General features: G+C 63.2%; 111 protein-coding genes (2 of these 111 cut by a window edge). 57 read left to right on the top strand and 54 right to left on the bottom strand.

From position 1 onward, the window contains the following. A protein-coding gene (locus tag NCS02_RS21690; RefSeq protein ID WP_250457322.1) for a putative bifunctional diguanylate cyclase/phosphodiesterase crosses the window boundary here: on the top strand, positions 1-441 show its final stretch. 1659 nt of this gene lie to the left of the window's left edge; only the last 441 of its 2100 coding nucleotides appear in the window; its start codon lies beyond the left edge, outside the window; the stop codon is at positions 439-441. Here NCS02_RS21690 and NCS02_RS21685 read toward each other — a convergent pair. The 7 genes from NCS02_RS21685 to NCS02_RS21655 form a co-directional block, all read right to left on the bottom strand. Beyond that, entirely contained in the window at positions 431-1153 is a 723-nt protein-coding gene (locus NCS02_RS21685) for a PP2C family protein-serine/threonine phosphatase (protein ID WP_008348376.1), read from the bottom strand. The genes NCS02_RS21690 and NCS02_RS21685 overlap by 11 nt on opposite strands. 108 nt (positions 1154-1261) lie before the next feature. Beyond that, positions 1262-1864, bottom strand: a complete 603-nt coding sequence (locus tag NCS02_RS21680; protein ID WP_175981113.1) for a phosphatase PAP2 family protein — start codon at positions 1862-1864, stop codon at positions 1262-1264. An 81-nt stretch (positions 1865-1945) separates the two neighbouring features. Further along, complete coding sequence (locus NCS02_RS21675) at positions 1946-3391, bottom strand: efflux transporter outer membrane subunit (protein WP_502800894.1); 1446 nt, start codon at positions 3389-3391, stop codon at positions 1946-1948. Between the two features lie 14 nt (positions 3392-3405). Further along, positions 3406-4359: an efflux RND transporter periplasmic adaptor subunit gene (locus tag NCS02_RS21670; RefSeq protein WP_008348371.1), complete on the bottom strand. Its 954-nt coding sequence runs from the start codon at positions 4357-4359 to the stop codon at positions 3406-3408. Next, positions 4356-4565, bottom strand: coding sequence for a DUF1656 domain-containing protein (locus tag NCS02_RS21665; protein WP_008348368.1), 210 nt, complete (start codon positions 4563-4565; stop codon positions 4356-4358). Before NCS02_RS21665 ends, NCS02_RS21670 begins: the two co-directional genes overlap by 4 nt. Positions 4566-4599: 34 nt before the next feature. Next, entirely contained in the window at positions 4600-6666 is a 2067-nt protein-coding gene (locus NCS02_RS21660) for an FUSC family protein (protein WP_250503307.1), read from the bottom strand. Between the two features lie 4 nt (positions 6667-6670). After that, entirely contained in the window at positions 6671-7180 is a 510-nt protein-coding gene (locus tag NCS02_RS21655; RefSeq protein ID WP_008348365.1) for a MarR family winged helix-turn-helix transcriptional regulator, read from the bottom strand. Positions 7181-7321: 141 nt separating this feature from the next. Between NCS02_RS21655 and NCS02_RS21650 the strand changes: the two genes are divergently transcribed. Next, positions 7322-8083, top strand: coding sequence for a YoaK family protein (locus NCS02_RS21650; protein WP_008348363.1), 762 nt, complete (start codon positions 7322-7324; stop codon positions 8081-8083). Here NCS02_RS21650 and NCS02_RS21645 read toward each other — a convergent pair. Next, positions 8080-8961, bottom strand: a complete 882-nt coding sequence (locus tag NCS02_RS21645; RefSeq protein WP_008348361.1) for a LysR family transcriptional regulator — start codon at positions 8959-8961, stop codon at positions 8080-8082. The genes NCS02_RS21650 and NCS02_RS21645 overlap by 4 nt on opposite strands. A gap of 108 nt (positions 8962-9069) precedes the next feature. On the opposite strand from NCS02_RS21645, the gene ampC reads away from it, so the two are divergent. The 4 genes from ampC (at position 9070) to NCS02_RS21625 (ending at position 14692) form a co-directional block, all read left to right on the top strand. Then, a complete protein-coding gene (gene ampC / locus NCS02_RS21640) occupies positions 9070-10233 on the top strand; it encodes a class C beta-lactamase (RefSeq protein WP_250523287.1) in 1164 nt (387 codons plus the stop codon). An 11-nt stretch (positions 10234-10244) separates the two neighbouring features. Beyond that, positions 10245-11135: a LysR family transcriptional regulator gene (locus tag NCS02_RS21635; RefSeq protein ID WP_250523286.1), complete on the top strand. Its 891-nt coding sequence runs from the start codon at positions 10245-10247 to the stop codon at positions 11133-11135. 92 nt (positions 11136-11227) lie between these two features. Further along, positions 11228-13189, top strand: a complete 1962-nt coding sequence (locus tag NCS02_RS21630; RefSeq protein WP_250503305.1) for an aconitase family protein — start codon at positions 11228-11230, stop codon at positions 13187-13189. 60 nt (positions 13190-13249) lie between these two features. Further along, entirely contained in the window at positions 13250-14692 is a 1443-nt protein-coding gene (locus NCS02_RS21625; protein WP_250519976.1) for an MFS transporter, read from the top strand. Positions 14693-14699: 7 nt separating this feature from the next. Here NCS02_RS21625 and NCS02_RS21620 read toward each other — a convergent pair whose 3' ends face one another. Further along, positions 14700-15605, bottom strand: coding sequence for a LysR family transcriptional regulator (locus NCS02_RS21620; protein WP_008348350.1), 906 nt, complete (start codon positions 15603-15605; stop codon positions 14700-14702). A 106-nt stretch (positions 15606-15711) separates the two neighbouring features. Between NCS02_RS21620 and NCS02_RS21615 the strand changes: the two genes are divergently transcribed. From NCS02_RS21615 to NCS02_RS21600, 4 genes are all read left to right on the top strand, one after another. After that, positions 15712-19248, top strand: a complete 3537-nt coding sequence (locus tag NCS02_RS21615; protein WP_250523285.1) for an indolepyruvate ferredoxin oxidoreductase family protein — start codon at positions 15712-15714, stop codon at positions 19246-19248. Positions 19249-19377: 129 nt separating this feature from the next. Then, positions 19378-19680, top strand: a complete 303-nt coding sequence (locus tag NCS02_RS21610; RefSeq protein ID WP_250503303.1) for a hypothetical protein — start codon at positions 19378-19380, stop codon at positions 19678-19680. Between the two features lie 52 nt (positions 19681-19732). Continuing rightward, positions 19733-20152 (top strand): hypothetical protein, encoded by a 420-nt coding sequence (locus NCS02_RS21605; protein ID WP_250503302.1) that lies wholly within the window; start codon positions 19733-19735, stop codon positions 20150-20152. A 31-nt stretch (positions 20153-20183) separates the two neighbouring features. Next, on the top strand, positions 20184-21122 hold the full coding sequence (locus tag NCS02_RS21600; protein WP_250519974.1) for a Gfo/Idh/MocA family protein: 939 nt from the start codon (positions 20184-20186) through the stop codon (positions 21120-21122). A 10-nt stretch (positions 21123-21132) separates the two neighbouring features. Here the strand turns inward: NCS02_RS21600 and NCS02_RS21595 are convergent, their stop codons facing one another. The 5 genes from NCS02_RS21595 to NCS02_RS21575 all read right to left on the bottom strand — a co-directional run bounded on the left by NCS02_RS21595 (position 21133) and on the right by NCS02_RS21575 (position 27240). Continuing rightward, positions 21133-23598: a glycosyl hydrolase 2 galactose-binding domain-containing protein gene (locus tag NCS02_RS21595; RefSeq protein WP_250503301.1), complete on the bottom strand. Its 2466-nt coding sequence runs from the start codon at positions 23596-23598 to the stop codon at positions 21133-21135. Positions 23599-23667: 69 nt separating this feature from the next. Further along, positions 23668-24672 carry a DUF1839 family protein gene (locus NCS02_RS21590; RefSeq protein WP_008348339.1) on the bottom strand — a complete coding sequence of 335 codons (1005 nt, stop codon included), beginning with the start codon at positions 24670-24672 and terminating at the stop codon, positions 23668-23670. Beyond that, entirely contained in the window at positions 24669-25736 is a 1068-nt protein-coding gene (locus NCS02_RS21585) for an amino acid--[acyl-carrier-protein] ligase (RefSeq protein ID WP_033536223.1), read from the bottom strand. Before NCS02_RS21585 ends, NCS02_RS21590 begins: the two co-directional genes overlap by 4 nt. Before the next feature lie 2 nt (positions 25737-25738). Further along, positions 25739-26992, bottom strand: a complete 1254-nt coding sequence (locus tag NCS02_RS21580) for an acyl-CoA dehydrogenase family protein (protein WP_175981087.1) — start codon at positions 26990-26992, stop codon at positions 25739-25741. Continuing rightward, positions 26989-27240, bottom strand: a complete 252-nt coding sequence (locus NCS02_RS21575; protein WP_008348335.1) for an acyl carrier protein — start codon at positions 27238-27240, stop codon at positions 26989-26991. The genes NCS02_RS21580 and NCS02_RS21575 overlap by 4 nt, the downstream gene beginning before the upstream one ends. A gap of 415 nt (positions 27241-27655) precedes the next feature. On the opposite strand from NCS02_RS21575, the gene NCS02_RS21570 reads away from it, so the two are divergent. Together NCS02_RS21570 and NCS02_RS21565 are read left to right on the top strand one after the other, a co-directional pair. Beyond that, positions 27656-28372 (top strand): YdcF family protein, encoded by a 717-nt coding sequence (locus NCS02_RS21570; protein WP_175981084.1) that lies wholly within the window; start codon positions 27656-27658, stop codon positions 28370-28372. Between the two features lie 59 nt (positions 28373-28431). Beyond that, positions 28432-28971 (top strand): HD domain-containing protein, encoded by a 540-nt coding sequence (locus NCS02_RS21565; RefSeq protein ID WP_008348331.1) that lies wholly within the window; start codon positions 28432-28434, stop codon positions 28969-28971. Here NCS02_RS21565 and NCS02_RS21560 read toward each other — a convergent pair. Continuing rightward, positions 28951-31635, bottom strand: a complete 2685-nt coding sequence (locus tag NCS02_RS21560; RefSeq protein WP_250503300.1) for an excinuclease ABC subunit UvrA — start codon at positions 31633-31635, stop codon at positions 28951-28953. The two genes, NCS02_RS21565 and NCS02_RS21560, sit on opposite strands and share 21 nt — an antisense overlap. 146 nt (positions 31636-31781) lie before the next feature. On the opposite strand from NCS02_RS21560, the gene NCS02_RS21555 reads away from it, so the two are divergent. Continuing rightward, the gene (locus tag NCS02_RS21555) at positions 31782-32030 is read left to right on the top strand and encodes a hypothetical protein (protein ID WP_502800893.1); all 249 of its coding nucleotides are present in this window, start codon (positions 31782-31784) and stop codon (positions 32028-32030) included. A 30-nt stretch (positions 32031-32060) separates the two neighbouring features. Here NCS02_RS21555 and NCS02_RS21550 read toward each other — a convergent pair whose 3' ends face one another. After that, positions 32061-32483 carry a hypothetical protein gene (locus NCS02_RS21550; protein WP_008348325.1) on the bottom strand — a complete coding sequence of 141 codons (423 nt, stop codon included), beginning with the start codon at positions 32481-32483 and terminating at the stop codon, positions 32061-32063. Between the two features lie 579 nt (positions 32484-33062). On the opposite strand from NCS02_RS21550, the gene NCS02_RS21545 reads away from it, so the two are divergent. Next, positions 33063-33809 (top strand): FadR/GntR family transcriptional regulator, encoded by a 747-nt coding sequence (locus NCS02_RS21545; protein WP_008348324.1) that lies wholly within the window; start codon positions 33063-33065, stop codon positions 33807-33809. A gap of 15 nt (positions 33810-33824) precedes the next feature. On the opposite strand, the gene NCS02_RS21540 is transcribed toward NCS02_RS21545, so the two are convergent. Next, the gene (locus tag NCS02_RS21540) at positions 33825-34235 is read right to left on the bottom strand and encodes a hypothetical protein (RefSeq protein WP_250457341.1); all 411 of its coding nucleotides are present in this window, start codon (positions 34233-34235) and stop codon (positions 33825-33827) included. A 543-nt stretch (positions 34236-34778) separates the two neighbouring features. Between NCS02_RS21540 and NCS02_RS21535 the strand changes: the two genes are divergently transcribed. Then, entirely contained in the window at positions 34779-35864 is a 1086-nt protein-coding gene (locus NCS02_RS21535) for a glycosyltransferase (protein ID WP_175981077.1), read from the top strand. After that, positions 35861-36715: a polysaccharide deacetylase family protein gene (locus NCS02_RS21530; protein ID WP_250503299.1), complete on the top strand. Its 855-nt coding sequence runs from the start codon at positions 35861-35863 to the stop codon at positions 36713-36715. Before NCS02_RS21535 ends, NCS02_RS21530 begins: the two co-directional genes overlap by 4 nt. A 1-nt stretch (position 36716) precedes the next feature. Here the strand turns inward: NCS02_RS21530 and NCS02_RS21525 are convergent, their stop codons facing one another. Then, positions 36717-37544 carry an alpha/beta fold hydrolase gene (locus NCS02_RS21525; protein ID WP_250503298.1) on the bottom strand — a complete coding sequence of 276 codons (828 nt, stop codon included), beginning with the start codon at positions 37542-37544 and terminating at the stop codon, positions 36717-36719. A gap of 260 nt (positions 37545-37804) precedes the next feature. On the opposite strand from NCS02_RS21525, the gene NCS02_RS21520 reads away from it, so the two are divergent. Together NCS02_RS21520 and NCS02_RS21515 are read left to right on the top strand one after the other, a co-directional pair. Next, complete coding sequence (locus NCS02_RS21520; RefSeq protein WP_250519973.1) at positions 37805-38452, top strand: carbonic anhydrase; 648 nt, start codon at positions 37805-37807, stop codon at positions 38450-38452. Positions 38453-38534: 82 nt separating this feature from the next. Then, positions 38535-40112, top strand: coding sequence for a SulP family inorganic anion transporter (locus NCS02_RS21515; protein WP_250503297.1), 1578 nt, complete (start codon positions 38535-38537; stop codon positions 40110-40112). 49 nt (positions 40113-40161) lie between these two features. On the opposite strand, the gene NCS02_RS21510 is transcribed toward NCS02_RS21515, so the two are convergent. Beyond that, positions 40162-40827, bottom strand: a complete 666-nt coding sequence (locus tag NCS02_RS21510; protein ID WP_008348315.1) for an O-methyltransferase — start codon at positions 40825-40827, stop codon at positions 40162-40164. 118 nt (positions 40828-40945) lie between these two features. Further along, a complete protein-coding gene (locus NCS02_RS21505) occupies positions 40946-42229 on the bottom strand; it encodes a LysR family transcriptional regulator (RefSeq protein WP_175981069.1) in 1284 nt (427 codons plus the stop codon). A gap of 144 nt (positions 42230-42373) precedes the next feature. Here NCS02_RS21505 and NCS02_RS21500 point away from each other — a divergent pair, with 144 nt between their 5' ends. Together NCS02_RS21500 and NCS02_RS21495 are read left to right on the top strand one after the other, a co-directional pair. Further along, positions 42374-42874, top strand: coding sequence for a universal stress protein (locus NCS02_RS21500; protein ID WP_250503296.1), 501 nt, complete (start codon positions 42374-42376; stop codon positions 42872-42874). Between the two features lie 182 nt (positions 42875-43056). Continuing rightward, positions 43057-43830, top strand: coding sequence for a L,D-transpeptidase (locus tag NCS02_RS21495; protein WP_250523284.1), 774 nt, complete (start codon positions 43057-43059; stop codon positions 43828-43830). A 32-nt stretch (positions 43831-43862) separates the two neighbouring features. On the opposite strand, the gene NCS02_RS21490 is transcribed toward NCS02_RS21495, so the two are convergent. The 3 genes from NCS02_RS21490 to NCS02_RS21480 all read right to left on the bottom strand — a co-directional run bounded on the left by NCS02_RS21490 (position 43863) and on the right by NCS02_RS21480 (position 47297). Next, a complete protein-coding gene (locus tag NCS02_RS21490; RefSeq protein ID WP_250503294.1) occupies positions 43863-45620 on the bottom strand; it encodes an IlvD/Edd family dehydratase in 1758 nt (585 codons plus the stop codon). 77 nt (positions 45621-45697) lie between these two features. Continuing rightward, positions 45698-46528, bottom strand: a complete 831-nt coding sequence (locus NCS02_RS21485) for a siderophore-interacting protein (RefSeq protein WP_008348310.1) — start codon at positions 46526-46528, stop codon at positions 45698-45700. A gap of 13 nt (positions 46529-46541) precedes the next feature. After that, complete coding sequence (locus NCS02_RS21480) at positions 46542-47297, bottom strand: PadR family transcriptional regulator (RefSeq protein WP_502800892.1); 756 nt, start codon at positions 47295-47297, stop codon at positions 46542-46544. 121 nt (positions 47298-47418) lie between these two features. Between NCS02_RS21480 and NCS02_RS21475 the strand changes: the two genes are divergently transcribed. The 3 genes from NCS02_RS21475 (at position 47419) to NCS02_RS21465 (ending at position 49508) form a co-directional block, all read left to right on the top strand. After that, positions 47419-48000 (top strand): flavin reductase family protein, encoded by a 582-nt coding sequence (locus NCS02_RS21475; RefSeq protein WP_008348308.1) that lies wholly within the window; start codon positions 47419-47421, stop codon positions 47998-48000. 106 nt (positions 48001-48106) lie between these two features. After that, on the top strand, positions 48107-48706 hold the full coding sequence (locus NCS02_RS21470) for a LysE family translocator (protein ID WP_250503292.1): 600 nt from the start codon (positions 48107-48109) through the stop codon (positions 48704-48706). A gap of 34 nt (positions 48707-48740) precedes the next feature. Further along, entirely contained in the window at positions 48741-49508 is a 768-nt protein-coding gene (locus tag NCS02_RS21465) for a class I SAM-dependent methyltransferase (RefSeq protein WP_175981054.1), read from the top strand. Here NCS02_RS21465 and NCS02_RS21460 read toward each other — a convergent pair. The 5 genes from NCS02_RS21460 to NCS02_RS21440 all read right to left on the bottom strand — a co-directional run bounded on the left by NCS02_RS21460 (position 49481) and on the right by NCS02_RS21440 (position 53286). Then, on the bottom strand, positions 49481-49933 hold the full coding sequence (locus NCS02_RS21460) for an ApeP family dehydratase (protein ID WP_008348304.1): 453 nt from the start codon (positions 49931-49933) through the stop codon (positions 49481-49483). The genes NCS02_RS21465 and NCS02_RS21460 overlap by 28 nt on opposite strands. Beyond that, entirely contained in the window at positions 49933-50730 is a 798-nt protein-coding gene (locus tag NCS02_RS21455; protein ID WP_250503290.1) for a beta-ketoacyl synthase chain length factor, read from the bottom strand. The genes NCS02_RS21460 and NCS02_RS21455 overlap by 1 nt, the downstream gene beginning before the upstream one ends. Beyond that, the gene (locus NCS02_RS21450) at positions 50727-51932 is read right to left on the bottom strand and encodes a beta-ketoacyl-[acyl-carrier-protein] synthase family protein (RefSeq protein WP_033536216.1); all 1206 of its coding nucleotides are present in this window, start codon (positions 51930-51932) and stop codon (positions 50727-50729) included. The genes NCS02_RS21455 and NCS02_RS21450 overlap by 4 nt, the downstream gene beginning before the upstream one ends. Before the next feature lie 80 nt (positions 51933-52012). Continuing rightward, positions 52013-52735, bottom strand: a complete 723-nt coding sequence (locus tag NCS02_RS21445) for a class I SAM-dependent methyltransferase (protein ID WP_250519972.1) — start codon at positions 52733-52735, stop codon at positions 52013-52015. Between the two features lie 182 nt (positions 52736-52917). After that, positions 52918-53286, bottom strand: coding sequence for a hypothetical protein (locus NCS02_RS21440; RefSeq protein WP_175981049.1), 369 nt, complete (start codon positions 53284-53286; stop codon positions 52918-52920). A 353-nt stretch (positions 53287-53639) separates the two neighbouring features. On the opposite strand from NCS02_RS21440, the gene NCS02_RS21435 reads away from it, so the two are divergent. Next, the gene (locus NCS02_RS21435; protein ID WP_250523283.1) at positions 53640-54911 is read left to right on the top strand and encodes an MFS transporter; all 1272 of its coding nucleotides are present in this window, start codon (positions 53640-53642) and stop codon (positions 54909-54911) included. Between the two features lie 46 nt (positions 54912-54957). Further along, complete coding sequence (locus NCS02_RS21430; RefSeq protein ID WP_175981046.1) at positions 54958-56160, top strand: mandelate racemase/muconate lactonizing enzyme family protein; 1203 nt, start codon at positions 54958-54960, stop codon at positions 56158-56160. Positions 56161-56179: 19 nt separating this feature from the next. Here the strand turns inward: NCS02_RS21430 and NCS02_RS21425 are convergent, their stop codons facing one another. The 7 genes from NCS02_RS21425 to NCS02_RS21395 form a co-directional block, all read right to left on the bottom strand. Next, a complete protein-coding gene (locus tag NCS02_RS21425) occupies positions 56180-56866 on the bottom strand; it encodes a GntR family transcriptional regulator (protein ID WP_160172879.1) in 687 nt (228 codons plus the stop codon). A 183-nt stretch (positions 56867-57049) separates the two neighbouring features. Next, positions 57050-57862, bottom strand: a complete 813-nt coding sequence (locus NCS02_RS21420) for a polysaccharide deacetylase family protein (RefSeq protein WP_250503284.1) — start codon at positions 57860-57862, stop codon at positions 57050-57052. After that, positions 57859-60231, bottom strand: a complete 2373-nt coding sequence (locus NCS02_RS21415; protein WP_250519971.1) for an MMPL family transporter — start codon at positions 60229-60231, stop codon at positions 57859-57861. The genes NCS02_RS21420 and NCS02_RS21415 overlap by 4 nt, the downstream gene beginning before the upstream one ends. A gap of 7 nt (positions 60232-60238) precedes the next feature. After that, complete coding sequence (locus tag NCS02_RS21410) at positions 60239-60823, bottom strand: LolA family protein (RefSeq protein ID WP_250441020.1); 585 nt, start codon at positions 60821-60823, stop codon at positions 60239-60241. 4 nt (positions 60824-60827) lie between these two features. Further along, a complete protein-coding gene (locus NCS02_RS21405; RefSeq protein WP_051079015.1) occupies positions 60828-61730 on the bottom strand; it encodes a lysophospholipid acyltransferase family protein in 903 nt (300 codons plus the stop codon). A gap of 68 nt (positions 61731-61798) precedes the next feature. Next, positions 61799-63481: an ApeI family dehydratase gene (locus NCS02_RS21400; protein ID WP_250457429.1), complete on the bottom strand. Its 1683-nt coding sequence runs from the start codon at positions 63479-63481 to the stop codon at positions 61799-61801. Positions 63482-63501: 20 nt separating this feature from the next. Then, positions 63502-64155, bottom strand: coding sequence for a COG4648 family protein (locus NCS02_RS21395; RefSeq protein ID WP_008348278.1), 654 nt, complete (start codon positions 64153-64155; stop codon positions 63502-63504). Between the two features lie 454 nt (positions 64156-64609). Here NCS02_RS21395 and NCS02_RS21390 point away from each other — a divergent pair, with 454 nt between their 5' ends. The 5 genes from NCS02_RS21390 to NCS02_RS21370 are packed head-to-tail and all read left to right on the top strand — an operon-like array spanning position 64610 to position 68602. Continuing rightward, the gene (locus NCS02_RS21390; protein ID WP_008348277.1) at positions 64610-64870 is read left to right on the top strand and encodes a phosphopantetheine-binding protein; all 261 of its coding nucleotides are present in this window, start codon (positions 64610-64612) and stop codon (positions 64868-64870) included. A 4-nt stretch (positions 64871-64874) separates the two neighbouring features. Next, positions 64875-65591, top strand: a complete 717-nt coding sequence (gene fabG / locus NCS02_RS21385; protein WP_250519970.1) for a 3-oxoacyl-ACP reductase FabG — start codon at positions 64875-64877, stop codon at positions 65589-65591. A gap of 21 nt (positions 65592-65612) precedes the next feature. Further along, a complete protein-coding gene (locus NCS02_RS21380; protein WP_008348274.1) occupies positions 65613-66941 on the top strand; it encodes an NAD(P)/FAD-dependent oxidoreductase in 1329 nt (442 codons plus the stop codon). A gap of 22 nt (positions 66942-66963) precedes the next feature. Further along, complete coding sequence (locus tag NCS02_RS21375; protein WP_250503279.1) at positions 66964-67773, top strand: lysophospholipid acyltransferase family protein; 810 nt, start codon at positions 66964-66966, stop codon at positions 67771-67773. A gap of 58 nt (positions 67774-67831) precedes the next feature. Continuing rightward, a complete protein-coding gene (locus tag NCS02_RS21370) occupies positions 67832-68602 on the top strand; it encodes a glycosyltransferase family 2 protein (RefSeq protein ID WP_250457363.1) in 771 nt (256 codons plus the stop codon). Here the strand turns inward: NCS02_RS21370 and NCS02_RS21365 are convergent. The 4 genes from NCS02_RS21365 to NCS02_RS21350 all read right to left on the bottom strand — a co-directional run bounded on the left by NCS02_RS21365 (position 68586) and on the right by NCS02_RS21350 (position 72929). Continuing rightward, the gene (locus tag NCS02_RS21365; RefSeq protein ID WP_250503277.1) at positions 68586-70580 is read right to left on the bottom strand and encodes a glycoside hydrolase family 28 protein; all 1995 of its coding nucleotides are present in this window, start codon (positions 70578-70580) and stop codon (positions 68586-68588) included. The genes NCS02_RS21370 and NCS02_RS21365 overlap by 17 nt on opposite strands. A 147-nt stretch (positions 70581-70727) precedes the next feature. After that, positions 70728-72059: an ATP-binding protein gene (locus NCS02_RS21360; protein ID WP_175981026.1), complete on the bottom strand. Its 1332-nt coding sequence runs from the start codon at positions 72057-72059 to the stop codon at positions 70728-70730. Then, entirely contained in the window at positions 72056-72799 is a 744-nt protein-coding gene (locus tag NCS02_RS21355) for a response regulator (protein WP_008348266.1), read from the bottom strand. Before NCS02_RS21355 ends, NCS02_RS21360 begins: the two co-directional genes overlap by 4 nt. Then, complete coding sequence (locus NCS02_RS21350) at positions 72786-72929, bottom strand: hypothetical protein (protein ID WP_167561844.1); 144 nt, start codon at positions 72927-72929, stop codon at positions 72786-72788. Before NCS02_RS21350 ends, NCS02_RS21355 begins: the two co-directional genes overlap by 14 nt. A 250-nt stretch (positions 72930-73179) precedes the next feature. Here NCS02_RS21350 and NCS02_RS21345 point away from each other — a divergent pair, with 250 nt between their 5' ends. From NCS02_RS21345 to NCS02_RS21330, 4 genes are all read left to right on the top strand, one after another. Continuing rightward, positions 73180-73719, top strand: coding sequence for a thioredoxin family protein (locus tag NCS02_RS21345; RefSeq protein ID WP_008348264.1), 540 nt, complete (start codon positions 73180-73182; stop codon positions 73717-73719). Positions 73720-73926: 207 nt separating this feature from the next. Continuing rightward, positions 73927-74145 (top strand): DUF4148 domain-containing protein, encoded by a 219-nt coding sequence (locus NCS02_RS21340; RefSeq protein ID WP_008348262.1) that lies wholly within the window; start codon positions 73927-73929, stop codon positions 74143-74145. Between the two features lie 35 nt (positions 74146-74180). Then, on the top strand, positions 74181-74453 hold the full coding sequence (locus NCS02_RS21335; RefSeq protein ID WP_250503276.1) for a hypothetical protein: 273 nt from the start codon (positions 74181-74183) through the stop codon (positions 74451-74453). 36 nt (positions 74454-74489) lie between these two features. Then, positions 74490-74906, top strand: a complete 417-nt coding sequence (locus NCS02_RS21330; RefSeq protein ID WP_008348258.1) for an organic hydroperoxide resistance protein — start codon at positions 74490-74492, stop codon at positions 74904-74906. Between the two features lie 91 nt (positions 74907-74997). Here NCS02_RS21330 and NCS02_RS21325 read toward each other — a convergent pair whose 3' ends face one another. Both NCS02_RS21325 and NCS02_RS21320 read right to left on the bottom strand, forming a co-directional pair. Continuing rightward, positions 74998-75216: a hypothetical protein gene (locus NCS02_RS21325; RefSeq protein WP_008348256.1), complete on the bottom strand. Its 219-nt coding sequence runs from the start codon at positions 75214-75216 to the stop codon at positions 74998-75000. 194 nt (positions 75217-75410) lie between these two features. Beyond that, on the bottom strand, positions 75411-75614 hold the full coding sequence (locus NCS02_RS21320) for a cold-shock protein (protein ID WP_008348254.1): 204 nt from the start codon (positions 75612-75614) through the stop codon (positions 75411-75413). A gap of 233 nt (positions 75615-75847) precedes the next feature. Between NCS02_RS21320 and NCS02_RS21315 the strand changes: the two genes are divergently transcribed. The 11 genes from NCS02_RS21315 (at position 75848) to NCS02_RS21265 (ending at position 88573) form a co-directional block, all read left to right on the top strand. After that, on the top strand, positions 75848-77140 hold the full coding sequence (locus tag NCS02_RS21315; RefSeq protein ID WP_250503275.1) for an NRAMP family divalent metal transporter: 1293 nt from the start codon (positions 75848-75850) through the stop codon (positions 77138-77140). A 354-nt stretch (positions 77141-77494) separates the two neighbouring features. Beyond that, the gene (locus tag NCS02_RS21310) at positions 77495-78781 is read left to right on the top strand and encodes a quaternary amine ABC transporter ATP-binding protein (protein ID WP_250519966.1); all 1287 of its coding nucleotides are present in this window, start codon (positions 77495-77497) and stop codon (positions 78779-78781) included. Further along, positions 78778-79665 (top strand): ABC transporter permease, encoded by an 888-nt coding sequence (locus NCS02_RS21305; protein ID WP_250503273.1) that lies wholly within the window; start codon positions 78778-78780, stop codon positions 79663-79665. Before NCS02_RS21310 ends, NCS02_RS21305 begins: the two co-directional genes overlap by 4 nt. Before the next feature lie 55 nt (positions 79666-79720). Then, positions 79721-80602 carry a glycine betaine ABC transporter substrate-binding protein gene (locus NCS02_RS21300; protein ID WP_008348248.1) on the top strand — a complete coding sequence of 294 codons (882 nt, stop codon included), beginning with the start codon at positions 79721-79723 and terminating at the stop codon, positions 80600-80602. An 85-nt stretch (positions 80603-80687) separates the two neighbouring features. Further along, positions 80688-81575: a dihydrodipicolinate synthase family protein gene (locus tag NCS02_RS21295; RefSeq protein ID WP_008348245.1), complete on the top strand. Its 888-nt coding sequence runs from the start codon at positions 80688-80690 to the stop codon at positions 81573-81575. Between the two features lie 12 nt (positions 81576-81587). Further along, on the top strand, positions 81588-82919 hold the full coding sequence (locus NCS02_RS21290) for an NAD(P)/FAD-dependent oxidoreductase (protein ID WP_250503270.1): 1332 nt from the start codon (positions 81588-81590) through the stop codon (positions 82917-82919). Between the two features lie 17 nt (positions 82920-82936). Then, positions 82937-84430, top strand: a complete 1494-nt coding sequence (locus NCS02_RS21285) for an aldehyde dehydrogenase (protein WP_008348241.1) — start codon at positions 82937-82939, stop codon at positions 84428-84430. Between the two features lie 17 nt (positions 84431-84447). Then, entirely contained in the window at positions 84448-85218 is a 771-nt protein-coding gene (locus tag NCS02_RS21280) for a pyrroline-5-carboxylate reductase (RefSeq protein WP_250503269.1), read from the top strand. Between the two features lie 45 nt (positions 85219-85263). Beyond that, on the top strand, positions 85264-86265 hold the full coding sequence (locus NCS02_RS21275; protein WP_008348237.1) for a LysR family transcriptional regulator: 1002 nt from the start codon (positions 85264-85266) through the stop codon (positions 86263-86265). Between the two features lie 7 nt (positions 86266-86272). After that, positions 86273-87199, top strand: a complete 927-nt coding sequence (locus NCS02_RS21270; protein WP_250503267.1) for a LysR substrate-binding domain-containing protein — start codon at positions 86273-86275, stop codon at positions 87197-87199. A 117-nt stretch (positions 87200-87316) separates the two neighbouring features. Further along, a complete protein-coding gene (locus NCS02_RS21265) occupies positions 87317-88573 on the top strand; it encodes an aromatic ring-hydroxylating oxygenase subunit alpha (RefSeq protein WP_250523282.1) in 1257 nt (418 codons plus the stop codon). Between the two features lie 3 nt (positions 88574-88576). On the opposite strand, the gene NCS02_RS21260 is transcribed toward NCS02_RS21265, so the two are convergent. Continuing rightward, positions 88577-89272 carry a GntR family transcriptional regulator gene (locus NCS02_RS21260; RefSeq protein ID WP_033536277.1) on the bottom strand — a complete coding sequence of 232 codons (696 nt, stop codon included), beginning with the start codon at positions 89270-89272 and terminating at the stop codon, positions 88577-88579. 155 nt (positions 89273-89427) lie between these two features. Here NCS02_RS21260 and NCS02_RS21255 point away from each other — a divergent pair, with 155 nt between their 5' ends. The 4 genes from NCS02_RS21255 (at position 89428) to NCS02_RS21240 (ending at position 95774) form a co-directional block, all read left to right on the top strand. After that, positions 89428-90702 (top strand): glucarate dehydratase family protein, encoded by a 1275-nt coding sequence (locus NCS02_RS21255; RefSeq protein WP_008348230.1) that lies wholly within the window; start codon positions 89428-89430, stop codon positions 90700-90702. A 41-nt stretch (positions 90703-90743) separates the two neighbouring features. Continuing rightward, positions 90744-92060, top strand: a complete 1317-nt coding sequence (locus NCS02_RS21250) for an MFS transporter (RefSeq protein WP_250436614.1) — start codon at positions 90744-90746, stop codon at positions 92058-92060. A gap of 55 nt (positions 92061-92115) precedes the next feature. Then, positions 92116-93348: a phosphatidylserine decarboxylase family protein gene (locus NCS02_RS21245; protein WP_250519963.1), complete on the top strand. Its 1233-nt coding sequence runs from the start codon at positions 92116-92118 to the stop codon at positions 93346-93348. A 107-nt stretch (positions 93349-93455) separates the two neighbouring features. Next, complete coding sequence (locus NCS02_RS21240) at positions 93456-95774, top strand: FdhF/YdeP family oxidoreductase (RefSeq protein ID WP_250503263.1); 2319 nt, start codon at positions 93456-93458, stop codon at positions 95772-95774. Between the two features lies 1 nt (position 95775). Here the strand turns inward: NCS02_RS21240 and NCS02_RS21235 are convergent, their stop codons facing one another. Continuing rightward, on the bottom strand, positions 95776-96360 hold the full coding sequence (locus NCS02_RS21235; protein ID WP_033536212.1) for a hemerythrin domain-containing protein: 585 nt from the start codon (positions 96358-96360) through the stop codon (positions 95776-95778). Positions 96361-96534: 174 nt separating this feature from the next. Here NCS02_RS21235 and NCS02_RS21230 point away from each other — a divergent pair, with 174 nt between their 5' ends. The 4 genes from NCS02_RS21230 (at position 96535) to NCS02_RS21215 (ending at position 98460) form a co-directional block, all read left to right on the top strand. Continuing rightward, positions 96535-96975: a DUF3597 domain-containing protein gene (locus tag NCS02_RS21230; protein WP_034470889.1), complete on the top strand. Its 441-nt coding sequence runs from the start codon at positions 96535-96537 to the stop codon at positions 96973-96975. Positions 96976-97156: 181 nt separating this feature from the next. Then, positions 97157-97702 carry a low affinity iron permease family protein gene (locus NCS02_RS21225; protein WP_250523281.1) on the top strand — a complete coding sequence of 182 codons (546 nt, stop codon included), beginning with the start codon at positions 97157-97159 and terminating at the stop codon, positions 97700-97702. An 81-nt stretch (positions 97703-97783) separates the two neighbouring features. Further along, entirely contained in the window at positions 97784-98158 is a 375-nt protein-coding gene (locus NCS02_RS21220) for a phage holin family protein (RefSeq protein ID WP_008348214.1), read from the top strand. Further along, a complete protein-coding gene (locus tag NCS02_RS21215; RefSeq protein WP_175981002.1) occupies positions 98155-98460 on the top strand; it encodes a hypothetical protein in 306 nt (101 codons plus the stop codon). The genes NCS02_RS21220 and NCS02_RS21215 overlap by 4 nt, the downstream gene beginning before the upstream one ends. A 21-nt stretch (positions 98461-98481) precedes the next feature. On the opposite strand, the gene NCS02_RS21210 is transcribed toward NCS02_RS21215, so the two are convergent. The 11 genes from NCS02_RS21210 to NCS02_RS21160 form a co-directional block, all read right to left on the bottom strand. Further along, on the bottom strand, positions 98482-98661 hold the full coding sequence (locus tag NCS02_RS21210; protein ID WP_250436606.1) for a hypothetical protein: 180 nt from the start codon (positions 98659-98661) through the stop codon (positions 98482-98484). A gap of 29 nt (positions 98662-98690) precedes the next feature. Continuing rightward, positions 98691-99233 carry a hemerythrin domain-containing protein gene (locus tag NCS02_RS21205; RefSeq protein ID WP_250436603.1) on the bottom strand — a complete coding sequence of 181 codons (543 nt, stop codon included), beginning with the start codon at positions 99231-99233 and terminating at the stop codon, positions 98691-98693. A 99-nt stretch (positions 99234-99332) separates the two neighbouring features. Continuing rightward, complete coding sequence (locus NCS02_RS21200) at positions 99333-100349, bottom strand: LacI family DNA-binding transcriptional regulator (protein ID WP_250503262.1); 1017 nt, start codon at positions 100347-100349, stop codon at positions 99333-99335. Then, complete coding sequence (locus tag NCS02_RS21195) at positions 100346-101449, bottom strand: glycerol dehydrogenase (protein WP_008348204.1); 1104 nt, start codon at positions 101447-101449, stop codon at positions 100346-100348. The genes NCS02_RS21200 and NCS02_RS21195 overlap by 4 nt, the downstream gene beginning before the upstream one ends. After that, entirely contained in the window at positions 101446-102207 is a 762-nt protein-coding gene (locus NCS02_RS21190; RefSeq protein ID WP_239294834.1) for an SDR family oxidoreductase, read from the bottom strand. The genes NCS02_RS21195 and NCS02_RS21190 overlap by 4 nt, the downstream gene beginning before the upstream one ends. A 1-nt stretch (position 102208) precedes the next feature. Further along, positions 102209-103228, bottom strand: coding sequence for an NAD(P)H-quinone oxidoreductase (locus NCS02_RS21185; RefSeq protein ID WP_250503261.1), 1020 nt, complete (start codon positions 103226-103228; stop codon positions 102209-102211). Next, entirely contained in the window at positions 103225-103761 is a 537-nt protein-coding gene (locus tag NCS02_RS21180; RefSeq protein ID WP_250503260.1) for a 2,4'-dihydroxyacetophenone dioxygenase family protein, read from the bottom strand. Before NCS02_RS21180 ends, NCS02_RS21185 begins: the two co-directional genes overlap by 4 nt. Before the next feature lie 48 nt (positions 103762-103809). Then, entirely contained in the window at positions 103810-104514 is a 705-nt protein-coding gene (locus tag NCS02_RS21175) for an ABC transporter ATP-binding protein (protein ID WP_250503259.1), read from the bottom strand. After that, entirely contained in the window at positions 104498-106282 is a 1785-nt protein-coding gene (locus tag NCS02_RS21170) for a branched-chain amino acid ABC transporter ATP-binding protein/permease (protein ID WP_008348195.1), read from the bottom strand. The genes NCS02_RS21175 and NCS02_RS21170 overlap by 17 nt, the downstream gene beginning before the upstream one ends. A gap of 18 nt (positions 106283-106300) precedes the next feature. Next, positions 106301-107173 carry a branched-chain amino acid ABC transporter permease gene (locus tag NCS02_RS21165; protein ID WP_034470891.1) on the bottom strand — a complete coding sequence of 291 codons (873 nt, stop codon included), beginning with the start codon at positions 107171-107173 and terminating at the stop codon, positions 106301-106303. Positions 107174-107256: 83 nt separating this feature from the next. Then, positions 107257-108474: an ABC transporter substrate-binding protein gene (locus NCS02_RS21160; RefSeq protein WP_250503258.1), complete on the bottom strand. Its 1218-nt coding sequence runs from the start codon at positions 108472-108474 to the stop codon at positions 107257-107259. Positions 108475-108764: 290 nt separating this feature from the next. Here NCS02_RS21160 and deoC point away from each other — a divergent pair, with 290 nt between their 5' ends. The 4 genes in view from deoC to rbsK are tightly spaced (at most 60 nt apart) and all read left to right on the top strand, a layout consistent with a single transcriptional unit that may run on beyond the window. Continuing rightward, positions 108765-109772: a deoxyribose-phosphate aldolase gene (gene deoC / locus NCS02_RS21155; protein WP_250436587.1), complete on the top strand. Its 1008-nt coding sequence runs from the start codon at positions 108765-108767 to the stop codon at positions 109770-109772. A gap of 26 nt (positions 109773-109798) precedes the next feature. Then, entirely contained in the window at positions 109799-112189 is a 2391-nt protein-coding gene (locus NCS02_RS21150; protein WP_250523280.1) for an aldehyde dehydrogenase family protein, read from the top strand. 60 nt (positions 112190-112249) lie between these two features. After that, on the top strand, positions 112250-112732 hold the full coding sequence (locus NCS02_RS21145) for an RbsD/FucU family protein (RefSeq protein WP_008348185.1): 483 nt from the start codon (positions 112250-112252) through the stop codon (positions 112730-112732). Further along, positions 112729-113575, top strand: partial view of a ribokinase gene (gene rbsK / locus NCS02_RS21140; RefSeq protein ID WP_250503256.1) — the 5' portion only. It continues 86 nt past the right edge of the window; only the first 847 of its 933 coding nucleotides appear in the window; it begins with the start codon at positions 112729-112731; its stop codon lies beyond the right edge, outside the window. The genes NCS02_RS21145 and rbsK overlap by 4 nt, the downstream gene beginning before the upstream one ends.

Raw genomic sequence — 113575 nt, 5'->3', positions numbered from 1 at the left:
TTCGAGATCACCGAATCGACGGCGATGCAGAACATCGAACGGACGAGCCGCACGATCGAGGCGCTGCAAGCGCGCGGCTACGCCGTGGCCATCGACGATTTCGGCACCGGGTATTCAAGCCTCTGTTATCTGCAGCGCTTTCGTTTCGATCAGATCAAGATCGACGGCTCCTTCGTGCGCGATCTCGATTCGTCCGGGCAGCGCGGCAGCGCGTTGCTGTCGGCGGTCGTGACGCTCGCGCGCGCGTTGCAGATCGAGGTCGTCGCGGAAGGCGTCGAAACGCAGTCGCAATTCCGCACGCTCGGCGAACTCGAATGCGATCAGATGCAGGGTTTTCTGCTGAGCCGGCCGATGCCCGCGGCGGAACTTCCGGGCTTCTTGAGCAGCATGGCGGGACGGATCGTCGCGTCCGGCCGCGCCTGCGCCGCGCCTATCGGCTGACGCGCGGCGCGCCCGCCCACAACGCGATCGCGCTCAGATTGTCCGCGCCGGCGGGCGCGTTGCGGCGCGCACGAGCCGCGAGCGCGGCGAGCCAGCTTGCGGCGTCGCCGGCATCGTCGATCGAATCGATCATCGACGCTTCGTCGAGATGTTCCCAGAAGCCGTCGCTGCAGACGAGAAACGCGTCGCCATCCTCGATCGGAAAGGGCACGCGCGCGGCTTCGATCTTCAGTTCGTCGTCGGTGCCGAGCGCCGTGTGCATCACGCTGCGCAGCCGGTATGGCTGCGCGCTGCCCTGATCGAGCGTCTGCAGGACGATGCGTCCGTTCCTGAAACAGTAGATGTGCGTGTCGCCGCAATGCGCCCAGTTCGCGTGTGCGCCTTGCGGGTCGATCGTGAGGATCGCGGCGGTCGAGCGCATGCGTTCGCGCGTGCCGCCGGCCGATTGCGCATCGACGATCGCGCGGTTCGCGGCGAGCATCGCATCGGCGAGTTGTCCCGTTTCGACGCTCTCGCCGCGCGTCGCGCAATCGCGCAGCACGTCGCGCATGGTGTCGACGACGAGTTGCGCCGCGACGTCGCCGCCGCCGAGACCGCCCGCGCCATCGGCGACGATGCCCGCGATCAGCCGGCGATGCGCGACCAGCACGAGCCGGTCTTCGTTGCTGTTGCGACCGCCCGGATCGGTGAAGCTGGCGAGATCGAATCGCATGGGGCTACCTTGAAGGCTTGTCATGGTTGGCGAACGTCGATGAGCGATGCGCGGGCCTTCCGCGCGGGCTACGCGATCAAGACGAACGCGCGTCCGCGCTTTTGAAACTCAAGGCGCGAGCCAGCCACGGCGAATCGGCCACGACGCGGCCTTGCGATAGAGCGCAATCAGCAAGCGCATCAGCGCTTCTCCGGCACGCGCCCAGAGCGGCGCGACGAGCGCATACGCGATGCACGCGACACCGATTGCGCCCGCCATATCGAGCGGAAAATGCACGCCGATGCGGACCCGCGCCCACGCGACCGCGACGCCCGCGAGCGCGGCAAGCAGGCCGTCATGCCAGAGACGCGCAAGCAGCAATGTCAGCGCGACGCTGGCGAAGAGCGTCCCGTGATCGCTCGGAAACGACGAATCGGGCACATGCTCGATGAACGTATGGCCGAGGCCGATCATGAACGGCCGCGGATGCATCCACAGCATGCCGATCAGCTGATTGAGCCCGAGCGCGAGGAACGTGACGCAGCACGCGCGCACGGCCGCGCCGCGTTGAAGGCGGCCGCCGAAGAGCCACATGAACGCGAGCAGCGCGGGAATGAGATAAACGAGATCTTCGGCGATGGCGATGGCAACGTCGATTTGCCATAGCGGCGTGGCGGCTCGCGCGTTGATCGCAAGGAACCACGCGCGGTTGAGCGCTTCGAGTGCATTCATGCGGCAGTTTCGCTGGTTACGATGATCCGGCCGATCGTATCCGGCGAAACTTATGCGACCCTTAGCCGTGGCTCGCGCGCGCTATTTGCCCTTTGAATTCTGCGCGATGGCTTCGTCGGTTTCCCAGCCGCCGCCGAGCGCGCGAAAGAGGTTGACCTGATCGATCGCGACCTGACCTTCGGCGGCCGCGACCTGCGCCGCGACGCCGGTGAGCGTGCGCGTCGCATCGAGATCGTTGAGGAAGGACTCGCGTCCCGCGCGATACAGGCGATTCGTCTCATCGGCGGATTCGATCGCCGATTTATACGCGGTGCGCAATGCATCGGCGCGCGTGGTGTCGGATGCGTAGGTCGCGAGGCTGCTTTGCGTTTCCTGCAGCGCCTTCAGCACGACGCCGTCGAAATGCGCGAGCGCGCCGCTCGCCGATGCTTCCGCCTGCGTCACGCGCGCGCGCTGACCGTTGATCGGAAAGCTCCAGCTGATGAGCGGCCCGAACGCCCAGCGGTTCGTGTTCGCGCCGAACAAGTCTTCCGCGATGCCGACGGAACCCACCGATGCGCCGAGACTCACCGACGGATACAGCGCCGCCGTCGCGACGCCGATGCGCGCCGTCGACGACGCGAGCTGCCGTTCGGCCTGACGCACATCGGGACGGCGCTTCAGCAGCGCAGCGCCATCGCCGACCGGAATCGGCGCGCGCAGCTTCGGCAGCTTCTTGCAGGCGAGCGCGGCTTTGGGCAAGTCGGACGGCGCGCGCGCGAGCAGCATCGCGAGCCGATACTGCGCGACGCGGCGGCGCGCGACGAAGCGCGGAATGTCGGCGGCGAGCGTATCGGCCTGAGTCTGTCCGCGCGTGACTTCCGACTGATTGCCGCGGCCCGCGTCGCGCAAACGCTGCGTGAGCTTCACGCGCTCTTTCTGCAGGTTGAACGACTTCTGCGCGATCTCCAGCTCTTCGCCCGCGGAGCACGATTCGACATACGCGCGCACGACATCCGCGACCACCGTGATGCGCGCGAGATGCTGCGCGGCCTCGACGGCTTCATCGTCCGCGTTCGCTGCTTCGACACCGCGCTTCAGCTTGCCGAAGAGATCGATCTCGTAGGAAATGGACAGATCGAGCGCGCCTTCGTTGACGACCGGAAGCTTCTCCGACAACAGATATTGCTCGGCCGATTCCTGCGCGCGCTGAAACGCGGCCGAGGTCTTGCCGGAGAATCCGCCTTGCTTGTTCGCGAACTCGACTTCGGCGCGCGAACGCGCGAGATTCGCGGCGGCGACGCGCAAATCCGTATTCGATGCGAGCGCCTGCGTGACGAGCTGATCGACGACGGGATCGTCATAGAGACGCCACCATTTCGCGGGCACTTCGCCTTGCGTGACGGGCGCGCGATCCGCGCCGTCGATGGCCGCGTTCGCGTAGGGCGCCTTGATCGCGGCGTTATCGGGCAGCGTGTAGTTCGGTCCGAGGGTCGTGCAGCCGAAGAGCGCGAAGGCCGACGAAGCCGCGATGGCGATCGCTTTCATGATGCGCGTGCCGTTCATCGCGATGTGCCCGACGTGCTCGAAGTCGGCGCGGGCGCCGATGCGGGCGACGTCTCCGACGCCGCGCGCTTGCCGATCTTCGGCCCGATGCCCCGCACCGAAACCGTCGCCGTGCGTCCCGCGATCATGCGGAAGTCGGCGGGGATCTCATCGAGCGTGACGCGTACCGGAATGCGCTGCGCGAGACGTACCCAACTGAACGCGGGGTTCACGTTCGGCAGGAGACTCGGGCTTTGCTGACGGTCGCGGTCTTCGATCGCCGCGACGATGCTCTGCACATGACCGCGCAAAATGTTGGCTTCGCCCATGACCTTGATATCGACGGGCTGGCCGATATCGATGCCGCCGAGCTTCGTTTCCTCGAAGTAACCCTCGACGCGGAACGATTGCATGTCCACCACCGACAGCACCGCGCGTCCCGCCGACACGAATTCGCCGGTGCGCGGCGCGCGATCGTTGAGATAACCGTCGACGGGACTCACGATCTCCGTGCGCTGCAGATTCAGGCGCGCGGTATCGATGGCGACTTCGGCATCGGCGAGGGCGGCTGTCGCCTGCTCGACGCGCGAATGCGTTTCCTCGACGACTTCGCGCGCGACGAGATTGCCGAGCGCGCGATTGCGCGCATCTTCGCGACGCGCCTGATCGAGCGTGGCGCGGCGTTGCTGCGCGGTCGCCTGCGCATTGCGCAGCGCGAGCGTGTAGCGCGCCTGATCGATCACGAAGAGCACGTCGCCTTTCTTCACCTGCTGATTGTCGGCGACCTTCACGTCGGTGATAAGGCCGGACACGTCGGGCGCGACTTGAATGACATCGGCGCGCACGTGGCCGTCGCGCGTCCACGGCGCGAACATGTAGTAATCGACGAGCTTCCACAACACGACGCACGCAATCGCGACGACGATGAGCGTAAGCAGAATCTGTCCGAGAGAGAACCAGGTTTTTTTCACGAGATGAGCCGCTGCGAAACGATGACGACAACGCCCAGCACCAGAACATAGATGCCGAGATCGAAGATGGAACGGTGCCACACGAAACGATAAAAGCCGACGCGCGCGAGCACGTTGCGAATCGCCAGATTCAACAGATAGGCGATGAACATCAGCACGAGCACGGCGGGCACGAAGACGCCGAGAATGTCGATTTCGCCGATCATGTATGGCGTTCCGATGAAGAATGAGTGACGAAGATCATGCCGGCTCTTCCTGCGTCGCGGGCGGATGCAATGAGAGCCGCATGCCGACGAGCGCGTGCAGCGTGTCGCGCAGCCATCTTTCCGCGGCCGCATTCTGCGACTGCTCGAGCGCGCGCGACGTGACCTGAGCGCTCGTCACATCGATGCTGCGAATCAGCTCGGGCGGCACCGGCTGTCGTGCGCGCCGCGCGATGCAGGATTCGAAGTAACGGCGCAGTGCGTCGAGCGTATCGTCGACGGATGTCTGTATGTCCAGCGGCAGCTTGCGGCGCGTGCGGCGCAGATCGAGTGCATTGAGCGCGACACGAAAATCGCGAAAGCTTTCGATCGACGGATGACGATGCGAGTCCGTCGCGGCATGACGCGGCAAGAGCTGCATCAGACGGTCGAGCATGCGTGCGTAGAGATTGCGCTGATCCGCGATCAGCACCGAAGGCGACGCGCTCAGCACGATATCGGCCCACGCCGAGCGCGTGAGACGCGCGGCCGCGAGTTCGGCGCCGAACGGACGCGTCATGCGCGTCCAGATGAATGCGAAGAGCAGGCCCCCGACGCCCGCGAGATTGCTGTTGGCGAACACGAAGAAGTCCGCTTCGTAGGCGCTCTGGATGCTGATGAAGGTTGCGGTGTTCACGGCCGTGAGCATCGTGACGAGCGTGAAGCGCGGGCGCGGAATCAGCGTGCCGATGATAAGGAACGGCACCGCGAAAATCACGACGAGCATCGGGAAATCGTGTACGTGCGGCAAGACGGCGAACACGTAGAGTCCGGCGAGCACGACGCTCAGACACGTCGCGAGAAAGAACGTGAACACTTGCGGCGCGGGCTCGTCGAGCGCGGCGAAGAAGCAGCACGCGACGGCGGCGAGCGTCACGGCGGCCGCGCCGTCGTTCCATCCCGATTCGATCCACAACCCGCATGCAACGATGATCGCGCTCACCGCGACGCCGGTCGAAAAGAGCATCATGCCGCGATCGAAAAAGCGCGCGGTGCCGCCCAAACGCCAGTGACGGAAGTGCGGACGCCATTCGCTCGTCTCGTTGAGAATGGCCGCACGCAACGCGCGAATGTCCTGCCATACGTCGATGACCTGACCGAGACGCCACAGCGCATTCGAGAGCAGCGCGCCGTCCGCGCTCGCGAGCGCTTCGACGGGCGGACGCATCGCATTGATGCGCTCGCGGAAGGCATCGGGCGCACGGTCGTTTGCGACATCCTCTTTGGCGCGCGGCGTGGGCGAGCCGACCCACGCGGCGACGTCCTTCAACAGCGCTTCGAGCCCTTCAGGATGCTCGCCGTGCTTCCCGATCAGTTCGATGAGCGGATCGGCCATCGATGAAATCAGCGGCAGAAAGATCTGCATGCGTCCCTGCAACGCGCGCGCACGCCGGATGATGTCGGGCCGCGTGTGATCGTAGGTCAATTGGCTCAGCAGGAATTCGAGTCCGTTGACGGTCGCCGCGAGCCGCTGCCGCGCCGCCGATATGGAGGCGCCCGCGATATGCCCCGAGAGCGTTTCGCTCGCGTAGAAGGCGGCGTCGCGGAACCATGCGTCCGTTCGTTCGATGAGCGTCGGCGCGAGGCGGCTCGGAAACACCACGCTGCCGACGACGCTCGCCACCACGATGCCGAGCAGGATCTCTTCGGTGCGCGTGATCGCGAGATCGAAGACGGCCGTCGGATTCGTGACGGCGGGCAGCGCGATCAGCGGCAGCGTGTAGCCCGCGAGCAGAAACACATAGCTGCGCGCGCTGCGGTCGAACATCGAGAGAAAGAGCAGCGTGCCCGTCCACAACGCGACGCTCACGCTGAAGAGATACGGCGATTCGACGAACGGCGGCACGATCAACACCGCGCCCGCCGCGCCGATCATGGTGCCGAGCGCGCGATACAGCGCCTTCGAGCGCGTCGCGCCGACGAACGGATTCGACACGATATAGACGGTCGCCATCGCCCAATAAGGACGCGGCAATTCGAGTCTGAGGCCGATGTAGAGCGCGATCATCGCGGCGGCGAAGGTCTTGGCGGAAAAGAGCCACTCGCGCGCGGATGGAAAGGACATGGCGCTATGCTCCGCGCTTTGCGGCGGACCGCGCCGGCTTTGCGGTTTGATCGCCGGCTTCGAGTGCCGCGAGCAGCTTCGCATCCGGCGACGCGCTGAACACGTTCAGCACGCGCAATGTCGTTTCCAGGTCTTCGCGGCTCACGCCCTTCAATAACCGCGCGCGCAGCGCGACGAGACGCTCTTCCATGCGCGCGGTGACGGCGCGGCCTTCGTCGGTAAGCGTGATGGTCTTGGCGCGCTTGTCTTCGGGATCTTCGTCACGGCGCACGAGTCCGGCCGCGCAAAGCTGATCGAGCAGCCGCACGAGCGATGGCCCTTCGATGCCGACATGCTCCGCGAGCGTCACCTGACGCACCGCCTCGCCGAGCCGGTTGGCCGTGAGCAGCGGCACGGCGCATGCTTCCGACACGCCGTACGAGGCGAGCACGCCGTGGCTCGTGCGGCGCCAGCGTCGCGCGGCAAGCACGAGCGTGCTGCTCACGGAGCGGCGCAGAAAGTCGAGATGAGTCATGCGGCGGGATTATAGCGAGAACTCTATTCGTTAGCATGCTATCGACTTATGTTTTTTCTTTCAGATTGCGTACGGTAGGCATGCCCGGAGAGGCAAATTGGCGTGCTATCTTTTCGGCTCGATCATCCTGCCCGAGCCGCCATGCCGATTGCCTATATCCGTGGCTTGACTTCGCCCAGCCGCACCGATTCCGCCAACCGGCGTCTAGGCTGCGCGCTCGCCTTCGTCGCGGGCGCCGCGAACGCGGGCGGCTTTCTCGCGGTCGGACAATACACGTCCCATATGTCGGGGCTCGTTTCATCCATCGCCGATAACCTCGTGCTCGGCCAGATCGCCTTGGTCTTTTCCGCGATCGGCGCGGTCGGCGCGTTCCTCGGCGGCGCGGCGACTTCCGCGGTGCTCATCAACTGGGGACGGCAGCGGCGCGCGCATAGCGTGTTCGCAACGCCGCTTTTGCTCGAAGCGGCGCTTCTGCTCGTGTTCGGCATGCTCGGCGCCAATCTGGAGACGCATCGCGTGTGGGATGTGCCGTTGACCGTCGCGCTGCTTTGCTTCGTGATGGGCCTGCAAAACGCGATGATCACGAAGATATCGAAGGCGGAGATCCGCACGACGCATGTGACGGGTCTCGTGACGGACATCGGCATCGAGATCGGCAAGAGCCTTTACTGGAACCGCGGCGTCGCGCGCGACGATGCCTCTTATGTGCGCGCGAATCACGCGCGTCTCGCGCTGCTGAGTTCGCTCTTCGCGATGTTCATGCTCGGCGGTTTCGCGGGCGCGATCGGCTTCGCGCATCTCGGCTTCGCGACGACCGTGCCGCTCGCCGCGTTGCTGCTGCTGTTCTCGTCCGTGCCGCTCGCGGACGATCTCGCGGCAGGCAGACGCCGCCTGCGCCGCTAAACGGCCTCGGCCGCTTCCCGGACGATCCAGTCGCGAAAGAGCTTCATGCCGTGCGAAAGACGCCGTGACTTGAGCCACGTGAGCCAGTAGCTGCCGGTTCTCACTTCGACATCGAACGGACGCACGAGCAGCCCGGCCTGCAACTCGCGCACGAACATGCGCGGCGGCGCGAGCGCGACGCCCGCGCCTTGCACGGCGGCTTCCACCATCAGGCGCGACGAATCGAAGACGGGACCGTTCATCGTCCATGCGTCGAGGCCCGCGGCGTCGAACCAGTCGCTCCAGTCGTCCGCGCGATAGGAGCGCAGCAACACTTCATTGACGAGATCGGATGGCGTGTAAAGACGCCGCGCGATGTCGGGCGCGCACAGCGCGGCGAGCGGCGCATCGAGCAGCAGCGCGTTATGCGTCGCCGGCCAGACGCCCGCGCCGAAGCGGATGGCGAAGTCGAGCCCTTCGGATGCGGGATCGACGAGATTGTTATGCGTGAAGAGCCGCAACTCGACGAACGGATGCGTCTCGCGAAACGCCTTCATGCGCGGCATCAGCCAGCCGACCGCGAACGTGCCGACCACGCCCACCGTCAGCACTTCGTGAAAGTGTCCCCCTTCGAACTGCTTGAGCACGGCTTCGATGCGGCCGAACGCATCGCTCAACACGGGCAGTAACGCGCGCCCTTCGTCGGTGACGCTGAGGCCGCGCGGGAGGCGTCTGAAAAGCGGCGTGCCGAGCCGTTCCTCCAGCGCGCGCACTTGCTGGCTGACGGCCGCCTGCGTGACGTTCAATTCCTGCGCGGCGCGCGTGAAACTCAGATGCCGCGCCGACGCTTCGAACGCGCGCAACGCATTCAGGGGAAGATGAGGTCGCATGGCTCGCATAAGTTTTTCTATTGCCAGCGGCAAATTATCCTCGATTGTCGAGGCGCGAAAAAGAGCGGATATTTCGCTTCGTTCCAATCATGCAAACCAGAACGAAGGATCAAGACAATGAAGTTTCGCGCGCTGAGTCTTTTGGCAGCAGCCATTTTTTCTTTTGGCGCGATGTCCGGCGCCGCCTATGCCGACGATGCAGCGAGCATCAAGTCGACCGTCGATCAGACCATCGAGCCGTTGATGGCGCTACACGGCATTCACGGCATGGCCGTGGGCGTCGTCGTCGACGGCAAGCCTTATGTGTTCGAGTACGGCGTGGCGTCTAAGGCGACGAAGCAGCCCGTCACGCGCGATACGCTCTTCGAACTCGGCTCGATCAGCAAGACGTTCACCGCGACGCTCGCATCGTATGCGCAGATCGAAGGCGATCTTTCCTTGAACGATCCGGTGAGCAAGTATCTTCCATCGCTCGATGGGACGGAGTTCGGCAAGGTGACGTTGCTGAATCTCGGCACGCACACGCCGGGCGGCTTGCCGCTGCAAGTGCCCGACGAGATTCACGACAACGAGCAACTGATGCAGTACTTCAAAACATGGCGTCCGGCCCGGCCGCCCGGCACGATCCGCACGTATGCGAATCCCGGCATCGGCACGCTTGGCCTCATCACGGCGAAGAGCATGAAGCAGGACTTCGCAGCGCTGATAGAGACGCGTCTCTTTCCCACGCTGGGACTGAAGCAGAGTTACATCAACGTGCCCGCTTCGAAGCAGCGCGATTACGCGCAAGGCTATACGAAAGACGACGCGCCGATACGCATGAAAGGTGGCGTGCTTTCGCCGGAGGCTTATGGCGTGAGATCGACGGCTGCGGACATGACGCGTTTTCTGCAGATCAACATGAACCTGGTGCGTATCGATCCGGCGTTTCAGCGCGCCGTCGATGCCACGCACACGGGCTATTTCCAGGCCGGCCCGATGACGCAGGATCTCATCTGGGAACAGTATCCGTATCCGGTCGCGTTACAGCCTTTGCTCGATGGAAACTCGTCGTCGATGATCCTGAACGCGACGCCCGTCACGCGCATCGATCCGCCGCAAGCGCCGCGCGACGACGTGTGGATCAACAAGACCGGCTCGACCAACGGCTTCGGCGCCTATATCGCGTTCGTGCCGAAAGCGCGCGTGGGCATCGTGATGCTCGCGAACAGGAACATCCCGAACGAAGAGCGTGTGAAGGCGGCGTATGCAATCATCACGTCGTTATCCGGCGGACGATAAACACGACAGCCATGCGAATCGATCCCTACAGTCTCGAACTCTTCATCGCGGTCGTCGAGGAGGGATCGATTGCGCGCGCCGCGAGCCGCAGTCACATCGCGCCATCGGCGTTGAGCAGGCGCATCGCCGATCTCGAAGCGGCCATCGGCGTCGCGCTGCTCATTCGCTCGCCCTCGGGCGTGCAACTGACCGAAGCGGGGCAGCATGCTTATGCGAGCGCGCGTTCCATTCATGGACAGCTCGAGAGCATGGCGCGCGAAGTTCAGTCGATGAGCGGCCAGATCGCGGGCGTCGTGCGGCTCTATGCCAATGCGTCGGCGATCGTCGGCTTTCTGCCTGAACGTCTCACGTCGTTCAAGGCGCGCTATCCGCTCGTCGAGATCGCGTTGACGGAACAGATCAGCGATGAAGTGATTCGCGCGTGTCTCGACGATCGCGCGGATGTCGGGATATCGGCGAGCACGAAGGCGCATGCGGGTCTCGATACATGGCGCTTCGTCGACGATCCGCTGATGGTCGTCCTGCCGCCCGGTCACGAACTCGCGCAAGCAGACGCGTTGAGCTTCGCCGAAGTGACGCGCTTTCCGCTCGTCGCGTTGCAGGCGGGCGGTTCGCTCGATCAGACCTTGAAGGAACACGCCGATGCCGCGCGCGTGCCGCTCAACGTGACCGTCACAGTCAACAGCTTCGATGCGCAATGCCGCATGGTCGAAGCGGGACTCGGCATCGGCATAGTGCCGACGAGCGCGGCGTCGGCGTTCGCGGGTTCGCGCAATTTCGTGCGCGTGCCGTTGCGCGAAACGTGGGGCAGCGGACGATGCCTGCGCGTTCATGCGCCGCGCAAGTCTTCGCGGCTGAAGGCGGTGCAGGCGCTGATCGATACGCTCGTCGGCGAGGGTTAACACGGACATCGCGTCTCGCGATGGCCCCAGTGCCGAACGAACACTTCATGCACGCGCGCGGGTGCGTCTAGATTGGCGTCGAGGAGAATGCGATGGCCAATCTGAATGTAAGCGGAAGAATCCTGTTTCTGAGCGCGGACGCCGCGAAGGTCGAGCAGCAACTCGCCGGCGAGGATCTCACGCTCGATGAAGCGGGCGCACTGCGCGACGATGTGTCCACCGACGAAATCACGCCGATCAGCGTGCTCACGCGTTTCGACGAGCGGCTCGGTCAATGCCCGTATGTCGGGTTTCATGCGGGCGGGCGCAATCCGATCGGCCACGATGCCGTGCGCGCGGGCCGCTTTCAGGTGACGGTCGCGGGCAATCGCTATGGCAAAGGCTCGTCGCGCGAACATAGCCCGCTCGCCGAATATCACGCGGGCATACGGCTCGTGATCGCGCGGAGCTTCGAACGCATCTATCGGCAGAACGCGGACAATCTCGGGCTTTTCACGTCGACGGATTTCGGCCTGATCGAACGCATCCGGCGCGGCGAGGCTATCGATATCGATGAACTCGTTGCGGATCGCGATCCGTTGGCGGCGGCGATCCTTACGAGCGGCGGACTGTTGCGCTATGGAAAGTTGCATATGCAACGAGTCAGCATCGGCGAAGCATCGCACGATGAAGCGCCGCGCACGCTCGTAGAGAAAATTCTCGCGCGTCACACATTGACGACCGATGTGACCAACGCATCGCTCGAAGCGGGCAACGGCATCTTCGTGCGCGCGGACTGGCGCTTCATCCACGAGTACTACACGGGCATGGCCGCGCATATGCTGCACGCGGCATTCGGCCGCCCGCTGACGCTGCACGAACCGCGCAGCATGCTCGCGTTCGAGGATCATCTGTCGTATTCGCATCGCAGCGAACTGCATATCGGGAACGGGCTGCTGCCGAACGTGCGCGAGTTATCGGACGCGCATCGCACGTTCGCGCATGACTACGATGTGCGCAATCACGGCTATCTGAGCGAAGCGAACAGCGAGCTCGACGAAGGCTCCGAAGGCATCTCGCACGCAATGATGGCCGAGCGCTACGCGTTGCCCGGCCACGTGATCGTCGGAACCGATTCGCATACGCCGCATAGCGGCGCGCTCGGATGTGTCGCGTTCGGCGTCGGCACGACGGACATGGCGAACGCATTCGTCACCGGCGCGGTTCGCATGACGGTGCCGCAATCGTTGCTCATCGAACTATCGGGACCGATTCCCGCGGGCGTCACCGCGAAGGACATCGTGCTTCACTTGCTTGCCGATTCGCGCATACGCGCGGGCGCGGGCGTCGGCAAGGTGTTCGAGTTCGCGGGCACGGCCATCGCGAGCCTCTCGACCGATGCGCGCACGACGCTCACCAACATGACGGCCGAGTTGGGCGGCTTCACGGGCATCGTCGCTCCCGACGATGAAACCGTGCGCTTTCTGAAGGCGCGGCGCGGCATCGACTTCAAGATCGAGCCATGGATGCGAAGCGATGAAGGCGCGCGCTACGCCGATGTCATCGCGATCGATTGCTCGCGTCTCACGCCGATGCTCGCCGCGCCCGGCGATCCGGGCAACGGCATCGCGCTTGAAGCGCTCGATGAAAGGCCGGTCATCGATATCGCGTATGGCGGTTCGTGCACGGCAGGCAAGCGCGAGGACTTCGATCATTATCACGAAGTGCTTTCGTGGGCGGCGAAGCGCGGCTTGCGCGTGCCCGGCAATGTGACGCTCTATTTGCAATTCGGCACGCAGGACGTGCGCGACTATTGCATCGCGCAAGGCTATGTCGATGCGTTCAAGCGCGTCGGCGCGATTCTGCTGCAACCGTCGTGCGGTGCGTGCGCGAACTGCGGACCAGGTTCGTCGACACAGGCCGAACAAGTCACCATCAGCGCGATCAATCGCAATTTTCCGGGCCGCTCGGGTCCGGGGAAAGTATGGCTCGCAAGCCCGCCGACGGTAGTTGCAAGCGCAATTATCGGCCGCATCGCATCGTTCGCGGAGTTGCAAGAACGCTTCACGCAGTAAGCACGCAGCATGACAGAGCCGCCATCGATGCGGCTTCAAAATACATTCAGGAGACAAGCAATGGCCATCATGCAGGGCACTTCGCGTCTGCACGACGCCGCCGGCAGCGCGTTCACGGACGCGCCCGCCATCGCGGACACGGCGGGCATCTCGGCACGCCTCGACCGGCTTCCCGCCACGCGCGCGGTGTGGAAACTCGTCTTTCTGCTGAGCCTCGGCTTCTTCTTCGAGCTATATGATCTGCTCTTCACCGGCTATATCGCGCCGGGTCTCGTGAAGAGCGGCATTCTCACATCGACGACCGCGGGTCTCTTCGGCACGACGGGCGTCGCGAGCTTCATCGCCGCGCTGTTCTGCGGCTTGTTCATCGGCACGATCGCGTGCGGCTTTCTCGCCGATCGCTACGGACGTCGCGCGATCTTCACGTATTCGCTGCTCTGGTACGTCGCGGCGAATACCGTGATGGCGTTTCAGGACACGGCACTGTGGCTCAACTTCTGGCGCTTTGTGTCGGGGCTCGGCATCGGTGTGGAACTCGTGACCATCGGTACTTATATGTCCGAGCTTGCGCCGAAACATCTGCGTGGAAGGGCGTTCGCCGTGTGTCAGGCGATCGGCTTTTCCGCCGTGCCGGTGGTCGCGTTCCTTTCGTATCTGCTCGTGCCGCGCGCGCCGTTCGGCTTCGATGGCTGGCGCTGGGTCGCATTGGCGGGGGGCGTGAGTGCGCTGTTCGTTTGGTACTTCCGGCGCAATCTGCCGGAAAGCCCGCGCTGGCTCGCGAGCAAAGGCCGCATCGACGAAGCCGACGAAGTGCTGCGCCGTCTCGAAGACACGGTCGCGCTTCAGTACGGCAAGCCGTTGCCCGCGCCGGGTCCTTCCGATCCCATTGCAAGAAAGGCCGGGTTCGCCGATATGTGGAAGCCGCCGTATCGCAAGCGCACGCTCATGCTGATCGTCTTTCATATCTGTCAGACGGTCGGTTTCTACGGCTTCGCGAACTGGGTGCCGACACTGCTCGTCAAGCAGGGCGTGACAGTCACGTCGAGCCTGCTCTATACGACGGTGATCGGGCTTGCCGCGCCCATCGGTCCCTTGCTCGGCTACTGGATCGCCGATCGTTTCGAACGCAAGCATGTGATCGTGCTCATGGCGGCCGTGAATATCGTCGCGGGCCTGCTGTTCAGCCAGGCGTCGGCGGCGGTGATGATCGTCACGCTCGGCGTGTTGCTGACGCTCGCGGGCAACATCATTTCGTTCACGTATCACACGTATCAGCAAGAGCTTTATCCGACGACGATCCGCGCACGCGCTGTCGGCTTCGTGTATTCGTGGAGCCGGCTATCGGCGGTGTTCAGTTCGTTCGTGATCGCGTTCGTGCTGAAGGAAGCGGGCGTGACCGGCGTGTTCGGCTTCATCGCGGGCGCGATGCTGATCGTGATGATCTGCATCGGATCGATGGGACCGCGCACGCTCGGGCGATCGCTCGAAAGCATTTCGCATTGAGTTCGAACTAAGCACCACAGGCATGAATCAGGAACTGCTGCACGGCGGTCGACGGGGCGCTCAACGTCGCGCCCTTGCGCCAGATCATGCCTGCTTCCATATGAGGAATCGCGTCGTTGACGGGCCGCGCCTCGATGCGCTTGCCTTCGAGCGACCACGGCCGAAACACCATATCCGATAGCACCGTGACGCCGAAGCCATGCGCCACGAGTCCGCGCAGCGCTTCCATCGAACTCGTGCGAAACGCGATGTTCGGTTCGATGCGCTTCTTGTGCCAGTAGCGCATCGTCGATTGCTCGCCTTCATCGACGGTAATCAGAATGTAGGGATGCACGGCGATATCCTTCAGCGATACCGCGTGCTGCTGCGCGAGCGGATGCATCGGCGCGACCCACAGTTGCCGGCGCGAACGCATCAAGACCTGGCTGTCGAAACGATTCGGACGCTGCAGATTCGATAGCAGCACCACGCCGATATCGACATCGCCATTCGCGACTGCTTCTTCGATTTGCGGCCGCTCCATGTCACGCAGATCGAAATCGATGAACGGATACGTCGCACGAAAGCGCGCGAGCAGTTCCGGCAAAAAATACCCGAGCACCGTATAGGACGCCGCGATTCGCGCGACGCCGCGCATGTCGTGCGCGCGAAACGGCGGCATGTGCATCGCATCGCGCGCGGCGTCGAGCACGCGGCGCGCATGGTTATGAAAATCCTGACCGTCGGGCGTCAGCGCGACGCCTTGCGGCAGGCGCTCGAACAGCTTCGTGCCGAGCGCGCTTTCGAGCGCGAGCACCGCATTCGTGATCGCCGACTGCGATACGTGTTCGTTGGCCGCCGCCATCGAGAACTGGCCCGTTTGCGCGGCGGCGACGAAGTAGCGCAACTGCCTGAGCGTGAGATCGAACGCCATCTGATTTTCAGATACCGGAGTTGTGTATTCGTGATTTTACGATCGCAAATCGGCTTCCTATACTCGGCAAAAAAAACTAATTCCCGAATTCCGGAGACATGCCCTCATGAACGCACCCGATCGCGCCGCACTAGCCGCTGCAACCGTAACGCTCGACGATAAATACACGCTGGAGAAAGGCCGCGTCTATATCAGCGGCACGCAGGCGCTCGTGCGTCTGCCGATGTTGCAGAAAGCGCGCGACCGCAAGGCGGGGCTGAACACGGCGGGCTTCGTTTCGGGCTATCGCGGATCGCCGCTCGGTGCGCTCGATCAGTCGCTATGGAAGGCGAAGGCGCATCTGAAGAATAACGACATCGTGTTTCAGCCGGGCGTGAACGAGGATCTCGCGGCGACGTCGATCTGGGGCACGCAGCAGATCAATCTGTGGCCGGGCGCGACACGCGATGGCGTGTTCGGCATGTGGTACGGCAAGGGACCGGGCGTCGACCGCACCGGCGATGTTTTCAAGCACGCGAATTCCGCAGGCACCGACAAGCATGGCGGCGTGCTTGTCCTCGCTGGCGACGATCACGCGGCGAAGTCGTCCTCGGTCGCGCATCAGTCGGATCATGCGTTCATCGCGGCGGGCATTCCGGTGCTGTATCCGTCGAACGTACAGGAGTATCTCGACTACGGTCTGCACGGATGGGCGATGAGCCGCTATTCGGGCCTGTGGGTCGCGATGAAATGCGTGACCGATGTGGTCGAATCGACGGCATCGATCGATCTCGATCCGGATCGCGTGGAGATCGTCACGCCGGACGACTACGCGATGCCCGAAGGCGGCCTCAACATTCGCTGGCCAGATTCGCCGCTCGCGCAGGAAGCGCGTCTGCTCGACGAGAAGTGGTACGCGGCGCTGGCCTACGTGCGTGCGAACAAGCTCAATCGCGTCGTCATCGATTCGGACAAGCCGCGCTTCGGCATCATCACGGCGGGCAAGGCGTATCTCGATGTGCGTCAGGCGCTCGTCGATCTCGGTCTCGATGATGACACCTGCGCGCAGATCGGCCTGCGCGTGCTGAAAGTGGGCTGCGTGTGGCCACTCGATGCGCAGGACGCACGCGCGTTCGCGACCGGTCTCGAAGAGATTCTCGTCGTGGAAGAGAAGCGGCAGATTCTCGAATACGCGCTGAAAGAAGAGCTTTATAACTGGCGTGAAGACGTGCGCCCGCGCATCTACGGCAAGTTCGACGAGCGCGACAACGAAGGCGGCGAATGGTCTGTGCCGCGCGGCGACTGGTTGCTGCCGGCGCATTACGAGCTATCGCCCGCGTTGATCGCGAAGGCTATCGCGCGTCGTCTCGCGCGCGCGGATCTTCCCGAAGACGTGCGTGCGCGCATGTTGTCGCGCGTCGAAACGATCGAAGCGAAAGAGCGCGAGGCGACCAAGCCGCGCGTCGATGTCGAGCGCAAGCCATGGTTCTGCTCGGGATGTCCGCATAACACATCGACGCGCGTGCCCGAAGGATCGCGCGCGCTCGCGGGCATCGGCTGCCATTACATGTCGATGTGGATGGACCGCAAGACCGAGACGTTCAGCCAGATGGGCGGCGAGGGCGTCGCGTGGATCGGCCAGATGCATTTCTCCGGCGATAAACACGTCTTCGTCAATCTCGGCGACGGCACATACTTCCATTCGGGCCTGCTCGCGGTGCGCGCGGCGATTGCGGCGAACGCGAACATCACGTACAAGATTCTCTATAACGATGCGGTTGCGATGACCGGCGGCCAGCCCGTCGACGGCATATTGACGGTGCCGCAGATCGCGCATCAGGTCTATGCGGAAGGAGCGAAGCGCATCGTCATCGTGACCGACGAGCCGCAGAAATACGATGCGAACGTTGCGTTGCCCCAGGGCGTGAACGTGCATCATCGCGATGAGCTCGATCACATTCAGCGCGAGTTGCGCGATACGCAAGGCACGACCATCCTCATCTACGACCAGACTTGCGCGACGGAGAAGCGCCGTCGCCGCAAGCGTGGCACGTATCCCGATCCGGCGCGTCGCGCGTTCATCAACGATGCGGTTTGCGAAGGCTGCGGCGATTGCTCGGTGCAATCGAACTGCCTGTCGGTCGAGCCGATGGACACGCCGCTCGGCACGAAGCGCAAGATCAACCAGTCTTCGTGCAACAAGGATTTCTCGTGCGTGAAGGGCTTTTGCCCGAGTTTCGTCACCGCTGAAGGCGCGCAGGTTCGCAAGCCCAAGGCGGCCGCAGGCGTGAAGCCGGACTTCGATGATCTGCCGATCCCTTCGTTGCCTGCCTTGTCGAAGCCTTACGGCATTCTCGTGACGGGCGTTGGCGGCACGGGCGTGGTGACGATCGGCGGATTGATCGGCATGGCCGCGCATATCGAACGCAAGGGCGTGACCGTGCTCGATATGGCGGGTCTCGCGCAGAAGGGCGGCGCGGTGCTGAGTCACGTGCAGATCGCGCCGAAGCCGCAAGCGCTGCATGCGACACGTATCGCAACGGGCGAAGCGCGGCTCGTCATCGGTTGCGATGCGATCGTGTCAGCATCGAACGATGTGCTGTCGCGCACGCGTCACGGCATCACGCACGCGGCGATCAACAGCGGCGCGACGCCGACCGCCGAGTTCGTCACGAATGCGCAATGGACCTTTCCCGCTGCGCAGACGGAGCAGGCGTTGTCGGAGAGCATCGGCGCGGGATGCGAGTTCGTCGATGCCAATGCGCTCGCGTTGAAACTGCTCGGCGACACGATCTATTCGAATCCGCTGCTGCTTGGTTTCGCGTGGCAGAAGGGCTGGTTGCCGCTCGAACTCGCGAGCCTCACGCGCGCGATCGAACTGAACGGCGTGGCCGTCGAGAAGAACGTGCTCGCGTTCAACTGGGGCCGCTTCGTTGCGCAGAACGGCGCCGGCGATCTGCTCAAGTCCACGCAGCGCGCGGTCATCGTGAAGATGCCGGAGTCGCTGGAGAGCGTGATCGCGACGCGCGAAGCGTTGCTCGCGGCGTATCAGAGCGAAGCGTATGCGCGTTCGTATCGCGATGTCGTCGAGCGCATTCGCGAGAAGGAAAAGCTGCTGAACGCGAAGTTACCCCTTACGCGCGCCGTCGCGGTGAATCTCGCGAAGCTGATGGCTTATAAGGATGAGTATGAAGTTGCGCGTCTCTATGCCGATCCCGCGTATCTCGACAAGCTGCGTGAGCAGTTCGAGGGCGAACCGGGCCGGGATTACAAGCTGATGTTCCATCTCGCGCCGCCGCTTTTCGCTAAACGCGACGAGCGTGGCCATCTCGTGAAGCAGCGTTTTGGTGCGTGGATGCTGCCGGCGTTTCGCGTGCTCGCGAAGATGAAGGGTTTGCGCGGCACATCGTTCGATGTGTTCGGCAAGACGGAAGAGCGCCGCACCGAACGCCGGATGATCGCGGATTACATTGCGCTCGTCGATGAATTCGTTGCGACGCTCGATGCGCGACGATGCGATGCCGCGTTGAAGCTTGCGAAACTACCTGATGAAATCCGCGGCTTCGGGCATGTGAAGGAGCGCAACATCGCGGCCGTCGCGAGGAAGCGCGAACGGTTGATCGAAAGTTATCGCGCGCCGGTGGAGGTGGCGGCGACTGCGTGAGCGGGCGATAGGGTATCGCGAGGTGACGAATCGGAAGCTGTATCGCGGATTTGTCACCGTAACTTCAAGTGACGAATCAATTCGGATGGGAAAGTATTCTGTTAGCTCGCTATGTTCGAGAGTCAGAATATGCAATCGTCGTTGCCGTATAGCAGAGACGAGCCGTCGTTCGATTGGAAGCCTGCAAAGAAGCCGATTGAGGTGGGTCGCTTCGAAATCCGTCCACCGTCCGTGCCCTTCAATGCGAAGCCAATCTATGACGCGGAGCTGGATGCCGTCATTGACTATCGCGAGGAAAACGCGGGCGTATCGCGCATCTATGCGCTCGACGGGCGAATCGCGATAAGCGAGAGGCGTATAGAGTCGCCGCTTACCGTCGTTCGAGAGCGCGACTACACCATTCTTCACTTCGCTTACAGACACATCCTATGAAGCAGCCCACCGTTCATACCACGGCGCATATTGATTCCAGTGCGACAGTGCAATGGGACAGCGATTGCTTCACTGTGCGCTGCGCAATCGAGTATGCGGCTTCGTCCACTTCCGTCGAAAGACGGTCAACCTAAGCGAAGAGATCGACCGGCGCTGCGATATCCATCCGCCGGTGTATGTCATTACTGCGGGAACGCTATCGATGGTGTTAGATTCGGATAAGCGTCTCAAGGGGTTCGACCTCTACACAATCCCGAAAAGTGGGTTGCATGCTCGCTGCCTTTGCGCGGCGCGGTTCAGGAAACGCCGCATATCGAGACGTCGTTCGATGCAAACGGTCACGGGAACGGGCATCGGGGTCGATGAGAATCTGGCGCAGATTTGCGTAGAGGGTTTATTTCTGAAAATAACGAAGCCGAAGCATGAAACGCTTTGGGCCACGCTGTTCGGCCGCGGTCACGCGGAAACGTGATGCGGTTCCACGGAAAGGAGGAGACATTCGCATGAAAGCCGTACACAAGCTCGCCGTCGTCGGCATCGGCAAGATCGCGCGGGATCAGCACTTGCCCGCGATCGCTGCGCAGCCGGGGTTCGAACTCGTCGCGTGCGCGAGCCGCAATGCAAGCGTCGAAGGCGTGCGCAACTATCCGGATATCGGCGCGCTGCTCGCCGCCGAGCCGTCGGTCGATGCAGTGTCGCTCTGCGCGCCGCCTCAAGTGCGTTATGCGCACGCGCTCGCCGCACTCGACGCAGGCAAGCACGTCATGCTCGAAAAGCCGCCAGGCGCGAGCGTGAGCGAAGTCGAAGCATTGCGCGACGTTGCACGCGCGAACGGCTGCACGCTCTTCGCCTCGTGGCATTCGCGCGCGGCGAGCGCAGTCGAACCGGCGCGCGCCTGGCTCGCGTCGAAGGAACCGGGCGCGATTCGCTCGGTAGAAGTGCGATGGAAGGAAGACGTGCGGCGCTGGCATCCGGGGCAGCAATGGATCTGGGAGCCGGGCGGTCTCGGCGTATTCGATCCGGGCATCAACGCGCTATCGATCGTCACGCGCATCCTGCCGCATGAAGTCGCGCTGCGCGCCGCCACGCTCACGATGCCGGCCGATACATCCACGCCGATCGCCGCCGAACTCGATTGCGTCGCGACGAACGGCGCGCCGGTGCGCGCGGTGTTCGATTGGCGTCACGGTCCCGTCGAGGAATGGGACATCGACATCGAAACGGACGCGGGCCGCCTCTCGATGCGCGAAGGCGGCAAGCGTCTGTCGATCGCGGGCAAGGAGATCGATGTCGAAGCCGAGCGCGAATATCCCGCGCTGTACGAGCACTTTCACACGCTCATCGAAACGAAAACGAGCGATGTCGATGTGCGACCGCTGCGACTCGTCGCCGATGCATTCCTCACCGGACGGCGCATCGAAACGGAAGCATTCGGCCGCTGACGCGCGCGCATCACGAAGCGCGATACGTCGCGCTTCGAATCGCATTGATCGCGAATACATCGCCCTCGGGCGCGGCGCTCACGTTCCCGTGCCGCGCGACGAGCGGAATGCGACGCGTGCTTCCCGGCGCGAGATGAAACCAGTCGATGCGTGCGAAGTAGTTCGGATCGGCGATATGCACCCAGCGCGCGAGCTGCGCCGTTTCGACAATGAGACTGAAGCCCTCGTCGTCCTTCTCGACGGTGACGCTCAAGCCGATATCGCGCCGCTCCCCAATCGACGGATCGGGGAAGTGGAACGCTTCGGACAGCACTTCGTTCGTGTCCGCGTCGCGCAGAACGACATGCGTCGCATCGTGCGCGCGCGGGCCGAAGCGATACGCATATGCGATATCGAAGAATGCGCCGATCAGCGCATTCGACGACACACGTTGCACGCTGCGCGGTTGCAATACGACATCGCGCGAACCGCTCGCGACCTTGATCGCGCCTTCACGCAGGCACGCCAGTTCGACCCGTGCGCGAATCTCGCGCGCGGTATCGTTGACGAGATGAACGTCGAGTCCGTCGAGACCTTCATCGAGGATCAACGCCTGCACGGGTTGAAGCACGCGCGCGAGTCCATGCAGCGCGCTCTTCGGTGCGCCGAGAACGTCGATGATGCCCCAGCCCGCGCCCGGACGCACATCGAGCAGATTCCATACGATGCCCCCCGCACAACTCGATCCTTCGCGACGCCATTCCGAGAACACCGCGCCGATCACATCCGCGACGACCGCGCGCGACAGTTCCAGATAGCGCTCGGGATTTTCATAGCGCAAACGCGGCACGTCCATGCGATAGAGCGATCGCATGTAATGCTCGCGTACATCGTCGAAATCCCACGCCGAGCCGGGATCGCGCGGCACGCCTGCTTTCCAGCGCGGTTCGTGCGCGCGCGCATTCGGTATCGCGCGCAGGGCGACATCGTCGGGAACGTTGGCGAACGCGAGACATTCGGAGGCGAAGCGCACTTGCGCGCGACGCACATCGTCGAACGGGCGCTGATACGCCGGCACGCCGTAGTAATGCGTAATGCCGCCGCGCGTGCCGAAAGGCATCGACTCCTTGTCGCCGGGCGCCGCGCTCGGCGAGTTCACGACATACGCGACGTCGGGCCGCTGCGCTGCAATCGCATTCGGCAAGAGTTCGGTGAAGAGGCGCTGCTGATACGCGTCGAAGGGCAGGCCGAGCATCGCCGCCTGCTGATGCACTTCGCTTCCGCCACACAGCACCGCGAGCGATGCGAAGCGTCGCGTGCGTGAAAGGAACTGCTCGGCTTCGCGTTGCGCGCTCTCACGAAATGCTTCGTCGTCCGGATAATCGAAGTTCGCGAACGCGAAGTCCTGCCACACGAGCACGCCGTATTCGTCGGCGAGTTGGTAGAACGTGTCGGATTCATAGAGCGTGATGCCGCTCACGCGAATGATGTTCAGGCCCGCATCGCGAATCAGGCGGAAGACGTTCTCGAGTTTCTCGCGCGGCGCATCGAGCGCGACGATATCGGCCGATGTCCAGCACGCGCCGCGCGCGAATACAGGCACGCCGTTCACGACGAGCTGAAAGCCTCGGCCGTCCACACCACGATCGACTTCTATCGTGCGAAAGCCGACTTCGCCGAGATCGATATCGCCGAGCTTCACGGCATAGCGCGATGGCTCGCCATGCGTGTGCGGATACCACAAGCGCACATCGGGCACGCGCACGCGGCCTTTGAGCGTGCGCGCGTCGTGCCATTCCAGCGTGGCGTGCGCGTCGCCACATTCGATGCGAACCGGCGCCTGTTCCTGTGCATGAAAGTAGCGCACGGTGACATCGAGCATGCCATCGTTGCCGTCGATGCTCGTGCGCAGATCCACGTTGTCGATGCACGCGCGCGTTTCGCCGATCAATTCGATGGGGCGCCACGGACCCGCCGGTTGAATCGTCGGACACCATCCGGACATATGCCCGAGCAGCGTCGTGCGAACGTTGCGCAACGTGGCGGGTTGCGCGAGCTTCGGACGCCAGCGCGCACGTCCGCGTTTGGCGGCAAGCGCGGGCGCGATCGAACGGAAGCATAGATGAAGCGTATGCTCGCCGTTGAGTTCGACGTCGAGATCGTGCGCGACGAACATCGAATCCGATTCGAGCAGCTTGCGATCGTCGAGCCATATTTCGGCGATGGTCGCGAGCCCATTGAAGCGCAAGCGCCGCTTGCCGTCGCCCGCGAGCTTCACGCGATACCAATGATCGGAATGCGCGAACGGCTGCGCGAGCGCTTCATCGCTGACGCCTTGCGCGCGCAATGCGGATGCGATCGTGCCCGGCACGGGCGCGTCGATCCACTGCGTGACGGTGTCGAGCGATGCGGGCATCGCGCATGAGCCGGCGGGCGTGCTCACGCATTGCCAGCCTTCTGAAAGACGCCGCGCCGCGTGCGCGCACTGGTCGTGCATGAACCTACCTCGTCGATGGAATGCGAAGAACGACGCCAAAGCCGCGCGGCATGTGCGCGGCTTCGGCGTTCACAGAAAGCGCGCGGCGAGCGGCTCGATAACCTTGTCGTACGAAGCCTGCATCGAATCGAGGCAGTCTTCGCACAGGTCCGAGCGCGAGCGCATGCGGGCGCGCGCGAGTCGAAACTGCATGACCATCGCTTCGCTCGCGATCGCTTGAGCGCTCGTCTGAATATCGCTCGATACTTCCACGCCGTGCCGGTTCAGCCAGCCGAGATACTTCGACAGCAACTCGAAGTTCGAGCCGAGCTGACGCATCACGTTGAACGTGTAGAGGTGATAGTACGCGGGATCGCGTTCGAGCAACGCACGCAGATGCTCGGGAAATTCCGCGCGCCATTGCGCAACGGGATTCACCGCGGGACGTTCCGCGAGACGCAGCTTGAGCAGCTCGACCGAGCGTTGCACCATCGCATCGCCTTCGAGCGGTGCACGCGCGCGCTTCACGAACTCGACGTACGGGAAGAGCGCGTGCACATCGCTTGCGAGGCCTGGCATCAGACGGAACACGCCATCGTAGTCCTCGCCCGCCAACGCGAAGTAACCCGCATTATGGAAGTACGTGATGCGCTTCGCTTCCGTGTCGATGGCGTCGATCGCGATGGTCGTCTTCGTATGCGTCTGCCGATACGCGGTCGCGCGTGTGTCGGGCAGATAGTACGAGTCCATCTCGACCACCACGATCTGCCCGCGGCGCGTCTGCTCGCGTACGTGCGCTTCCAGCGTGTCGTAGATCGCGAGCTCTTGCGCCTGCAGGCCATAGAGCCGCGCGATATCGTCGAGCGAGAACTTCGGGAACGTGAACTGATCGCCCTCGAATGCCTGCGTCACCGTGAAACCGAGCGCCGCATGCGGATCGCAGCCGTAGTGATGCAGCAACTCGATCCACAAGTCGACATAGCAGTTCGTCTCCAGCCAGACGCGCTCTTCGCGATGCAGCGCGTGCTGGATGTAGGCGGTGTCCGCAGGCATGGACGTGTCGGTCACGGCTTCTGCCGGCGAGCGTGCGTTCATGCCTTGTTTCCCAGGTTCGCGAGGCCTTCCTCGATGAGCGGCGCCTTGTCGCCCCAAAGCAACTGACGCACTTTCTCCGGCCACGCCTTGACATCGAGACCGTGGTGACGGAAGAGCGCGAGCGTCGTGCGCTCCATGCCGAAACCGACACACGCGGTATGCGCGACCTGATCGTCGGCCTGACGGATGTGCCACAGCTCGCCGAAGTGGTCCTGGTGATAGTTGAACGACAGGCACGCGGTCGGACGGTCGGGCGTCGCGACGGGCACGAGCAGTTCGAACTTCAGTTGCTGCGCGCGCTGGCTATCGGCGACGATCATGCCGCCGCGACCGAAGAACGGATCGTTGGCGAGATCGATTTCGAAAGGCAGTTGCAGCAGATTGACGAGCAGCGAACCGCGGTCGATCCACTTCTGACGGAACGCCATCACTTGCTCGGGGCTGCCGACGCGGATGTATTCGCGCATCCGGAACATCTGCATGCGGCCCGGATCGATCGACGGCTCGTGGCGGAAGCAGTACGAGAACGCATCGAAGATCGCGCCGTCAGCCGCGAGATTGCCGCGCTTCGCGACGAGCGGATAGATCGGATAGCACGCGGCCGGCGTGAGCACGAGGCGCGTCGGCTTTTGCTGATCCATCCATTCGTCGGAGCGCTCTTCCTCTTCACCGATATGCACGATCTTGTCGAGCGCTTCGAGCAGGCGATGATGCCCGCGATCGTTGCCCTGGAACGAGTGGATCGTGCCCGCCAGATTCGGGAAGCTCTTCAGATACTCGCTGTCCTCGAAATCGCGGCGGCGCATCGCGGGCGGAAAGCGCAGCACTTCCGCGTGTTGATCCGCGCCGAGCATCGTGATGGCCTGATTGAGCCGTTCGACGACATCCTCGAATACTTCGCTGCGGCCATAGAGACCGTCTTCGCCGGTATCGAGCAGAATGCCCGCTTCGATCAGGCGATCGCGCAAGGTCAAGTCCGATTTGTCGTACGGTGCCTGTGTCTCTTGTGATTGTGCTTGTGCTTCGGCCTGCATCATGGCGGCCTGTTCCGTCGGCATGTTCATCGTCAAATGGTCCCCGTTGCGGCGCGCTGCGCAAGCAGCAGGTTCGCCGTGTTCAATTCGATGCGATCGTTGCTGATCATGAGCGGCGCCGAATGCAGATCGCGCAGATGGCGCCCCACGCTGAACGGCGTGTCGTTCTTGTAGCCCGCCATGCCGCAGATCATCAGCGTCTCTTGCACGACATGCAAAGCCGACTGCGAGATCGCCAGCTTGAGCATGTTCAGATCGGCGTTGATGCCGATCGACGCCGCGAGCGGTGCGTCGTCGTCATTGCTCTGGTTCGCCTTGCGCGCCGCGCGTTCGGCCTGCGCCGCTTCGACATTGGCGAGCGATTCGCGCAGCCGCGCCTGCATCATCTTGATGAGCGTGAGCACTTGCGAAAGGCGCGCGGCCGAAGGCGGCAACGCGGGCTTGCCGCGCGCCTGATTGCGGAAGAACTGATGCCCGCGATTCGCCGCGTCGCTCGCGATGCCGCACCATACCGACGACCACAAGGTATGGGATACGGGCAGCATGCTTTCGTCGGCGATCTTCGAGAACGGCGTCGGCAGAATCTGTTCCGCGATGCCGCTCGCGACCAGTCGATGTCCTTCGCTGCATGTCCCGCGCATACCGAGCGTGTCCCACGTCCCACGCTGCTCGAGCGTGAACGTTTCGCGCGGCGCGACGATCAGCACCTGATCGGAGGGCGGCGCGTCCGGATGACGGCGCGCCGTCACGAGAATGGCGTCGGAATACTTGCCGTACGAAATGGTCGGTGCGAGCTTCTCGATGCGAAACGCGTTGTCGACGAGATCGACCGCGCACGCGCTCGTACGCATGTTGCCGCCGATGTTCTCTTCCGACGTCGCCGATGCGAGCAGCAACTGTTCGTTGACCATGCGAGCAAGGAAAGCGCGCTGCCACGGCACGTTCACGCCATGATCGACGATGCAAACGACCTGGCTCTGATGCATCGCATAGATCATCGCGGACGATGCGCAGCCTTGCGCCAGTGCCTCGCACAAGCGCGCGACGCCGGTGAGCGACAGACCGTCGCCGCCGTATTCCGTTGGGATCATCGCGGAGAAGAGACGCTCCTTGCGCATCGCTGCAACCGCTTCGGCGGGAAAGCGCGCTTCGCGATCGACCGCGTCGGCGTACTGGGCCGCAACGGCCGCGACGCGCTTCGCGGCTTCGATCAGTTCGCTTTCGCTACGCAAGATTGCGCTCTGCGCGAGCTCGGCGACTTCAAGCTCCTGAGCGGGCGCGTTCATGCTGCCGCCTGCGAACGACGCAGTTCGTCGACCGCCGATGCGAGCGAATCGACGCTCGAAAAGAGACGGCGCGTGAGCATGTGATCGGGAATTTCGATGCCGAACTCGTCTTCGATCGCCAGCATCACATGGACCGTGGCAAGCGAAGAGAGACCGGCGGCGTAGAGATCGTCGCCGTCGGCGAGCGTATCGATGGGCACGTCGAGACGAGCGGACTCGGCGAGGATGCGGCGCAATTCAGTTTTCATTGTCTATGTTTTCCCTTGTACCCGGCCATTGGTGCAACTAACCCGGGTCGCGACGATGAGTTCTTATCGAATGTCGCTAACCCCGGTGCGAATCGGCAGTGGTGTTGTTGTTGTCTCGCGAAGACGGTTCCACGAGAGCCCTCGCACGCACTGTTTTCTTATAGCTATTGTTTGATCGTATTTAACGAATTTGCGGGCCTATGCGTCCGTGCGATGGCGCACGGAGGGCTTCGTCGAGAAAGCATCGTTTTGTGCGATATCAAGCACGTCGCGATCGGATGCGATGATTCACACTCACGTCAGCGCTTCATATTCGATAAATAGGTAACTCCTTCGCATGGTCGAATGAGTGATAAGCAAAAACGATGCGTACACTGAAAGCATTTTGAAACGATAACTTTCCGGAGTGAATTGATTGGTTCTGATATCGCTGCTGCTTCTATTCATCGCGCTGTTCCTCGTTTGGAGAAAACGGCGCGGCATGATTCTGGTGATGACGGCTATCGTCTTCTGGGGGCTCGGAAGCTGGTTTCCGGGGCCGCTCGTGCGGCTCGCGAACGATCACTACGCGTCGATGAAGGATCCGACGTTCGGCCCGCGCACGGCGATCATCGTGCTGGGCGGGGGGACCTGGTACGACCATAACCGGCGTCTCGTGCCCAAGGGTGACGCGATGACGCGCATCGATCTTGCGGCGTCGCTCTATAAGCGTTGCGTCGAGATGGAGAAGGCGTGTTTTGTCATCATGAGCGGAGGCAACCCGCAGCATCACGAGCAAAGCGAAGCAGACTTATATGGAAGCCTGCTTCTCGACGCAGGCGTGAAGCGCCAAGATCTCATCCTCGAAAATCAGAGTCTCGACACTTATGAGAACGCGCGCAATACGGAGAAGATACTGCGGTCGCGGCCCTACGATACGTCGGTTTTGATAACGTCGTCGCTTCACATGCGTCGCGCGATGCTCGCGTTCGAAGCCTTCGGTTTGCATCCGCAGCCGACCGTCGCTTATGTTCGTCCGCAGTTCATGTGGTGGCGTCCGCATCGAAGAGGATGGTTCGATTCGAACAGCGCGTTGCATGAGCTGGTTGGTATCGTGCGGTTTTATGTATGGAGGTGGGTCGGGTTGTATTGAGACTGGCGCGTCGGCGCAAGACCTATACTTCCGGTAAAGACGACACGGAAGGCCATCCAGTGAATCAACTCATCCACGCCGTCGCGTTCGCGGCCGACAAACATCGCAAGCAGCGCCGCAAGGATGCGGACGCGTCGCCGTACATCAATCATCCGATCGCGCTCGCTCATGTGCTCGCGAACGAAGGCGGGGTCGAAGACGAGCGCGTGCTGATCGCCGCCATATTGCACGACACGATCGAAGACACGGACACATCGCGCGATGAACTCGTGCGGCGGTTCGGCGCGGAGATCGGGCGCATCGTCGACGAAGTGACGGACGACAAGTCCTTGTCGAAGGCCGAAAGGAAGCGTTTGCAGGTCGAACACGCGGCGCATATCAGTCACGGCGCGAAGCTCGTGAAACTCGCCGATAAGATTTGCAATTTGCGCGATATTCTCGCCGCGCCGCCGTCCGGCTGGAGCGATGAGAGAAAGCGCGAATACTTCGATTGGGCGAAGCGTGTCGTCGATGAATTGCGTGGCACGCACCGGGAACTCGAAGCCGTGTTCGATGAGGTCTATCGCAAGGGCATCCCTTCAGGACACGTGGTCGCCTGAGGCCAGCGCGTCGCTCAAATAACGCGCCGTGCGGCTTGCAGCATGTTCGGCGATACGTTGCGGCGTGCCCGTCGCCACGATCCGGCCGCCATCTTCACCGGCGCCCGGGCCGATGTCGATGATCCAATCGGAAAGCGATGCGACGCGCATGTCGTGCTCCACGACGACGACCGTATTGCCCGCATCGACGAGCCCTTGCAGTTGCGCCATCAGGCGATCGACGTCTGCGGGATGAAGCCCCGTCGTCGGCTCGTCGAGAATGTAGAGCGTGTCGCCGCGATGCGCGCGCTGCAGTTCGGTTGCGAGCTTGATGCGCTGCGCTTCTCCGCCTGATAGCTCCGTCGCGGGCTGCCCGAGCCGCAGATAGCCGAGGCCGATGTCGCGCAACACGGCGAGCGCGCGCATGACGCTGGCTTCATCGGCGAAGAAGTCGCATGCGCTATCGACGGTCATGCCGAGCACATCCGCAATGTTCTTCCCATGCCATTCGATTTCCAGCGTCTGCGGGTTATAGCGCGATCCGTGGCATGTCGCGCACGACGTGTAGACGCTCGGCAGGAACAGCAACTCGACGCTGACGAAGCCTTCGCCTTCGCATGTCGGGCAGCGTCCTTGCGCGACGTTGAAAGAGAAGCGTCCTGCGCCATAGCGGCGCTTGCGCGCGGCCGGCGTGTCGGCGAAGAGCTTGCGAACGTGATCGAAGAGGCCGGTGTAGGTCGCCAGATTCGAACGCGGCGTGCGGCCGATCGGCTTCTGGTCGACGCGCACGAGACGCCGGATCGTCTCCATGCCTTCGACGATGCGTCCGCCCGCCGAAGCGTCGGCTCGAGCGAAGAGCGGGTCCTGCTCGTCTTCTTCTGCATCGTCGAGCGCGCGTCCGAGCCGCTCCGCGACGAGTTCCGGCAACGCCTGACTCACGAGGCTCGACTTGCCCGAGCCCGAAATGCCGGTGACGGTCGTGAAGGCGCCGAGCGGAAACGCGGCATCGATGCCATGCAGGTTATTGCGCGTGATGCCTTCGAGCCGCAACCATCCGCGCGGTTCGCGTGCGACGCGTTCGATCGTTTGCTTCGGCGCGAACAGATGCCTGCGCGTCTGCGATTCCTCCACCGATGCGAGGCCTTCCGGCGGCCCGCTATACAGCACATGTCCGCCTCGCTCACCGGCGGCCGGACCGACATCGATCAGCCAGTCCGCGCGCCGCATGGTGTTCAGATCGTGCTCGATGACGAACAGCGAATTGCCTGCTGCCTTCAATCGCTGCAACGCGGCGAAGAGCGCTTCGCTGTCGGCCGGATGCAAGCCCGCGGATGGCTCGTCGAGCACATAGACGACGCCGAAGAGCTGCGACGCGAGTTGCGTCGCGAGCCGCAATCGTTGCAGTTCGCCGGATGAGAGCGTCGGCGTCGCGCGATCGAGCGAGAGATAGCCCAGGCCCAGATCGATGAGCGTGCCGAGCCGCTCCAGCAAATCCGCCGCGATGCGCTCGGCGGCGGCGCGTTTCTCGTCGGAAAGATTGGCCGTGCGACGCACGTCCGGCGCGGCCTTGTGCGCCGAGCCGCCTGCCGCGACGCGCTCGGCCGTCGCCGCGATGCGGTCTTTCCTCGCGAGCGCGGGAGCCGGCGCTTCATCACTGGCGGGCCATTCTCCGCGTGCGATGGGCGCAAGTAGATCGGCGAGTCGGATGAGCGGCAGACGCGCGAATTCGGCGATGTCGAGCCCTGCGAACGTCACCGATAGCGCTTCCTTCTTGAGCCGCTTGCCGTGACATGCCGGACAATCGCTGCCGACCATGAAGCGCGACACGCGCTTTTTCATGAGCGCGCTTTGCGTGTGCGCGAAGGTATGCAGCACGTAGCGGCGCGCGCCGGTGAATGTGCCCTGATAGCTCGGTTCGGCGCCGCGTTTCAGCGCGGCTTGCGTCTCTTTCGGCGTGAGACCGGCGTACACCGGCACCGTCGGCTGCTCTTCGGTGAACAGAATCCAGTCGCGATCCTTCTTCGGCAAGTCGCGCCACGGCGTGTCGACGTCGTAGCCGAGCGTCACGAGTATGTCGCGCAGATTTTGTCCGTGCCACGCGGGCGGCCAGGCCGCGACGGCGCGCTCGCGGATCGTGAGCGAGTCGTCGGGCACCATCGACTTTTCCGTGACTTCGTAGACGCGGCCGAGGCCATGGCACACGGGACACGCGCCCTGAACCGTGTTCGGCGAAAAATCTTCCGCGTACAGCATGGGCTGCTTCGGCGGATAACTGCCGGTGCGCGAATAGAGCATACGCACGAGGCTGGAGAGCGTCGTCACGCTGCCCACCGACGAGCGTGCATTCGGTGCGCCACGCTGCTGCTGAAGCGCGACGGCGGGCGGCAAGCCTTCGATTGAATCGACCTGCGGCACGCCGACTTGTTCGATGAGCCGCCGCGCATACGGCGCGACCGATTCGAAATAGCGGCGCTGCGCCTCGGCGTAGAGCGTGCCGAATGCGAGCGAGGACTTCCCGGAACCGGATACGCCGGTGAAGACGACGAGGGCGTCGCGTGGCACGTCGACATCGACGTTTTTCAGGTTGTGCTCGCGCGCGCCGCGCACGCGCACGAAACCTGCTCTCGATGCAGGCGCGGCATCGTCGCGATAGGCGGATTCGCGTTGGGTTTTGCGGGCATCCATGAGTCGGGCGGGTTGTCTGGCCGGGCGCGGCGGCGGAAGTAAGGAATTCGCATGCAGCATGCCATATACCAGATGGCATTTTGAATTACGCATCATGCATGCGATTGCATTCAGACCGGTGGTGAACCTGATCGACGAGGGAAAAAATGAGGACAATGCCGGTGCGGGTTCCGGTCGCGCTGACGGCAGGTGTGACGATAGGCGGGTCGGGCGTTGCGATGGCGCAGTCGGGCGGCAACGGCAATGGCGGATCGGGCAGGGGCAACGCTCACGGCGCGGCAACGGCCGGGCCGACCGTCGGCGGCGACAACACGTCCACGCCCGGCAGTACGCGCCCGGGCAGCTTCCACTCCAAGCACAAAAAGAAAGCGAAGCCCGCGACGACGACCCAGTGACGGGCCGATCGTAGCGGCGGGCGTTGCCGATCAGACCGCGACGCTTTCGATGTCGATATCGTCGGTGCCGAGGCGCGAGAAGATGTCGCAAACGGCCCGCATCTCCGCTTCGTCGCGAATGCTCACGATGACGCGTGTAATGCTGCATGCCACGTCAGCGTCGCCGCCGTCCGCGCCGAACGAGGGGAGGATGTCGTCGCTCGACATGTCGAGTCCGTAGGGATAGTCGTGCGTATCTACCACGCCCAGATGTTCCCCGTGCCCCGCGTATTCCGCCGCGATCCATTGTGTCTGCGCATTGTTGCTCTGCGTTTGCGAAGTATGGAAATCCGCGAAGCCGCTCATGCTCGCCACGCGCACGCGGTCGGCCGCGATTCCTTCCGCGCGCAGGTCTTCGAGTGCTTCATCCAGCTTACGGGAGCCGTAGAACGCTCCGCTTACTTCACGCATCATTTGCTCGTCTCCTTGCCTGCCAACCTCGATGCCGCGTCTCAGTATCGCTGTGAAAATTGCGAATGTGAATACGGATGTCCACCGGTTGAGCGCCTGTCCGATGAGTGACTTGCGCGAGAGGCGAAAGACGTGTGGTGCAACGCATAGACATGCGTGGCGATTAACCGGTGAACCGCTGTGATCGGGCTCGCGACTGCGCGAGTCGATGGCGAATCCAACGGATGCGGCATGGACTCGCGAGCCGGACGATGAAGCGAACCGCCAATGCGCGGACAAAAAGGATATTTGCCGACGTTCGGCTGATGCCGTCTGGCGGGCGCGTTTCACTTCATGCGGTACATGAACTTTACGCCGCAACGAACGGTTTATCAACGCTTTGCTTTGTCCCTATTCGGACGTTTTCGATAGGGATTTCCATCATGACCGGCACAGCGTCGAACAGAGCTCGCCGCGTCATGCGGCTCGCTCAATGAAGCGATTATTGGTTCTAGAAATTGCCTCGATGGAACGCGATAGTCATCGTACAAGCTGTCCCGCGCCCTATAATTGCTCATCGAGCATACAAAGATCGGCCTTTCAATGTCCCAAGCACTCGCGTCCGGCGCGCTTCGCCGCTCCCGAAATCTCACCGAGGAAGTCGTCGCCGAGTTATCGGAGCGGATTCGCAGCGGCGCGCTTCAGCCCGGCGACAAGCTGCCGACCGAATCGGAAATCATGGCGCAACTCGGCGTGAGCCGGACTGTCGTGCGCGAATCCATTTCGCGATTGCAGGCTGCGCGCCTCGTTCAGACGCGGCACGGCATCGGTACATTCGTGCTCGAAGCGGGCGATCAGGAGCGGTTCCAGATCGAGGCCGCCGGCGATCTCACCGTGCGCGACGTGATGGCGATTCTCGAATTGCGCATCAGCCTCGAAGCCGAGGCGGCCGGTCTCGCGGCCATGCGCCGCACCGATGAAAACCTCGCGCAGATGCGCCGGGCGCTCGACGAATTCGAGCGGCTCATCGAAGCGGGCGAAGGCAGCGCGGTCGCGGCCGATGTGGCCTTTCATCTCGAGCTTGCGAAGGCTACCGGTAATCGTTACTTCCATAGCATCCTGAGCCAGCTCGGCAACACGATCATTCCGCGCACGCGCGTCAATTCGGCGGCGCTTGCGCATAACGATCCTTCTGGCTATCTCGATCGCGTGAATCGCGAGCATGAAGATATTTTCGATGCGATCGAACGCCGCGATCCCGAAGCAGCACGCGCGGCCATGCGGATGCATTTGTCGAACAGCCGGGAGCGGCTGCGGCGCGCGCATGAGGCGGCATCGAAGAATGACTGATCGCAGTGGCGTCGTTTAATCTTCTTCGAGCATGACCGAAAGCGTGCCGGCTTCGCTTTGCACGCCGGCATCGAGATCGATCTCGTGCGGCGCCATCCTGGCAATCGCGCGCAGAAGACGCGGCGAGAAGCGCGCGCCGAAACGCGCGATCTCGGCCTCGCGTGTAGCGTCATCGGCATGTGAGAGCGCGCGCAACTCATTCAGCGGCAAGCCAACGAACAGATCGAGCGCGTAAGGCGGCGCATCCGAAGCGGCCGTCGTCCGCGACGAATCCGGCGCGCGTATGCGCAGGCCCGGTTGCAAATGCGATTCGAGCTCCATCGTCACTTCATAGTTCGCTTCCAGCTCGAGTGCCGCGTGCGCTTCGTTTCGTAAAAACGGCGCGACGGATTGCAAGCGGGCCAGTTCATTGTCTGAGAGCAGCATGATTTTTTCCTCCGGATATCGGTTGAAGTTATCACGCTCGAATGATGCTTGCCGGCCGAGAAAAATCGACCGAAAGACGGCGTTGCGGTTCGTTCTAAACGCGCCTAATTACTGTTGCGATGGGTTGTCGAGCTATCGTCCAAAAGGCTTGCTTGAGCGCGTGCGCATCAAACGTTTGCGCAATCGGCCCAATTCTTATCGCATGCTTAAGCACCCGCATGTCCGACGGGTTAGTTCGGAATCCCCCAATTCCACGCTAGGATCCGAATAGCTAAGCTGACGAAATTGCCAGCTACGAGTCAACCGAACGCGTAAGTGAGCCGTTAGCCTTTCACGCACTCGGTTCACTTCGTCGAAGAATCGTTATCGACGGATCGCCACTTCGGCGCGCGTTCATCTGCTTGCATTCTTTCTTTCGATAAGCCTCGTTCGAGGCCATATCAAATTCCTTGCGTTTTTTTACGAATCGCCAAGGCCAGTAAGGTAATGTGAATATTACGAAATATTTCCGACAGGAATGTGTCGGACGTGGAGACCAGGCGTTTGAAGATCCTACATAGCGAGTCCTCGAAGGGATGGGGCGGTCAAGAAATACGGACGTTGAAGGAGATGGTCGCGTTGCGCGAAAGCGGCCATACCGTCGAGCTGATTTGCCCGAGCGATGCGCGGCTCGGGCAACGTTGCGCCGAACTTGGGTTCGCCGTTCACCACGCGCGCATGCGCAGTGGCGGCGACATGCGATCGATTCTGGCCATCAAAGCGCTTCTGCGTCGCCGCGCGTTCGACGTGCTCAACACGCATAGTGGCCACGACAGTCTCGTTGCCGGCGCGGCGGGGCGGCTGGCGCGCACGCCGCTCATCGTGCGTACGCGGCATCTGGCATTGCCCATCTCGTCGCTCGCAACTTATACATGGCTTCCGCATCGCGTGATCGCCGTGAGTCATTACGTGCGCCGCTATCTGATTTCGGCGGGTGTTGCGGAGAAGCGCGTGCAGACTATTTACGATGGCATTCCGAAACCTCAGCATGTCTCGCATTCGACTTTGCGCGCGGAACTCGGTCTCGGTGAGGACGCATTCGTTGCGTGCATGGTTGCGATCATGCGCGACAAGAAGGGACATGAAGATCTTATTGCGGCAGTGCGCCCGCTCGTCGACACGCATCCCAACCTGCATGTTGTGATGGCGGGCGATGGTCCTTTGTTCGAACGCATCAAGGGAATCGTCGATAGCTTCGGCCTCGCCGATCGCATTCACCTGCTGGGCTTTCGCACCGATATCCCCAATATCTTTCGCGGTTCCGATCTATTCGTTCTTCCCACGCATCAAGAAGCGCTGGGCCAGGCTTTCATCGAAGCAATGGCGGCGGGCTTGCCGGTCATCGGCACGCATGTCGATGGCGTGCCGGAACTGATCGAAGACAACGTGAATGGACTGCTCGTGCCGCCGCACGATCCCGTTGCATTGCGTGCGGCGATTGTCCGCATGATCGACGATCCGGCGTTGCGCCAGCGTCTGCGCGACGAGAGCCTTCGCATCACCGAACGTGGCTTCACCATAAGCGATATGGCGGACGAAACGGCCAGTTTCTATCAGCGCGCATTGCACGAACGAGGTCATCGCAGATGAGCGCGAAGTATGCACGCGCCGTTCCCGTGCTGATGTACCACCACGTCAGCACATCGCCCGGCATGATCACAGTGACGCCCGATAACTTCGCCGCGCAAATGGACTACCTTGCGCGCGCGGGTTATCGCACCATCGGCGCGGCGCAACTCGCAGGTTTTCTGAGCGGCGAGGACGTGCCCGCGAAATCGTTTGTCATCACTTTCGACGATGGTTATCTCGACAACTGGGTGCACGCGCATCCGGTATTGAAGCGCCATGATTTTACGGCGCTGTGCTTTCTTGTCAGCAGTTGGCCCGGCGAAGGCGGCGTTCGTCCGAATGCATCGGATAACTTGGCAACGATGCCGAGATTGCTCGATCATCGTGCGGGGGAGCGCGCAATCGAAAATGGATACGCCGATGATGTGATCCTGCGCTGGTCCGAAATCGAAGCGATGCGTGAAGCCGGCACGTTCGAATTTCATAGCCATACGCATTCTCATGTGCGCTGGGATCAGGTTGCGGGTTCGCGCGACGAGAAACGCAAGGCGTTGCAGAACGATCTGAGCGCCGCGCGTGGCGCACTGCGCACGCGTCTCGGCGAAGTATCCGATCATCTGTGTTGGCCGCAAGGTTATTACGACGACGACTATCGGGAAGTCGCGTTGAATGCGGGATTCAGGCACTTCTACACATGCCACACTGGAACGAACGTCGGCGCGAATCCGCTGGATCGCGCTGCATCCGACGATACCGAACGTACGATCAAGCGGCTCGAAGTGCGCGACCGGCCGGCTTCGTGGCTGGCATCGCGTTTATGGGTGCATACGCGGCCCGCGATAAGCCGAGCTTATCTGAAGATCAAACGCTGATTCACTGCTGATGCGTTCGCACGAAAGCGGCGATCGCATCGTTCACTGCATCGGTCGCATCGCGATGCGGCGAGTGGCGGCACTGCGGGAGCTTGACGAGCTGCGCGTGCCCGACAGCCGCCGCGATCTTGTCGAGTTGCAGCATCGACGCATATTCGTCGTCCAGGCCTTGAATGGCGAGCAATGGCCGTTTGATCGACGATATTTGTTCCGTGATGTCCCAATGCAAGAACGCGGGATTCAGCCACGCATCGTTCCATCCGTAAAAGGCTGAATCCACATCGTCGTGATAAGCCTCGAGCTTTTCTCGGAACGACGTCGTTTCATACATTTCACGCGCCTTTGTGATGCCTTCCACGGTCATCGGTTCCACGAACGAATGCGGAGCGAGGACGGCGAGACCGGCAAGCGATTCGGGAAATGCTCGGGCGTAGAGCAGGGCGATCGTGCCGCCATCGCTATGCCCGACGAGCCACATGCGCGCACGTTCCCGTGCGTCGATGTGGAGCGCATCGAGCAATGCGGGCAATACTTTTTGCGCTTGCAGATGCAGAAACTCGACCGGCCACTTTTCTTCGGCGCGCCGTGGCGTGGATCGGCCATAACCTGGCCGCGAATAGACGAGTCCCCTGCAGTTCAGGCGATCGCAAAGCATTTGCGGCCAGCCTTTCCATAGCGCGATCGAGCCCAGTCCTTCATGCAGGAACACTGCGATAGGCGCATCGGCGCGCTCCGGATTCAGCCACTGATATTCGATGCGCACCGAAGAAGCGGCGCCATTCAGTTCGACGAAGCGCGTCGTGTCGATGCTTGCTGCAGGGTCGGTCATCTGTTTGCGAATGCTGAGCGTGAAGTACAAAGATTATCAGACGGCGCGCCTGCAGCTTTGAACCCACTGGCGAATGCATCATTGGTCCTGCGCGATCTTTCAAAAAAAATAAATTTATTTGTCTGTTTTTTCTCTGGACAGCGCTGAACTTTTTCTGCGAAAGTTATTCGTAAGAATCTCGCTGCACTGCAACGCAGATGCGGCCCTTATTCGAATACTTGCGTGTGCAACTATGGCGCGCCCGTTCTGGAGAGATCTGCATGAATCGACCGAAACGAATGCTTCTGGAAAACATTGCCTGGGCGCGCGAGACCGCGCACGCCGACGCGCAATTTTTTCCGCGTCTCGCCCAAGGACAGAGCCCTAAAGTGCTGTGGATAGGCTGCGCGGATAGCCGCGTGCCCGCCGAGACTGTGACGAACGCCAATCCTGGCGACCTCTTCGTACATCGCAACATCGCTAACCTTTTTTCTCCATCCGATGACAACACGTTGAGCGTGCTCGAATACGCGGTGCGCGTTTTGAAGGTCGATCACGTAATCGTTTGCGGCCATTACGGATGCGGTGGCGTGCGCGCCTCGCTCCTGCCGAAATCGAGCGACCTGCCGCATGTGAATCGCCGGATCGCGCCGCTGTGCGCGCTGGGCGAACGGCATCGGCACGAACTCGATTCATTCGGCGAGCTCGACGCGCGCGCAAATCGACTCGCCGAACTGAACGTGCTCGAACAAGTGCGGCTTTTGCGAGAACACGCCATCGTGCGAGAGCACGACGTGCCGCCACGCGTTCATGGCTGGATCTTCGGCCTGTACGACGGGCTCATCAAAGTGCTCGCTTCGGGCTATGCCGAAGAGAGCGACAGTCGCGACATTGCGAGCGCGCAGGTCACATCGCTTCGGGCCGCCTAAGCCCGCTCATTTCCAACGATCGCTTATCGATGCGAGGTCGCTTTCGCGACATTCGCAGGACCCAACTCGTTCGAAAAAAACCATGAACTCGCATAACCGTCTAGCCACTTTTCCGCGAGACATGTTCGCGGGCACTGTCGTGTTTCTCGTCGCGATGCCCTTGTGTCTCGGCATCGCCAATGCATCCGGCGTGGAGCCGTTCGCCGGTCTGCTGTCGGGCATTATCGGCGGCCTCGTCGTCGCGTTGCTGAGTGGCTCGCAATTGAGCGTGAGCGGCCCTGCCGCGGGCTTGATCGTCATCGTCGTCGATGGCATCGCCGGGCTTGGCAGCTTCTCCGCGTTTCTGCTCGCGGTGCTGCTTTCAGGCGCGATTCAATTCGGCTTCGGCATGTTGAAAGCGGGGCGCTTCGCGGCCTATGTGCCTTCGTCGGTTATCAAAGGCATGCTCGCGGCTATTGGCCTATTGCTCGTCATCAAGCAGATTCCGCTTGCTGCGGGATTCGCGAATGCAGGCGCGACTGCAGCGAACGGTCCGGGCATGCTCGACACGCCCTTCGGTCCGATATCCGCAGCGGCGTGCATTGTCGCCGTAGTCTCGCTTGCGATGCTCGCAGGCTGGGAAACACGCTCGATGCGTCGCTTTGCGCTCGTGCGCGCCGTGCCCGCGCCGCTCGCAGTGGTCGCGTTCGGCATCGGTGCGACTCTGCTGCTCGATCTGTTCGCGCCTGGCTTCGCACCGCCCGCGCAACATCGCGTCGCGCTGCCGTCGCTGGAGTCGTTCACCGCGTTCACGAATGCGCTCGAATTGCCGAACTTCTCGCAGTTCGCGAACCCCGATGTGTGGCGGCTCGCATTCACGCTTGCTATCGTCGCAAGCCTCGAAACGCTGCTGAGCCTCGAAGCTGTCGAGCAACTCGATCCCAAGAAGCGCGCGGCGCATCCGGATCGCGAGCTGAAGGCGCAGGGCATCGGCAATATGATGGCAGGTGCGATTGGCGCGCTGCCGATAACTTCCGTCATCGTGCGCAGTTCGGCGAACGTGCATGCGGGCGCGCAGAGCCGATGGTCGTCGTTCATGCATGGCGCATTGCTACTCGTGAGCGTGTTCGCGCTGACGAGCGTCATCAACCTGATTCCGCTGGCCTGTCTCGCGGCGATCCTGATCTTCACGGGTCTCAAGCTCGCCAAGCCTTCGTTGTTCGCAGCGGTCGCGAAACAGGGCATCGAGCGCTTCGTGCCGTTCATCGCGACGATTGCCGGCGTGCTGTTGACCGATCTGCTGATGGGCATTCTGCTCGGCATTGCATGCAGTCTTCTGCTTGCCATGCGCGCGAACCTCAGCCGTCCCATTACGATTGCGCAGCACGACGATCACTATCTGGTGTCGTTCAGAAAAGACGTTTCATTTCTTGGCAAGGTCACGCTGAAACATCATCTGCGCACGATACCCGACGGCGCGACGGTGATCTTCGACGCTTCACGCGCGGACTATATCGACCCCGACGTGCGCGAGGAGATCGACAGGTTCGTGGCCGCGGCGGCTTCGCGCGACATGCATGTCGAATGCAGAAAGCTGCCGCATCCTCGCTCGCAAAGTGGTGCGCCCGCATTGCGAGGCAGATGGCTCGGCTTGCGCAGGCAGGAGATGTCGTCGGAGTAAGAGGAAGTCGAACGAGGCGTCTCGATGCACCAACCGTTGCGGGCGCCGTTCACGAGACGATCGAGATCGAGAATCCGTCCCACCCTTTGCTGCCGACCGTTTGAATCGCCGTGGACGTCACGTGGGTATCGGCTGCGAGCATGTCGAAGAACTTGCGCACGCCGATGACGTCGGGGTCGGCGCTGCCGACGTCCGCCACGCGGCCACTGCGGATCACGTTGTCCGCGACGATCACCGTGCCGGGCCGGCTCAGGCGCAACACGAGGCGCAAATAGGCGGGATAACTTTTCTTGTCGGCGTCGAGAAAGATGAAATCGAAAGGCGGAATGCCGTCGCGCACGAATGATTCGAGCGTATCCACAGCGTCGCCGACAATCACCGACGCAACGCCCGACAATCCGGCGCGTTCAATGTTCTTGCGCGCGACGGAAGCATGGTGCTCGACGGCTTCGAGCGTGATGAGCGTACCGTCCGCAGGCAGGGCACGCGCGAGCCAGATCGTGCTGTAGCCGCCGAGCGTGCCGAGTTCGAGAATGCGTCGCGCGCCGCGCAACTGCGCGAGCATCTGCAGCAGCTTGCCCTGGTTTGGCGCGACGTTGATCGCAGGCAGCCCTTCGTCCGCGCTGGATTTCAATGCGGCTTCGAGTGCGGCGTCCGGCGTTTGCGTTCGATCGCACAGGTATTCGTCCATCGCCAGCCATTGCTGTTCGTTCATGGCATCTCCTTGCCGTTGCGGTTATCGCGTTCTCTCGAACGATACAACACGAATGGAGCCCAGTACAAAACGCGTCTGCGCGATAAACAATTCAGATGACCTTGAAAGCAGTTCGCAATCAAGGTGACACATTTGCGCCGACTGTCTTGACGATACTGCGCGACTCGCGCCGCAACTCATGCCCGAGTTGATCGACGGTCAAGCGGATTGCGTCGATCAATGCACGCGCGGCCGGCGAGGGCGTGCCGCCTGCGCGCATCGTAAGCCCGATCTCGCGGCGCGTGGCTTGCAGCGGAATGTCCATTACGGTTAGCTGACCCGACTCGCATTCGTAGTGCAGTTGTTGTGCGGATACGGCAGCGAGCATGTCGGTATGCATCAGGAGCCCGCGAATGACCGCGAGATCGGCGGTCTCGACGGTCGGCATCGGCGGTTTCAGTTTCCATCGCTTGAACTGCGCTTCGAACATTCCGCGCGCGGGTGCCTGGCTACGCGGCAGAATCCATTGTGCAGCGATCAGGTCCTTGAGCGTCAGGGCACTTCGCGCTGCAAGCGGATGCCCGCGACGCGCGATCACGACGATATCTTCCGACATGAGGCGCTCATTGACGAGTCCGCTCGACGCATCGTTCTGACGCAACGCGCCGAGCACGAAATCGATATCGCCGGCACGCAGTCCCGCGACCAGCGTTTCATACGAGCTCTCATCCGTCACGACGCGCACGCCTGGATATTGCGCGGCAACGCGCGCGATCGCGCCAGGCAGGATCAACGTTCTGCCAAGCGGCAGCGCGCCGACCGTGACATAGCCTTGAATCGTGCCGCGCAGCGCCGCGAGATCATCAGGAATGTGGCGCAGTTCGTTCAGCGCGCGCCGCACATGCAGCACGAAAGTTTCGCCTTCGCTGGTGAGCAGCAACCCGCGCGGACTGCGATAAAACAGTTGCATGCCAGCGCCGGTCTCCATGATGCGGATCGCGCTGCTGACGGCCGGTTGACTGAGCCCCAACGTCTGCGCTGCGCTCGGCATATGCCGATGGCGCGCGAGTGCCGAGAACAACTGAAGCCGCCGTGTATTGAGCAGAAAGGCCGGGAGCGTGCCGCCTGTCGCGGTCCGACGCCGTGACTGGCGCGTGGCGCACCACTGCGCCAGTTCTTCGAGTTCGGCGAAGATGCGCTGGCAGCGCAACAGCACAGCGCGTCCCGCAGGCGTGGGCAACATGCCCGACGGACGACGCTCCAATAAAGTTTCCCCGACCGCCGCTTCGAGTTCCTGCAGCGAGCGTGTGACCGCCGATTGCGCGCGGAACAGCGCCGCTGCGGCGCGCGTGGCGCTGCCCGTTTGCGCGACGAGCCGAAATGCGCGCAGATACGCGAGATTGAGCAGTTCCCGATTGTCCATGTGAAGGTGCCCGATGGCATCAGTTTGATTTATCGCATCGTACAGGCTCGTGCGCTTCGCGCTCACTTTCCCCTAATTGTCGTCGCCGATCATGATGTCATGCATAGAGCGATGGATGTCATCGATTGATCGGAGGGTTGCGCCATGTATCGACATATCCTCGTCGCAGTGGGCGCGAGTTTCAGCGAAGCCGCTCTGTCGACCGCGATTGCGCGGGCGCGCGAAAACAACGCGCGTCTGACCGTGCTGCATGTGATCGAATCGTCGCCGTGGTGGGCGGGATGGCAGATGGAATGTCTATCGGACCTGCCCGCGCTCGTGAATCAGCTCGCGCTCTTGATTCGCGGCAGCAGCGAGAAGATGCTTCGGCGTGCGGGCATCGATGCGGACTGGCAAACGCGCACGTTGCCGCGAGACGGGCGCAGCGTCGGCCGCATCATCGCCGATGAAGCCAATCGCCTCGATGCGGATCTCGTCGTGCTCGGTGCAAGGAAGCGCGGCGTCTTCAGCTTCGGCATGGACCGTGTTCGTAACGTGGTGTGCCGCCATACGAATCGGGAGGTGCTGATCGCAACCGCATGCGTCGCTGATTCGGCGGACGTGATTGAGATTCGCGGCGCGGCGTTGCAAACGCATCACGCCTGATGCGCTTATGCGACGGTATCGGAAACCGCATCACCCACGCGTAGAGAAACGCGTGCTGCGATATGTCGCGGTACAACCAGAAGTGGCTGATCGACAACCCCTCGGAGAGCGTTGATAATCGCATCGCTTCAATTTTTGCGACGACTTCGTTTTAAGAGGGATAGGGAGTGCGTAGTTTCTGTTTGGGCCAGCGCCGTTGGAAATGGCTGGCTGTAGGTGTCGTGGCTGTGCTGGCGTTAGGCGCGCTAGCCGCAAGCGTCAATGTCATGCCTTCTGACGCGGCGGCAAATGTATCGATGGAAGCGGTCGCGTCGAGCCCGGTGCTCGCTTCGGATCCCTTGAAAGGGCTGTCTGTAGTCGATGCAATCGAGGTGATTCAGGCTCAGGCCAGTGCATCGTATGCTGCGAATCCAGCCATTGAACCTCACGATGGAAAGACGGCCGGCCCCGTCGTCCCGGATGGTTTCAGCTTCGATACGGCACCGACACCCGCATCCACGACGGTGCCTTCCATTTGCTCCAAAGCCAAGCACATCATTTGTGTCGATAAGACGACTTTCACCGCAACGGTTTATAAAAATGGCATAGCGCAGTGGTCGTATTATGTGCGTCCCGGCGATGCCCGCGGTGCGCGATATGCCACAGGCGAAGGTCGCGGACGCATAGCTTTCAAGAGCCGCCATCACATTTCAAAGGCCTATGGAACGCCCATGCCCTATGCGATGTTCATTGCATGGGACAGGGATCAAGACAAGCACTCCGGTCAGGCCTTCCACCTCTCATACGATTTTCAGAACCAAGGATATGAGGGCGCCAGCCATGGCTGCATGGGAGTAGGATCAGAGGCAGTCATGCAGCGACTGTGGGAGACAAGTCCTGTGGGCACGCAAGTGTATGTCTATCGCAGTTCCAAAGATCCTTCGGAAGCCGTGGCTGACGGATCGAGTCCCGGTTGAAAAAAAGGCCACGCTCAAGTGGCCTTTCGAGCCTATCGGCGCGGTATCACCCCGCGGGTCTGCGTAGCTCGAAGAAAGTCGAAGTCGACGCCTTTGTCCGCCTGGGTGACGGTGTCATAGAACAGCTTGCGATAACCGCGATCCGCAGTGGGAATCGTGACCGGCGACCCTTTAGCGCGCGCTGCGAGTTCTTCATCGCTGATGAGCAGACTGATCTCGCGTTTCGATACGCTCAGGCGAATGCGGTCGCCCGTTCGAACATGCGCGAGCGGACCGCCCACCGCCGCTTCAGGCGTCACGTGCAACACGATGGTGCCGAACGCAGTACCGCTCATGCGTCCATCCGAGATGCGGACGATATCCTTGACGCCCTTTACCGCGAGCTTGCGCGGGATAGGGATATAACCCGCTTCGGGCATGCCCGGCGCACCCTTCGGCCCGATGTTCTTAAGCACGAGGATATCGTCGGGCGTGACATCGAGATCATCCGAATCGATGCGGGCCGCGAGATCGGCGCCGTTCTCGAACACGACCGCGCGCCCTTCGTGTTCCATCAACTTCGCATTCGCCGCCGATTGCTTGATGATCGCGCCGCCCGGCGCGAGATTGCCGTCCAGCACCGCGATGCCGCCTTGCGGATAGATCGGCTTGTCGAAGGGGCGCACGACATTCTGCGCGAAAGCGGGGCCCGCAGCATCGATCTCTTCGCCGAGCGTGCGGCCCGTCACCGTCAGCGCGTTCAGGTTCAATAGCGGCTTCAATTCGCGCAACAGCGTAGCCATGCCGCCGGCCTTGTGAAAGTCCTCCATGTAATGCGATCCGGACGGCTTCAGATCGACGAGCACGGGAGTCTCGCGTCCCATGCGATCGAGCGCTTGCAGATCGATGTCATAACCCATGCGTCCCGCGATCGCCGTGAGATGCACGATGCCGTTGGTCGAGCCGCCTATCGCGAGCAGCACGCGCATTGCGTTCTCGAATGCTTCAGCCGTGAGGATCCTGTCGATGGTGAGATTCTCGCGCGCCATCTGCACGGCCTGCGTGCCAGTGAGCTCGGCAACGCGCATACGATCCGACGTCACCGCAGGCGGCGAGGCGCCGCCTGGCACGGTCATGCCGAGCGCTTCGGCGATGCACGCCATCGTGCTCGCCGTGCCCATCACGGAACATGTCCCCACGCTCGCGACGAGTCGATTGTTCACCGCTGCGATTTCCGCTTCGTCGATCTCCTCCGCGCGAAAGCGGCCCCAATAGCGCCGGCAATCGGTGCATGCGCCGACGCGCTCGCCGCGATGGGCTCCTGTAAGCATCGAGCCGGTGATGAGTTGAATCGCGGGAACGCCCGCCGATGCCGCGCCCATCAACTGCGCGGGCACGGTCTTGTCGCATCCGCCGATCAGCACGACCGCGTCCATCGGTTGCGCGCGGATCATCTCTTCGGTGTCGATCGACATCAGATTGCGCAGATACATGCTCGTCGGTTGCGAGAACGATTCGGCGATCGATATGGTCGGGAAATCCATCGGCAAGCCGCCCGCGAGCATCACGCCGCGTTTGACGGCTTCGATGAGTTGCGGCGCATTGCCATGGCACGGGTTATACGCGCTGCCCGTATCGACGATGCCGATGACGGGCCGATCGAGCGCACTATCGGTATAACCCGCGCCCTTGATAAACGCCTTGCGCAGAAAAAGCGAGAAGCCATTGTCGCCATAGCTCGTCAGCGATTTGCGCAGGCCGCTCGGTTGCGCGGGTTCGTCATCGGACTTTTTCTTGAACGTGTCGGTCATGGTCGCCCTGCCGTGTGATAAGCGTTGAACGTCTCCGTGCCTCGATTATCACCGGTTTATCGTCGGGCGATCACGAATCAACCGTCGATCGTTTCGTGCACGCCTTGTTCGCCGCGTTTCCAGTAAGCCGAAGCGCGAATGCGTTTCTTGTCGATGCCGCGTTCGTCGCATAGCAGCTTGCGCACTTCGCGCATGAGCGTGGCTTCGCCCGCCGCCCACACATAGCCTTCGCCATCGGGCACATAGGTTTCGCGAAGGGCGAGCAGCAACGCGCCGCCGGGATGTGAGCTTTCGTTGCGATAACGCCATTGCGCGTACAGATCGGCGCGCGTGTCGAATTCGATACGCGCGGAAGGATCGGCCACTTCGATGAGCGTCGCGACGCGCGTGCCTTCGGGCAGTTCTTCGAGACGACGCGCGATGGCGGGCAGCGCGGTTTCATCGCCGATCATCAGATGCCAGTCGAAGTTAGTTGGGATGACGAACGAACCGCGCGGTCCACCGATACCGAGATGCTGACCGGGCGCGGCCTGCGCGGCCCAGGCCGTTGCTGGACCGGCTTCGTGGAGTGCAAATTCGATATCGAGCTCGCGCGCATCACGGTCGAAACGACGCGGCGTGAAATCGCGCGCAATCGGACGCGGTTTGGCCGGATCGAACTCGGGACCGTTCGGACCCGCTTGCGGCAGCGCGGGCAGGGTCTCGCCCGGCGCGGGGAAAAACAGCTTGACGTGATCGTCGAACGATGCGCTGACGAAATCGTCGAGCGAGTCACCCGTGAAGGTCACGCGCACGAAGTGCGGATTGAGCGCCTGGACGCGCGTGACTTTCAGCAGCCGAAACTTGAGCGCGTGGCGCACACGCGTGACTTCGAGATCGGGCCGGTCTTGCAGGATGGAATCGGTCATCGTCTTTGGCTCCTTACGCCTGCTTCGGCGCCGGGTTTTGTTCGATTTCGGCCGTCGCGCGCGCGAGGATCGCGGCGATGCGGCGTTGTTCTTCCTGCGATGCGTCGGTGCGCAAGAGCAGCGCCTTCTTCAGCGCGCGGCGAGCGGCGATCAGCTCGGGCGCCCAGCCGTTGTCGGCGGCGGCGTCGTCGACTTCTTCGCCCATGTACGCGCGGCGCACGAGATCCATCTTGCGGGCGAAATGCGTGAGCTTCGCGAGCATGATGTCCACGCGTTCGCGATTGGATGCGAGGTATTCGCGGCCCGCGTCGGAAAGGGCATAGCGCTTGCGGTTGCCTTCCAGCTCGACGGTCGTATAACCGAGCTCTTCGAGATAGGTGAGCGCCGGATAGACCATGCCGGGACTCGGCGCGTAGAAACCGTTAGAGCGGTCTTCGAGCGCCTTGATGAGTTCATAACCATGACGCGGTGCTTCGGCGAGCATTGCGAGCAGCAACAGTTGCAAGTCGTCCGACGAGAACTTGCGGCCGCGCGGCATGCCGTCTTCGCCGCCGAACCCGCCCATGCCACCGGGGCCGCCGCCGAAGCGACCGCCGCCGCCATGGCGATGACGGCCGATCATTCCCCAACGTTCGAAAGCGAATCGTTCGTGCCACTCTGGGGCGTCGAACGCAGAACCATCAAAGCCGAATGCGCGGAAACCGCCGTCACGCGCACGTTGAAAGCAGCGGGATTTCATAGGGAACACTCCAGATATGTCGTAAAACATATCTAAAGATATATATCGTAAGAGTGTCTGTCAAGAAGATCTTCTTAGGATCGATCGGCGGACGCGCGCATTTTGAACGCCGCATACAATGGCCCGCACTGTCTTTTGCACACATAAAACCATGAGCCATTTCCGTCCCGTCAAGCTGGAGCACGCCAGCCGCCTTATCAACCACGGTCCGACCGTTCTCGTCACCAGCGCGCACGGCGCGCGCCGCAACGTGATGGCCGCCGCCTGGTCGATGCCGGTGGAGTTCACGCCGCCGCGCATCGCCGTCGTGATCGACAAGCGCACCTACACGCGCGAGCTCGCCGCCGCGAGCGGCACGTTCGGCATCGTCGTGCCGGGTGCGGCGATGATCGATCTCACGTACGCCGTCGGCTCGACGAGCGGGCGCGAGATCGACAAGTTCGAGGCCTTCGGAATCGACATCGTGGAAGGGCCGGTGCTCGGTCTGCCGCTCATCGAAACGAATTGCGCGGCTTGGCTCGAATGCAGGCTGATCGACGAGAAGCACACGGAAGACGCCTACGACACCTGTTTTGCCGAAGTCGTCGCAGCCGCTGCCGATTCGCGCGTGTTCGTCGACGGCCACTGGATCATCGACGAATCGAATCAGCCGCTACACACGATTCACCATCTCGGCGCGGGGAAGTTCGTGCGCGCGTCGTCGATGGAGCAGGCGAAGCCGCTTGCGCGCTGACGCCGTCGATGCGCCCCTGGACACGGCTAGCAAACCTTGCCGCGCGGCAGAAACGGCATCGAATTATGGTATTAAGCACGTTGCATCCAATATTCAAAACCGTTCCATGCATTCGAGCTCCCAGGCCGCGCTCCTTTTGCTCGGCATCGTCATCATCCTGATCACGCCCGGACCGACCAACACACTGCTCGCGACCGCGGGCTTGCGTCGCGGCGTCAGGCGCGCCACGCCGCTCATGGCCGCCGAGCTCGCCGGCTACCTCATCGCAATTTCCGTCTGGGGCTATCTCGTCACGCACGCGGCCGGCTTTCTCACTTGGCTCCCGACATTTCTGCGCGTCGCGTGCAGCGTCTACATCGCCTATCTCGCCGTCCTGATGTGGCGCACTGCCGTCTCCCTGCCGACGTCCGCGCAAAAGACGGTCGGCATGCGCACCCTCTTCGTCACCACATTGCTCAATCCAAAGGCGATGCTCTTCGCGAGCGCGATCTTTCCGGCCAGCGCCTTCGGCAATGCCGTCGTTTATCTTCAGACGATGTCGATCTTCGCCGCCGCGCTGATTCCGATCGGCTTTCTGTGGATCACCTTCGGCGCGGCGCTCGGCACCGGGCGTCTCGCGTGGCTGAGTCCCGAGCGCGTTCAGCGCGGGGCATCGATCGTGCTGGCCACGTTCTCCATCGCGCTTGCGTGGACGACGCTCCACTGAAGCGATAAAACGAACAGCGAAATCTGGAGACTGAATGACCTCTCATCGGCGCGATCCCCTCGACAAGAAAGCCCCGCACGAGCCGCTCACCTCCTACTACGCCGACGAATCGAAAAGGCGCGTCTGGCTGCGCGGCATCTTCGACCGCACCGCATCCGACTACGACGCGATCGAACGCGTGATGGCGCTCGGTTCCGGTTCGTGGTATCGAAATCGCGCGCTGCGATCGGCGGGACTCGCGCGCGGCATGCGCGTGCTCGATGTCGGCATGGGAACGGGGCTCGTCACGAGGGAAGCCGTCGCGATCACCGGCGATCCGGCGCTCGTGACCGGCGTCGATCCGAGTCCGGGCATGGTCGGCGAGGCGCATCTGCCGATCGGCGTGCAAACGCGCATCGGCACGGCGGAAGATCTGCCGTGCGAGAACGCCGCCTACGATTTTCTGAGCATGGGCTTCGCGCTGCGTCATGTAAGCGATCTTTCGAAGGCCTTCGACGAATACTTCCGCGTGCTCGCGCCCGGCGGACGGCTCTGCGTGCTGGAAATCACGCGGCCCGGGCATGGTATCGGCATCGCTGCACTGAAGTTCTATATGCGCGGCGTCGTGCCGACGATCGCGCGCATCGTCGGCAAGAAAGGGGAAAGCGTCGAGTTGATGCGCTATTACTGGGACACGATCGAGGCCTGCGTGCCGCCCGCCGATGTGATCGCCGCGATCGAGCGCGCCGGTTTCATCGACGTGCGCCGCGACGTCGAGCTCGGCATATTTTCCGCTTATTGCGCGACGAAACCGGCGCGCTGAGCGGCGTCGAGAATCACCGCAGCGCGGCCGCTCAGCAGCAGCCGGCCTGCGCAGTGAACGGTGAAGCGGTAGAGCACGGTGTTGTCGTCGCCGCCCATGCGTTGGGCTTCGATATCGAGCGGGGCGTCGAGCGTGTCGAGCCGGTCGATGTGCGTTTCCACGCCACGCACGCTGGTCAGCATCCCGACGCGCGGTCTCGCTTCGTTCGATGCGACGAGCGCGCCATGCGCCGCCATCGCCTGCGCCGCGTATTCGATGCCGCATACCGACGCGAGACGTCCCTTCGAGCGCAAAGGATTATCCGGCGAAACATGACTCGTCGCGGTGCAGCGGATGCGCTTTGCATCCCACGCGACGACGCCATCCAGCAGACACATGGAGCCGCTATGCGGAATGCGCGCGGCGATCCAGTCGCGGCCGAACATCATGACGGCTCGACGCTCACGGCGAGCTGCGTGCCGTCGAGATAATCCAGCACGACGTTCGCCGCCCGCCGATGCGCCAGCGCGTCGAGCAACGGCAGCGCGCGCGCGGCGGGATTCGACAGGCGCAGCGCTTCGAGACCGGCATCGGCGAAAGCGGAAGCGTCCTCGTCCGACAGATGCGCTTCGATGCGCCCGAGCGTCCGCTCGCTCTCATGCGGCGCGAGCACCAGCGCGACGCCGAACGCATCGACGATGGGACGCACTTGGCGCAACGGCTCGGGATAGTCCGTGTCGTAGGCGACGAGCAGCGTCGCGGCGCCATCGACGCTCACTTGCGCGAGGCTTTCCAGCAAGCCGGCCGCGAAGCTGCCGTCGTACGCGCACAGCACATTCGACGCGGCCATTGCGCGCGTCGCGATGCTCCAGTAGCCCGCGGGCGCGTTGTGGACCGAGTTGTGGAAGCGCGTCGGCGAGAGCTGCGGTTCGGCGCTCGCGAGGGTTTCGCAGATCGCGTGGAAATTCCCGCCATCGCCGCCGGATGCCGCGAACACGGCAGCGAGCGTCGCGGCGTCGCGGCCGCTCTGCGCGACCGCTTCGTGCGCGGCAGCGAGCGCCGCGCGCACGACCGGCCCGGTGCGGCGGCGTTCGGCCGGCGGCAGACCGGCGGGCGCGGGCAGCACGGTTTGAGCGGCGTCGCGAACGGCGCGCTGCGTCAGCACGTCGGCGGCATGGGGCCAGCCGGCCAGGCCCGGACCAATCACGCCGATGCCTTCGATAAATGCACGCAATGGAGTCATGCCGATGCCGCTCCCTTGCGTCCGAACACGAGACTGCAGTTCGTCCCGCCGAAGCCGAACGAGTTCGACAGCACAGCCCGCAACGGCGCGGCGCGCGTCGTCAGCACGTAGTCGAGGCCGAGCGCCGGGTCCGGCTCGGTGGTATTGGCGCCTGCGGGAATCATCTGGTGCTGCAGCGTCAACGCGGCGATCACCGCTTCGAGCGCGCCGGCCGCGCCGAGCGTATGCCCCGTCGCGCCCTTGGTCGAGCTGCACGGCACGCGCGCGAACAGGCTCGTAAGAGCGCGGCTTTCGGCGGCGTCGTTGCTGGGCGTCGCCGTGCCATGCAGATTCACGTAGCCGATGTCGCTCGCATCGAGACCGGCGCTCGCGAGCGCCTGTTCCATCGCGATCCGCGCGCCGAGTCCCTCCGGATGCGGCGACGACATGTGATACGCATCGCTCGATTCGCCGATGCCGAGCAGGCGGATCGCGTCGTCATCGGCGGGATCGGCCAAATCGCGTTCGAGCAGCGCGAACGCCGCCGCCTCCCCGATCGAAATGCCGTCGCGCTTCACGTCGAACGGCTTGCACGGACCCGGCGCGAGCAGTTCCAGCGAATTGAAACCGTAGAGCGTCGTGAGACAGAGCGTATCGACGCCGCCGACGATGGCCACATCGATCACGCCGCTTTCGAGCATGCGCCGCGCCGACCCAAACACCTTCGCGCCCGACGAACACGCCGACGACACCGACGCCGCCGGCCCGCGCAGCCCGAAATAGGCGCGCACGAAAGCGGCGAGCGAATAGGGGTTGTGCGTGTTGGCGTAATTGAAATCGGCGGGCAGCGCGCCCGTCCGGGTGTCGCGACGCCGGTAGGCGAGTTCGGTTTCGAGGATGCCCGCCGTGCTCGTGCCCATGAACACGCCGACGCGCTCCAAGCCGTAACGCGCGATCGCTTCGCGGACGCGGTCGTCGAAGCCGTCCTGCGTCATCGCGAGTTGCGCGAGCCGGTTGTTGCGGCAGTCGAACGCGGCGAGATCCGCGGGCACCGGCGCATCCTCGATGCCCGCGACGCGGCCCGTATAAGTGGCAAGCGCGGCGCCCTCGAAGTCGCACGGCGCGAGTCCGCTGCGTGCGTCCGAGAGCGCGGCGAGCGTCGCGTCGAGCCCGCGGCCCGCGCAACTCGTCGCGGTGAAATGCGTAAGCAGAAGAGGATTCACTACGGGCTCGTTTCCCTTGAGTCGGGAGCGTTCGAAAACGATGAATTGTAACAAACGAGGCCTTTGGACGATGCCGCCAATCAGCCGACGGGACGCGCAATCAACAGACGATTGGCGTCGTGCGCGCCGTGGCCCATCTGACGGATGGAGACCGCGAATCGCAGATCGCCGAGCAGCGCGAGCCATTGCGCCTCGCTGCGGACCGTCAGACCGTTCGCGCGCCCCGAACGCGCGATCTGCATGCCGAAATCGATGGCGCGATCGAGGCGCGCGTGCCAGCCCGCGGCGGCATCGCTGACGCGCAGCAGGAGCACGCCGTTCGCCGCGAGGCCGGCGCGCGCGCGGCGGAGGATCGACACCTGCGCGTCGGCATCGACGTAATGGAGCACATCGCAGGCGACGACGACATCGGCATCGGGAAACGGCGCCGCGCGAATGTCGTCGCACACGAATCGGATGCGCGCCTCGTGCGCCTGCAACGCGATGCGCGCCCAGGCGACGTCGCGCGGCGTCAGATCGATGCCGTGAATCGAGCGCGGCACGGGCGGCGCGGGCCAGCGCGCGGGCCACGCACGCTGGGCGTGTTCGCGATGCCACGCGTGCGCGCCGACGAGGCACGCGGCGAGCAAGCCCTGGCCGCTGCCGAGATCCAGGATGCGCGCGCCATCCGGAATCAGGCCGTGCGCGAGGATATGGGCGAAGAACGGATCGCGACGCAGCTTGGCCGATGCGAAGTGCCACGCGAACCGGCCCGCCGCGCGGTAGGGGCGGCTGGCGGTTTCGATGAGCGCGGCGGGCAGCATTCGGGCGAGGGTGAGTTCACGTATGCAACGGCCCCTGACGGGTCAGCCCTCGACTATAGATTCAATCTTTCGAAAGCGCCGGAGATCGTTGAACATGTTCGAGTCTGAACACGTTGTTTTTTTCCGCATCGCGACGAAGCACATCCGCGCGCGGATCGATCGTTGCGCGAAGATTTCGGCCCTCACAGACCGTCTGCGCTCGCGGGATTCTCGAAGTGATCGACGCAAAAGAACCTGACGTTTATTCCGTTTCGCGACGCGTCAAGTGCAAGTTGCACGCGGTTTTCGACGGTCCTGCTAACCGCGGTCGTTGCTTGCTCGACTGCCGCGTCTATATCCGCTTGCGCGGCCCGTTTTTGCGTGGCCAGCATCCTGAGCGAGCTCCGCAGATGCAAGAGATCCGCCTCGGCTCTTGCGAGATATCCGTGACTTTGATGCAAGCGTTCAATGATGCTGTCGAGCTCAGGCGTCGCTTCAAGTATGGCGACGGCTTTTGCGTCGAGCAAAGACCACAGCCTCGCTTCGGCGACGGCATCCGGATTCTGAACCACGTTGCCTCGAGTGCGAAGGGGCACTGGAAATCGTGATGCTTCTTGCGCTGGCACCTTTCATTCTCCTGTTTCGGTTTTGGCTTCGAAAAATTCGCTGACTGAAGGTCTTCGCTCAAATAGGACGTTGTCTATCGATCGTTCTTGGATGTTTAGAATTGCGAAGATTTAATAAAGCGAAGCGTGACACGCTACGGCACACAAATTGGTGTCTCATACATCAGATACTTCGGGTTGACGGAGAAAACGCTGCTGGATACCGTGTTGTCAATATTAAATAGGTATGTTGACCATTCGATATTCGGGAGGCATTTTTGGAGCGTCAGGAATTTGGGCCGCAGGTCATTCGAACGGTGATGTGGAAGATCGTGCCGTTCGCGTTCATTCTTTACTTCTTCAACTATCTCGACCGGGTGAATGTCGGTTTTGCGGCCCTGCAAATGAATCGGGAGTTGGACATTTCCCCGACCCAGTTCGGCACGATCGCATCGATGTTTTTTGCGTCGTATCTGCTGTGCCAGATTCCGGCCAACTTCGCGCTTCAGCGCCTGGGCGCGCGCCGCTGGATCAGCTTCATCGTCATAGTGTGGGGCGCGGTTACAGCACTGACATTCTTTGCCCAGACTGCGACCCACGTCGCGATCGCGCGCCTGCTGCTCGGCGTGTTCGAAGCGGGTTTCTTCCCCGGCATGATCTTCTATCTCGCCTGCTGGTTCCCTGCTCGCGAGCGAGCCAAGGTCACGTCGCTTTTCATGATGGCGATTGCCTTTTCCTCGGTCGTCGCGGGGCCGATGTCCGGCTGGATCGTCGAGCACGTCCACATGGCCGGGTATGGCGGCTGGCGCTGGCTATTCGCGATCGAAGGCGTGCCGACCATTCTGCTGGGCGGTCTGGCTTTCTTCATTCTGGTCGACGCGCCTGCGGATGCCAAATGGCTGAACAAGGATCAAAGAGCGTGGCTCGTAGCGGAGTTGCAGCGGGAAAGAAGCGCGCAGGGCGCCGACGAACAGCCGACGCTGAAGATGGTGTTGGGCAATTCGACGATCTGGAAACTGGCGCTCTCATACATGCTGATTCAAGCGGCCTCGCAAGCATCGAATTACTGGCTTCCGGGGCAGGTGAAGGGATTCGCGGCGTCCCTGACCGATACGCAAACCGGGCTCATCATGGCGCTGCCGTATGTCTGCGCGATGATATCGATGCCGCTTTGGGGCGCGCACTCCGACCGCACGGGCGAGCGCAAATGGCACGCCGCGCTACCGATGCTGCTTGCGGGTGTCGGCTTCTTCGTCATCGCGAGCGTTCCGTCCATGTCGCTTCGCATGGCTGGCATGGCGTTGTTTGGCGTTGGCATTCTGAGCTTCTACGGCCCGTATTGGGCCATTCCCCCTGCAATGCTGTCCCCGGCCGGTCTCGCGTTGAGCATCGCTTTTATCTACTCGTGCTCCAGTCTCGGCGGCTTTCTCGCGAACCAGGCGCTCGGACATGTCTCTCAGGCTTACGGATCATATGGCGTGTTCATGGTCGAGGCGGCTTTGTGCGTCGCCGCGTTCTGTGTGCTGGTCACGATGAGCATTCCTCGCCAGACACCGAAGGTCGGTCCGTCGGCGCAAACCGCGAACGCTTGACATCGTCGCATCGGGCTCCATCGAAGTCTCTCTGGAATATTGATAAATGAAAATAACGAACGTCGAAATATTCGATTGTGAAGTCAGCCGAACCGATCCGCGCATGGCGCGCTTCAATCCGGTCCTTATCCGTATCAATACCGATGAAGGAATCAGCGGCATCGGCGAAGTCGGCCTGGCCTATGGTGCGGGCGCAAAGGCGGGCGTCGGCATCGTGCGCGACCTGGCCCCGCGCATCATCGGCAAAGATCCGATGAAGGTCGAAGCCATCTGGGAAAACCTGTTCCGCGCAACGTTTTGGGGCATGGGCGGCGGAAACGTCTTCTACGCGGGCATGAGCGCGATCGATATCGCTCTGTGGGACATTCGCGGCAAAGCCCTGCGCGCGCCGGTCTATCAGTTGCTCGGCGGCAAGACAAACGAGCGGTTGCGCGCCTATGCCAGTCAACTTCAGTTCGGTTGGAGCGACACGCATCAAATGCTCACACGCCCCGAGCAGTACGCCGACGCAGCACGCAAAGCCGTCTCGCAGGGTTATACGGCGATCAAGGTCGACCCGTTGCAAGTCGACCGCAACGGCGGCCCGCCGCTCGATTGGGAAGTCAACCAGAACTACTTCGGGCTGTTACGAGCGGACCAGTTGCGCATGGGTGAGGAACGGATCGCGGCCATGCGCGAAGCTGTCGGGCCGGACGTCGACATCATCATCGAAGCGCATGCGCTGCTTGGGGTCAACGCAGCAATCCAGTTCGCGCGGACTGTCGAGCCGTACAACATCCTGTTCTATGAAGAGCCGGTTCATCCGCTCAACATGGACAACATGGCGATGGTCGCGCGCAATACGTCAATCCCGATCGCAACCGGCGAACGCTGCTATACGCGTTGGGGTTATCGCGATCTGTTCGAAAAACAGGCCGTGGCCGTGATACAGCCGGACATTTGCCTTTGCGGCGGACTGACGGAGGCGAAGAAAATCTGTGACTATGCAAACCTGTACGACGCGACGATGCAGGCGCATATCTGCGGCGGGCCGGTCTCGACTGCGGCAGCGCTCCACCTCGAAGCCGCGGTACCGAACTTCATCATTCACGAGCATCACACGCACAGCCTGAAGGATTGCGTGCGCGAGTTGTGCATTCACGACTATCAACCCGAGCGCGGCGACTTCTCAGTCCCGGATTTGCCGGGGCTTGGGCAAGAACTGAACGATGACGTCGTGAAGCGGTATCACGCCTTCACGATCGAATAAGCGCACCACGCGCCCAGCGTTACTGCATTCGCGCGATGTCTGTCAACAGACGTCGCGTGCGCTCCGTGAAGCCACAGTTGACGTGTTCTGCAAGAATGATGCAGGCTCCGTCGACATCGTTTTCGACCAGCGCGCGGGTGACTGCACGATGCTCGTCAATCGATTTATTGATGTACTCGCGCGAGAACGTCAGGCGATTGCGCATCGCCAATACCTTCGTGCTTATCGTCGAGTAGCAATCGATCAGATAAGGGTTGTCCGAATGCCTGACGAGAATCTGATGAAACTCATGATCGAGCGCGCGATACGTTGCCAACTCGAACGTTGCGTGCAAGGCGCGTGCAGCGTCGAGGTTCCGGTTCAGTTCTTCCATGAGGCGGGCAGCGTTCTCGCGCATGGCGGAGCGAATGGCGGCCTGTTCGAGCGTAATGCGTAGCGTACTGATGTCGCAGATGTTCTTGTCCGTCAGCGAGAACACATACGTTCCCGACCGCGCTTTTATCTCGACGAGGCCGGCAATGCTCAATCGAAGGAGCGCTTCACGGACGGGCGTTTTGCTCAAGCCAAAAAGGTCGGACAGCCTGGATTCCGTGACTTGTTCCCCAAACTCCAGTTCTCCATTGACGATCAACTGTCGTAGCCGCTCCTCGGTGATCTCCGCCAGTGACTTCGGTGCATCAAAAGCAATTCGTTCAAGCCCTCTCACAGTCACCCCTTATCTTCGTCATCCGACATATTGTTTACGGAAAAAGACACATCGCTTCGGATCCAAGCATACTTTGCGACTGTGGCTTTTCTCTTCCGGAAGATTCTTATTTGCAATCCGAAATAATAGTGTGCGCGGAGTGAATGGGGTGCTCACCAGAATCGAGCGGAGGGGCCGCGCCGTCTATCCGACGATCGCCTCGCGCAATGTGACGGTGACAAGCCCGCGATCCGCCGCCGCGCGCAACACGGTGTCGAGCGCGGCGAGCAGGACGGGCGCGCCGTTTGCGTCCCTTGCGGCGTGGCCATCGTGGACGAGCAGAATGTCGCGCGCAGCGAATCCGTTCAGCAAACGTCGCGAAACGAGCGATGCGTCGCCGGTGCGCGTATCGAAACCGCGCCGCGTCCAGCTGGCGAGCTGCAGGCCGAGCGCGCACAGCACCGGTTCGAGAAACGGATTGCGCAAGCCCGCTGGCGCGCGAAAGAAGAGGGGCCGCGTGCCTACGATTTCCTCGAACGTGGCTTGCGCAGCGTCGATCTCGCGCCGCAACGCGCCCGGTCCCATCAGCGAAAAATCATGCCGATGCCGCTGGCTGTGATTCTCGACGGCATGTCCGCGCGCGACGATTTCCCGAACGATGTTCGGATAGGCGCGCGCCCGCTCGCCGATGCAGAAGAACGTCGCCCGTGCCCGATGCGCGTCGAGCAGATCGAGCACGCGCGGCGTCACGTCGGGATCGGGGCCATCGTCGATGGTGATGGCGATGCACGCACCCGCCGATTCGGGGAGCGTCGTCCAGTTGTGGCCGAGCAGGGCGCTTCGCGGCCAGAGTCCCGCCGCCGTCAGCGCGAGATGCGACGCGATCACGCCGCCCGCCGCCCACGGCCAGGTCGCGGGCGCGAGGATCAGCGATGCCAGCGCGCCCGCGTGCACGGCCGCCGCGCCGCCGATCAAGGGCGTCGGCGTCCAGCGGCGCGGCTCGCCGGGCGCGTTCATCGCGACAATCCCGAGCGCGGCGCGAGAATCGCCGAGAACAGCAGCGCCAGAATCGCGCCGGGACCGACCGTCAACCCGAAGGTCTTGAGCATCGGCACGTTCGACAGCGCGAGCAGCCCGAAGCCGAGCACGGTCGCGAGATTCGCGATCACGAGCGAGACGAGCGTCTGCGGCGAAACCGCGTCGTTTTCGGCGTGCGCGCGATAGTTGAAGAAGAGCGCGTAATTCGAGCCGACCGCGACAATCAGCAGCATGCCGATCAGATGCAGGATCGTCAGCGACTTGCCCGCGAGCGCGAGGCTCGCGATCACGACGATCACCGCCGCGACGAGCGGCGCCAGCGTGCGCGCCGCGCGCACCGGTGAGCGCAGCGCGAGCACCAGCAGCACGACGATCGCGGCGAATCCGCCGAGCGACAGGCGAATGTCCTCGTGCACGTAGTTCCGGTAGAGGCGATCGGCTTCCGCTTTCATGTCGACGAAAAGCGCGTCCGGCACGCGCGCCGCCGCGACCGCCGCGCGAATTTGGTGCACCTGCACGTCCGAGCCTTCGGCCGCGCGCAAAGGCAGCATCGCGGTCCAGCGGCCGTCGCGTTCGGTGAGAAGCGAATCGACGGCGAGCGCCATCGACGTGCCGCGCAGATCGGCGCGTCGCAAGAGCGGCTGCGCGCGCGCGGCTTCGACATCGGCGATGAAAGGCTCGAAAACCTCGGGCTTTACCTGGATCGTCTGATTGCGCAAAGCGGGCGCGAGACGCGCGCGCAAGGTATCGGCATCCGGCAGGCTCGCGATGCGCGCGCGCTGCGCGGCGTCGCTCGGCAGATACGTCGCCGGGCTTTCGAAACCGGCGATCACGCGGGCATCGACGAGCGGCTGCAATTGCCGCGCGACGGCTTCCGCGCGCTCGAGCGCGGCCTGCTCGCTCGCCGCCGACACCACGACGAGATAGCGCACGTCCGGCGCGCCGACATCCGCGCGCAGGCGTTCGTCGAGATCCTGGCTCGCCTTCGGAACCGGGCTGAGCGACGACAACTCCTGGCTCCACAAGCCGTGCCGCTGCATGAGCAGCGTCGCGAGCGCGGCGAAAAGCAGCACCGCGAGCGCCACGCGCAAGTGCGACGCGCGCGCGGCGAAACGCGCGAGCACATTGCCGAGGCGCGAGACATCGCGAATCGCGAAGCCTTGCGGCAGCAGATGCGGCAGCACGAAGCGCGTGACGATGCCCGCCGTCGACAAACCGACGATCGAATACAGCCCAAGCTGCACGAGGCCCGGAAAGCCGGAGAAGAGCATCGAGGCGAAGCCGCAGATCGACGTCAGCACGCCGAGACGGATCGTCGGCCAGAAGCCCGCGACCCAGTCCTTCAGCGATTCGCGCCGTTGAACGCCCGCCGATTGCACGAAGAGATAGATCGAATAGTCGACCGCCTCGCCGATGAGCGTCGTGCCGAAACCGAGCGTCAGACCGTGGACCGTGCCGAACGCGAGGCTCACGGCGGCCACGCCCGCCGCGACGCCGGAAAGCACCGGCATCAGGCCGAGCAAGAGCGTCGGCACCGACCGATACACCGCGAGCAGCAGCACGACGATCAGCACGATGCTCGCCGCCGACAGCCAGCGCACGTCGCGCATGATCGTGTCGCGCGATTCGACGGCGATGACGCCCGGCCCCGTCAGCAGCAGGCGAAAAGGCGTCGCGCCCGGCGCGGCCTTGTCGAACGCGGCGCGGATCGCGGCCATCGCGCTCGCTTGCGCGTCGGTGTCGGAACCGGGGCTCGCGGTCTGCGCGAGCAACACGGCGCGCTGGCCGTCGCGCGATGCCCACACGCCGCCGTGCATCGCGGGCTGCGCGCCGCTGTCGAGACGGCTGACGAGCGCGGTGACTTCGCCGGTCGGATCGTGCGGCAGCAAGTCCTTCGTCATCATGCCCGCGGACGAGGCGAGCAGGTCGAGACTGTCGGCGAGCGCGTCTTTCAGGCCGGATTCGCTGAAGCGCTCGGGCGTAACCGATGGACTCAGCCGATAGCGATGCTCGAACACGAAGCGCTCGTCGCGCGCCTGTCCGACCGGCTCGCCGTTGTTGATCGCCGAAAAGCGCTTGTCCTCGCGCAGCGTCGCCGCGATTTTGCGCGAGAGTTCGGCGCGCGCATTAGCATCGCCGCCCTCGATGCCGACGAGAATCAGCCGCGACACGAGCCCGTCGCGCAACTGCTCGACGAGCACGCGCTGCTGCTCACTCGGCGTGCGCGGAAGGAAAGCGGAGAGATCGGCGGAAAAGCTCGCGCGCGCGATGATCGCCGCGCACGCCGCGAGAAAGCACAGCCAGACGATGACCGCCGGCTGACGCAAGGACCGCGAGACCGCGCGCATGCCGCGGTCAGTGCGCCGACGCGTCTTGCAGGCGCATCAGCGAGCGGTCGCCGTCGGCCTGGCGAATCTCGACGCGCGCGAGCGCCGCGCCCGTGCCTGCGAGCGTGATCGAGCTGACTTTCTGCTGCATGCGCGAATCGATCGGCACGAGCGTCATCGTCCAGTCGTTGCCTTTGCCGTCGATCGAAACCTTGTACGCATTTTCGAGCGCGAAGCGGTTGCCCGCGAGCGTCGCGCGAATGCTTTCGATGAACGCGCCCAGTTCCGGATAGTTGCGCAGCGGGATCGTGATTTTGCGGCCGTTGCGGTCGACGGTGAGCATGTCGCCATCGACGACAAGATTCTCCGGCTTCGGACTCGTCGTGTGCTTTTCCAGATGATCGGGCGCGACGAACACGAGCTCGCCCGACGATTCGAGCGGCGCCTGCGCGATCTTCAGATAACGCGTCTCGGTGAAATGCGCGCGGCCCGATTTCTTCGCGCCGAGCGTGTTCATCAGGCGATCGAGCGTCCAGGGGGCGTCGGCGGCGACACTGATCGTCGATGCAGCCGACAGCAAGGCGGCCGTCAGAACGGCGGCGAAAATTCGCATGAGTTCAGGAATCCCTCGTCGCTTCCCGCAGCGGCGCCGCGCTCGCGGGCGCGTGGTCCTGCGCGGCGCTCGTCTGCCAGAAATCGAAATAGTTGAACCAGTTGTACGGCGCGGCGCGGCAATACTTGTCGAGCAGCGCGACATAGCGCGTGAGCGCGGCATCGACGGCGGCGGCGCGCTCGCCGCGCTCGATCGTCGAGAAATCGGCGAGCGTTTCGAAATGGATGTCGTAGCGATTGCCGCCGAGATACAGCCCCGTCATGAAGACGACCGGACGGCGCAGCACCGCCGCCATATGCAGCGGCCCGAGCGGAAACGCGGCGGGCGCGCCGAGAAAGTCGCGTTCCCTGAGCGCGTCGCCGGCCTGGGGCAGCGTGCGGTCCGCGAGAATGCCGACGAGGCTGCCCGCATCGAGCCGCTCGCGCACCTTGAGCATCGCATCGACTTTGCCGAGACCGATCACATCGTGATGCGCGGCCGGATTCACGGCGGCGAGGATCGCGTTGATCTTGCGCGCGTTCTCTTCATACATCGTGATCGCGATGCGGATATGCGGCTGCGCCCGCCCGATCGCGCGCACCACTTCGAAGCTGCCGAGATGCGCGCCCATCAAGAACGCGCCGTGTCCGCCGGCGAGCGCCGCTTCGACATCCTCGACGCCGTGCGTGCGGATATCGAACAGATCGAAGCGCTCGTTGAGCAGATAGATGCGGTCGTGAATCGTCGATGCGAACGAAAACACATGCCGATACCCGTCGCGCCAGCCCGCATGCCGCCCGAGCGCGCGATTCAGATAGCCGCGCGACGCACGCCGCGCGCGCGGCGCGAACACGACGAAATACGCGGTGATGATCCGCAGCAGCACGCGCCCGATGCGCCGTCCGAAGCGCAGCGATATCCACGTCATGAAGCGCAGCAACGCGAGGTTGCTGCGTTCCTGGCGGTCGGCCCAGTCGTCGCGGTTGCGCGGCTTGTTCACGATGCTCGGGCGTCCCCGGCGGACGGCGCCGCGAGCGCGCCGCTCGCCACCGCGCGTGCGCCCGCGCGAATCGTGAAGCGGATCGCGCCGCTCGCCGCCGTTTCGTAGGCGATATCGAGCGCCTCGCCCGGTTTCGCCGGACTCAGGAATTTCGCCGATTCGATCCTGCACGCGTCAGCGCTCGTGCCGAGCGCGGCGCCGATCGCGTCGAGCGCGTGATCGAGCAGGACGACGCCCGGCACGATCGGATGGCCGGGGAAATGTCCGGCGAGCGCGGGATGATCCGGCGGCACGGTGAAGCTCAACGCCGCGCGCCGCTTGCGTTCCTGCTCGATCAGTTGCGTGAGCACGTCGCGCGGCAGCTTGCCGGTCGCGTTGCGCGGCAGCGTTTCGACGAACAGCAGCGGACGCGGCATGAACGCGGCGTCGATGCGCTCGCGCAACGCGCGCTGCAAGTCCGCCACGGCGAGCCTCGGCGCGACGACGAGCGCCATCAGACGGCGCACGGGTTCGCTGTCGGCTTCCGTTTCGTCAGGCATGTAGAACACGCCGTCGACCACGCCCGGCACCGCGTTCAGCTGATGATTCAAATACGCGAGCGACGTGCGCTTGCCCGCGATGTTGATGAGATCCGCCTTGCGCCCGTGCAGCAGAAAATGCGTCTCGTCGATGAGTTCGAGCGCGTCGCCCATCGGCACCGGCGTTTCGACGTGTCCGCCCGACGCCCACATCGTCGGTTCGCCGGGATCGTCGGCATCGTCGGCGCGTGGCGTCAGCGCGATGTCGGGAAACAACTCCCACGCGGCGGTGCGCGCAGTGCGGCGCGTCGCGATCTGGCCCGTTTCGGTGCTGCCGTAGATTTCCATCAGCGGCGCGTCGAGGCGCGCTTCGGCGTCGAGCGCGAGTTTTTCCGAAAGCGGCGCGGTCGCCGACAGCACGAGCGATGCGCGCGGCAACGCTTCGTCGTTGGCAAAGAGCGCGCGCAGATGGATCGGCGAGCTGACGAGCACGCGCGGTTCCGGCACGGCGTCGAGTTCCGCGCGGATATCGACGGGATAGAACGGCTGACGGTTGCTGAACGCGAGGCCGCCGATGAGCGCGAGCAGCACCGTCGATTCGAAGCCGTACATGTGCTGCGGCGGCACCGTGCCGATGAGCGTCGCGCGGGCTTGCCCGAGCAGGCCGAGCCGGTCGGCGGCGGCGCGCACGTTCTTCACGAGAAAGCCCCACGTCTTGCGATGCGGCACCGGCACACCGGTCGAGCCGGACGTGAACACGTACGCGACGACGCGCGCCCCGTCGATATGCGGAACCTGCGCTTCGCCGGAAACGTCCACGTGCGCAACCTCCGGATAGCGAAAGCGCGGCAGATCGATCGCGCAATCGTCGCTGTCGTGCAGGCAAAACGCGTCGGGCGCGAACGAGGCGAGGGCGCGCACCATTTCCGGCGTGTGTGTCGAAGGCAGCAGGCTCGTCTTGCCCGCGACGAGCGTCGCGCACAGGCTCACCGTGAAGCGATACCGGTCCGTACACACGTTGAACACATGCCCGCCTTCGGGAAGCGCATCGGCGAGCGCGCGGACATCGGCGAGAAAGTCGCGCACGGAGACGCTCGCGCCGTCGCGCCAGGCGATGGTCTGATCCGGCGATGTGTGGAAAACCAGCGGAAAAGTCTGCATGTGCGATGAATTCGACGGCATCACTGCGCTCCGCTGCGACGCATCTGCATCGAATGCGCGTAGGCGCGAACGGCGTCCATGATGCTCGACGGCTCCATGTCCGGCAGCGCGATGCGCCGGCACGCGTATTCGGCGACGAACATGAGCCCGACGAGCGGCAGCGCGAGATAGTTGGCGAACGTGGACCACGTGACGATCGATGCGAACGCGAACAGCATCGTCGATACGAACGCGGTCGCGACGAAGAAGAGCGTCCATGCCAAGGTGACACGCCGCGTGTAGCGCGCGACGCGCGACTCCAGCTTGCCGTGGACCATCGTCGCGAACTGCGTGCAGAGCGGCTCGCGGCCCGGTCCGAGCGTGCGGCCGAACATCCACGCGAGCGCGAGATTGAAGCTCGTGTGTTCGATCCACAGCCCCCAGCCGAAATGCGCGGTGAGCGGCGCACGCGCGAGCCAAAGCGCCATGCAGCCGAGCGCCCAGAGCGGCAAGAGCCACGCGCGCGCGTTCGAGCGCACGGCGGCGTTCAGCGCGATCAACAAAAGGGGTGCGAGCACGAGCGCGAGGCCGAGTCCGTGCGCGCCGGGCGTGGACGCGGCATGGTGCGCGCCAAGCTGATACGCGACGATCGCGGCAACGACGCCCGCCGCGCGCAGAAAGCGGGTGGCGTTCATCGGCGCGCTCCCGCGGGAGGCGACGGGCGCTCGAAAACCGCTGGTCGATGAAAAAAGGTACGCAACATGGGATGCGGCTGCGGCGCTCTTTAGTGAACGCTCGGTTGTTGAAGAAAACTCGGCAGTCGCCCGCCTGACGATCATTCTCCCGCGCCGGTGCGCGGGCGGTCTGTAACCGATTGTTCGATGATCTTACATTCGTCAGACGCGCGAATTTTACCCTACCGACGCAGGGGTCCCGTCACGCGGCGAACTCCCTGATTTTTCTCAAAATTACACCGGTGCAGGATGCCATGCGGCCAGTTACCTTTCCTACTAGGCGTCCCAAGGGGCATCGTCTAGAATTTCGCCACTGCAATTATCTCGATAACAGGCAGCCGACGACGTGCGGATAAGCGGGGCGCACGTTTTCCGAGCCGCCCTTGGCGCCTCCCTGCGCTGGCCTGTACACACGATGAATGAACTGGAAAGAGAGCTCGCCGAGCTGATCGTCGCCGAACTGAATCTCGAGGACGTCGATCCCAAGGCCGTCTCGGCCGATACGCGGTTGTATGAAGAAGGTTTCGGGCTCGATTCCATCGATATTCTGGAGATCGCGCTCCTGATCTCGAAGAAGTACGGCTTCGAACTCCGCTCGGACAATCCGGACAATCAGAAGATTTTCGCGAGCCTCGGCGCGCTCGCGGCGCACGTCGCCGCGCATCGCACGCGATAAGGCCATGCGCGCGCTCGTGACAGGCGGCAGCGGCGCGATCGGACAAGCCGTCGGCCGGTCGCTCGGCGCGGCCGGACACGAAGTCTGGATTCACGCGAACGGCGGCATCGAGCGTGCTGAAAGCTGCGTGCAAGCCATTCGCGCGGCGGGCGGCACGGCGCATGCCATCGGTTTCGACGTGACCGATCCCGACGCCACCGACGCCGCGCTCGCGCGCATCCTCGCGGACGGCCCGGTGCAGATTCTCGTGAACAACGCGGGCATCCACGACGACGCGCCGATGGCCGGCATGACGCGTGAGCAATGGAAACGCGTGCTCGACGTTACGCTCGACGGTTTTTTCAACGTCACGCAGCCGCTTCTGATGCCGATGATCCGCACGCGCTGGGGACGCATCGTCAACATGTCGTCGCTGTCGGGTTTAATGGGCAATCGCGGGCAGGTGAACTATGCCGCCGCGAAGGCCGGGCTGATCGGCGCGACGCGTGCGCTGGCGCAGGAACTCGCGTCGCGCGGCATCACCGTGAACGCGGTGGCGCCCGGCGTCATCGATTCGCCGATGCTCGGCAGCGCCTTTCCGCCCGAGCGCATCAAGCAACTGGTGCCGGCGCAGCGCGCGGGCACGGCGGAAGAAATCGCGGGCATGGTCGCGTATCTGGTGTCGGATGCGGCGGCTTATGTCACCGGGCAGGTCCTGTCGATCAACGGCGGGATCGCCTGACCAGCACACCGAGGGACGCAGATGAGTGAAACGACGCAAACCTGGGATGTCGTCGTGATCGGCGGCGGACCGGCCGGATCGACCGCCGCGACCCTGCTCGCGGACCGCGGCTATCGCGTGCGCGTGCTGGAGAAGGCGCGGCATCCGCGTTTTCATATCGGCGAATCGCTGTTGCCGGCGAACTTGCGGCTGTTCGAAAAGCTCGGCATCGCGGATGAAGTGCGCGCCATCGGCATGGTCAAGCTCGCGGCCGAGTTCGTATCGCCGCAGCACGACAATCGCATGCAGCGTTTCCTTTTCGCCGATGCGTGGGACAAGTCGATGCCGAGCGCGTATCAGGTGCGCCGCTCCGAGCTCGACGACATCCTCTTGCGCAACGCCGCGAAGCACGGCGCGCAGGTGAGCGAAGGCTGCCGCGCGCGCGATGTCGCGTTCGCGCCGGATGGTTCGAGCGCGACGATCGACGCCGAACACGACGATGGCCGCATCGAGCACGTGCGGGCGCGTTTCGTCGTCGATGCTTCGGGGCGCGACACGCTGCTCGCGAATCACTTCAAGACGAAGCGCCGCAACGAACGGCACAACTCGTCGGCGCTGTACGGCCATTTCCGCAACGCGCGCCGCAACGAAGGCGAAAACGAAGGCAACATCACCGTGTTCTGGTTCGAGCACGGCTGGTTCTGGTTCATTCCGCTCGCGGACGGCGCGACGAGCGTCGGCGCGGTCGTGTGGCCTGCGTATCTGAAGCAGCGTCCGAAGGGCACGTCGGTCGAGACGTTCTTTCGCGAGACCATCGCGATGTGCCCGCCGCTCGCCGCGCGCCTGAAGGATGCCGAACTGATCAGCGAAGTCCACGCGACCGGCAACTACTCGTACACCGGCGACATGACGCACGGACGCAACTTCCTCTTGCTCGGCGATGCGTTCGCGTTCATCGATCCGGTGTTCTCGTCCGGCGTGATGCTTGCGATGCAGAGCGCGTTCGCGGGCGCGGATGCGATCGACGCCGCGCTGACGAATCCCGCGAACGCGCAAGCCGCGCTCGCGAAGTTCGACCGCGACGTGCGTCACGGTCCGCGCGAGTTCTCGTGGTTCATCTATCGCATGACCTCGCCGACGATGCGCAATCTCTTCATGGGCCCGAGAAATCCGCTGCGCATGAAGGAAGCGCTGCTGTCGCTGCTCGCGGGCGATATCTTCGGCTCGACGCCGATCTGGCATTCGCTGCGTGCATTCAAGGGCATCTATTACATCTCGGCCGCGCTCGACTGGCGCAATTCGCTGCGCGCGTATCGTCAGCGCCGCCGCAATCTGCGCGATGCGCAACGCGCGGAGCTATCGGCCAATTGATGATGCTCGATCGGGTGGCGCGATGAGTGACGCTCATCGGAAATTCGGCGCGGCGGACGGCAAGGGTTCGCTTGCCGGCGCGCTCGAATCCGCATGGCAATGCGTGGCGTTCTATTTCGCGCTCGTCGTGCTCGCGCTCGTCTGTCTCGCGTGGTTTCCGTTCGCGTGGATTCTGCGCCGCGTATTGAGCGTCGATGCGGGCCGGCGCGTCGGACGAGCCGTCGTGCAGCGCGTGTGGCACGGCTATTTCGTGCTGCTGCGCACGCTCGGCGTATGCCGCTTCGATCTCTCCGGACTCGATGCGCTCGCGGGCCAGCCCGCGATGATCCTCGCGCCGAATCATCCGTGCCTGCTCGATGCGCTGCTGATCGCGTCGCGCGTGCCCGACACCTGCTGCGTCATGAAGGGCGATGTCGCCGGCAACGTGTTTCTCGGGCCGGGCGCGCTGCTCGCGGGTTATATCGTCAACGATACGTCCGTCGGGCTGATTCGCGCCGCCGTCGCCGAACTGCAGCGTGGCAGTCCGCTGTTGCTTTTTCCCGAAGGCACGCGCACCGAAAGCGCGGCGGTGAATCCGCTGAAGGGCGGCATCGCACTGATCGCGGCGCGCGCGCAGGCGCCGGTCCAGACGTTGGTTATCGAAACGGATTCCGGTTTTCTCGGCAAGGGCTGGCAGATCTTCAGGAAGCCCGCGCTGCCGATCACCTATCGCGTGACGCTCGGCCGCCGCTTCGCGCCGCCGGGACGCGATCACGCTGCGCTGCAGGCGTTCATCGCCGAATTGCAGCGCTTTTATGCGGGCGAACTCGATGCGCATCGCATCCGCGACTGAAAGCATCGGCATCGGCAGACTTTAAAATTCGTCGCAACTCATTCCGCTTTTTTTTGCAATGCCTTCCACACGCGCATCGTCCACGCACTTCGTCCTCATTCCGAGCTACAACCCCGGCGAGAAAGTCGATGAAACCGTGCGCGGGGCGCGCGAGCAGTGGAATCCGGTGTGGGTGGTCGTCGACGGCAGTACCGACGGCAGCGCCGAACGCCTCGTCAAAATGGCCGAAGCCGACGACGGGCTGCGCGTGATCGTGCTGCCAGAAAATCGCGGCAAGGGCGCGGCAATTCTCGCGGGCATCGACGAAGCGGCGAAGCTCGGCTTCACGCACGTCCTCACGATGGACTCGGACGGACAACATCCCGCCGCGCTGATCCGCACGTTCATGGAAACGTCGATGAAGGCGCCCGATGCGATGATCCTCGGCCGCCCGAAATTCGATGCGAGCGCGCCGCAACTGCGCGTGCAGGGACGGCGCATCTCGAACGGCTGGGCGAATCTCGAAACGCTGTGGATGGGCATCGGCGATTCGCTCTACGGCTTTCGCGTCTATCCGATCGCGCCGCTCGCCGCGCTGATGCATGCGCAGACTTTCATGCGCCGCTTCGACTTCGATCCGGAAGCGGTCGTGCGCCTGTGCTGGCGCGGCGTGCGCCCGATCAACGTCGACGCGCCCGTGCGCTACTTCACGGCCGAGGAAGGCGGCGTCTCGCACTTCCACTACGGCCGCGACAACGCGCTGCTGACATGGATGCACATGCGGCTTTTCCTCGGCTTCCTCGCGCGCCTGCCCTGGCTTGCGTGGCGTCGTTTCAGCGCGCGTCGCTGACTGTCGAGTTCATCGCGACGCCCGCGATCAGCGTGTTCGCAAGCACGATGTCGTGAACGTTGTACGCGTAGATCGGGCCGGGCGTCGTCGCCGTTGCGGGTCCGGCCGCGACCGGTGTGCCGAAATCGCAATCCGTGATCGTGACGCCGGTGATCGCCGGAATCGCGGGCGTCGGCGCGGGGCCGTTGTAATCGAACGCGACCGGGCCTTGCGCGACGATTGCCTGAAAACACGATCCGCTCGCGCCGTTCAGCGACACGTTGCTCGCCTTCAGGTTCGAGATGTTCACGTTCTGCACGAGCGCGGGCCGCGTGCGGATCGCGTCTTTCGACGGCTGATAGTCGCAATCGAACGTGATGATGCCGCCCTGCGCCGCCGATGGATTCGCCGCCGTCGCCGTCGCCACGCCGAGCGGCACCGTCGCGTTGATCGGGCTGCCCGCGAGCAGACTGCTGCCGTAACCGGAAGGCGTGAGGCTCACGCCGTTGGGCAGCGTCACGTTGTCGACGTAAAAGTCCTTCACGAAGCCGCCGCGATTCATGTTCGTCTTGATGCGGATCGCGATGTTCAGCGAATTCGTCGCCCAGAACTTGTTGAGCATCTGCAGGTTGCGCGCGTAGATTTTCTGCACGCCGCCGCCCATTTCGCTGCCGAGCGTGATGCCGCCGTGGCCGCTGTTCATCGTGCAGTTCTGGATGACGTGGTTCTGCGCCGGGCCGTACTGCGTGTCGAGATCCTTGCCCGACTTGATCGCGATGCAGTCGTCGCCGGTGTTGAACGTCACGTTCTCGCAGAGGACCGTGTCGCAGGCGTCGGGATCGAAGCCGTCATTGTTCGGGCCGATGCTGTCCACCGTCACGCTGCGCATCACGACGTTGCGGCAATCGGTCGGATGATGCTGCCAGAACGGCGTGTTGTTCGTGCGATAGCTTTCCATCAGCACGTTCGTGCAGCCGATGAATTCCACCATGCACGGCCGCAGATAATGGCCGATGCCGAAGATGCGCTTTTCGATGGCGACGCCCGCTTCCGATAGCGCCGGCAGATAGTTCTGGTCCTGCTGCCACGGCGTGGCCGGATCGGTGAGCTTGGTGTAGAGCGCATCGGCGATGCCGGGCACGGCGGTCTTCAGGTCGACGTTGTTCGCATTGACCGATGCCTGCGATGGCGTCGACGAATTCACGCAGCCGTAGACGCCGCTATTGCCCTTCCACGTCCACCAGCACGTCGCGGTGTTGCCGCTGCCGGCGAATGGCGTCATCGCCTGGCCGTTGAGCACGGAGCTGTCGCCTTCGCCCGTCACCGCGATGTTCGTCTGATTGCGCGCGTAGACCGGCGGGCCGTAGTTGAGGCAGTCGTTCGCCTGCCAGCGGCTGTAGTAGAGCTTGCCGTTCGCGCCGCAATCTTCCGGGCCATCCTTCGCGTAGTCGGCGGGATTCGGGCTGAAGTAGATCGTGCAGTTCGCGGACAGATGAAAGTCGACGTTCGACAGCAGCACGATCGGTCCCGCGCAATACCACGTTCCCGACGGCACGACGACGTGTCCGCCGCCCGCCGCGTTGCAGGCCGCGATGGCCGCGAGAAACGCGGGGCGCGAATCGAAGGAGCCGGGCGCGTGGGTCTGGTCCGCGCCGGTGCTCAATGGCGACTTCGCCGGATCGGTGTATGGATTCGCCGCCGCGACGACCGCGCACGTTTTCGCGCCGTAATCGGTGACGAGGAACTGGCGGCTCGGAAACATCGACGTCGAGACGCTCTGCAGCGCGTTGACGATCTGCGTCGCGGAGCCGGACGGGCCCCAGATCGGGTCTTGCGCGGCGGGCGGCGTCGGCGAGCCGGAGGCGGAATCGGAGTCGTCGTGGCCGCCGCAACCGGCGAGCGCGCCGAGTGTGCTCATCGCGCCGAGCAGCGGGGCGCCCGCCGACAGCCCCGCGAACTTCACGAACGCGCGGCGCGCGCGGTTTTGTGGGTGCTTCATCGATCGTCTCCTGATCGTTTATTTATCGGATGTCGTATCAGTTTGCGTACAAGGCAAACGTTATCCAACACGCAGGAGACGCGTCAACTCGGTGCAAACGCGTAAGGAAATATAAGACGTCGTATGTGATGGATCGGAAAAAATGTCTCAAGCGGTCTTCTTGAGCGCGAGCCGCGCTTCGAGCCCGCCGCCTTCCCGATGATGCAGCGTGAGCGACGCATCCATCGCGAGCGTGAGCTGGCGCGCGATCGCGAGCCCCAGTCCGGTGCCGCCCGTTTGCCGGTTGCGCGAATCTTCGAGCCGCACGAAGGGCTCGAACACCGCGTCCAGCGATTCTTCCGGAATGCCCGGCCCGCGATCGAGCACGGAGATGACGGCGCGTCCGTCGTCGCGCGTCGAGACTTCGATTTCCGCCTCGCCGGCATACTTGATCGCGTTATCGACGAGATTGCCGATAACGCGCTTCAAGGCCTGCGGCGGCGCCATCAGTGCACCGCCGATGTTGCCCGACAACCTCACCGATTGTCCTGCATCGAGATAATCGTCGACCATGGTTTCGATGAGCGCGTCGGCATCGATGCGGCGCGGCGCTTCGTTCGTGCCGTGCAGCGTGCGCGCGTAGGTCACGCCTTCCTTCACGAGCGATTCCATCTCCTTCAGATCCTGCTGCAGCTTCGCGCCGGTCGATTCGTCGTCCATCACGTCGACGCGCAGCCGCATACGCGTGATCGGCGTCTGCAAATCGTGCGTGATCGCCGCGAGGATCTGCATGCGTTGGGCCATGTACATCGAAACGCGGTCCTGCATCGCGTTGAACGCTTTGGCGGCGCGCGCGACTTCCTCCGGTCCCGATTCCGGCAGACGCTCGGCCTTGAGATCCGGGCCGAGCGTATCGGCGGCTTTGGCGAGGCGCTTGAGCGGGCCGGTTGCGAGGCGCACCGCGAGCCAGCAGCACGCGCCGAGCACGATCAACTGCAACGTCAGCACGAGCGGGAGCCAGCCGGACATCGGCATGCCGGCGACCGGACGCATGTCGATGGTGAGCGGCGAGCCATCCGACAGCTTCAGATGCACCTGAAAACGCTCCCTGGGACCGGGAACGGCATTGACCGTCATCGGATAACGATTGGCGATGCCCGCGCCGATCGAGTTCGCGAAGCGTTCCGACAACTCTGCATCCGGCTTCGCGCCGGTCTGATCGCCCGGTCCGAGGATGAACTCGTAGCTGCGACGCGCGAGACGCGGCAGCCACTGCGCACGCTCCTCCGGCGGCAGATGATCGAGCAGCGCGACCGAGCTCGCGACCTCGCGCTCGACGTAACCGACCATCATGTTGGTCATCGATTCGTCGCGCTCGCGCATGGTCAGAAGAAACGAGAATGTCTGGGCGAGCGCGAGCCCGACGACGAGTATCAGCGCGAGGCGCGCGAACAGCGTGCGCGGCCAGTGCAGCGGTGAACTGGAGGAAACGGTGCTCATTGAGAAGACTCGACCGGTTTGACTTCGGCGGAGAAGACGTAGCCTTCGCTGCGCAAGGTCTTGATGTAACGCGGCTCGCGCGCGGTGTCGCGCAGCCGTTGACGCAAGCGCGACACGAGCAGATCGATGGAGCGATCGAATGCATCGGCCTGGCGGCCTTGCGTCAGGTTCAGCAACTGATCGCGCGTGAGCACGCGCTGGGCGTTGTCGAGAAACACGCGCAGCAGGCGGTATTCCGCGCCCGAGAGCGCGACCATCGTGCCTTCCGCGTCGAGGAGATGGCGCGCGGTCGTGTCGAGACGCCAGTCGCCGAATCCCAGCATCTGCGAGGTTTCGGTGACTTCCATGCCCGGCGGCAGCATGCGCGTGCGGCGCAATACGGATTTGATGCGCGCGAGCAATTCGCGCACGGCGAAGGGCTTGGGAAGGTAATCGTCGGCGCCCATTTCGAGGCCGAGAATGCGGTCGGCTTCCTCGTTGCGCGCGGTGAGCATCAGCACCGGCACATGGCGGAACTTGCCCGCGCGCAGCTCGCGGCACAGCACGAGGCCATCCTCGCCGGGCAGCATCAGATCGAGCACGATCAGATCCGGCGCGCCTTGCTGCTCCAGCACGGCGCGCATCTGCCGGCCGTTCGCGGCGAGCGATACACGCATTCCGTTTTTTTCGAGGTATTCGGCGAGCAGTTCGCGGATGCCGCGATCGTCGTCGACGATCAAAACGTGATCAGTGGTTTCCATCGATGGATCGTTGTCGTTGACGCTTGAGTTGCATCCGGCTCGGGCTGACCAGCAGACACTGAACCGGATGGGCCATTTCCGTCGCGATCCCGCCGATGAGAAAGGCGAAGACCGCCAGCATGCGTTTCATTCGAAGCTCCCGCCGATTGCGATGACTGCGTTATAGCGCGCTTCGGCGGACGTTTTGTATCGCAGTGTACCCCGCATGTCGCGCGATACATAACATTGCGCAGCGCGCCTTTATCCGACACAAGCGGGATACGCGCGCGCAGTCCAATGCGGTCATGCCGATGCGAACGTCGGCCTGCCGGAGCGATGTGGCGATCTCACCAGCCATCTCACGCCGCTCCGATATTCACCGCATTCAAGAGGACTTCGTCATGCTCGACGCCATCAGAAACGCCGCCGTGTGCGCCGGAATCGCCGCGTGTGCGGCCATCGCGCCCGCGCAGGCCGCCGCACCCGCAAGCGCTCACACGAGCGACAACGTCGCGCCGGAATTCGCCGGCATCGACAAGTGGATCAACAGCGAGCCGCTCTCGCTCGCGCAATTGCGCGGCAAGGTCGTGCTCGTCGATTTCTGGACCTTCGCGTGCGGCAATTGCCTCAACACGCTGCCGGCCGTGAAATCGTGGAATCAGAAGTACAAGGACAAAGGGCTCGTGGTCGTCGGCGTGCATACGCCCGAGTTTCCGTTCGAGCGCGATACGAACAACGTCAAGCGCGCGATCGAACGCAACGGGATCACGTATCCCGTCGCGCTGGATAACCGCTACGCGACGTGGGCCGCGTACGGCAATCAGTACTGGCCGGCGTTCTATCTGATCGACAAGCACGGGCGCGTGGCCTACACGCATTTCGGCGAAGGCGATTACGCGCAGACCGAAGCCGCGATCGGCAAGCTGCTGGCCGAGCGCTAGGCGGGGTTCTGTATCGCAATGTATCTGCAACGTGCGCGATACAAAACATTGCACAAGACCCGCATCGCCGACACAAGCCAGATACGTGCGGGCCTTCAAATACACACAACGACGGCTCACGAGTGACACGCAAGACCGACACCCGCGATGCCCGATCGCCGTAACTCACTCAACCGACCGAATCATCAGCATTCAAGGAGAAACACCATGAAATCCACGATCGTTGCTTTCGCTCTCGTCGCCGGCGCCATGACCGGTGTTGCTCACGCCGCCGTGAAGAACGTGCCGCTGAACGTGCAGTCCCAACAGGCCGTCGCGAACCACGCGTATGCCGGCAAGACGCGCGCCGAAGTGAAGGCCGAGCTGGCACAGGCACAACGCGATGGCGAGATCGCGGCGTTGCGCAGTCTCTATCAAGGTAGCTAATCCATTTCCTGAATCACGCAAACGAGGTTCGAATCATGATCAGGCAATTCGTCACCGCCGCAGTCTTCGCCGTCAGCGCCGTCGCCGCCGGTTCCGCCTTCGCCAGCAGCGGCTACGGCCCCGCGCCGCACTACGATCCGCTTGCCGGCGCGCCTTCGTCGCAGCGCGGCGTGAGCGCGCAGACCATCGCCAGCGAAAGCGCCGCCGCGCCGATGCAGGCATACGGCGGCATGAGCGACACGGTTTCGCAATCGGGCGCGCGCGGCGTGGCCACGAACGACGTCGCCCGGCTCTTCGCGCATCACTAAGCCAGTCAACTTTTCGAATCCAAAGAGGAACGCATCATGACCCAGATCGACACCGTCCTGTACACGGGCAAAACGCGCGTCGTCGGAGGCCGCGAAGGCCATGCGAAGAGCACCGACGGCCGTCTCGACGTCAAACTCTCGCCGCCCGGATCGGCCGGCGCGGGCACCAATCCCGAGCAGATGCTCGCGGCGGGCTGGTCGGCGTGTTTCATCGGCGCGATGGGCAAGGCCGCGGCGAAGCTGAAGACGCGCCTGCCGGCCGACACCGCCGTCGATGCGGAAGTGGACCTCGGCATGAACGGCGATGCGTATCTGCTGCGTGCGCGCCTGAACGTGAGCCTGCCGGGAATCGAGCGCGCGGTGGCGCAAGAGATCGCGCAGATGGCGCATCAAACGTGTCCGTACTCGAAGGCGCTGAAGAGCAATATCGATGTGACGATCACGGTGGTCTGACGCGTTCATCCACGCGATGCGGTCCGGTCGACCGGTGCTTGATCGATCAATCGAAAGCACTGGGCCGACACGGGCCGAATCGTTGCGGCTGTCAGCCTCGCGTGTCGATCCATTCGCGCGCCCATCGGCGCGAGAATTCGACCGCCTCGCTTTCCTTCGCGAAATAGTCGAGCGAGTAGAAGCGATACTGCGCATCCGTCGGATGTTCGCTCGAACGCTCGAGCATCAGATTGGCTGAAAACGTCTTGTCGCGGAGCCGATGCGCGGACGCGTGCACCGTATAACCACGGTAGTGATTGAGTGATGTCATTTTAGTTTTAGATGTAAATGCTTTGCGGCCAGATGCCGAAAGCGCAGGAGCGATGCGCGCTGATAACGCGATCGTCGAAAGGCTGTCAGAGCCTGGGAGAGAAAAGGCGGGAAACGGAGGCGGACAACAAGAGCGCGGAAACCGGCGTTGCGGTTCCCGGCGTGATGCGGATCTACAGCGCTACAGCGGCAGATTTACAGCGGCTTGATGTTCGAAGCCTGCATGCCCTTCGGGCCGCGCTTCGTTTCGAAGCTGACCTTCTGACCTTCGGCCAGCGTCTTGAAACCGTCCGAACGAATTTCCGAGAAGTGCGCGAAAAGATCGTCGCCGCCATTATCCGGGCTGATGAAGCCAAAACCCTTGGTGTCGTTAAACCATTTAACCGTACCGGTGTCCATAAAAATCCTGAAATGAATAGATAAGTTGCTCGATCGAGCGGGATGAAGCGGCAAGGAGGGGAATGGACAACGAATACCGGGGAAAATCGGACTATTGATGAGCAGCAATCGACTTCTTGTACTTCAACGACCATTATGCCAATTCCAAGAGAAATGGTCAACTATTCGTTCAGAAGCGAAGGCGAGCGGAACGATTCGTGCATCGCGTGTGCATCTCGTCATCGAGTTGGCACATGCGTTTTCGTCAGAAGAAGACAGCGCTCGACGTCCGCATGTCCGGCGCCGCGCGGCCCGCGCATTCATGGGCGGCGGACGTCGGACCGGGCCTCGTCACGATTGCATCGGATAACGATCCGAGCGGCCTCGCCACCTATACGCTCGCCGGCGCGTGGTACGGATTCGACCTATTGTGGGTGTGCGTGCTCTCGTACCCGTCGACCGTCGCGCTTCAATCGATCGCCGCTCGCGTCGCCGCCATCACGCGACGAGGCCTGACGACGAACATGCGCGAACACTATTCGCGGCTGTTCTTCTACTTTGCGGTCGCGCGTTTCGTGATCGCCAACACGTTCAATATCGCGGTCGATGTTCTCGCCATGGGCATCGCGCTCAGTTCGCTCGTCGGCGGTTCGCTCCTGTGGCTCACGCTTGCTTCGGGATGCGCTTCGCTCGTGTTGCAATGGAGCGTCGCTTATGCGCGATACGCGCGCGTCCTCAAGTGGCTGACGCTCGCGATGTTCGCGTACGTCGGCGTGATCCTGCTCGTCGACGTGCCGTGGCGACTGGTTGCCATCCGCTCGGTGATTCCACGCGTCGAGTGGACGGAGGGCTACATGTCGATGCTGATCGCGGTGCTCGGCACGACCGTCAGCCCTTACTTGATGTTTGCGCAAGCGGAGCAGGAGGTCCGCGACGCACGAGAGCGCGGCGATCGTGGAGAAGCGTTGGAGCGGACTATGCGCGGCGTGCGTCGCGACACGCTCTGGCGAACGGCGTGCTCGAACGCGGTTGCGATCTGCGTGATGATCGCCGCGGCCGCGACGCTCCATCTGCTCGACCATGCATCCGTCGGCGATACGGTCTCGATGTCGCGTGTACTCGAGCCGCTCGCGCACGGTTACGCGCGGCAGGTTCTCGCACTTGCGCTTCTCGGATCGGCCTTGCTGGCGCTGCCGCCGCTCGCGGGCTCGGCGGCTCAGGCCGTAGCCAGTTCGTTCCGCTGGAAACGCGGCGAACGGCGAGACCGGCGGATCGCGTATGTGCTCGTCGCCACGATCGCGCTCGGCACGATCGCAGCAGTGGTCCTCACGCACTATCACGTCGACCCGGTGCGCGCGCTCTACTGGAGCGCGGTGGTCAACGGCATGACCGTGACGCCGGTCCTCGTGCTGCTCGTGCTGCTCAGTTCGAAGCGCGAAGCCGTGGGCGACCTCGCCGCGCATTGGGCGCTTCGCGCGCTGAGTTGGCTCGCCACGATAGCGACCGCGGCGGCGGTGATCGCCCACTTCATACTCGAAGTGCAGTGACGGCATTCGCGTAAATCTCCGCCCCTACCATCCGAAAAAGTCATGCGAAGGGCGTCGCTTAGGGGCATTCCCTAGCGTCGCTTTCGAGCGGTCTCGCGGCAAACGGCGGCCACGCGCGCGCCCGTCGCCTGCAAAGCCGCGCCCGTGCTGGCTCTACGGCATTCACGCTGCGTTCCGTTTTTTTCAGGCATCGAATGCGACGGGCACATGCATTACCAGAAGTATCGAAAAGGGCTCAGAAAATGTCGGTGGATGATCGAAATTGGCCATGTACGCTTCATTCAACGCAAAGAACGCCGGGTTGTTTCCGGCAGCGACAAACTCCTTTTTGAACCTGCTAGGTGGAATGACCCGATGATTCCCAACCTGACGCTCGCACCGAACGAAGTCACGAGCACGGCTTCCGCGCAGTCCGGCACCGTATCGCCGGCGCGTCCTGTCGCGGCATCCACGACCGAGATTCTCACGGTCAAGAACCTTTCGAAGATTTTCGGCGCGAAGCCCGAGCGCGCCCAGGAGCTCTTGAAACAAGGCCTCGGCCGAAACGAAATCTTCGCGCAGACAGGCAATATGGTCGCCGTCGACGATGTCAGCCTTGCCGTCAACGCGGGCGAGATCTTCGTCATCATGGGCCTCTCCGGTTCCGGAAAATCGACGCTCGTGCGTCTGCTCAATCGCCTGATCGAGCCGACTTCGGGGCAAGTGATTCTCGAAGGCCGCGACATCGCGCCGATGAGCACGCCCGAACTGCGCGCCGTGCGCCGCGAAAAAATGGCGATGGTGTTCCAGTCTTTCGCGCTGCTGCCGAACCGCTCGGTCATCGACAACATTGCTTACGGGCTCGAAGTCGCGGGCAAGAAAAAATCGGAACGTTATGACATCGCACGCGCCGCATTGACGCGCGTCGGCCTCGCTTCTTACGAGAAGCTGCTGCCGAGCGAGTTGTCGGGCGGCATGCAGCAGCGCGTGGGTCTCGCGCGCGCGCTGGCGGTGAATCCCTCGGTGCTCTTGATGGACGAAGCGTTTTCCGCGCTCGATCCGCTCATCCGCTTCGAAATGCAGAACGAGTTGTTGCGTTTGCAGAAGGAAGAGCGGCGCACGATCGTCTTCATTTCGCACGACATCGAGGAAGCGGTGAAGATCGGCGGGCGCATCGGCATCATGAAGGACGGCCGTCTGATTCAGGTGGGCACGCCGGCAGAACTCATCCAGTCACCCGCCGACGCCTACGTGCGCGATTTCTTCCGCAACGTCGACGTGTCGCGCTTCCTCGAAGCATCGAGCCTGATGACGAAGGTCGAGCGCGGTCTCATCGCGTGCAATACCAGCGCGCCTTCCGAGCGCTATCTGAACAGCCTCATCGACAGCGGCGCGGAGTGCGGATACGTCTGCGATGAAGCAGGGCGCTATCAGGGTTGCGTGACGCCTGCATCGCTGCACAAGAGCGGCAAGCGGCCGATCAGCGATGCATTGCTTCGCGATGTCGCGGCGGTTCCGCTGACAGCCGATCTGCATCAGCTCGCATCCATTGCACTGCGGCAGGAGCACGACGTGCCGGTCACGGATGAACAAGGCAGGCTCGCGGGCGTGGTGTCCTGCCGCACGATTCTCAAGCAGGTCATGGAGCGGAGAGCAGCATGAATTCCTCGATTTTTGGACGATTCGCCGAAGACGCGGTCAACTTCCTTTTCTCGCACTTTCGCGGCGGCTTCGATGCCTTCTCGGCTGCTCTTGGCGCGGTCATCAAGCTCCTCGAAGACGGTCTCGGCGCGGTGCCGTTCATCGCGATGCTCGTGATCCTCATGGCGCTCGCGCTGTGGAGAAAGGGCGTCGTGTTCGCGGTGTTCGTCGGCGCGGCGCTCTATGTCATCAACTACATGGGCCTGTGGGCGCAGACGGTATCGACGCTCGCGCTCGTTGTCGCGGCGACGTTCTTCAGTCTCGTGATCGGCGTGCCGCTCGGCATCTGGGGCGCGCGCAACAGGCGTGTCGAAGTCGTGCTGCGTTCGCTGCTGGACTTCATGCAGACGATGCCCGCGTTCGTGTATCTCATTCCCGCGGTCATTCTCTTCGGCCTCGGCCGCGTGCCCGCGGTGATCGCCACGATCGTGTTCGCGATGCCGCCCGTCGTTCGATTGACGACGCTCGGCATCCGCCAGGTGCGCGAGGAATTGCTCGAAGCCGGCCGCTCGTTCGGCAGCACCGATGCGCAACTGCTCTGGAAAATTCAGTTGCCCAACGCGCTGCCTTCGATCATGGCGGGCGTGAACCAGACCATCATGATGGCGCTGTCGATGGTGGTGGTCGCTTCGATGATCGGCGCGGGCGGCCTTGGCGAGTACGTGCTGAGCGGCATTCAGCGGCTCGATATCGGCATCGGTTTCGAGGGCGGTCTCGGCGTGGTGCTGCTTGCGATCATTCTCGATCGCCTGACGGAAAGCTTCGGCGTGAAAGCGAAGAAAAAGAAGAAGGTCATCTCCACGCCGGCAAAGCCCGCCGCGGCGCAAGCGAACGCGCAGACCTGAGCGATACGAGCATCGATTACTCAACCACAATGCTATGAAAGATACGGAGTCCGTAATGAAAAACAACCTGATCAAATCCTTGATCGTCAAGATAGTGACGCCGGCCATTGTGGCGTTCGGGGTCGGCGCGAGCCCGGCGATGTCCGCCGAGCCGATCAAAGTGGCGGTCACGAACTGGGCCGACGTGCTCGCGGTCGCCAATGTCGCGAAGTACGTGCTGGAGACGAAGCTTCAGCAGCCGGTGCAATTCGTTCAGGCGGATATCGGCATCCAGTATCAGGGCGTATCGCGCGGCGATCTCGACATCATGGTCGGCGGCTGGCTGCCGGTGACGCACGGTCAGTATGTCGCGCGCTACAAGGACACGCTCGACGACGTCGGCATCATCTATACGGGCGGCAAGAACGGCTGGGCGGTGCCCGCGTATGTGCCCGAGTCGCAGGTTTCTTCGATCGAGGATCTGAAGAAGCCTGAAGTGCAGAAGCAGCTCAACGGCGTGATCCAGGGCATCGAGCCGGGTGGCGGTCTCATGCAGGCGTCGGAGAAAACCATCAAGGCGTATGACCTGTCGGGCTACAAGCTGCAATCGGCGAGCGAGGCCGGCATGCTCGCGGCAATCCAGCGCGCATACGGATCGAAGCAATGGATCGTCGCGACCGTTTGGAGCCCGCACTGGTTGTTCCAGAAGTGGCAGATGCGCTATCTGAAGGACCCGAAGGGCACGCTCGGCGGCGAAGAGCAGGTCCATGCATTCGCCTCGAAGCAGTTCGCGGGCAAGTTCCCCCGCGCAGACGTGTTCTTCAAGCATTTCAAGCTGACGCTCGCGGACGTGGAATCGATCGAATTCGAAGGCAATTCGACCAACGACTACGCGACGGCCGCGAAGAAATTCGTCGACGCGCATCCGGACAAGGTCAAGGCGTGGCTGACACAGTGAAGGCGTACTGCAGGACGCTTGCAAAGCGCACGTTCGACGTGCGCCGCGCATGACTTCGCACGATCCATCCATCAGAGAGACAAACATGAGCTTCGAAGGCGTACATACACCGCTCGTCACCCCGTTCAAGGCCGACGGCGAAATCGATCACGACATGCTCGGCAAGCATGCTCAGAGTCTCGTTGGCCGCGTTACGGGCATGGGCGTCGGCGGCACGACCGGCGAATACTATGCGCTCAGTTTCGAAGAGCGTGTGAAGACGCTCGAGACGGTAGCGTCGGCGGTCGGCGGCAAGACCTATCTCACCGCTGGCATCAACGCGACGACGACGAAGGAAGTCGTGCGTCTCGGTAACGAAGCGAAGCGCGCGGGCTACGACGCATTGCTGGTCGCGGCGCCTTACTACGTGCAGCCGACGCAAGACGAGCTGCTCGATCACTTGCTGAAGGTCGACGACGCGCTCGACATGCCGATCATGCTCTACAACTTTCCGGCGCGCACCGGCACGGCCATTGGCGATGAAGTGCTCGACAAGCTGCTGCAACGCCCGAACTTCGCCGCGATGAAAGAGAGCACGGGCGACATCGCGCATCTGCATCATCTGGCCACGCAACTGCCGGAGCGCTTCGTTCTCAGTTGCGGCATGGACGATCAGGCGCTCGAATTCTTCGCATGGGGCGCGCGTAGCTGGGTCGCGGGCGCGTCGAACTTTCTGCCGGAAGCGCATACGGATTTGCTCGAAGCGTGCGTTAAACGCGGGGATTTCAGCACCGGCCGCAAGCTGATGACGCAGTTGCTTCCGGTGCTCGAATTGCTGGAGCGCAGCGGCAAGTTCATCCAGTACGTGCGCTATGGCTGCGAGCTCGCGGGCACGAAAGTCGGCATCGCGCGTGCGCCGCTCGGCACGTTGAACGACAAAGAACGCAGCGCCTTCGCGAGGCTCGTTCAACCCTTGCTGCGCAACGCTCAGTAACGCGATACGTGAATGGCCTCGAAACTGGATTTCATGCGGCTTCCCGCACCTGATGGCGTCAACGGATGGTGGGAAAGCCTGCCGCCCGCCGCGCCCGCGAACCGCGTGACGGGCGAGCTGCGCTTCGACTACGTAGTGGTGGGCGGCGGCATCACCGGTTTGTGCGCGGCGCGGCGGCTCGCCGAGCTTGCGCCGGATGCATCGATCGCGCTCGTCGAGGCCGATCGCATCGGGCGCTCGACGGCGGGCCGCAATTCCGGCTTCTTCGTCGATCTGCCGCACGACATCAGCAGCGAAAGCTATTCGCGCAGTGTCGAGGCAGACAAGGCGGACGTGCGCTTGCAACGGCACGGCATCGGCTATGTGCGCGATACGGTGAAGCGGCACGGCATCGATTGCGACTGGCGCGACGACGGCAAGTATCACGCGTCGGTCAACAAGAAAGGCCACACGGCGCTGACGCATTTCGCGGACGGACTCGCGCGTATCGACGAGCCGTGCGAATGGCTCGACGAAGCCGCGATCGCGAAGGTGACGGGCACGCGCTTCTATCAAAGCGCGCTCTTCACGCCGGGATGCAGCACGGTTCAGCCGGCGGCACTCATGCGCGGTCTCGCGGCCACGCAGCCGTCGAACGTGACGGTCTTGGAACTGAGCGCGGTGAAGAACATGGAAGCGCGCGGCCAGACGAAGCTGCTGACGTTCGCGAACGGCAGCATCGAAGCGAAGCGCGTCGTGCTCTGCACCAACGCGTATGCGGCGACGTTCGGCGGCCATCCGAATGGCTTGCTGCCGGTCTACACGTTCGCGTCGATGTCGCGCGTGATGACCGACGATGAAATCGCGCGGCTCGGCGGAACGGATTCATGGGCGCTCATTCCCGCGGACCCGATGGGTACGACCGTGCGACGTCTCGCGACCAACCGTATTTGCGTACGCAACCATTTCGCGTTCCGGCCGAATCTGTCGGTCTCGGAACATGATCTGACGAAGGCGAAGCATCTGCATCGACGTTCGTTCGATCGACGTTTTCCGATGCTCGAGGATGTCGAGCTGCAATACACGTGGGGCGGCGCGTTGTGCCTCTCGGCGAACAATGGCGCGCTCTTCGGCCAGCGCGACGACGGCGTGTACGAAGCAGTCGGCTGCAACGGACTTGGTTTGAGCCGCGGATCGGCGGCGGGCAAGCTCATCGCCGAACATGTGCTCGGGCGCTCGAACGAGCTGATCGATCAACTGCTGAAACAACCGCATCCGCGTTCTCTGCCGATGCGGCCGATCGCGGACGTGGCGGTATCGGCGGCAATCTGGATGAAGGAATTCTCGGCGGGCGCCGAGCTTTGAATCTTTGAGGACATGACATGACGACGCATCAGGAATGGAAACGTCAGGCCGAACATCTGTCGCTCGATGGCCGCGCGTTCATCGCGGGCGCACGCTGCAACGCGGCATCGAATGAAACGTTCGATACGTTGAATCCGTCGACGGGCAAGGTGCTCGCGCAGATCGCCAGGTGCGAAGCGAAGGACGTCGATCGCGCGGTCGTCGCGGCGCGCGAGGCGTTCGAATCGGGCGTGTGGTCGAAGGCCGGGCCATCGCAGAGAAAGGCCGTCTTGCAGCGTCTCGCGCAACTCATCGACGACAACGCCGAAGAACTCGCGCTGCTCGAAGCGCTCGAAGCAGGCAAGCCGATCAGCGAATGCATGGGTCTCGACATTCCGGAATCGGCGGCGTGCATTCGCTGGCATGCCGAGGTCACGGACAAGCGTTACGACGCGCTGTCGCCATCGGGGTCGAGCGTCGTGAGCATGATCACGCGCGAGCCGATTGGCGTCGTCGGTGCGGTGCTGCCGTGGAATTTCCCCGCGCTGATGCTCGCGTGGAAGATCGGGCCGGCGCTGTCCGTGGGCAATAGCGTCATCGTGAAGCCCGCGGAGCAGACGTCGCTATCGACGCTGCGTATTGCCGATCTCGCGCTCGAAGCCGGCGTCCCGCCCGGCGTGTTCAGCGTCGTGACGGGCTTCGGCGAAAGCGCAGGGCAGGCGCTCGGCACGCACGCCGATGTCGATCTCATCGCGTTCACGGGTTCCACTGAAACGGGCAAGCGCTTCCTGCGCTATTCCGCCGAAACCAACATGAAGCGCGTCGTGCTCGAATGCGGCGGCAAGAATCCGCAAGTCGTGTTGCCCGATGTCGCCAATCTCGATGCCGTCGCGGAGCAGGCCGTCGCCGCCGCGTTCTGGAACATGGGCGAGAACTGCAGCGCGGGATCGCGCATTCTGGTGCATTCGAGCCACAAGGCCGAACTGCTGCAAAAGATGCAGGCCGTGCTCGAAGGCTGGAAGACGGGCGATCCGCTCGATCCCGATGTCAAGCTCGGCTCGCTCATCGAGGAAGCGCATTACCGCAAGGTGCTCGGCCACATCGAGAAGGCGAAGGCAGAAGGCGCGCGCGTCGCTTGCGGCGGCAACGCGACGCTCGCGGAAACGGGCGGCTGGTTCGTCGAGCCGACCATCTTCGATAACGTCACGCCGGACATGAGCATCGCGCGCGACGAGGTCTTCGGCCCGGTCGTGTGCTTTATCGAATATGCTGACGTCGACGAGGCCGTGCGGATCGCAAACGATACGTGCTACGGACTCGCGGCTTCGCTGTGGACCGACAACGTGAACCAGGCGCACAAAGTGGCGGCGCGCATCCGCGCGGGCACCGTGACCGTCAACTGCTTCGGCGAGGGCGATCTGTCGACGCCGTTCGGCGGCTTCAAGCAGTCCGGTTTCGGCGGACGCGACAAGTCGGTCTACGCGCACGACCAATATTGCGAGCTGAAGACGACCTGGCTGAAGCTCGACTGATTATCGGACGAGGCAACATGCGTATTGGCTTTATCGGCACGGGCACGATCACGGAGGCGGTCGTGACCGGCATGATTCGTTTCGATGTTCCCTTCGAGCGGGTCGCGCTGTCTCCGCGCAACGCGCAGACCGCCGCGCGTCTTGCGAAACTCGACGCGCGCATCGAGGTTTGCGCCAGCAATCAGGGCGTGCTCGATGCATCGGATGTCGTGTGTCTCGCGGTCTTGCCGCAAATCGCGGCAGACGTGCTGGGCGAACTCACGTTCGATGCGCGGCATCACGTCATCAGCTTCATCGCGGCCAAGTCGCTCGATGAGATGCGCGCCCTCGTGCGCCGCGCGGCCAAGGTCGTGCGCGCGATTCCGCTACCCGCTGTTGCGTCGGGCAAGGGCAGCACGGCGCTCTGTCCGCGCGATGAGATCGCACGCGCGCTCTTCGCGCCGCTCGGCGAAGCGGTCGAAGTGGACGACGAACACCAGTTCAATGCGTTATCGGCCGCCACCGCGACGATGGCGGCGTTTTTCGCGTTGCTCGAAGAGCAGGCGTCGTGGCTCGCGCGGCAAGGCGTGCCGTATGCGTCCGCGCGTTCGTTTTTGTCGGGCTATCATGTGGGCCTCGCTCATGAAACGACGCTCGATACGCAACCCTTCTCGTCGATGATCGGGCGTGTCAGCACGCCAGGCGGCCTCAACGAGCAGCTCAATCGCGAACTGTCGGAGCGGGGCACCTACGCGCACTACTCGAAGGCGCTCGACGCGATCATGCGCCGCGTGCAAGGGCGCGAGTGAACACGAAGAACAAGCGCTGATCGCGAGCCCTCGAAGGTGAGTCACATGCAGAAGAAACAGCAGTTCGCGGACAGGCTTCTCGCCCAGATGCCGTCGCTGCGCGCGCTTCGGTGCTTCGTCACCGCGGCGCGTTACGAGAGCTTCACGCAAGCCGCCGAAGTGCTGTGCGTCACGCAGGCGGCCGTCAGCCGGCAGATCAAGGAGCTGGAGGACACGCTGGAGGTCGCGCTCTTCGAGCGCACCGGCAGGCACATCGCGCTGACCGACGCCGGCCGCATTCTCTACAACGCGTCGTATCTGTCGATCATGAACATCGCGGAGGCGGCGCAGGCGGTGCGGCGCGTCGACCGGCATGCGCTCACGCTCTGCATCTCTCATACGTTTTCGGCGCTCTGGCTCTCGTTCCGATTACCCGCGTTTCGCCAGCGTTTTCCGAACATCCGCCTGCATGTGATGGTGACCGAGCACTTCATGGAGCTCGACGATCTGATGGAGCCGGATGTCATCATCACGAAGAATCCGCCGCGCGAAGCGGAGTACGAAGTCGAGCCGCTTTTTCACGACATCGTTTATCCGGTATGTAGCGTTCCGTTTTTCGAGCGCTATTTTCATGGCCGTGCGTTAAAGCCGCTCGATCTGCTCGCGCATCCGACGCTGAGCCTGTCGCTGCTCGGGCGCGCGCAGGTGTGCGAGCACGTCGACTGGCGCGTGTGGAAAAACTGGTATCAGCAAGGCGACGGTTCCGAGCGGCTCGATCAGCACGACGATTTCGAAAGCAACGACTATCGCCTGCTTGTGGCTCAGGCCGAAGCGGGCGAGGGCACCTTGCTCGGCTGGCATCACCTCGTGCATCGTCAGGTGGAGCAGAAAAAGCTGGTGCGTCCCGTCGACGATGCGCTGGTGTTCCACGATCGTCATCACTACATCATCACGCATCGCAACGCGAAAGCACGCCCGGAATACATTCAGTTTCGCCAATGGCTCGACGAGGAAATCGGCACGATGATGCAGGGATGGCCGGCCGCCGAATCGAAGGCCGTTCTATGAGCGCCGCATGAAACCGGCAACCGAAAAAACGAAGGGTTATCGGCGGCTCATTCCGTCGGTGACGGCGCTGGTGGAGTTCGAGGCCGTCGCGCGGCTCGGCAGCTTCACGCTCGCGGCGCATGAACTGGGCGTTACGCAGGCCGCCGTGAGCCGGCAGGTGCGCTTTCTCGAAGAGACGCTCGGCACGCGGCTATTTCGCCGTCTGCATCGCGCGATCGAAATGACCGACGAAGGCGAGGCGCTGTATCGCGTCGTCGCGGAATCGATGCAGAAGATCGCGAGCGTGTTCGATCGCCTCGCGCGCGGGCCCGTTCAGCAGGAACTCGTGCTCGCGGCGACATCCGCGTTTTCGCATTTTCGACTGCTGCCGCGGCTTGCGTCGCTCAAGGCGTTGCAGCCCGACCTGCAGCTGCGGCTGTCGACGCAGATGTTCACGGCCGACTTGCGGCACAAGGAAATCGACGTCGCCGTGCGCTTCGGCAACGGGCTGTGGCCGGACGGCACGGCGACTTTGCTGTTCGACGAGGAGGTGTTTCCGGTCTGCGCGCCTTCATGGCTCGAAAAGCAGCCCGCGCCCGCGACGCTCGACGAACTGGCTGGCGCGGTGCTCGTCGAGTCGGATTCGACGACCGAAGGCTGGATGGGCTGGGAAGAGTGGTTCCACGCGCTCGGATGCCGGCCGATGCGCCTGAACTTCGCGCTGCGTTGCAGCCTCTATACCGATGCGATCCAGGCCGCGCGCTACGGCCAGGGCGTCGCGCTCGGATGGGGCCGGCTCGTTCAGGATTTCATCGAGAGCGGGGATCTCGTCAGGCTGGAAGTGGCATCGTTCAGGCCGACCGATTCGTACTTCGCCGTGGTGCCGCATGGCCGCGCTTTCACGCCTGCCATCGGCGGTCTGATCGAATGGCTGCGCGACGGCGCGCTCGCATAAACCAAAGTCATGCGACACCGAAAATAAAGCGCATTGACGCTATTTTTCAGCGATCCAATACTCGAAATATGGCGGGACCATTCGAAGTCCCGATACCCTGAACGTTGGAGAGCGACGATGTCCGAAGTGCAAATGAAGACGCATGGCGAACTGATCCGCAGCCGCGAGCCCGGGCATGGCTTGCCCGGCGAGCTGTTCGGACGGCAGGACGTGTTCGAGATGGACGTCGAGGTCTTCTTCCAGAAGCACTGGATGCTGGTCGGCGTGACGGCGGACGTGCCCGAGCCGGGCGATGTGTCGACCGTCGATATCGGCCGGGCTTCGATCATCATCGTTCGGGATGACGACGAGAACATCCGCACTTATCGGAACGTCTGCCGGCATCGCGGCGCGCGCCTGAAGGAACCGGGGAAATCGACCGTCGGCATGCTGGTCTGCCCGTATCACCAATGGACTTACGATCTCGACGGCAGCCTGCGCCACGCCGCGCACATGGGCAAGGATTTCGACGCGAAGTGCCGCAGTTTGTTGCCGGTGCATACGCGGATCGTCGGGACACATATTTTCGTGTGCCTCGCCGACGAGCCGCCGGCGGACATCGCGAAGCTCGAAGACACGATGGCGCCGCGCTTCGCGCCCTACGACCTCACGAACACGAAGATCGCGTTCGAATCGGAGATCATCGAGAACGGCAACTGGAAGCTCGTGATCGAGAACAATCGCGAGTGCTATCACTGCGCCGCGACGCATCCGGAACTCACTGCCTCGTTTTTGCCCGAAGATTTCGGTTTCTGTCCGGAGAATCTCAGCGAAGAATCGCTGCTCGAAATCGAAGCCTATAAAAAACGGAACGCGGCGTGTCAGGCGAGTTGGGAGAACGACGGCTTCACGAGCGCGACCGTCGAATGGCTGGACGAAGATGCGGTCACGCAATTCCGGACGCAACAACTCGTGATCGCGGGCTACTGCGAGTCGCAGACGATCAGCACGAAGGTCGCGAGCCAGAAGCTGCTCGGCAATCTGCAGCGCCGCGATCTCGGCGACACGCATCTCTGGACGCACAACTCATGGACGCACGTCATGAGCGATCATGCGGTGATTTCGTACATCATCCCGCTCGCGCCGGATAAAACGCTCGTGCGTTCGAAATGGCTCGTGCACGCGGATGCCGTCGAAGGCGTCGATTATCAGCTTCAGGATCTGACGGAAGTGTGGGTCGCGACGAACGCGCAGGACAAGCATCTCGTCGAAATCACGCACGAAGGCACGCAGGATCCGGCGTATCGGCCAGCGGTGTTCTCGCCGTTCACGGAAAGCTACGTGGAGCAGTTTTCGCGCTGGTATTCGGCGCGCCTGAGCGCGCATGGCGTTTGAACATCAGTGATCCGTGACGAAGGTCGGGTGGCGCGTGCGGATCTCGTCCACCTGACTGAGCGTGCCGGAAAGATGCTTGCGCAACGCGGCATCGGCGGCATCGGCATCGCCTTTTTCGATGGCATCGACGATTTCCGTGTGGTCGCGCACCACGGCCATCGTCTTGCCCTCGACCGGCAGATGCAGCCGCCGCAACCGGTCGATATGCCCGCTGAGTCTGCGCACGAGATCCCACAACTGCGGCACGCCCGCGGCTTCATACATCTGCCGATGAAACGCCTGATCGAGCGCTGAGAACTGCTCGACGTCCTGCGGCTCCATCCATTCCATCTGTTCCGCGATCGTCGCGCGCAGCCGCGCGATCAGCGACGCCTTATGCTCCCGCGCGAGCGTGCGCACGATTTCCAGTTCGATCGAGCGACGCAGAAAGTGCGCCTGCATCGCCGATGCCACGCTGATCTGGCTTACGACCGTCGCGTGCTGCGGAAAAATATCGACCAGTCCTTCTTCGCCGAGCTTCATCAGCGCGTCGCGCACCGGCGTCTGGCTCAGGCCGTAGCGCGTCGCGAGTTCGGTGCGCGACAGCACCGTGCCCGGTTCCAGTTCGAGCGACAGGATCATGTCGCGCAGCCGCTCGAACACCTGCGGCGCGGCATGACGAGAACGGTCCAGGCGATGCACGGAAGCGGAATTATTCATTTCGAATTGGAAGGAAGGCGACTGAAACATTAGTACTATAGCCGCGCCCATGCCCGATGAGTAAGCCGTTGGCGGGTCGGCGTTTACCCGACTGACACACTAATATATTAGTGCTTTACCATTCGGACATTCCATTAATTTTCGGAACGCCCGACATGACCCGCGATATCGCCATCACCCAGATTCGAATCACGCCGATCGCATTCCGCGATGGTCCGTTGCTCAACGCCGCGGGCATCCACGAACCGTGGGCGTTGCGCGCGATCGTCGAACTGGAGACGAGCGACGGACGCGTCGGCATCTCGGAGACTTACGGCGACGAGCCGATGCTGCGGGTGCTCGATCAGGCGAAGGAGCTCGTCATCGGCCTGTCTCCTTTCGATCTGAATGTGATGGAAGAACGCGTGCGCGCGACGATCACCGCGACGCCCGGCGCGGTCGAATTTGAACTCGCGCCCGGCTCGCACGCCGCGAAAAACGCGCCCAAGGTCATCAGCACGCTCGAAGTGGCGATGCTCGATCTGCAAGGCCAGATCGTCGGCGCGCCGGTCGTGGACTTGCTCGGCGGCAAGGTGCGCGACGCCGTGCCCTACAGCGCGTATCTGTTTTTCAAGTACGCCGAGCACATCGACAAGCCGTATGCGCCCGATGCGTGGGGCGAGGGCATCAGCCCGGAGCAGATCGTCGCGCAGGCGCAGCGCATGATCGACCTCTACGGTTTCCAGAGCATCAAGCTGAAGGGCGGCGTGTTCGAGCCGGCGCATGAAATTGCGTGCATGCAGGCGCTCGCGAAGGCGTTCCCGGGCATGCCGCTGCGTCTCGATCCGAACGCGAACTGGACGCTCGAAACCAGCATTGAGGCCGCGCCGCAGCTCGATGAAATTCTCGAATACTACGAGGATCCGTGCCCCGGCCTCGAAGGCATGGCCGAACTGCAGAAGCACACGAAACTGCCGCTCGCGACCAACATGGTCATCACGACGATGGACGACTTCCGCCGCGGCTGCAACATGGGCTCGATCAAGGTGCTGCTTTCGGATCATCACTACTGGGGCGGCCTGCGCGCCACGCAGACACTCGCGCGCATGGCGAAGCTCTGGGGCTTCGGCATGTCGATGCATTCGAACTCGCACCTCGGCATCAGCCTGATGGCGATGACGCATGTCGCCGCGAGTGTGCCGAACCTCACCTACGCATGCGACACGCATTACCCGTGGCAGGAAGAGGAAGTCATCAAGGGCGGCCGCGTGAAGTTCGATAACGGCGCGGTGCGCGTGCCGACGACGCCCGGTCTCGGTGTCGAGCTCGATCGCGAGAAGCTCGCCGAATTGCACGAGCAGTACAAGACGTGCGGCGTGCGCAATCGCGACGACCTTTCGCAGATGCGCAAATATCAGCCGGAATTCTCAGGCAAGAATCCGCGCTTCTGAGCCATAGAACAACAACACAAGGCATTCAAGGAGACACCCTCATGAGCAGTTCCAGCGCGCTGTCGAGCGCCGTTCGCAAGATCAAGTGGCATGTGCTGCCGCTTTTCGTCGTGATGTTCATCGTCAATTACATCGACCGGGTGAACATCGGATTCGTGCGTCAGCATTTGAGCGCGGACCTCGGCATCGGCGCGGCCGCTTATGGCCTCGGCGCGGGTCTGTTCTTCGTGAGCTATGCCGTGTTCGAAGTGCCGTCGAACATGCTGATGCAGCGCTTCGGCGCGAAAGCGTGGCTCACGCGCATCATGATTACGTGGGGACTCGCGGCCGTGGGCATGGCCTTCGTGCAGGGCGAGACCTCGTTCTATGCGATGCGTCTCTTGCTCGGCGCGGCCGAAGCGGGCTTCTTTCCGGGCGTCGTGTTCTATTTCACGCAATGGCTGCCGCGCGATGAACGCGGCAAGGCGATGGCCGTCTTCCTGAGCGGTTCCGCGCTCGCTTCCGTGTTCTCCGGCCCGATCTCGGGCGGGCTGATGCTGATCGAAGGCGCGGGCCTGCGCGGCTGGCAGTGGATGTTCATCATCGAAGGCATGGCGTCGGTCGTGCTCGCCGGCTTCGTCTGGTTCTGGCTCGATTCGAAGCCGCGCGATGCAAAGTGGCTCACGCGCGCCGAGCAGGACGCGATCGTCACGGAGATCGAAGACGAGCAGCGCCGCCGCGACGCCGCGCATGTGAAGACGCCGTCGTCGTGGAGCCTGATGCGCGATCCGCAGATCCTGATCTTCTGCCTGATCTATTTCTCGGTGTCGCTGACGATCTATGGCGCGACGTTCTGGCTGCCGAGCATCATCCGCAAGATGGGGCACCTGAACGATTTCCAGGTCGGATTGTTCAACTCGATTCCGTGGCTCATTTCCATCGTCGCGATGTATCTGTTCGCAGCGCTCGCGGCGCGCTTCAAGTTTCAGCAGGCATGGGTCGCGTGCGTGTTGCTCATCGCGGCCGCCGGCATGTACGCAGCGGGCCAGGGCAGTCCGGTGTTCTCGTTCGTTGCAATCTGCTTTGCCGCTATCGGGTTCAAGGCTGCATCGTCGCTGTTCTGGCCGATTCCGCAAGGCTATCTCGATGCGCGCATCGCCGCGCCCGTGCTTGCGCTGATCAATTCGATCGGCAATCTCGGCGGCTTCGTCGCGCCGGCCACCTTCGGCTTTCTCGAGCAAAAGACGGGTTCGATTCAGGGCGGCCTGACAGGCCTCGCCGTGATGTCGATTCTCGCTGCGGGCGTCGTGTTCCTCGCTCGCATGACGCCTCGCGAAGGGCGCGACGTCGCGGCGCTGCGGCCGGGCGTGCAGAAGTAAGGGAGGCATACAAACTGCTGGCCGTCTTCGATCGGTACATCGATCGGAGACGACAATGGCGACGAATCAGCGCCACAGACTGGGCGAATGGCTCCCGCGCGAAGAGCAGGCGATCGCGCGCTTTCGCGAGACATTCGCCGAGTACGCCCGGCAGCGCGCGGGCAAGACGAAACGCAACAGCGTCATCGAAGAGATGGCGGCTTTCATCCACGACGATCCGGTCGTGCGCATGGACTTCACGCGCGCGATCCGTCAGGCGCATGAAGCCGGATTCAAGCTCGGTTATGCGAGCATCGACGAATTCATCGTATTGCTCGATGCGATGCTGACGTACGCGCCGCCGTTCAGCGAATCGAGCCTGATCCATTGCCCCATCAACGCATTGCTAGACTGGCCGATGGTCATGCCGTCGGGCTATGCGCTCTTTCGCGATCCCGCATTCAACGCGCATCTGAAGCGCGTGCTGAACGTGTGGTCCGGCTTTCTCAGCGGACCGTATTCGCGCACGCATCTGAACACCGACGCGCCCGATGGCTGGTTCAGCAAAGAGGCCGATAGCAAGATCGGACTGCACCAGTTTCTCTGCGATCCGCATAAGCCGTATTGGGGCTTCGCGTCGTGGAATCATTTCTTCACGCGCGAATTCAAGCCTGGCGCGCGGCCTGTTGCAGAGCCGGATAACGCCAAGATCATCGTCAGTGCGTGCGAGGCTTCGCCCTATAACGTCCAGGACGATGTGCAACTGGAAGACTCGTTCTGGATCAAGTCGCAGCCTTATTCGCTGATGGACATGTTCACGGCGAAAGAAGCGGAACTCGCGAAGCGATTCGTCGGTGGCACGGTGTATCAGGCCTTTCTAAGCGCGTTTTTCTATCATCGCTGGCATGCGCCGGTGAGCGGCACGATCGTGAAGGCATATCTCGTCGACGGCACCTACTTCTCGGATGCCGACTCGGAAGGCGAAGATCCCGGCAGCCTCAACGATTCGCAAGGCTATATCACTGCGGTCGCGGCGCGCGCGGTCATCGTCATCGATTGCGACGATCCGGACATCGGCGAGGTTGCGTGCGTGTTCGTCGGCATGGCGGAAGTGTCGTCATGCATGATTGAGGCGTTGCCGGGCCAGCGCGTGCGCAAGGGCGAAGAGCTCGGCTACTTCCAATACGGAGGTTCCACGTATTGCCTCGTCTTCAGGCCGGGCGTGATCGAAAGCTTCGAGCGCCAGAAGCCATTCGATGACGATGCGCCGCCCGTGCAGGTCAACGCGCATCTTTGCACGGCGCGCTGAATTGCGGCCAGGGAACTGCGTTCGCTTAAGCAATCAGAAAGGAACGGCAATTGCTCGCGCATCAGGCAAATACATGCAGATAAACGCACAACGCGCGAGGCAAAGACATGGCCGAATCAGACAATGCCGTTCGCAAGAACGACGCTTATCCCTATTCGTCGGGCGGTTGGGGTTCGCTCAAAGCCGTCACCGGCGCGCTCGTTCACGAGAAGGTGCCGCTCAAGGCGAGCACCGTGCTCATGAAGCAGAACAAGCCCGAAGGCTTCGCGTGCGTGAGCTGTTCGTGGGCCAAGCCCGCCGATCCGCACACCTTCGAGTTCTGTGAAAGCGGCGCGAAAGCAACCGCATGGGACTTGACGGCGAAGCGCATGACGCCGCAGTTCTTCGAGCTTCATACGGTGACGCAGCTATGCGCGTGGCATGACCACGATCTCGAGGACGCGGGACGTCTCACCGCGCCGCTGCGTTACGACGCGGCCACCGACAAGTACGTGAGCGTCTCGTGGCAGGAAGCCTTCGAGGACATCGGCCGCGAACTGCGCGCGCTCGATCCGAAAAGCGTCGTGTTCTATGCATCGGGCAGAGCATCGCTGGAAACGTCGTACATGTATCAGCTTTTCGCGCGCATGTACGGCACCAACAATCTGCCCGACAGTTCGAACATGTGCCATGAAAGCACGAGCGTCGGACTGAAGGAAGCGATCGGCGTGGGCGTCGGCACCGTCAGGCTCGAGGACTTCGAGAAGACCGACCTCATGTTCTTCCTCGGACAGAACGTCGGGACCAACAGCCCGCGCATGCTGCATCAGCTGCAGGAAGCAAGAAAGCGCGGCGTGCCGATCATCACGTTCAATCCGCTGCGCGAGCCGGGACTGCTGAAGTTCGCCAACCCGCAGTCGCCCGTCGAGATGATGACGCCCGCGCATACGCTCATCAGCACGCAATATCATCAGCTGAAAACGGGCGGCGATACCGCTGCGTTGCTCGGCATCTGCAAGGCCGTCATTCACGCCGACGACCGCGCGAAGGAAGCGAACGAACCGCGCGTGCTCGATGTCGATTTCATCGAAACGCATACCGTGGGCTTCGAAGCCTTCGCGAATTACGTGCGCGCTGCATCGTGGGACGATATCGAGCGCGTGGCGGGACTGCCGCGCGCTGACATGGAAGCCGCCGCCGACGAATACATGCGCGCGAACGCAGTGATGGCCCACTACGGCATGGGCATCACGCAGCACAGGCAGGGCGTGCAGAACGTACGCATGCTGTGCAATCTGCTCTTTCTGCGCGGCAATGTCGGCAAGCCGGGCGCGGGACCGTCGCCGGTGCGCGGGCATTCGAACGTGCAGGGGCAGCGCACGGTCGGCATCACCGAGAAGCCGGAGCTCGCGCCGCTCGACAAGCTCGCGAGCCAGTTCGGTTTCGAGCCGCCGCGCGAAAAGGGCATGAATATCGTCGAAGCGTTCGAAGCGATGCTCGATGGCAAGGTCAGCGCGGTCATCAATCTTGGCGGCAACCTCGTGCGTTCGGTGCCCGACCGCATGCGCATCGAACCGGCGTGGCGCGGTCTGAAGCTCACCGTCAATGTCGCGACAAAGCTCAATCGCAGTCATCTCGTGCATGGCGAGAAGTCGTACATTCTGCCGTGTCTGAGCCGCATTGAGATCGATACGCAAGCGAGCGGCGCGCAGGCTGTCACGATGGAAGACAGCACCGGCTGCATTCACGGTTCGCGCGGCGTCGCGGAGCCCGCGTCGCCGGATGCGCGCTCGGAGCCGTATATCGTCGCGGAACTGGCGAAGCATACGCTCGGCGATCGATCGACCATCGACTGGGATCGCTGGCGCAACGACTATGCGCTGGTACGCGATGAAATCGCGAAGACGTATCCCGAGAGCTTTCACGACTTCAACGAAAGAATGTGGACGCCCGGCGGTTTTCCTCGCGCTCTGCCCGCGCGCGAACGCAAGTGGCAGACGAAGAGCGGCAAGGCGGAATTCTTCGTGCCGGAAACGCTCGGCGAAGACCCGGACATGCCCGAACGCGAACCCGATTCGCTGCGCCTCATGACGCTGCGCAGCGACAGTCAGTTCAACACGACGATCTATAGCCACGACGATCGCTTTCGCGGCGTCAAGGGCGATCGCATGGTGATCTTCATGTGCGAAGCCGACATGGCGCGACACGGCCTCAAGAAAGATGACCGCATCACGCTGCGCACCATTGCCGACGATGGTTTCGATCGGCGTGTGGCGGGCCTGCGCATACATCCGTATGACATACCGGAAGGATGCATCGCGGGTTATTACCCCGAGTGCAATCCGTTGCTCCCGCTATGGCATTGCGCGAAGGAAAGCAAGGTGCCGGGCGCGAAGTCGATTCCGGTGTTCATCGTCGAAGTCAACGGCGCGCCGCGCGAACACTGAATCATGCAGATCGACGGATGCGGCGCGCGGAAGCGGGCCGCAAGCAATGCGCGATCGCAAGCGCGCCAAGGGACATCACGGCGAGCGATGCGAGCGGAAACGTTCCGAACGTATTCGCCGCAATCGCAGACGGACGACTCTGTGCGACGAGTTGCATGCGGCGCTTTGTCATGCGCGCACCAAGTTCCGACAACTGCGAAGCGAGCGCGCGTTCGGCAGTGGGCAGCAAGACGGTTTCCTCATCGGCGACGTGATGCATCACTTCACGCATGAGCTGCATGAAACGCGCGTCGTAGGCGGCGTCCTGCGGACCCATCGCGCGCAGCTTCGCGATGTCTTCGCGCATCTGGTCGTGCTCGGGCTTGCTTTTGGCGAGACGCTCGTCGCCTGCCATTGCCTCGCTCAACGCGGGATAAAAGATTTCTTCCTCCAGTTGCGCGTGAATTTCAAGTGCAGTACACGCAAGCTCGACGATCGCGCGCTTTCTCCACCACGATGTCTCCGCGTGATAGCGATGAAACGCCGCCATGACATGCGTGTGATCCATGCGGATCATCGTCGTGATGGAAGGGGAACAGGAAGGCATATCCACGGTGACTCCTTGGCGGCTTTGCAGCTCTGCTGTGGTGGTGGGGAAAGACGCGTTATCGTGCTCGCTCCGGCACGACATGCGATCAGCAAGCGTTATTCCGCATCGCATGCGCGGCGGTAGCGGCACGGGACTTGCATCGTTCGTGAACTCACTTCTGAAGGAGGGGCCATGAGTATTTTTTCCAATATCCTGAACAAGATCTTCCACCACGACAGCGCACCGGCGAGCACCGGCACGGGCACGGCTGCGGGTCAGGCGGCAGCGCCGGCCGGAGGCGCTGCCGCCGCGCCGACGACGTCCACCGCCGCGTCCACGCCCGCACAACCGGCCGCACAAGCCGCCGCGCCGATGCAGGAAGTGGACGTCGAGGCCGTGCTGACGAAGATGCAGGCGAATCACGGCGAGCAGCTCAACTGGCGCACGTCGATCGTCGATCTGATGAAGCTGCTCGGTCTGGACAGCAGCCTGTCCGCGCGCAAGGAACTGGCTGCGGAACTGCACTACTCGGGCAACACGGAAGATTCCGCTGCAATGAATATCTGGCTTCATAAACAGGTCATGCAGAAGCTCGCGGAAAACGGCGGCAAGGTGCCCGACGAACTCAAGTAAGCGACGCTTTTCATCAGACGGAAGACGCGCGCGATGGCAGGTCGAAGCGTGCGTCGTCCGCCAGACGGTCGAAACAACAAGAAAAAAACGATACGGACGACGCATTTCCGGGAAGGCACGACGCGTCCATCGAAAGGCACGGTAGCTCGAACCTTTCTTTTGCAGTATGCAGGGGAGAAACATGAACGACAGAGACCAGATTTCCGACGCGGCGCCGCTGGACACGGTGCCCAACACGTCCAGCCCGGCCTATGCGAACGCACATCCCGTCGCTCGCGCGTTCGATGCTTTCGCAAGCGCAGTCACGAGATGGGCCGGCTCGCCGGTCGCGTTCGGGCTGGCGGTCATTTGCATCGTGGTCTGGCTGATATCCGGACCGCTATTCAAGTTTTCGGACGGGTGGCAACTCGTCATCAACACGGGCACGACCATCATCACGTTTCTGATGGTGTTCCTGATTCAGCAGAGCGCGAACAAGGACAGCGTGGCGATGCATCTGAAGCTCAACGAGTTGCTCGCGTCGCATCGCACGGCGAGCAATCAGCTGATCGGTATCGAAGATGCAACGGAGGAAGAACTGCGCAAGCTGGCCGCCGCTTATTTGCAACTCGCATCGGAAAAGCAGGGCGGCGAAGCTCCGGCGCGGACCGACGACGGCGCGGCCGCCGACATCGCGCGGCGTCTCGCGCGCGCTCACGCCAAGACCGCGGCCAAGCGGACACGATGAAGTTGCGTTGCGCTGGCATGCACACTGCTGTTGGTCATCCGTAACACTCCGTTTCGACAAAAACTCGCCGGAGAAGTAACGATGACAATTCAGAGAAAAATCGCCAACTGGCGCAGGGTCGGCCATTTCTGCACGAGACGCCTCGTCGACTACGGCGAGTTGATTCCGATCGAACTTGCTGAAACCAAGAAGCGCGTGCTGCATGAAGTCGTCGCACTCGTCGCGCTCGCGATCGGCGCGCTGTTCACGCTGTCGTTCGTATCGATCGCGGTGATCGTGACGGCTGTCGGCACGCCGCATCTCGTGCTGACGGCGTGGTGCGTCGCGGCTGCGTGGCTCGCGGTCGCGGTGATCGCGGTCATCGTGATGATGTCGCGCAAGCCGGCCGAGCCGTTCCAGTTGCTGCGCAGCGAGTTGCGCCGCGACGTCGATGCCATCAAGGAGGCGACGCAATGAAGCACGCCGAAGCTCAGAGCGTCGTGCTCGCGCGCATGGCGGAATCGCGCGCGGAGCTGATCGCCGCGCATATGGCCGACGAACCGATGCGAATCGCGCGTGCGCCGCGCCGCGCACTGCCGGCGAGTGCCCGTCCCGCGCCATGGTTTCTGCGCACGCCCAATGCGGAACTCGTCGCGCTCGCGCTGGTGGGTGTCGCGATTCTTGGCTTGCGTCGCACGGTGCAGACGGCGGTCGGCGCGGGATTGAGCGCGTCGACTCACCGGGCGTTCGGCGATCTGCTCAACGCGCTGCGCGAATGATCGTTCGCGGATGAATGGTGTTCAACGCCGCGCGCGCCGCTTCTTCGGCTTGCGCGGCGGCGTGAGCGCGGCCGTCAAAAGAGTCGACGCTCGCCGTTTCGCTTGCGTGGTCGCGCGGCCGCGCGTCGCCCCGATGACCGCGTTCGCACCGGAAAGCCACATGCTGAGGAAAGGGTTCTTCTTCGCCCAGGGGTTTTTCATGATTCGGCTCCGGTGCGCGCTCAAGAGCGTCAATGCAGGCGCATCGTGTTATCGCCTGCGTCCTTCGGGATTTTCGCTTCGAGCTGTTCCTTGCGCTGCATCAGCTTGCTGCCGAGCGCGTCCAGATCGGCTCCGGACTTGCGCAATTTCGGAAACAGTTCCGATTCTTCTTCTTCGATATGGTGATTCACCATTTCGGACAGCACCTTGAACGTGGCGTCGAAACCCTTGTCGGACGGCTTCAGCTGCGTGAACTTCTCGATCAGCACCTTGACGAGATAGTGCTCGACGTAAGCCTCTTCGACATCGGGCCGGTCGTCTTCGTCCAGCGCTTCCTGCGCGGCCGGGTACAACAACTCTTCTTCGATCATCGCGTGAACCGTCAGTTCTTCGCAGGCGCGGCGCACGAGCGTGGCTTTCGCGTCGAGATCGTCTTTCTCCGCTTTTTCGAACGCGTCGAACAGCTTTTGCACGGCGCGATGATCGTCGGTCAGCACCTGAATCGCGTCCTGGCTGCGGGCGGCGCCGGACGGGGCGGTGGTCGTCGGCTGGGTGGAGGGTTGGCGCGGCATCGTGATCTCCTTTTCGGAATGTGGGGTGTCACGATGACGAGCAAAGAGCGGGCCTACGACGCATCGCGGGCGATGAAACCAAAAATCGGAACGATGCGTTCAGGCCGCGGGTTTGGCCAGCGTGCCGCGTTCCACGACGGGCGCATCGAGCACGAGCTCGTTGTCGCCGTCCTTGCCGTCGATCAGCGCCATGAGATGCCGCGCGGCGCGCGTGCCGATCTCCAGCGACGGAACGCGTACCGTCGTGAGCGGCGGCTGGGTGAGCCGCGCCTGTTCGATATCGTCGAAGCCCGTTACCGAGAGATCGTCGGGAACCCGAATGCCCTTCGCGCGGCATTCGTCCAGCAGACCGATTGCCTGTAGATCGGTGCCGCAGATGACCACGCTGGGCCGCGCTTCGCCGTCCCACAGTTCGCGCAGCGCCTGCCTGCCGCCTTCAAAGGTGAACGGCGCTTCGACGATCCATTCGGGTCTCAGATCCAATCCCGCTTCCCTGAGCGCGGCGCGCGTGCCGGCCTGCCGTGCGCGCACGCGTTCGTTGCCGAAGGTCGAGCCGCCGCACATCGCGACATGCCGATGCCCGAATCCGACGATGCGTTTCGCCAGCCGGTAAGCCGCGTCGAAATTGGAAAAGCCCACGCAATGCGGATACTGCGTTTCATCCACCGACCACGTCAGAACATAAGGCAACGCGTACAGGCGCGTGAGTTCGAAAACTTCAGGCGGATGATCGGTGCCGACGAGCACGAGCCCGTCGACGCCGCGTTCCAGAATCGCACGGAGCAATTCGAGTTCGCGCGCCGGTTTGTATTCGTGACTCGCGATCAGCAACTGATACCCATAACCCCATAACGTCTGCTGAAGCGCCTGAATCGAATCGGCGTAAATGGGATTGTTGAGCGTGGGATAGATGGCCGCGACCGTGCGCGTCTTGCGCGAGGCAAGCGCCTGCGCCGCGCCGTTGCGCACGTAGCCGAGCTGTTCGACCGCGCGCTGCACATTGGCGAGCGTTCGCGGCTTGACCTGATCCGGCACGGACAAGGCGCGCGACGCGCTGCCGAGCGAGACGCCCGCCAGCCGCGCGACATCCGCGAGCGTAGCGCGCGTGGGTTTCATGATGGGCTGCGCGCGCGTCCATAGGCATCGGCGCGGGCGATGCCTTCGATCAGCCGCGCAGCCGTCAGCGGCGGCGACATGTGCCGGCTATAGCGCGTGGCGAGCGTGGCGTTTGCGATGAGCGTTTGCTGTGCCGATGTAAGCGGGGCGTGCTGCCCCAGTTGTGCGAGCGTGAGCGGCAATCCGGTTGCGGTCATGAGCGTGGCCAACGGTTCGATCTCTTCGGGCGATGTATCTTCGACGAACAATTGTACAAGCGTGCCGAAGGCGACCAGTTCGCCGTGCATCATCGAGGCCATCGCGGGAATCGCCGTGAGTCCGCGGATCAGCGCATGCGCGAGCGACAGGCCGCCGCTCTCGAAGCCGACGCCGCTCAACAGCACGGTCGCTTCGATCACGCGTTCGACGGCATCGGTGAGTTCGCCGCGCCGGATGTCGGCGTAGGCGCGCGCGCCGTCTTCGAGCAGGATCGCGAGCGTCGCGCGCGTGAGCAGCAGCGCGCCCGGCAGCGGCGGCGTGCCGTACGAGTTCAGGCCATCGGCGCGTTGGCATTGCGCGGCTTCGTACTTCTTGCTGAGCGCATCGCCGATGCCGGCCGCGAAGAGACGCGCGGGCGCGGCGGCGATCAACGCGGTATCGACGATCACCGCGTCCGGATTGCGCGGCAACATGTCGATGCCCGCGACGCGATGCGCGTCGTCGTACAGGATGATGAGGCGGCTCGTCGGCGCATCGCTCGAAGCGGCGGACGGCGCGATCACGATCGGCACGTTCAGCGCCCGGGCGACGCCTTTCGCCGAGTCGATCGTCTTGCCGCCGCCGATGGCCACGACGGCATCCGCGTTGAGTTCGCGCGCATCGTCGCTCAGCTTCGCGATGACCGCGGCCGTGCATTCGCCGGGAAACGTGACGATGTGCGCGTCTTCGATCGATCGCGTGACTTGCGCCGACACGCGATCGATGACCGCGCCATCGACGAGCACGAACGCGCGTCGCGCGCCGAGTTCCGCGAGCGTCGATCCGAGCGCGGACAACGCGCCCGGCCCTTGCGTGTATCGCCCCGGAAAGCCGATGGTTCTCAACGGCGCGTGCGTCGTCATGTCATCAGCCATCCGCCGGCCACGTCGATCACCTGGCCGGTGACGAACGCGGCTTCATCGGATGTGAGGAACAGGCACGTCGATGCCACTTCGTCGGGCGCGCCGAGCCGCCGCAACGGCGTTTCTTGCGCGACCTTTTCGTTGGCCTCCCGCGCGACGCCGCGAACGAGCGGCGTATCGATGCGCCCCGGCGCGATCGCGTTCACCGTGATGCCGTGCGGCCCGAGCTCCCCCGCGAGATGCCGCGTCATGCCGATCAGCGCGGCTTTCGTCGTGCTGTAATGCGCGGCGACGATGTCGAGGTACGCCTTGCCCGCCACCGACGACATCGACACGATGCGTCCGAAGCGCCGCTCCACCATGCCCGGCGCAAGAATGCGGCAGAAGTTGAAGACGCTGTTCACGTTCACGTCCATCACGCGGCGCCATTCGTCGGGCGACATCTGCCAGACGGGCATCGGCTTGCCCGCGTGTTTCGGCGAAATGCCCGCGTTGTTGACGAGCGTATCGACCGGACCGAGCGCGGCCTCGATCGCACGGCACGCGGCTTCGCACGCGGCGAAATCGCCGACGTCGGCATGGGCGAAATGCACGCGCAGGCCCGCATCGGCGAGACGTCTTGCGAGCGCCGCGCCTGTTTCTTCGTTGACATCGACGATGCCGACGGCCGCGCCATCGCGCGCATAGCGCTCGACGAGCGCCTCGCCGATGCCGCCGCTGCCGCCCGTCACCAGGACCACACGCTTGTCGTGCCGCACGTTATTGGTCTCCCACTTTTAGCATGATTTTGCCGATATGCCTGCTCGATTCCATCAGCGCGTGCGCGGCCGCGACGTCGGCGAGCGGCAGCACGCGATGAATCACGGGCAGCGCGCGGCCCGCTTCGAGCAGCGGCCAGACGTGCGCGTGCAGCGCTTTCGCGATCGCCGCTTTCTGTTCGATGCTGCGCGCGCGCAGAGTCGATCCGGTAAAGGTGAGACGGCGCAGCATGATCGGCATGGCATCCAGTTCGATGCGGCTGCCTTCGAGAAACGCGATCTGCACGAGCCGGCCTTCGAGCGCGAGCGCGCGGATATTGCGCGCGATGTAGTCGCCGCCGACCATGTCGAGGATGATGTCGACGCCTTTTCCATCGGTGAGAGTCGCGATGGCATCGACGAAATCTTCGTCGCGATAGTTGATCGTATGATCCGCGCCCGCTTCGCGACAGGCCTGCGCTTTTTCCGCATTGCCGACGGTCGTGACGACGCGCGCGCCGAATGCGTGCGCGAGCTGGATCGCCGTCAGTCCGATGCCGCTCGATCCGCCGTGCACGAGAAACGTTTCGCCCGCCTGCAGGCGGCCGCGCTCGAACACGTTGGTCCAGACGGTGAAGTACGTTTCGGGCAAGGCCGCGGCCTGCAGCAGCGTGAAACCTTTGGGCAGCGGCAGACAATGCGATGCATCCGTGATGCAGTATTGCGCGTAGCCGCCGCCGGGCACGAGCGCGCAGACTTCATCGCCGGCGCGCCATTGCGTGACCTCCGCGCCCGTCGCGACGATGCGCCCCGACACCTCGAGTCCCAGATGCGGCGATGCGCCCGGCGGCGGCGGATACGAACCCGAGCGTTGCAGCACGTCGGGTCGGTTCACGCCTGCGTAGGCGACTTCGATCAGCACGTCGTTCGGGCCGGGCGAGGGCAGGGGTCCCTGCGCGAGCCGCATGCAGTCGGGCGCGCCGCCCGCGCCGTGGTCGACGTATTGCATCGATGCGGGAAGAGTGGATGTCATGGCGTTCATCGGATGATGGATTCGATGTAATCGGCGGGCAGACCGATCGACGCATAGTGCCGGCGCGCCGCCTCGATCTTCGTGAAGACGTCTTCGTAACCCTGCGCGACGCCTTGCGGATCGACATAGGTATAGCCGCCCGTGACATGGAACCAGGTAATCATCTCGGGCACGTCTTCGGGCACGAAGAGCGTGTGCGTTTCGCCCGCGGGCTCGAACGCATAGCCGCCTTGCTCCGCGACCCAGTCGTGTTCGAGGTAGTACCAGCGGCCCTTGAGCACCATCGCATGAACGGCGCCGCTATGACGATGCCGCGAGATCACGCCGCTGCGGCGCACGCGCAGCAGATTCACGTAATAGCCCTGGCTCGCGTTGAGAATGAGCGGCTTGAACGACACGGTTTCGGTCGCGGGCACCCACAGGTTGTCGTCTTCGAGCCAGTCGGTCATGACGCCGCCGTGCACGAGATCCTTCGACATGTACGGCACTTGCGGCAACTGATAGGCGATGACTTGTTCGTCGGGTTTCACTTCGATTTGCATGAGTTTTAATCTCCGTGGTTTCTGGATGCGATGCGCCGGTTCGCTGAATCAATGACCGAGATAGGCGCGCCGCACGTGGGGACTATCGAGCAATTCTGCGCCCGTTCCGGAAAGCGCGATGGCGCCGTTTTCGAGCACGTATCCGCGGTTCGCGAGCTTGAGCGTGTGGAACACGTTCTGTTCGACGAGCAGCACCGTCACGCCGCGCGCCGCGACCGTGCCGACGACTTCGAACATCTGCTCGACGAGCAAGGGCGAAAGACCGAGCGACGGTTCGTCGAAGATCAGGAGCTTCGGCGCGGACATCATGCCGCGCGCGATGGCGACCATCTGCTGCTCGCCGCCCGACAGCGATCCGGCAAGTTGCGTGAGACGCTCGCGCACGCGCGGAAAGAGCTCGAGCACTTCGTCCATGCGTTCGCGCCGCGCGCTTCGTGCGGCGTGACGAAACGCGCCCATCAGCAGGTTCTCTTCGACGCTCAGGAACGGGAAGAGCTGACGGCCTTCGGGAATCATCGTGACGCCCATCGCGACGATGTCGTGCGAGGACTTGCCGACGAGTTCCTGTCCCTGAAACGCGATGCTGCCGCCGCGCGCCGCGACGATTCCGCATAGCGTCTTCAGCGTCGTGGTCTTGCCCGCGCCGTTCGCGCCGACGAGCGTGACGATCTCGCCTTCCTGCACATCGAGCGAGACGCCGCGCAGAACTTCGCTCTTGCCGTAGCCGGCCGAGACGTTATGCAGCTTGAGCATCGAGATACCCCTTGCCGAGATAGGCCTGAATCACCTCAGGATCGTTGACGACATCGGACGGCTTGCCTTCCTTCAGCATGCGCCCGGCATTGATGACGATGATGCGGTCCGACAGCGCCATCGTCGCCTGCATCATGTGCTCGATCATCAGCACGGCGATTCCCGAATCGCGGATGCGCCGCACCATGTTGATCGCGCGCGCGATGTCGGCGGGATTGAGACCGGCCATCACTTCGTCGAGCAGAAGCGCGCGCGGGCGCGTGGCGAGCGCGCGCGCCACTTCGAGACGCTTCATGCCGCCGACCGTGAGGCTGCGCGCTTCGGTATCGAGCAAGGACGTGAGATCGGTGATCTCCGCGACTTCGCGTGCGATCGATTCCGCTTCGACGCGGACCCGCGTATGCATGAACGCGCCGAGCATGATGTTCTCCAGCACCGAGAGACCCGCGAACGGCTGCGCGATCTGGAACGTACGGCCGACGCCGTCCTTCGCGAACGCATCGGGCGTGCGCGGTTCGGCCCAGGTGCCATCGGCGAGGCGAATCTTCACGATGCCTTCGTTCGGCCGGATGAAGCCCGAAAGCTGATTGAAGACCGTCGTCTTGCCCGCGCCGTTCGGGCCGATCACACCGAGAATCTCGCCGGCGTGCAGCGTGAGGGAAACATCGTCGGTCGCGACGAGTCCGCCGAAGCGCTTCTTCAGATGCTCCGCGACGAGCAGCGGCGTGCCGAGCGGCAACGCATCGGCGGGCGCGATCGACTTCGCCCGTGCGGGCGGCGGCGTGCGCGCGCCGGGCAGACGGTCGATGAAGCGCAGCACGAAGCCGCCCAGATGCCCGACGAGTCCGCGCGGAATGAACAGCACGACGAGCACCAACACGACACCGTAGACGAAGCCGTGCGTGCCGCTGCCGAACGAGCTGAGCCAGCCGCGCGCAAGCTCGGCGATCGGCAGCACGAGGACGGTGCCCGCGAGCGGCCCGGCGACGCTGCCGAGTCCGCCGATCAGCGCGAACATCGCGATCTGCACCGACAGTTCCAGCGAGAACGCCGCGGACGGATCGATGAAGGTGAGATACATCGCGTGGAAAGAGCCGATGAGACTCGTCAGCACCGCCGAGATCACCGCCGCGCCGATCTTCACCTTCACCGCGTTCACGCCGACCGCGCGCGCCGCATCTTCACGTTCGCGCACGGCGATCAGGTAGAAGCCGAAGCGCGAGCGGCGGATGAGCCACGCGGCCCACAACGTCACCAGAAGAAAGCCGAACGCGATCAGCAGATACGCCCACTTTTCGCGGAACACCATCCATTGCAGGCCGATGTTGAGCGGCACGTTCAGGCCCGCCGAGCCGCCCGTCCAGCTTTCCTCGTGCACCGTGAGCAGGCGGCACACTTCGAGGAACGCGATCGTGGCGAGCGCGAAGAACGGTCCGCGCAGACGCAGCGTCGGATACGCGATGACGATCGCCGCCATCGCCGAGATCACCGCGCCCGCGAACATGCCGAGCCACGGCGTGATGCCGAAGTTGATGACGAGCAGCGTCGCCGCGTACGAGCCGATGCCGTAGAACACCGCGTGTCCGAGCGACAACTGCCCGGCGAATCCGCCGACGATATTCCACGCCGTCGCGAGCGCGCCGAAGATGCACACGAGCACGGCCAGGTGAAACGCGAACGGCGATTGCAGCGCGAACGGCACGGCGAGCAGCGCGACGAGCGCCAGCGCGCCCATGTAGCCGCGCGGATGCAGGAGATTGGGAAACATCGAATGCCTCGCTGAACGTTATTCGGAGCCGCGTCCGAGACCGAAGAGACCGGTCGGGCGCACCACAAGAATCACGAGGAAGATCGCGAAGTAGACGACTTCCTTCATGTCGGGCGAGATGTAGTAGCCCGCGAGACTGTCGATGAGCCCGATCACGATCGAGCCGACGAGCGCGCCCGGCAAGCTGCCGAGACCGCCCAGCACGACGATGACGAACGCGGTCAGCACGAAGTACTGGCCGACGGTCGGGAACACCGGATACTGCGCGACCAGCAAGCCCGACGCGAGCCCGACCAGCGCCGCGCCGATGCCGAACGCGAGCACGTACGTCGTCTTCACGTTGACGCCCATCAGCGAGGCCGCGTAGCGATGTTGCGCCACCGCGCGAAACGCGCGACCGGTGTAGGTGCGTTGCAGGAACAGATGCAGCCCGCCCGCGACCGCGAGCGCGGCGGCAAACGTGATCAGTTGCCCGCTCACGATGTTGATGTCGCCGAACTGCAGATGCTCGGTGCCGAAGCTCACATCGACGGGATGCACGTCCGCGCCGAAGATCATCAGCGCGAGATTCACGAGCGCGGTCGACACGCCGACGGTCGCGAAAATCTGAATGTGCGCGTCGGCGGAAAGCAGCGGCTGGATGATGAAGCGCTGGATCAGCACGCCGAATGCGAAGAGCAGCAGCGCGACCGGCACCGCCGACACATACGGATGCCAGCCGAGCTTCGCGGCGAGCAGCCAGACGGCGTACATGCCGACCATCAGCAGCTCGCCGTGCGCGAAGTTGACCACGCGCACGACGCCGAAGATCAGCGTGAGGCCGATGCTGATGATCGCGTACGCGCCGCCCAGCAACAGGCCGTTGACCAGAAGTTGCAGAAGAATGGACATGCTCGTTTCCTGGACACCGCGCAGCGCGTGTCACGCGCCGCACGGTTCGAGTGAAAGAGAAATGCGGGTCGACAGCGGCGGTTTTACTGCGCCGCGACGGGCTTCGCGATCGCGACCGCTTCCGGATAGACGGTGACGAGCTTGCCGCCTTGCCACTGCATCACGTTGGTGGTCGCGAGCTGGTTCTGGCCGTTGTCGGCGAACTGGAAGCCCCAGCCAGCGGCGGTCGTGCCCGTCGGCTTCTTGTAGGCGAGCACGGCGGCGCGGATCTTGTCCTTGTCGGTGGATTTCGCGTTGGCGAGCACATCGAGGAACGCTTTCGCGCCGACATAGTTCACGAGGCTATGGCCCGAGCGCGGCGCCATGCCGAAGTGCTTCTGATATTCGGTGGTGAATGTTTCGAGGCCGGGTGCGCCTTTCTCGTTCATCGCGACTTGCGGGAAGTCGATGTCATATACGCCGTTCATTTGCGCGCCGACGGCCTTGGCCGTATCCGACAGCGAATAGCCGCCGCCCGCGCCGATGACCGCCTTCGGCTTGAAGCCGGCCTGCGCGGCCTGGCGGAAGAACAGGATCGAGTCGTTCTGATACGAGGTCTGCAGCACGATATCGACGTCCGCGCCCTTCAGACGCAGAATCAGCGACGACAGATCGACGCTCTTCGCCGAATACGGCAGCACCTGCACGACGTTCAGACCGAGCTTCTTCGCGCCTTCCTTCTGAAAGCCGGAGACGAGCGTGCCGTACGGCCCGTCTTCCGCGATGATCGCGATCTTCAGCGTCTTCGGATCCACCTTGAGTTGCGGCGCGACGACCTTGGTCAGCGCTTCGAGCGTGCCGTCCGCGAAGGTCTTCGTGGTCGAGTTGCTGCGATACAGATACTTGAAGCCGCGGCTCGTGATGGTGTCCGCCGTCGCGCCGAGTTCGAAGAACGGCACGCCCGCGAGCTCGGTCACTTGCGTCGCCGCCGACGACACCGCCGACGAATAACTTCCGAACACCGCCGACACGTTTTCCACCGACGTCAGACGCCGCGCTTCGCCGACGGCCTGATTGGCATCGACGGCATCGGCCTTGACGAGCACCACTTTCTCGCCGTTGATGCCGCCCGCCGCGTTGCGCTCGTCGACGGCGAGTTGCACGCCGCGATAGCTTTCGTCGCCGAGCAGCGCGAGTCCGCCGCTGAAGGGGAAGAGCGCGCCGATCTTGATGTCGGCGGCGTGCGCGGCAGTGAGACTCGATGCTGCGACGCACGCGGCGGCGAGCGCGCGCAGGACAGTGCGGGGAAAGTGCGAGGACATGCGGTGTCTCCTTGTATCGTTCGAAATTGAAGCGCTTCAAATCGAAAGCTAGAAAGTTCGGTCGCGTTGCCGAATTTGCTCTGTTTGGGTTGATCGATTGGATTTGAAGCGCTTCAAGTTTGCGTCGATGAACGCAAAGACGTCAACCGAGGGTTTGCACGGAAGAGTGAGACTCGGCGCGGTCGTCTCCGAACTTTCCCTATGTCACGATCCTAACAAGAATGCTATAAACTGAGATCAATCTATCAAAAACTGTTGTGCGTCGCACAAGACGCCGGCATACCGATCTCATGCTGGAAACTGCATCGAAGTCCATCGTCGCGTGGCCCGGCAAGGCCCAGGTTCACGCCAGCGCGCGCAATCCCGGCGTGCCGTTCGATCTCGCCTGGCTCGACGGCCTGCGCGTGAATCAGTCGGCGGTGACGCGCCGCGCGTCGACGCTCGGCACGCGCCGCGCGGTCAAGAAAGACGCGCAGGCGGCGTGGCTGCTCAAGGCCATCACCTGCATCGATCTCACGACGCTTTCCGGCGACGACACGCATGGCCGCGTCGAACGTCTCTGTGCGAAGGCGCGCCGTCCATTGCGCGACGATCTGCTCGACGCGCTCGGCATGCCGCCTCTGTCGATCAAAACGGGGGCGGTGTGCGTCTATCACCGTTACGTCAGGACGGCAGTGAACGCGCTCGAGGGCAGCGGCATTCCGGTCGCGGCCGTATCGACGGGCTTTCCCGCTGGCCTCAATCCGCACGAACTGAAGTTGCGCGAGATCGAAGCATCGGTGAGAGATGGCGCGTCCGAGATCGATATCGTCGTCACGCGCGAGCATGTGCTGACGGGTAACTGGAAAGCGCTCTACGACGAGATGCGCGATTTCCGCGCGGCATGCGGCGACGCGCACGTCAAGGCGATTCTCGCGACCGGCGATATCCGCACGCTGTCGAATGTCGCGAAGGCATCGATGATCTGCATGATGGCCGGCGCCGATTTCATCAAGACATCGACGGGCAAGGAAAGCGTCAACGCGACGCTCGACGTGTCGCTCGTGATGGTGCGGATGATCCGCGACTATCTCGCGCGCACGGGCGTCATGATCGGCTTCAAGCCGGCGGGCGGCGTGTCGACTGCGAAGTCGGTGCTCGAGTATCAGATCCTCATGAAGGAAGAGCTCGGGCGCGAATGGCTCGAAGCGGATCTGTTTCGCATCGGCGCATCGAGCCTGCTCGCGGATATCGAACGCCAACTCGAACACCATGTGAGCGGACGTTATTCGTCGTTCAATCGCCATCCCGTCGCCTGATCCAACAGACTTCACTAAACAGCCTCATGAGCGTTGCCGAATACTTCTCTTCGATGGAATACGGACCCGCACCGGAAGACGATCGCGCCGCGCGCGCATGGCTCGATCAGCATGACGGGCGCTTCGGTCACTTCGTCAACGGCGCATGGCGCGACAGCGACGACGCCGCGCGCTTCGACTCACGAGAACCCGCGACCGGCCGCGTGCTCGCATCGATCGCGCAAGGCACGGGAGCGGATGTCGATGCCGCTGTGCAAGCCGCGCACGATGCGCTCGAAGGCTGGCAAGCCACCGGCGGAGCGGGGCGCGCGCGTCATCTCTATGCGCTTTCGCGCATGGTGCAGCGGCACAGCCGTCTCTTCGCCGTGCTCGAATCGCTCGACAACGGCAAGCCGATCCGCGAGTCGCGCGATATCGATATACCCCTTGTAGCAAGGCATTTTCTGCATCACGCGGGATGGGCGCAACTGCAGGACAAGGAGTTCGCGGACTGGGCGCCGCTCGGCGTGATCGGCCAGATCGTGCCGTGGAATTTCCCGCTGCTGATGCTCGCGTGGAAGATCGCGCCGGCGCTCGCGCTCGGCAATACCGTCGTGCTGAAGCCCGCGGAATTCACGTCGTTGACGGCGTTGCTGTTCGCTGAATTGGCGCATCGCGCGGGCTTGCCGAAGGGCGTGCTCAACATCGTCACCGGCGATGGCAGCACGGGCGCGGCGCTCGTCGAACATCAACGCGTCGCGAAGATCGCATTCACGGGATCGACCGAAGTGGGCCGTCAGATTCGCGCGAGCACGGCGGGTTCGGGCAAGTCGCTCACGCTCGAACTCGGCGGCAAGTCGCCGTTCATCGTGTTCGACGATGCCGATATCGACAGCGCCGTCGAAGGTGTCGTCGATGCGATCTGGTTCAATCAGGGACAAGTGTGTTGCGCGGGCTCCCGTCTGCTCGTGCAGGAAGGCATCGAAGCGCGCTTCGTCGAGAAGCTGAAGCGCCGCATGGATACGCTGCGCGTCGGCACGTCGCTGGATAAGGGCATCGACATGAGCGCGGTCGTCGACGACATTCAGCTCGAACGCATTCGCGCGCTCGTCGACAAGGGCGAGCGCGAAGGCTGCGAAGTCTATCGATCGCCGCGTGCCACGTTGCCCGAGAGCGGTGCATTCTTTCCGCCGACGCTCGTCACCAACGTCGCGCCCGCATCGACGCTCGCGCAGGAAGAGATCTTCGGGCCCGTGCTCGTGACGATGAGCTTCCGCACGCCGGAAGAAGCCGTTGCGCTCGCAAATAACACGCGCTACGGCCTTGCCGCGAGCGTGTGGAGCGAGAACATCAGCCGCGCGCTCGACGTCGCCCCGCGCCTGCAATGCGGCGTCGTGTGGATCAACGCGACCAATCTCTTCGATGCGGCGGTCGGCTTCGGCGGATATCGCGAGTCGGGCTTCGGACGCGAAGGCGGACGCGAGGGCATCTACGAATACCTGAAGCCGCGCGCATGGGCCAAGCTTCCGGTTCGCGGCGAAACGAAATCGTTGCAGGCGCAACCGGATTCGCTCGTCGATGCGGGCAATGTGAGTGCGCTCGATCGCACGGCGAAGCTCTTCATCGCCGGCAAGCAGGCGCGGCCCGACAGCGGTTATTCGCGGCTCGTGCATTCGCCCGCCGGTGAGATCGTCGGCGAAGTGGGCGAAGGCAATCGCAAGGACATACGCAATGCGGTCGCGGCCGCGCGCGGCATGACGAAATGGTCGTCGGCGAGCGCGCACAACCGCGCGCAAGTGCTGTACTACCTCGCGGAAAACCTGAGCGCACGCGCCGATGAATTCGCGAAGCAGCTCGTCACGCGCGCCGGTTCGAGCGAGCGCGATGCGAAGCGCGAAGTCGATGCATCGATCGCGCGGTTCTTCACGTATGCCGCCTGGGCCGACAAGTACGACGGCGCCGTGCATGCGCCCCCGCTGCATGGCGTCGCGCTGGCGATGCACGAAGCGCTGGGCGTGATCGGCATCGTGTGTCCCGATGAAGCGCCGTTGCTCGGGTTCGTGTCCCTCGTCGCGCCCGCGCTCGCGCTGGGCAATCGCGTGGTCGTCGTGCCGAGCGAGACGTGTCCGCTGATGGCGACGGACTTCTATCAGGTCGTCGAGACATCGGATGTGCCGGGCGGCGCGCTGAACATCGTCACCGGCGACGCGCGTTCGCTGGCTCAAACGCTCGCGCAACACGATGACGTCGATGCGCTCTGGTGCTTCCACGGCGCGTCGCTATCGGCGATGGTGGAGCGCGAGTCGATCGGCAATCTGAAGCGCACGTTCGTCGATCAGGGCCGCGTGTTCGACTGGCACGATGCCGCAAGCGAAGGGCTGCCTTTCCTTCGACAGGCGGTGCAAGTGAAGAACATCTGGGTGCCGTACGGAGACTGATCAAGGAATTGACTCGGCGCGATTCCGATACGGAACGCGCTCATGCATGGAGGAGACGCTGTGCTGAAGAACATCGATCCGCTCTTGAACGCCGATATCCTGTACGCGCTTGCCGCGATGGGCCACGGCGACGAAGTGGTGATCTGCGATGCCCATTTCCCCGCTGACTCTGTCGCGCGTAAAACGGTGCTCGGCCGCGTGCTGCGCATGGACGGCGTGAGCGCGCCGCGTGCGGTGCGCGCCGTGTTGTCGGTGCTGCCGCTCGATACGTTCGTCGACGATCCCGCGGGCCGCATGGAGATAGTTGGCGATGCAACTACCTTGCCCGCCGTGCAACGCGAAGCCCAACGCGAAGTGGACGATGCCGAAGGCCGCGCGCTGCCCTTCGCGCCGGTCGAACGCTTCGCGTTCTACGAGCGCGCGAAGAACGCATATTGCGTGATCGCGACGGGCGAAGCGCGCGGCTATGGCTGCTTCATCTTCAAGAAGGGCGTGCAACTCGCGCCGGATGCGCCCGAAGCCGCGCACGGAGGCACGCGATGAAAAGCGTCGTCATTCTCGGCATCTATGTGACGGACCTCGCGTTTCGCGCGCAACGCATGCCGCTGCTCGGCGAAACGGTCGCGGGTTCCGCGTTCCAGATGGGACCGGGCGGCAAGGGCTCGAATCAGGCGGTGGCCGCCGCACGCGCGGGCGCGGACGTGATCTTCTGCACCCGCATCGGCGCGGATGCGTTCGGCGATATCGCGCAGGCGACATGGAGCGCCGAAGGCATCACATCGCGCGCAACGGTAATGAACGATGTCGCGACGGGTGCCGCGCATATCTATGTCGATGAGAACACGGGCGGCAATGCGATCATCGTCGCGGCGGGCGCTGCGGGCACGCTCGCGCCCGAAGACGTCGATGCGATCGAAGACGATATCGCGCGTGCCGGCGTCTTCGTCACGCAGCTCGAACAACCGATTCCGGCCGCGCGCCGTGGACTCGAACTCGCGCGCAAACATGGCGTGACGACGGTGTTCAATCCCGCGCCCGCCTTGCCGCTGACGGACGATATCTATCCACTTTGCGACTACATCACGCCGAACGAAACCGAAGCGCAGGCGCTCACCGGCATCGAGATCGCTTCGGTGGACGACGCACGCCGCGCCGCGAACGTACTGCTCCAAAAAGGCGCACGCGCCGTGATCGTCACGCTCGGCGAAGCGGGCGCGCTCTTGCATACGTCGAACGAATCGACGCTCGTGCCTGCTTTCGAATGCGGCCGCGTCGTCGAGACGGCGGGCGCGGGCGATGGCTTCACCGGCGGCTTCGCGGCGGCCCTCGCACGCGGCGAAAGCCCTGTGGATGCAGTGCGCTTCGGCTGCGCGCTCGCGAGCATTT

This window comes from Caballeronia sp. NCF2, assembly GCF_023631205.1.
Lineage (GTDB): Bacteria > Pseudomonadota > Gammaproteobacteria > Burkholderiales > Burkholderiaceae > Caballeronia > Caballeronia zhejiangensis.
The sequence above is the reverse complement of the archived record's forward strand: the minus strand, read 5'-3'. Positions and strand labels throughout refer to the sequence as shown.

Coding starts and splice junctions, on each gene's coding strand:
- NCS02_RS21685 (WP_008348376.1), bottom strand. CDS start 1,153: ATGCGATTCGATCTCGCCAGCTTCACCGATCCGGGCGGTCGCAACAGC.
- NCS02_RS21680 (WP_175981113.1), bottom strand. CDS start 1,864: ATGAATGCACTCGAAGCGCTCAACCGCGCGTGGTTCCTTGCGATCAAC.
- NCS02_RS21675 (WP_502800894.1), bottom strand. CDS start 3,391: ATGAAAGCGATCGCCATCGCGGCTTCGTCGGCCTTCGCGCTCTTCGGC.
- NCS02_RS21665 (WP_008348368.1), bottom strand. CDS start 4,565: ATGATCGGCGAAATCGACATTCTCGGCGTCTTCGTGCCCGCCGTGCTC.
- NCS02_RS21660 (WP_250503307.1), bottom strand. CDS start 6,666: ATGTCCTTTCCATCCGCGCGCGAGTGGCTCTTTTCCGCCAAGACCTTC.
- NCS02_RS21655 (WP_008348365.1), bottom strand. CDS start 7,180: ATGACTCATCTCGACTTTCTGCGCCGCTCCGTGAGCAGCACGCTCGTG.
- NCS02_RS21650 (WP_008348363.1), top strand. CDS start 7,322: ATGCCGATTGCCTATATCCGTGGCTTGACTTCGCCCAGCCGCACCGAT.
- NCS02_RS21645 (WP_008348361.1), bottom strand. CDS start 8,961: ATGCGAGCCATGCGACCTCATCTTCCCCTGAATGCGTTGCGCGCGTTC.
- ampC (WP_250523287.1), top strand. CDS start 9,070: ATGAAGTTTCGCGCGCTGAGTCTTTTGGCAGCAGCCATTTTTTCTTTT.
- NCS02_RS21635 (WP_250523286.1), top strand. CDS start 10,245: ATGCGAATCGATCCCTACAGTCTCGAACTCTTCATCGCGGTCGTCGAG.
- NCS02_RS21630 (WP_250503305.1), top strand. CDS start 11,228: ATGGCCAATCTGAATGTAAGCGGAAGAATCCTGTTTCTGAGCGCGGAC.
- NCS02_RS21625 (WP_250519976.1), top strand. CDS start 13,250: ATGGCCATCATGCAGGGCACTTCGCGTCTGCACGACGCCGCCGGCAGC.
- NCS02_RS21620 (WP_008348350.1), bottom strand. CDS start 15,605: ATGGCGTTCGATCTCACGCTCAGGCAGTTGCGCTACTTCGTCGCCGCC.
- NCS02_RS21615 (WP_250523285.1), top strand. CDS start 15,712: ATGAACGCACCCGATCGCGCCGCACTAGCCGCTGCAACCGTAACGCTC.
- NCS02_RS21610 (WP_250503303.1), top strand. CDS start 19,378: ATGCAATCGTCGTTGCCGTATAGCAGAGACGAGCCGTCGTTCGATTGG.
- NCS02_RS21605 (WP_250503302.1), top strand. CDS start 19,733: ATGGGACAGCGATTGCTTCACTGTGCGCTGCGCAATCGAGTATGCGGC.
- NCS02_RS21600 (WP_250519974.1), top strand. CDS start 20,184: ATGAAAGCCGTACACAAGCTCGCCGTCGTCGGCATCGGCAAGATCGCG.
- NCS02_RS21595 (WP_250503301.1), bottom strand. CDS start 23,598: ATGCACGACCAGTGCGCGCACGCGGCGCGGCGTCTTTCAGAAGGCTGG.
- NCS02_RS21590 (WP_008348339.1), bottom strand. CDS start 24,672: ATGAACGCACGCTCGCCGGCAGAAGCCGTGACCGACACGTCCATGCCT.
- NCS02_RS21585 (WP_033536223.1), bottom strand. CDS start 25,736: ATGAACATGCCGACGGAACAGGCCGCCATGATGCAGGCCGAAGCACAA.
- NCS02_RS21580 (WP_175981087.1), bottom strand. CDS start 26,992: ATGAACGCGCCCGCTCAGGAGCTTGAAGTCGCCGAGCTCGCGCAGAGC.
- NCS02_RS21575 (WP_008348335.1), bottom strand. CDS start 27,240: ATGAAAACTGAATTGCGCCGCATCCTCGCCGAGTCCGCTCGTCTCGAC.
- NCS02_RS21560 (WP_250503300.1), bottom strand. CDS start 31,635: ATGGATGCCCGCAAAACCCAACGCGAATCCGCCTATCGCGACGATGCC.
- NCS02_RS21555 (WP_502800893.1), top strand. CDS start 31,782: ATGAGGACAATGCCGGTGCGGGTTCCGGTCGCGCTGACGGCAGGTGTG.
- NCS02_RS21550 (WP_008348325.1), bottom strand. CDS start 32,483: ATGATGCGTGAAGTAAGCGGAGCGTTCTACGGCTCCCGTAAGCTGGAT.
- NCS02_RS21545 (WP_008348324.1), top strand. CDS start 33,063: ATGTCCCAAGCACTCGCGTCCGGCGCGCTTCGCCGCTCCCGAAATCTC.
- NCS02_RS21540 (WP_250457341.1), bottom strand. CDS start 34,235: ATGCTGCTCTCAGACAATGAACTGGCCCGCTTGCAATCCGTCGCGCCG.
- NCS02_RS21530 (WP_250503299.1), top strand. CDS start 35,861: ATGAGCGCGAAGTATGCACGCGCCGTTCCCGTGCTGATGTACCACCAC.
- NCS02_RS21525 (WP_250503298.1), bottom strand. CDS start 37,544: ATGACCGACCCTGCAGCAAGCATCGACACGACGCGCTTCGTCGAACTG.
- NCS02_RS21520 (WP_250519973.1), top strand. CDS start 37,805: ATGAATCGACCGAAACGAATGCTTCTGGAAAACATTGCCTGGGCGCGC.
- NCS02_RS21515 (WP_250503297.1), top strand. CDS start 38,535: ATGAACTCGCATAACCGTCTAGCCACTTTTCCGCGAGACATGTTCGCG.
- NCS02_RS21510 (WP_008348315.1), bottom strand. CDS start 40,827: ATGAACGAACAGCAATGGCTGGCGATGGACGAATACCTGTGCGATCGA.
- NCS02_RS21505 (WP_175981069.1), bottom strand. CDS start 42,229: ATGGACAATCGGGAACTGCTCAATCTCGCGTATCTGCGCGCATTTCGG.
- NCS02_RS21500 (WP_250503296.1), top strand. CDS start 42,374: ATGTATCGACATATCCTCGTCGCAGTGGGCGCGAGTTTCAGCGAAGCC.
- NCS02_RS21490 (WP_250503294.1), bottom strand. CDS start 45,620: ATGACCGACACGTTCAAGAAAAAGTCCGATGACGAACCCGCGCAACCG.
- NCS02_RS21485 (WP_008348310.1), bottom strand. CDS start 46,528: ATGACCGATTCCATCCTGCAAGACCGGCCCGATCTCGAAGTCACGCGT.
- NCS02_RS21480 (WP_502800892.1), bottom strand. CDS start 47,297: ATGTTTTACGACATATCTGGAGTGTTCCCTATGAAATCCCGCTGCTTT.
- NCS02_RS21475 (WP_008348308.1), top strand. CDS start 47,419: ATGAGCCATTTCCGTCCCGTCAAGCTGGAGCACGCCAGCCGCCTTATC.
- NCS02_RS21470 (WP_250503292.1), top strand. CDS start 48,107: ATGCATTCGAGCTCCCAGGCCGCGCTCCTTTTGCTCGGCATCGTCATC.
- NCS02_RS21465 (WP_175981054.1), top strand. CDS start 48,741: ATGACCTCTCATCGGCGCGATCCCCTCGACAAGAAAGCCCCGCACGAG.
- NCS02_RS21460 (WP_008348304.1), bottom strand. CDS start 49,933: ATGTTCGGCCGCGACTGGATCGCCGCGCGCATTCCGCATAGCGGCTCC.
- NCS02_RS21455 (WP_250503290.1), bottom strand. CDS start 50,730: ATGACTCCATTGCGTGCATTTATCGAAGGCATCGGCGTGATTGGTCCG.
- NCS02_RS21445 (WP_250519972.1), bottom strand. CDS start 52,735: ATGCTGCCCGCCGCGCTCATCGAAACCGCCAGCCGCCCCTACCGCGCG.
- NCS02_RS21435 (WP_250523283.1), top strand. CDS start 53,640: ATGTGGAAGATCGTGCCGTTCGCGTTCATTCTTTACTTCTTCAACTAT.
- NCS02_RS21430 (WP_175981046.1), top strand. CDS start 54,958: ATGAAAATAACGAACGTCGAAATATTCGATTGTGAAGTCAGCCGAACC.
- NCS02_RS21420 (WP_250503284.1), bottom strand. CDS start 57,862: ATGAACGCGCCCGGCGAGCCGCGCCGCTGGACGCCGACGCCCTTGATC.
- NCS02_RS21415 (WP_250519971.1), bottom strand. CDS start 60,231: ATGCGCGCGGTCTCGCGGTCCTTGCGTCAGCCGGCGGTCATCGTCTGG.
- NCS02_RS21410 (WP_250441020.1), bottom strand. CDS start 60,823: ATGCGAATTTTCGCCGCCGTTCTGACGGCCGCCTTGCTGTCGGCTGCA.
- NCS02_RS21405 (WP_051079015.1), bottom strand. CDS start 61,730: ATGACGTGGATATCGCTGCGCTTCGGACGGCGCATCGGGCGCGTGCTG.
- NCS02_RS21400 (WP_250457429.1), bottom strand. CDS start 63,481: ATGCAGACTTTTCCGCTGGTTTTCCACACATCGCCGGATCAGACCATC.
- NCS02_RS21395 (WP_008348278.1), bottom strand. CDS start 64,155: ATGAACGCCACCCGCTTTCTGCGCGCGGCGGGCGTCGTTGCCGCGATC.
- NCS02_RS21390 (WP_008348277.1), top strand. CDS start 64,610: ATGAATGAACTGGAAAGAGAGCTCGCCGAGCTGATCGTCGCCGAACTG.
- fabG (WP_250519970.1), top strand. CDS start 64,875: ATGCGCGCGCTCGTGACAGGCGGCAGCGGCGCGATCGGACAAGCCGTC.
- NCS02_RS21380 (WP_008348274.1), top strand. CDS start 65,613: ATGAGTGAAACGACGCAAACCTGGGATGTCGTCGTGATCGGCGGCGGA.
- NCS02_RS21375 (WP_250503279.1), top strand. CDS start 66,964: ATGAGTGACGCTCATCGGAAATTCGGCGCGGCGGACGGCAAGGGTTCG.
- NCS02_RS21370 (WP_250457363.1), top strand. CDS start 67,832: ATGCCTTCCACACGCGCATCGTCCACGCACTTCGTCCTCATTCCGAGC.
- NCS02_RS21365 (WP_250503277.1), bottom strand. CDS start 70,580: ATGAAGCACCCACAAAACCGCGCGCGCCGCGCGTTCGTGAAGTTCGCG.
- NCS02_RS21360 (WP_175981026.1), bottom strand. CDS start 72,059: ATGAGCACCGTTTCCTCCAGTTCACCGCTGCACTGGCCGCGCACGCTG.
- NCS02_RS21355 (WP_008348266.1), bottom strand. CDS start 72,799: ATGGAAACCACTGATCACGTTTTGATCGTCGACGACGATCGCGGCATC.
- NCS02_RS21350 (WP_167561844.1), bottom strand. CDS start 72,929: ATGAAACGCATGCTGGCGGTCTTCGCCTTTCTCATCGGCGGGATCGCG.
- NCS02_RS21345 (WP_008348264.1), top strand. CDS start 73,180: ATGCTCGACGCCATCAGAAACGCCGCCGTGTGCGCCGGAATCGCCGCG.
- NCS02_RS21340 (WP_008348262.1), top strand. CDS start 73,927: ATGAAATCCACGATCGTTGCTTTCGCTCTCGTCGCCGGCGCCATGACC.
- NCS02_RS21335 (WP_250503276.1), top strand. CDS start 74,181: ATGATCAGGCAATTCGTCACCGCCGCAGTCTTCGCCGTCAGCGCCGTC.
- NCS02_RS21330 (WP_008348258.1), top strand. CDS start 74,490: ATGACCCAGATCGACACCGTCCTGTACACGGGCAAAACGCGCGTCGTC.
- NCS02_RS21325 (WP_008348256.1), bottom strand. CDS start 75,216: ATGACATCACTCAATCACTACCGTGGTTATACGGTGCACGCGTCCGCG.
- NCS02_RS21320 (WP_008348254.1), bottom strand. CDS start 75,614: ATGGACACCGGTACGGTTAAATGGTTTAACGACACCAAGGGTTTTGGC.
- NCS02_RS21315 (WP_250503275.1), top strand. CDS start 75,848: ATGCGTTTTCGTCAGAAGAAGACAGCGCTCGACGTCCGCATGTCCGGC.
- NCS02_RS21310 (WP_250519966.1), top strand. CDS start 77,495: ATGATTCCCAACCTGACGCTCGCACCGAACGAAGTCACGAGCACGGCT.
- NCS02_RS21305 (WP_250503273.1), top strand. CDS start 78,778: ATGAATTCCTCGATTTTTGGACGATTCGCCGAAGACGCGGTCAACTTC.
- NCS02_RS21300 (WP_008348248.1), top strand. CDS start 79,721: ATGAAAAACAACCTGATCAAATCCTTGATCGTCAAGATAGTGACGCCG.
- NCS02_RS21295 (WP_008348245.1), top strand. CDS start 80,688: ATGAGCTTCGAAGGCGTACATACACCGCTCGTCACCCCGTTCAAGGCC.
- NCS02_RS21290 (WP_250503270.1), top strand. CDS start 81,588: ATGGCCTCGAAACTGGATTTCATGCGGCTTCCCGCACCTGATGGCGTC.
- NCS02_RS21285 (WP_008348241.1), top strand. CDS start 82,937: ATGACGACGCATCAGGAATGGAAACGTCAGGCCGAACATCTGTCGCTC.
- NCS02_RS21280 (WP_250503269.1), top strand. CDS start 84,448: ATGCGTATTGGCTTTATCGGCACGGGCACGATCACGGAGGCGGTCGTG.
- NCS02_RS21275 (WP_008348237.1), top strand. CDS start 85,264: ATGCAGAAGAAACAGCAGTTCGCGGACAGGCTTCTCGCCCAGATGCCG.
- NCS02_RS21270 (WP_250503267.1), top strand. CDS start 86,273: ATGAAACCGGCAACCGAAAAAACGAAGGGTTATCGGCGGCTCATTCCG.
- NCS02_RS21265 (WP_250523282.1), top strand. CDS start 87,317: ATGTCCGAAGTGCAAATGAAGACGCATGGCGAACTGATCCGCAGCCGC.
- NCS02_RS21260 (WP_033536277.1), bottom strand. CDS start 89,272: ATGAATAATTCCGCTTCCGTGCATCGCCTGGACCGTTCTCGTCATGCC.
- NCS02_RS21255 (WP_008348230.1), top strand. CDS start 89,428: ATGACCCGCGATATCGCCATCACCCAGATTCGAATCACGCCGATCGCA.
- NCS02_RS21250 (WP_250436614.1), top strand. CDS start 90,744: ATGAGCAGTTCCAGCGCGCTGTCGAGCGCCGTTCGCAAGATCAAGTGG.
- NCS02_RS21245 (WP_250519963.1), top strand. CDS start 92,116: ATGGCGACGAATCAGCGCCACAGACTGGGCGAATGGCTCCCGCGCGAA.
- NCS02_RS21240 (WP_250503263.1), top strand. CDS start 93,456: ATGGCCGAATCAGACAATGCCGTTCGCAAGAACGACGCTTATCCCTAT.
- NCS02_RS21235 (WP_033536212.1), bottom strand. CDS start 96,360: ATGCCTTCCTGTTCCCCTTCCATCACGACGATGATCCGCATGGATCAC.
- NCS02_RS21230 (WP_034470889.1), top strand. CDS start 96,535: ATGAGTATTTTTTCCAATATCCTGAACAAGATCTTCCACCACGACAGC.
- NCS02_RS21225 (WP_250523281.1), top strand. CDS start 97,157: ATGAACGACAGAGACCAGATTTCCGACGCGGCGCCGCTGGACACGGTG.
- NCS02_RS21220 (WP_008348214.1), top strand. CDS start 97,784: ATGACAATTCAGAGAAAAATCGCCAACTGGCGCAGGGTCGGCCATTTC.
- NCS02_RS21215 (WP_175981002.1), top strand. CDS start 98,155: ATGAAGCACGCCGAAGCTCAGAGCGTCGTGCTCGCGCGCATGGCGGAA.
- NCS02_RS21210 (WP_250436606.1), bottom strand. CDS start 98,661: ATGAAAAACCCCTGGGCGAAGAAGAACCCTTTCCTCAGCATGTGGCTT.
- NCS02_RS21205 (WP_250436603.1), bottom strand. CDS start 99,233: ATGCCGCGCCAACCCTCCACCCAGCCGACGACCACCGCCCCGTCCGGC.
- NCS02_RS21200 (WP_250503262.1), bottom strand. CDS start 100,349: ATGAAACCCACGCGCGCTACGCTCGCGGATGTCGCGCGGCTGGCGGGC.
- NCS02_RS21195 (WP_008348204.1), bottom strand. CDS start 101,449: ATGACGACGCACGCGCCGTTGAGAACCATCGGCTTTCCGGGGCGATAC.
- NCS02_RS21185 (WP_250503261.1), bottom strand. CDS start 103,228: ATGAACGCCATGACATCCACTCTTCCCGCATCGATGCAATACGTCGAC.
- NCS02_RS21180 (WP_250503260.1), bottom strand. CDS start 103,761: ATGCAAATCGAAGTGAAACCCGACGAACAAGTCATCGCCTATCAGTTG.
- NCS02_RS21175 (WP_250503259.1), bottom strand. CDS start 104,514: ATGCTCAAGCTGCATAACGTCTCGGCCGGCTACGGCAAGAGCGAAGTT.
- NCS02_RS21170 (WP_008348195.1), bottom strand. CDS start 106,282: ATGTTTCCCAATCTCCTGCATCCGCGCGGCTACATGGGCGCGCTGGCG.
- NCS02_RS21165 (WP_034470891.1), bottom strand. CDS start 107,173: ATGTCCATTCTTCTGCAACTTCTGGTCAACGGCCTGTTGCTGGGCGGC.
- NCS02_RS21160 (WP_250503258.1), bottom strand. CDS start 108,474: ATGTCCTCGCACTTTCCCCGCACTGTCCTGCGCGCGCTCGCCGCCGCG.
- deoC (WP_250436587.1), top strand. CDS start 108,765: ATGCTGGAAACTGCATCGAAGTCCATCGTCGCGTGGCCCGGCAAGGCC.
- NCS02_RS21150 (WP_250523280.1), top strand. CDS start 109,799: ATGAGCGTTGCCGAATACTTCTCTTCGATGGAATACGGACCCGCACCG.